The organism is Shewanella sp. 10N.286.51.B2 (genome assembly GCF_041469265.1).
Classification (GTDB): domain Bacteria; phylum Pseudomonadota; class Gammaproteobacteria; order Enterobacterales; family Shewanellaceae; genus Shewanella.
In genome coordinates this window covers 1-109,441 of sequence record NZ_JBFRKH010000016.1, presented here as the reverse complement: position 1 = coordinate 109,441, position 109,441 = coordinate 1, and the positions used below count along the sequence as shown (strand labels likewise).

General features: G+C 40.1%; 78 protein-coding genes, 4 pseudogenes and 1 CRISPR repeat array. Of the genes and pseudogenes, 30 read left to right on the top strand and 52 right to left on the bottom strand.

Annotated elements, in window-relative coordinates:
• The 5 genes from AB4140_RS04995 to AB4140_RS04975 form a co-directional block, all read left to right on the top strand.
• Positions 1-3,992, top strand: a 3,992-nt coding sequence (locus AB4140_RS04995) for an SDR family NAD(P)-dependent oxidoreductase (RefSeq protein ID WP_372000029.1), incomplete at its 5' end; no start/stop codon positions are given.
• Positions 3,989-6,256, top strand: coding sequence for a PfaB family protein (locus AB4140_RS04990; protein WP_372000028.1), 2,268 nt, complete (start codon positions 3,989-3,991; stop codon positions 6,254-6,256). The genes AB4140_RS04995 and AB4140_RS04990, both read left to right, overlap by 4 nt.
• Before the next feature lie 14 nt (positions 6,257-6,270).
• The gene (locus AB4140_RS04985; protein WP_372000044.1) at positions 6,271-12,354 is read left to right on the top strand and encodes a beta-ketoacyl synthase N-terminal-like domain-containing protein; all 6,084 of its coding nucleotides are present in this window, start codon (positions 6,271-6,273) and stop codon (positions 12,352-12,354) included.
• Positions 12,355-12,363: 9 nt separating this feature from the next.
• Complete coding sequence (pfaD, locus tag AB4140_RS04980) at positions 12,364-13,992, top strand: eicosapentaenoate synthase subunit PfaD (protein WP_372000027.1); 1,629 nt, start codon at positions 12,364-12,366, stop codon at positions 13,990-13,992.
• 47 nt (positions 13,993-14,039) lie between these two features.
• On the top strand, positions 14,040-14,297 hold the full coding sequence (locus tag AB4140_RS04975; protein ID WP_076537243.1) for a hypothetical protein: 258 nt from the start codon (positions 14,040-14,042) through the stop codon (positions 14,295-14,297).
• A gap of 908 nt (positions 14,298-15,205) precedes the next feature.
• Here the strand turns inward: AB4140_RS04975 and AB4140_RS04970 are convergent.
• Positions 15,206-16,909, bottom strand: coding sequence for an FAD-dependent oxidoreductase (locus tag AB4140_RS04970; protein WP_102437550.1), 1,704 nt, complete (start codon positions 16,907-16,909; stop codon positions 15,206-15,208).
• A gap of 331 nt (positions 16,910-17,240) precedes the next feature.
• On the opposite strand from AB4140_RS04970, the gene AB4140_RS04965 reads away from it, so the two are divergent.
• Together AB4140_RS04965 and AB4140_RS04960 are read left to right on the top strand one after the other, a co-directional pair.
• Positions 17,241-17,660, top strand: coding sequence for a YeeE/YedE family protein (locus AB4140_RS04965; protein WP_076537249.1), 420 nt, complete (start codon positions 17,241-17,243; stop codon positions 17,658-17,660).
• Entirely contained in the window at positions 17,653-18,075 is a 423-nt protein-coding gene (locus AB4140_RS04960) for a YeeE/YedE family protein (RefSeq protein WP_198589356.1), read from the top strand. The genes AB4140_RS04965 and AB4140_RS04960 overlap by 8 nt, the downstream gene beginning before the upstream one ends.
• 136 nt (positions 18,076-18,211) lie before the next feature.
• Here AB4140_RS04960 and lgt read toward each other — a convergent pair whose 3' ends face one another.
• Positions 18,212-19,009 (bottom strand): prolipoprotein diacylglyceryl transferase, encoded by a 798-nt coding sequence (gene lgt / locus AB4140_RS04955; RefSeq protein WP_303410866.1) that lies wholly within the window; start codon positions 19,007-19,009, stop codon positions 18,212-18,214.
• A gap of 280 nt (positions 19,010-19,289) precedes the next feature.
• Between lgt and AB4140_RS04950 the strand changes: the two genes are divergently transcribed.
• From AB4140_RS04950 to AB4140_RS04925, 6 genes and pseudogenes are all read left to right on the top strand, one after another.
• A complete protein-coding gene (locus AB4140_RS04950; RefSeq protein ID WP_372000026.1) occupies positions 19,290-19,853 on the top strand; it encodes an isochorismatase family protein in 564 nt (187 codons plus the stop codon).
• Positions 19,854-20,161: 308 nt separating this feature from the next.
• A complete protein-coding gene (locus AB4140_RS04945; RefSeq protein WP_102531624.1) occupies positions 20,162-21,637 on the top strand; it encodes a CotH kinase family protein in 1,476 nt (491 codons plus the stop codon).
• Positions 21,638-21,943: 306 nt separating this feature from the next.
• Positions 21,944-23,533, top strand: coding sequence for a PAS domain-containing methyl-accepting chemotaxis protein (locus tag AB4140_RS04940; protein WP_303410872.1), 1,590 nt, complete (start codon positions 21,944-21,946; stop codon positions 23,531-23,533).
• Positions 23,534-23,639: 106 nt separating this feature from the next.
• Positions 23,640-24,509, top strand: coding sequence for a DMT family transporter (locus AB4140_RS04935; RefSeq protein WP_102437559.1), 870 nt, complete (start codon positions 23,640-23,642; stop codon positions 24,507-24,509).
• A 204-nt stretch (positions 24,510-24,713) separates the two neighbouring features.
• Positions 24,714-24,908: pseudogene (locus AB4140_RS04930) on the top strand (IS3 family transposase); the annotation flags it as partial.
• Between the two features lie 236 nt (positions 24,909-25,144).
• Positions 25,145-25,705 (top strand): CBS domain-containing protein, encoded by a 561-nt coding sequence (locus tag AB4140_RS04925; RefSeq protein ID WP_372000025.1) that lies wholly within the window; start codon positions 25,145-25,147, stop codon positions 25,703-25,705.
• 225 nt (positions 25,706-25,930) lie between these two features.
• Here AB4140_RS04925 and AB4140_RS04920 read toward each other — a convergent pair whose 3' ends face one another.
• The 3 genes from AB4140_RS04920 to AB4140_RS04910 all read right to left on the bottom strand — a co-directional run bounded on the left by AB4140_RS04920 (position 25,931) and on the right by AB4140_RS04910 (position 28,266).
• Positions 25,931-26,890, bottom strand: a complete 960-nt coding sequence (locus AB4140_RS04920; RefSeq protein ID WP_372000024.1) for a GGDEF domain-containing protein — start codon at positions 26,888-26,890, stop codon at positions 25,931-25,933.
• A gap of 168 nt (positions 26,891-27,058) precedes the next feature.
• Positions 27,059-27,697, bottom strand: coding sequence for a fumarylacetoacetate hydrolase family protein (locus AB4140_RS04915; protein WP_372000043.1), 639 nt, complete (start codon positions 27,695-27,697; stop codon positions 27,059-27,061).
• A 140-nt stretch (positions 27,698-27,837) separates the two neighbouring features.
• Positions 27,838-28,266 carry a RimK/LysX family protein gene (locus tag AB4140_RS04910; RefSeq protein WP_102437565.1) on the bottom strand — a complete coding sequence of 143 codons (429 nt, stop codon included), beginning with the start codon at positions 28,264-28,266 and terminating at the stop codon, positions 27,838-27,840.
• 230 nt (positions 28,267-28,496) lie between these two features.
• On the opposite strand from AB4140_RS04910, the gene AB4140_RS04905 reads away from it, so the two are divergent.
• The 4 genes from AB4140_RS04905 to AB4140_RS04890 all read left to right on the top strand — a co-directional run bounded on the left by AB4140_RS04905 (position 28,497) and on the right by AB4140_RS04890 (position 34,150).
• Positions 28,497-29,168 carry a DUF2461 domain-containing protein gene (locus AB4140_RS04905; RefSeq protein ID WP_102437567.1) on the top strand — a complete coding sequence of 224 codons (672 nt, stop codon included), beginning with the start codon at positions 28,497-28,499 and terminating at the stop codon, positions 29,166-29,168.
• 183 nt (positions 29,169-29,351) lie between these two features.
• A complete protein-coding gene (locus AB4140_RS04900; RefSeq protein WP_372000023.1) occupies positions 29,352-31,031 on the top strand; it encodes a phosphoethanolamine transferase in 1,680 nt (559 codons plus the stop codon).
• Between the two features lie 129 nt (positions 31,032-31,160).
• A complete protein-coding gene (locus tag AB4140_RS04895) occupies positions 31,161-32,561 on the top strand; it encodes a BamA/TamA family outer membrane protein (RefSeq protein WP_372000022.1) in 1,401 nt (466 codons plus the stop codon).
• Between the two features lie 194 nt (positions 32,562-32,755).
• Complete coding sequence (locus AB4140_RS04890; protein WP_372000021.1) at positions 32,756-34,150, top strand: RsmB/NOP family class I SAM-dependent RNA methyltransferase; 1,395 nt, start codon at positions 32,756-32,758, stop codon at positions 34,148-34,150.
• A gap of 419 nt (positions 34,151-34,569) precedes the next feature.
• On the opposite strand, the gene cysC is transcribed toward AB4140_RS04890, so the two are convergent.
• The 9 genes from cysC to glmM form a co-directional block, all read right to left on the bottom strand.
• On the bottom strand, positions 34,570-35,208 hold the full coding sequence (cysC, locus tag AB4140_RS04885) for an adenylyl-sulfate kinase (protein ID WP_303446009.1): 639 nt from the start codon (positions 35,206-35,208) through the stop codon (positions 34,570-34,572).
• A 73-nt stretch (positions 35,209-35,281) separates the two neighbouring features.
• Positions 35,282-37,009: an SLC13 family permease gene (locus tag AB4140_RS04880; RefSeq protein WP_102437577.1), complete on the bottom strand. Its 1,728-nt coding sequence runs from the start codon at positions 37,007-37,009 to the stop codon at positions 35,282-35,284.
• Positions 37,010-37,110: 101 nt separating this feature from the next.
• Positions 37,111-38,517, bottom strand: coding sequence for a sulfate adenylyltransferase subunit CysN (cysN, locus tag AB4140_RS04875; protein WP_372000020.1), 1,407 nt, complete (start codon positions 38,515-38,517; stop codon positions 37,111-37,113).
• Positions 38,518-38,638: 121 nt separating this feature from the next.
• Positions 38,639-39,544: a sulfate adenylyltransferase subunit CysD gene (gene cysD / locus AB4140_RS04870; RefSeq protein WP_076537299.1), complete on the bottom strand. Its 906-nt coding sequence runs from the start codon at positions 39,542-39,544 to the stop codon at positions 38,639-38,641.
• Between the two features lie 393 nt (positions 39,545-39,937).
• Entirely contained in the window at positions 39,938-41,077 is a 1,140-nt protein-coding gene (locus AB4140_RS04865; protein WP_372000019.1) for an NAD(P)-dependent oxidoreductase, read from the bottom strand.
• Complete coding sequence (gene rfbC, locus AB4140_RS04860) at positions 41,074-41,655, bottom strand: dTDP-4-dehydrorhamnose 3,5-epimerase (protein WP_102520752.1); 582 nt, start codon at positions 41,653-41,655, stop codon at positions 41,074-41,076. Before rfbC (AB4140_RS04860) ends, AB4140_RS04865 begins: the two co-directional genes overlap by 4 nt.
• The gene (rfbA, locus tag AB4140_RS04855) at positions 41,655-42,569 is read right to left on the bottom strand and encodes a glucose-1-phosphate thymidylyltransferase RfbA (protein ID WP_372000017.1); all 915 of its coding nucleotides are present in this window, start codon (positions 42,567-42,569) and stop codon (positions 41,655-41,657) included. The genes rfbC (AB4140_RS04860) and rfbA (AB4140_RS04855) overlap by 1 nt, the downstream gene beginning before the upstream one ends.
• Positions 42,562-43,638, bottom strand: a complete 1,077-nt coding sequence (gene rfbB, locus AB4140_RS04850; RefSeq protein WP_372000015.1) for a dTDP-glucose 4,6-dehydratase — start codon at positions 43,636-43,638, stop codon at positions 42,562-42,564. Before rfbB (AB4140_RS04850) ends, rfbA (AB4140_RS04855) begins: the two co-directional genes overlap by 8 nt.
• 222 nt (positions 43,639-43,860) lie before the next feature.
• Positions 43,861-45,216 carry a phosphoglucosamine mutase gene (gene glmM / locus AB4140_RS04845; RefSeq protein WP_372000013.1) on the bottom strand — a complete coding sequence of 452 codons (1,356 nt, stop codon included), beginning with the start codon at positions 45,214-45,216 and terminating at the stop codon, positions 43,861-43,863.
• 280 nt (positions 45,217-45,496) lie between these two features.
• On the opposite strand from glmM, the pseudogene AB4140_RS04840 reads away from it, so the two are divergent.
• Positions 45,497-45,616, top strand: a pseudogene (locus tag AB4140_RS04840) (IS3 family transposase); the annotation flags it as partial.
• An 87-nt stretch (positions 45,617-45,703) separates the two neighbouring features.
• Here AB4140_RS04840 and AB4140_RS04835 read toward each other — a convergent pair.
• The 4 genes from AB4140_RS04835 to AB4140_RS04820 form a co-directional block, all read right to left on the bottom strand.
• Positions 45,704-48,928 (bottom strand): hypothetical protein, encoded by a 3,225-nt coding sequence (locus AB4140_RS04835; RefSeq protein ID WP_372000011.1) that lies wholly within the window; start codon positions 48,926-48,928, stop codon positions 45,704-45,706.
• A gap of 591 nt (positions 48,929-49,519) precedes the next feature.
• Positions 49,520-50,755 (bottom strand): type II toxin-antitoxin system HipA family toxin, encoded by a 1,236-nt coding sequence (locus tag AB4140_RS04830; protein WP_372000009.1) that lies wholly within the window; start codon positions 50,753-50,755, stop codon positions 49,520-49,522.
• The gene (locus AB4140_RS04825; protein ID WP_372000007.1) at positions 50,748-51,023 is read right to left on the bottom strand and encodes a transcriptional regulator; all 276 of its coding nucleotides are present in this window, start codon (positions 51,021-51,023) and stop codon (positions 50,748-50,750) included. The genes AB4140_RS04830 and AB4140_RS04825 overlap by 8 nt, the downstream gene beginning before the upstream one ends.
• Before the next feature lie 1,337 nt (positions 51,024-52,360).
• Positions 52,361-53,845, bottom strand: coding sequence for a zinc ribbon domain-containing protein (locus AB4140_RS04820; RefSeq protein WP_372000006.1), 1,485 nt, complete (start codon positions 53,843-53,845; stop codon positions 52,361-52,363).
• Between the two features lie 41 nt (positions 53,846-53,886).
• A CRISPR array of direct repeats spans positions 53,887-54,281; the repeat unit is 29 nt; unit sequence CGAATCATCCAAGCACGCACGGGCTAACC.
• An 811-nt stretch (positions 54,282-55,092) separates the two neighbouring features.
• Here AB4140_RS04820 and AB4140_RS04815 point away from each other — a divergent pair.
• Positions 55,093-56,193, top strand: a complete 1,101-nt coding sequence (locus tag AB4140_RS04815; protein WP_372000004.1) for a Fic family protein — start codon at positions 55,093-55,095, stop codon at positions 56,191-56,193.
• Between the two features lie 183 nt (positions 56,194-56,376).
• On the opposite strand, the gene AB4140_RS04810 is transcribed toward AB4140_RS04815, so the two are convergent.
• From AB4140_RS04810 to ltrA, 3 genes are all read right to left on the bottom strand, one after another.
• On the bottom strand, positions 56,377-56,979 hold the full coding sequence (locus AB4140_RS04810) for a mobile mystery protein B (RefSeq protein WP_372000002.1): 603 nt from the start codon (positions 56,977-56,979) through the stop codon (positions 56,377-56,379).
• Positions 56,976-57,488, bottom strand: coding sequence for a mobile mystery protein A (locus AB4140_RS04805; protein ID WP_372000000.1), 513 nt, complete (start codon positions 57,486-57,488; stop codon positions 56,976-56,978). Before AB4140_RS04805 ends, AB4140_RS04810 begins: the two co-directional genes overlap by 4 nt.
• Positions 57,489-58,243: 755 nt before the next feature.
• Entirely contained in the window at positions 58,244-59,716 is a 1,473-nt protein-coding gene (ltrA, locus tag AB4140_RS04800; protein ID WP_371999998.1) for a group II intron reverse transcriptase/maturase, read from the bottom strand.
• 554 nt (positions 59,717-60,270) lie between these two features.
• Between ltrA and AB4140_RS04795 the strand changes: the two genes are divergently transcribed.
• From AB4140_RS04795 to AB4140_RS04785, 3 genes are all read left to right on the top strand, one after another.
• On the top strand, positions 60,271-61,062 hold the full coding sequence (locus tag AB4140_RS04795; RefSeq protein ID WP_371999997.1) for a metallophosphoesterase: 792 nt from the start codon (positions 60,271-60,273) through the stop codon (positions 61,060-61,062).
• A gap of 489 nt (positions 61,063-61,551) precedes the next feature.
• Positions 61,552-61,860: a hypothetical protein gene (locus tag AB4140_RS04790; RefSeq protein WP_371999996.1), complete on the top strand. Its 309-nt coding sequence runs from the start codon at positions 61,552-61,554 to the stop codon at positions 61,858-61,860.
• A 60-nt stretch (positions 61,861-61,920) separates the two neighbouring features.
• On the top strand, positions 61,921-63,270 hold the full coding sequence (locus AB4140_RS04785) for a type II toxin-antitoxin system HipA family toxin (RefSeq protein ID WP_371999995.1): 1,350 nt from the start codon (positions 61,921-61,923) through the stop codon (positions 63,268-63,270).
• A gap of 166 nt (positions 63,271-63,436) precedes the next feature.
• Here the strand turns inward: AB4140_RS04785 and AB4140_RS04780 are convergent.
• From AB4140_RS04780 to AB4140_RS04760, 5 genes and pseudogenes are all read right to left on the bottom strand, one after another.
• Positions 63,437-63,562: pseudogene (locus AB4140_RS04780) on the bottom strand (ISAs1 family transposase); the annotation flags it as partial.
• On the bottom strand, positions 63,546-63,827 hold the full coding sequence (locus AB4140_RS04775) for a hypothetical protein (RefSeq protein ID WP_371999994.1): 282 nt from the start codon (positions 63,825-63,827) through the stop codon (positions 63,546-63,548). The pseudogene AB4140_RS04780 and the gene AB4140_RS04775, both read right to left, overlap by 17 nt.
• A gap of 472 nt (positions 63,828-64,299) precedes the next feature.
• On the bottom strand, positions 64,300-65,427 hold the full coding sequence (locus AB4140_RS04770) for a PcfJ domain-containing protein (protein ID WP_371999993.1): 1,128 nt from the start codon (positions 65,425-65,427) through the stop codon (positions 64,300-64,302).
• 239 nt (positions 65,428-65,666) lie between these two features.
• Positions 65,667-66,518 carry a hypothetical protein gene (locus tag AB4140_RS04765; protein ID WP_371999992.1) on the bottom strand — a complete coding sequence of 284 codons (852 nt, stop codon included), beginning with the start codon at positions 66,516-66,518 and terminating at the stop codon, positions 65,667-65,669.
• A gap of 23 nt (positions 66,519-66,541) precedes the next feature.
• Entirely contained in the window at positions 66,542-66,904 is a 363-nt protein-coding gene (locus AB4140_RS04760) for an antitoxin Xre/MbcA/ParS toxin-binding domain-containing protein (RefSeq protein ID WP_371999991.1), read from the bottom strand.
• Between the two features lie 210 nt (positions 66,905-67,114).
• Here AB4140_RS04760 and AB4140_RS04755 point away from each other — a divergent pair, with 210 nt between their 5' ends.
• The 5 genes from AB4140_RS04755 (at position 67,115) to AB4140_RS04735 (ending at position 75,040) form a co-directional block, all read left to right on the top strand.
• The gene (locus AB4140_RS04755) at positions 67,115-67,612 is read left to right on the top strand and encodes a hypothetical protein (protein WP_371997576.1); all 498 of its coding nucleotides are present in this window, start codon (positions 67,115-67,117) and stop codon (positions 67,610-67,612) included.
• Entirely contained in the window at positions 67,605-69,200 is a 1,596-nt protein-coding gene (locus AB4140_RS04750; RefSeq protein WP_371999988.1) for a hypothetical protein, read from the top strand. Before AB4140_RS04755 ends, AB4140_RS04750 begins: the two co-directional genes overlap by 8 nt.
• Positions 69,193-72,150, top strand: coding sequence for a hypothetical protein (locus AB4140_RS04745; RefSeq protein ID WP_371999986.1), 2,958 nt, complete (start codon positions 69,193-69,195; stop codon positions 72,148-72,150). Before AB4140_RS04750 ends, AB4140_RS04745 begins: the two co-directional genes overlap by 8 nt.
• Positions 72,151-72,161: 11 nt before the next feature.
• Positions 72,162-73,478 carry a hypothetical protein gene (locus tag AB4140_RS04740; protein ID WP_371999984.1) on the top strand — a complete coding sequence of 439 codons (1,317 nt, stop codon included), beginning with the start codon at positions 72,162-72,164 and terminating at the stop codon, positions 73,476-73,478.
• A gap of 383 nt (positions 73,479-73,861) precedes the next feature.
• Positions 73,862-75,040 carry an Arm DNA-binding domain-containing protein gene (locus AB4140_RS04735; protein ID WP_371999983.1) on the top strand — a complete coding sequence of 393 codons (1,179 nt, stop codon included), beginning with the start codon at positions 73,862-73,864 and terminating at the stop codon, positions 75,038-75,040.
• Between the two features lie 106 nt (positions 75,041-75,146).
• On the opposite strand, the gene galU is transcribed toward AB4140_RS04735, so the two are convergent.
• The 23 genes and pseudogenes from galU to AB4140_RS04620 all read right to left on the bottom strand — a co-directional run bounded on the left by galU (position 75,147) and on the right by AB4140_RS04620 (position 104,299).
• Positions 75,147-76,025 carry a UTP--glucose-1-phosphate uridylyltransferase GalU gene (gene galU, locus AB4140_RS04730; RefSeq protein WP_371999981.1) on the bottom strand — a complete coding sequence of 293 codons (879 nt, stop codon included), beginning with the start codon at positions 76,023-76,025 and terminating at the stop codon, positions 75,147-75,149.
• A 48-nt stretch (positions 76,026-76,073) separates the two neighbouring features.
• Entirely contained in the window at positions 76,074-78,005 is a 1,932-nt protein-coding gene (locus tag AB4140_RS04725; protein ID WP_371999980.1) for a polysaccharide biosynthesis protein, read from the bottom strand.
• 316 nt (positions 78,006-78,321) lie between these two features.
• A complete protein-coding gene (locus tag AB4140_RS04720; RefSeq protein ID WP_371999978.1) occupies positions 78,322-78,870 on the bottom strand; it encodes a sugar transferase in 549 nt (182 codons plus the stop codon).
• A gap of 9 nt (positions 78,871-78,879) precedes the next feature.
• The gene (locus AB4140_RS04715; RefSeq protein ID WP_371999976.1) at positions 78,880-79,839 is read right to left on the bottom strand and encodes a UDP-glucose 4-epimerase family protein; all 960 of its coding nucleotides are present in this window, start codon (positions 79,837-79,839) and stop codon (positions 78,880-78,882) included.
• A 3-nt stretch (positions 79,840-79,842) separates the two neighbouring features.
• A complete protein-coding gene (locus AB4140_RS04710; protein ID WP_371999974.1) occupies positions 79,843-80,892 on the bottom strand; it encodes a DUF1972 domain-containing protein in 1,050 nt (349 codons plus the stop codon).
• Entirely contained in the window at positions 80,892-81,437 is a 546-nt protein-coding gene (gene rfbC / locus AB4140_RS04705; RefSeq protein WP_371999972.1) for a dTDP-4-dehydrorhamnose 3,5-epimerase, read from the bottom strand. Before rfbC (AB4140_RS04705) ends, AB4140_RS04710 begins: the two co-directional genes overlap by 1 nt.
• Before the next feature lie 4 nt (positions 81,438-81,441).
• Positions 81,442-82,323, bottom strand: coding sequence for a dTDP-4-dehydrorhamnose reductase (rfbD, locus tag AB4140_RS04700; RefSeq protein WP_371999970.1), 882 nt, complete (start codon positions 82,321-82,323; stop codon positions 81,442-81,444).
• Positions 82,323-83,210: a glucose-1-phosphate thymidylyltransferase RfbA gene (gene rfbA / locus AB4140_RS04695; protein WP_371999968.1), complete on the bottom strand. Its 888-nt coding sequence runs from the start codon at positions 83,208-83,210 to the stop codon at positions 82,323-82,325. Before rfbA (AB4140_RS04695) ends, rfbD begins: the two co-directional genes overlap by 1 nt.
• On the bottom strand, positions 83,210-84,328 hold the full coding sequence (gene rfbB / locus AB4140_RS04690; protein ID WP_371999967.1) for a dTDP-glucose 4,6-dehydratase: 1,119 nt from the start codon (positions 84,326-84,328) through the stop codon (positions 83,210-83,212). The genes rfbA (AB4140_RS04695) and rfbB (AB4140_RS04690) overlap by 1 nt, the downstream gene beginning before the upstream one ends.
• Before the next feature lie 30 nt (positions 84,329-84,358).
• The gene (locus tag AB4140_RS04685) at positions 84,359-85,459 is read right to left on the bottom strand and encodes a glycosyltransferase family 4 protein (protein WP_371999965.1); all 1,101 of its coding nucleotides are present in this window, start codon (positions 85,457-85,459) and stop codon (positions 84,359-84,361) included.
• Positions 85,456-86,136 carry an acyltransferase gene (locus AB4140_RS04680; protein ID WP_371999963.1) on the bottom strand — a complete coding sequence of 227 codons (681 nt, stop codon included), beginning with the start codon at positions 86,134-86,136 and terminating at the stop codon, positions 85,456-85,458. Before AB4140_RS04680 ends, AB4140_RS04685 begins: the two co-directional genes overlap by 4 nt.
• A gap of 75 nt (positions 86,137-86,211) precedes the next feature.
• Entirely contained in the window at positions 86,212-87,492 is a 1,281-nt protein-coding gene (locus AB4140_RS04675; RefSeq protein WP_371999961.1) for a glycosyltransferase family 4 protein, read from the bottom strand.
• 195 nt (positions 87,493-87,687) lie between these two features.
• Positions 87,688-88,812, bottom strand: coding sequence for a hypothetical protein (locus tag AB4140_RS04670; RefSeq protein ID WP_371999959.1), 1,125 nt, complete (start codon positions 88,810-88,812; stop codon positions 87,688-87,690).
• A 1,393-nt stretch (positions 88,813-90,205) separates the two neighbouring features.
• Positions 90,206-91,126 (bottom strand): glycosyl transferase, encoded by a 921-nt coding sequence (locus tag AB4140_RS04665; protein ID WP_371999957.1) that lies wholly within the window; start codon positions 91,124-91,126, stop codon positions 90,206-90,208.
• 275 nt (positions 91,127-91,401) lie between these two features.
• A complete protein-coding gene (locus tag AB4140_RS04660) occupies positions 91,402-93,159 on the bottom strand; it encodes an asparagine synthase-related protein (protein WP_371999955.1) in 1,758 nt (585 codons plus the stop codon).
• Complete coding sequence (locus AB4140_RS04655; RefSeq protein ID WP_371999953.1) at positions 93,160-94,602, bottom strand: MOP flippase family protein; 1,443 nt, start codon at positions 94,600-94,602, stop codon at positions 93,160-93,162. It lies immediately after the preceding gene.
• Positions 94,603-95,041: 439 nt separating this feature from the next.
• Positions 95,042-95,873: pseudogene (locus AB4140_RS04650) on the bottom strand (transposase).
• Between the two features lie 386 nt (positions 95,874-96,259).
• Complete coding sequence (gene wecC / locus AB4140_RS04645; RefSeq protein ID WP_371999951.1) at positions 96,260-97,525, bottom strand: UDP-N-acetyl-D-mannosamine dehydrogenase; 1,266 nt, start codon at positions 97,523-97,525, stop codon at positions 96,260-96,262.
• 14 nt (positions 97,526-97,539) lie between these two features.
• Positions 97,540-98,664: a non-hydrolyzing UDP-N-acetylglucosamine 2-epimerase gene (gene wecB / locus AB4140_RS04640; protein ID WP_371999949.1), complete on the bottom strand. Its 1,125-nt coding sequence runs from the start codon at positions 98,662-98,664 to the stop codon at positions 97,540-97,542.
• A gap of 207 nt (positions 98,665-98,871) precedes the next feature.
• Complete coding sequence (locus AB4140_RS04635) at positions 98,872-99,846, bottom strand: Wzz/FepE/Etk N-terminal domain-containing protein (RefSeq protein ID WP_371999947.1); 975 nt, start codon at positions 99,844-99,846, stop codon at positions 98,872-98,874.
• 65 nt (positions 99,847-99,911) lie between these two features.
• The gene (locus AB4140_RS04630; RefSeq protein ID WP_371999945.1) at positions 99,912-102,344 is read right to left on the bottom strand and encodes an SLBB domain-containing protein; all 2,433 of its coding nucleotides are present in this window, start codon (positions 102,342-102,344) and stop codon (positions 99,912-99,914) included.
• Positions 102,345-102,990: 646 nt separating this feature from the next.
• Positions 102,991-103,482: a transcription/translation regulatory transformer protein RfaH gene (gene rfaH, locus AB4140_RS04625; RefSeq protein ID WP_102475763.1), complete on the bottom strand. Its 492-nt coding sequence runs from the start codon at positions 103,480-103,482 to the stop codon at positions 102,991-102,993.
• Positions 103,483-103,738: 256 nt separating this feature from the next.
• Complete coding sequence (locus AB4140_RS04620; RefSeq protein ID WP_102475764.1) at positions 103,739-104,299, bottom strand: DUF4136 domain-containing protein; 561 nt, start codon at positions 104,297-104,299, stop codon at positions 103,739-103,741.
• 389 nt (positions 104,300-104,688) lie between these two features.
• Here AB4140_RS04620 and yciH point away from each other — a divergent pair, with 389 nt between their 5' ends.
• The 3 genes from yciH (at position 104,689) to ruvX (ending at position 106,277) form a co-directional block, all read left to right on the top strand.
• Complete coding sequence (gene yciH, locus AB4140_RS04615; RefSeq protein WP_102440615.1) at positions 104,689-105,018, top strand: stress response translation initiation inhibitor YciH; 330 nt, start codon at positions 104,689-104,691, stop codon at positions 105,016-105,018.
• Between the two features lie 147 nt (positions 105,019-105,165).
• Positions 105,166-105,726: a YqgE/AlgH family protein gene (locus tag AB4140_RS04610; RefSeq protein WP_102440616.1), complete on the top strand. Its 561-nt coding sequence runs from the start codon at positions 105,166-105,168 to the stop codon at positions 105,724-105,726.
• 128 nt (positions 105,727-105,854) lie between these two features.
• Positions 105,855-106,277 carry a Holliday junction resolvase RuvX gene (gene ruvX / locus AB4140_RS04605; RefSeq protein ID WP_102440617.1) on the top strand — a complete coding sequence of 141 codons (423 nt, stop codon included), beginning with the start codon at positions 105,855-105,857 and terminating at the stop codon, positions 106,275-106,277.
• Between the two features lie 69 nt (positions 106,278-106,346).
• Here the strand turns inward: ruvX and hemH are convergent, their stop codons facing one another.
• The 3 genes from hemH to AB4140_RS04590 form a co-directional block, all read right to left on the bottom strand.
• Complete coding sequence (gene hemH / locus AB4140_RS04600) at positions 106,347-107,360, bottom strand: ferrochelatase (protein ID WP_102475765.1); 1,014 nt, start codon at positions 107,358-107,360, stop codon at positions 106,347-106,349.
• Positions 107,361-107,505: 145 nt separating this feature from the next.
• Positions 107,506-107,985, bottom strand: a complete 480-nt coding sequence (locus AB4140_RS04595; RefSeq protein ID WP_372000042.1) for a glutathione peroxidase — start codon at positions 107,983-107,985, stop codon at positions 107,506-107,508.
• 225 nt (positions 107,986-108,210) lie between these two features.
• Positions 108,211-109,332: a hypothetical protein gene (locus AB4140_RS04590; RefSeq protein ID WP_102475767.1), complete on the bottom strand. Its 1,122-nt coding sequence runs from the start codon at positions 109,330-109,332 to the stop codon at positions 108,211-108,213.
• Between the last annotated feature and the right edge of the window lie 109 nt (positions 109,333-109,441).

Sequence of the window (109,441 nt, the reverse complement as noted above, 5' to 3'; positions counted from 1 at the left end):
TACCCGCTGAAGGCTCTAAGCTACCAGCGGAAGGAAACGTTACAGCTGCAGCTGCGCCAGTTGCTTCTGCTGTAGTTTCAGGTTTATCGGCTGAAACAGTATTGAATACCATGCTAGCAGTGGTTGCTGAAAAAACCGGTTACCCAACTGAAATGCTAGAACTTAGCATGGATATGGAAGCGGATTTAGGTATTGATTCAATCAAACGTGTTGAGATTTTAGGCACTGTACAGGATGAGCTACCAGGCTTACCTGAACTTAACCCTGAAGATTTAGCTGAGTGTCGTACTCTTGGCGAAATCGTATATTACATGAACTCTAAACTGCCTGCCGCTGGAGCCGTTACAGCTTCAGTTGCGCCAGTTGCTTCTAATGTCGTTTCAGGTTTATCGGCTGAAACTGTATTGAATACCATGCTAGCAGTGGTTGCCGAAAAAACCGGTTACCCAACTGAAATGCTAGAACTTAGCATGGATATGGAAGCGGATTTAGGTATTGATTCGATCAAACGCGTAGAAATTCTTGGCACAGTACAAGACGAGCTACCTGGTTTACCAGAGCTTAACCCAGAAGATTTAGCTGAATGTCGTACCCTTGGCGAAATCGTTTCTTATATGAACAGCAAGCTGCCAGCCGCAGGCGCTATGAGCTCTGAATCACCAGCGATTTCTGCCGCTGCTGTAGCTTCTGGTTTATCCGCTGAGACAGCCTTGAGCGCCCAACAAATTCAAAGCACTATGATGTCAGTTGTTGCAGAGAAGACTGGTTACCCAACAGAAATGCTAGAACTTAGCATGGATATGGAAGCAGACTTAGGCATCGACTCAATCAAACGTGTAGAAATTTTAGGGACTGTTCAAGATGAGCTACCAGGCTTACCTGAGCTTAACCCAGAAGATTTAGCTGAGTGCCGTACCCTTGGTGAAATCGTTTCTTATATGAACTCTAAGTTACCAGTTGGTTCTGCTACTGCGTCAGCAACTGCAGCTCAAGTGGCACCTGTCGCTTCTGGTTTAAGTGCAGAACAAGTACAAAGCACCATGATGTCAGTGGTTGCTGACAAAACTGGTTACCCAACTGAAATGCTAGAACTTAGCATGGACATGGAAGCAGATCTGGGTATCGATTCTATCAAGCGCGTAGAGATTCTTGGTACGGTACAAGACGAGCTACCAGGCTTACCAGAGCTTAACCCAGAAGATTTAGCTGAGTGTCGCACGCTTGGTGAAATCGTTAGCTACATGAACTCTAAGCTACCCGCTGAAGGCTCTAAGCTATCAGCCGCAGGCGCTATGAACTCTACTGCAGCTACAAACTCTGCCCCACAAGTTGCAGCGACAACAGCATCTGAATTAGCAACAGACTTACCTCCACATCAGGAAGTCGCGCTAAAAAAGCTACCAGCGGCGGATAAGTTAGTTGATGGTTTTTCTAAAGAAGCGTGTATCGTCATCAATGATGATGGTCATAACGCAGGCGTTCTCGCAGAAAAACTCACCGCAACAGGCCTAACCGTCGCCGTTATTCGTAGTCCAGAATCAGTCACTAGCGCACAATCACCGCTAAGCAGTGATATCAAAAGTTACAACCTAACGGCTGTAAATGATGACGCGATTAGTGATGTCATTGCACAAATCAGTAAAGCCCATAAAGTGGCTGGTTTTGTTCACCTACAACCACAACTTGCCACTGCGAACAATGTCATGCCGCTAAGTGATGCAGGTTTTGTTGCTGTTGAACAAGCTTTCTTAATGGCTAAGCACCTACAGAAAAGCTTTACCGAATTAGCAAAAACTGAACGTGTAAGCTTTATGACGGTAAGTCGTATTGATGGTGGTTTTGGTTACTTAAACAGTAATGAACTCGCCACTGCAGAGTTAAATCAAGCAGCGCTTTCAGGTCTAAGCAAAACCCTTAGCCATGAATGGCCAACAGTGTTTTGTCGAGCATTAGATATCGCGCCAGGCTTTGAAGCTGTGGACCTTGCTGATGCCGTTATTGCTGAGTTATTTGATGTTAATGCTGCCAATGAAATTGTTGAGGTAGGTATTAGCAGCGAAGGTCGCCATACATTAACAGCGACCACAACTGCGAAAACGCGCTATCAAACCACGACCCTTGATAGCAATGATACTGTGTTAGTCACTGGCGGTGCTAAGGGCGTCACATTTGAATGTGCGCTTACACTTGCTAAACAGACAAAGTCTCACTTTATCCTTGCAGGTCGTAGCCAACACCTTGGGGCAAACTTGCCGACATGGGCTCAAGGCAAGCAAGCTAAAGAGTTAAAAGCAGCTGCAATTGGCTTTATTCAATCTCAAGGTAACAAGCCAACGCCAAAACAAATTGACGCGTTAGTATGGCCAATTACCAGTAGTTTAGAAATTGATCGCGCCTTAGCAGCATTCACAGAAGTGGGCGCAAGTGCTGAATATATCAGTATGGATGTCAGTTCAGATGATGCCATTAAGCAAACGCTTTCAGCTTTCAAATCAATTACCGGCATCATTCATGGCGCAGGTGTATTGGCTGATAAGCATATTCAAGACAAAACCTTAGCTGAATTAGGTCGTGTATACGGCACTAAAGTCACCGGCTTTGCAGGTATCATTAATGCCATTGATGCAAGTAAATTAAAGCTGGTTGCTATGTTCTCATCTGCCGCAGGTTTCTACGGCAACACCGGACAAAGTGACTATTCAATGTCAAATGAGATCCTCAATAAAACCGCATTACAACTTGCCAATAACTATCCGCAAGCCAAAGTAATGAGCTTTAACTGGGGCCCTTGGGATGGCGGAATGGTCAGCTCAGCATTGAAGAAGATGTTTGTTGAACGCGGTGTTTATGTGATTCCGTTAGACAAAGGCGCAAATTTATTTGCCCACAGCCTGTTATCTGAAACCGGTGTTCAAATGCTGATTGGTTCGAGCATGCAAGGTTCTGATTCAGCAGAACAAGCAACTGGTTCAGCTGTAAAAAAGCTTAATGCGGACTCTGCGCTAAATGCTGAGAGTTCGCTGACATTATCTTTTTTAAATACTGTATCTAACAGTGCAACTGCAGCAGATAAGCCTCGCAGCTTATCTGTTGTAAGAGTACTTAATCCGGTTGCAATGCCCTTCATTGAAGATCATTGCATCGCGGGTAATCCAGTACTGCCGACAGTGTGCGCCATACAATGGATGCGTGAAACAGCGCAAAAGCTATGTGGTTTACCTGTAAGCACCAAAGATTATAAGTTACTTAAAGGCATTATTTTTGAGTCGGCCCAGCCACAAGAGTTAACTCTGCAGCTAACTGAAACCGCTGAAGGCTTAAAAGCATTGATTTCTAGCCGGGTACTTGACGGTAACAGTGATGCTAACGCGTTATTAAGACCGCAATACCAAGCGAACTTAATCGTCAACAGTGCATTACTTAATGAAGTTGCCACTACAGCAACCGATAAAATGGCTCAGTTAGCGTCAATCATTGATAAGGTTAAAAACAACAAGGCCATTAGTACTGACAGTGAACTTTATTCAAACGGCAGCTTATTTCATGGCCCACGTTTACAAGGGATCAAGCAAGTATTGGTTGCAAATGATAGCCAGCTTATTTGTAAAGTGACCTTACCAGAAATTGAACAAACTGATTGTTTAGGTTTTGAAGCGCAACTTGAAATCGGTGGTAGTCAGGCATTTGCAGAAGATCTACTGCTACAAGCAATGCTAGTGTGGGCGCGAATAAAGCATGACGCAGCAAGTTTGCCATCAACCATTGGTGAGCTAACCACTTATGCGCCATTTGCATCAAATGACCAAGGTTATTTAGTGCTTAATGTCGTAAAAAGTACTAGTCGCTCTTTGACTGCTGACATTGCGCTTTACCATGAAGATGGTCGCTTAAGTTGCACCATGACAGCGGCAAAAACAACCATTAGTAAAAGCTTGAATGAGGCTTTTTTAGCCCCGGCTAAAGCACTTGCTGATTTGCAGGAGTCGGTGTGAGCAATCAATCAACTTCTGTGATGTCAAAGCCTGAGCCAACAAAAGTTGCATCAGTAAAAAGCATGCGCATCGCCTTAAAACTGATTGCCAATGATGCTGCATCATTGGCGCAAGCTGCTAATGGAGCTAATGGTTCCTTGCATACAAATAACAATGCATTTGCTGCTATCAAACCTTGTTCATTGGCTGAAACATTAGGCGCGACAGCCATCCCGCTTGAAATTGATGTGTCGTCATTAGATGGCACATCAAATACCGCCACAAACTTAAACATGAGTTTTCGCGACTATTTAGCTCAAGCGATTGAACGTATTGAGCAACAACAAACGGTATTGCTAAGCCATCCAGCTTTGCCATACCGCCTGTTAATGATGCCAGCCATTGTTGCAGCAAAACATCGGTGTCATCCCCATGCCTATTTAACCGGTATGGGCGAAGGCCACGAGTTATCAGACGCAGTGCAACAAGCACTAACGCAAGCCAAACGGGCTCATGTTAGCCCAACTCAAATCGATGCGACTCATTGCACTAGCTATAAAGATAAGTTTTTTGAACTGATTCAGTTGATTGGCCACCTTGCGACTCGTAGCTTGCCAACAACGAATGACAGTGAGAATAACAGTACGAATAAACAGTATTGGTTTAGTGAAATGCACCAAAGCCGCGTCGCCAGTTTCAATTTTATTGAAGCCGAAATGCAACACGCAGTGGTATTCGTTCAGGGAACTGAACTTGCTCAGGCAAGCTCATTACTGGATAACACTAGGTTGTTTTTCCCAATGTCTGCCAGCACCGTTTCAGAAATACTGCAGCAACTAACGCAGTTACAAAGCCAGTTAAACGCTATTATTAATACAAATACCAGTGCAGCAATCAATGTTAACCACAGCACGCTGTTAGCACTGATGTTGAACAATCTAAACCAGTTTGATCACCAAGCAGGTAAAGCTGCGGTGATCATGGGCAATTCAATTGAAACTGCATGCAGCGAGATTGAAGCCATGTTGGCGATGCTAAGTACTTCAGATACATTAGCAAGCTCGCCATCGGAAGTTGAATACAAGACCCCATCAGGTAGCTGTTTGATACTCACGGCCAATGAGCCATTGGGCACGAATGGTCTTTGTTTCGTCTACCCGGGTGTCGGCACTGTATACCCACAGATGTTCAGTCAACTGCCACGCTTCTTCCCTGACTTATATGCTCAGCTAGAACGTGATGGTGATGTAAAAGCCATGCTGCAAGCAGATAGCATTTATGCTGATAACGCTAAAGTCACTGATATGAGTTTGGGTGAACTGGCGATTGCAGGTGTGGGTGCAAGTTATATCTTAACCAAAGTGCTTAGCGAATATTTTAATGTAAAACCTAACTTTGCCATGGGTTACTCCATGGGCGAAGCGGCGATGTGGGCAAGTCTTGGTATTTGGAAGCAACCCCACAGTATGATTGAGGCGACGCAAACCAGTACTATTTTTACTACCGATATTTCAGGTCGTTTAGATTGCGTGCGCCAGGCATGGCAGTTGAATCAAAGCGACGATATCGTGTGGAATAGTTTTGTGGTTAGAGCAACCCCAGCCGATATTGAAGCGGTTTTAACCCAATATCCTCGTTGTTATCTCGCTATCATTCAAGGTGATACTTGCGTGCTGGCAGGATGTGAAGCCAGTTGTAAAGCGCTGCTAAAACAAATCGGCAAACGCGGCATTGCAGCAAATCGCGTGACCGCAATGCATACTGCGCCAGCCATGCTAATTCATCGCGAAGTGGCTCAATTCTATCAACAAGCGCTTCACCACAATGAGCAGCTTGAACAAACTGCACAGATAAAATTTATCAGCGCAGCAAGTTCACAACCGATTAATGTCAGCAGCCTTGATATTGCAACCTCAATCGCTGACACCTTTTGTCAGCCGCTTAACTTTACTGAGTTGGTTAACAACGCACGTAAATTAGGCGCGAAACTTTTTGTTGAAATCGGTGCAGATCGCCAAACAACCACCTTGATTGATAAAATTGCTCGCACAAGTCCTACAGTTTCAGAGCCTTGCCAAGCCATTGCCGTCAATGCCAAAGGTGGAGACGATCAAACTGCGCTGCTTAAATGTATTGCCCAGCTTATCAGCCACAAAGCACCTGTTTCGCTGACCTGCCTTACACAAGGGTTAGCGAATTTGTTGGCTAGCACACTTAAGTTTGAAGTGAACAATCTTCAAGCGGATGCTACTTTAGCCCCACAATTAGAAGGAGAACAATCTTGAGTTCTCAATCGAATATGAAAAATATTGCCTCTAGCGATGCTAATAAAAATAACGCTGGCAGCGTCCCTAAAATCGCAGTCGTCGGCTTAGCCACCCAATACCCTGACGCAGACACGCCGGTTAAATTTTGGCAAAACCTGCTGGATAAAAAAGATTCTCGTAGCACCATTAGCAGTCAAAAACTGAATGCTAATCCGGCCGATTATCAAGGTGTACAAGGTGAGTCAGACCGTTTTTATTGTGACAAAGGCGGCTACATTCAAAACTTCAGTTTCAATGCTGAAGGATACCGCATTCCAGCGCAGCAATTTAGCGGCTTAGACGACAGCTTTTTATGGGCTACCGATACTGCCCGTAAAGCACTGGTTGATGCCGGCGTAGATATTAATAATGCTGAGCACAATCTAACGCTTAATCGCACCGGTATTGTCATGGGAACCTTGTCGTTCCCAACAGCAAAATCAAATGAATTATTTGTACCGCTTTATCACAGCGCAGTTGAAAAAGCCTTGCAGCATAAATTGCAGCAACCCAATTTCACTTTACAATCATTTGATGGTGAAGATTTTAATCAGCAGCAAATCCCAGCATCACTGTCTAATGGTGCCATTGCCCATAATGCATCGAAATTGGTTGCTGATGCACTGGGTTTAGGCGCGGCGCAATTAAGCCTTGATGCAGCTTGTGCTAGTTCAGTTTACTCATTAAAACTTGCCTGTGATTACTTACATACTGGTAAAGCTGACATGATGTTAGCGGGCGCAGTATCAGGTGCTGACCCATTCTTTATTAATATGGGCTTTTCAATATTCCACGCTTACCCAGATCATGGTATTTCAGCGCCTTTTGATAGTAACTCTAAAGGCCTGTTTGCTGGTGAAGGTGCTGGGGTATTAGTACTAAAACGCCTTGAAGATGCTGAGCGTGATGGTGACCATATATACGCTTTAGTGAGCGGTATTGGACTATCTAATGACGGTAAAGGCCAATTTGTACTAAGCCCAAATAGCGACGGCCAAGTAAAAGCCTTTGAACGTGCTTATGCCGATGCGGCTATGCATGATGAAAGCTTTGGCCCTGCCAATATTGAAGTGATTGAGTGCCATGCAACGGGAACCCCACTAGGTGATAAAGTTGAACTCACCTCAATGGAACGCTTCTTTGCAGATAAGCTTAATGGCTCGAATACGCCGTTAATTGGTTCGGCTAAATCAAATCTAGGTCACTTATTAACGGCTGCCGGTATGCCAGGGATCATGAAAATGATTTTTGCCATGCGCCAAGGCGTGTTACCACCGAGTATCAATGTCAGCGCACCCATCAACTCACCAAATAGTACTTTTGGTAACACTAACTTGCCAAGTGACGTACTGCCTTGGCCAGACAAAGCGGGAAATAATGCCCGTCATGCGGGAGTCTCTGTATTTGGCTTTGGTGGTTGTAACGCGCATTTGTTGATTGAGTCGTATCAAGGTAAAGCTCAAAATACAGCGTCGGCTACAACAGCTCATAGCTCTACTGCTCAGTCTTCTACGCCTAATGCTTCTACAATCTGCGCCCAAGCGCCAATGCATATTACCGGAATGGCGGCTCACTTTGGGCCACTATCAAGTATTAATGCCTTTGCTAAAGCGATTGACGCTAAACAATCGGCATTTACAGCCCTGCCAGAAAAACGTTGGAAAGGCTTAGATAAACACCCAGAATTATTATCACAGTTTGGTATTAACCTTGAAGGTGAAGCGGCGCCAAAAGGTGCGTACATCAATCAGTTTGATTTTGACTTCTTGCGCTTCAAAGTGCCGCCAAATGAAGATGACCGCTTAATCTCGCAACAATTGCTATTAATGAAAGTCGCAGATGAAGCCATTCATGACGCAAAGCTTGAATCTGGCAGTAAGGTTGCTGTGCTAGTCGCAATGGAAACGGAGCTTGAATTACATCAATTCCGTGGCCGTGTTAACTTGCATACGCAAATAGCAGCCAGCCTAAAAGCTCATGGCGTTAACTTGTCAGAGTCTGAATACCAAGCACTTGAAACCATTGCGATGGATAGCGTGTTAGATGCGGCGAAGTTAAATCAATATACCAGTTTCATTGGTAATATTATGGCATCGCGCATCTCATCACTTTGGGACTTCAATGGCCCTGCTTTCACGATTTCTGCCGGTGAGCAATCGGTTAACCGCTGTATTGATGTGGCGCAAAATCTACTGGCGATGGAATCTCGCCAAGAGCCTTTGGATGCAGTGATTATTGCTGCAGTAGACTTATCAGGTAGCATTGAGAATATCGTCCTAAAGACAGCCTCGCTTGCTCAAGCTAGTGCCAGTAAGCAGAACTTATCAATTGGTGAAGGTGCTGGCGCAATCGTATTACAAGCCGCTACAGCAAATGCTTCCAATGTGGACTTGATTCATCAAGCCCTAGGCGCGCTTTCTGATCAAGATATGACTGATTCAGATATAAATGCATCTGGCTTTGCTGGCAGTTACGGCACCATTGAAAGCCTTGAATTTGGTTATAGTGAACAAATCGGCTCAATCGCTGATACCTTGCTGACTCAAACAGGGTTAACTAGTACGGATATTAAATTAGTAGAATTAAACCAAGCACCTGCTTGTTTAAACACGTCAAGCATCAAGGCTTCGCAAGCCTTATCGCAGTTGTTTAGCCAGTCCCTAAGCACTACTGCTCAATCTTGTATTGGCCATACCTTTGCTGCATCTGGAATCGCCAGTTTATTACATGGTTTGTTAGCACTGCCTAAGTCTTTTGCTCTCAATAACGCAGCAGAGCCTCAACATGCAATCATAGCCACATTGAGTGAAAACCAATGTTCACAGCTATTGCTGAGTCAAACTTCACAGCAACAAGGTGCGAGTCAGCAGCGTTTAGACATCGATATCCAGCAGCAAACAGCCAAGAAGCTCAGCTTAGTTAAGCAAGTTAGCCTTGGTGGCCGCGATATTTACCAACATATTGTCGATGCGCCACTGGCTGAGATTAATAGCATCCGAGCTAAAACAGCCCAAATAAAACCCTTAGCGTCTGCTGCTGTCACAGCAATGACGAGCCGAGGACATTTTGAAGCACCTCAAATGAGTGAGCAGCAAAATACTTCAACGACTAAACAAGCGATGGTGAATTCACCATCAACAATAATAGAGTCCCCTATGCCGTTTTCAGATCGTTCTACCCAGTTCAGCCCTGCTAAACAGGAACCTGCATCTTCAGTGCAAACACCTTCGCTTGCACAAGCTCAAGCACAAGTTCCGCCAGCACATCTAACGGCTTTTGAACAAAACCAGTGGTTAGCACATCAAGCGCAACTGGCATTCTTAAAAAGCCGTAATGAAGGTTTGAAAGTGGCTGATGCACTGATGAAGCAGCAACTTGCGCAGGCCAATGGTCAGTCGTACGCTTTACCAGTACAAAGCGCCCCGACTCAAGCAGTAAACGTGCTAGCTCAGCCAGTCGCAGTCGCGCCGACACTGCGCCCAAATCATGCCAGTGTGCCACCTTATATCGCGCCTATCCCTGCGGATAAGCCATGTATCTGGAATTATGCTGATTTAGTTGAATACGCTGAAGGCGACATCGCCAAGGTGTTTGGTCCTGATTACGCTGTTATTGATAACTACTCACGCCGCGTACGCCTGCCTACCACTGATTACTTATTGGTCTCGCGCGTCACTAAATTAGATGCCACCATGAACCAATATAAGCCATGTTCAATGACCACTGAATATGATATCCCAGTTGATGCGCCCTATTTAGTTGATGGCCAAATACCTTGGGCTGTCGCGGTTGAATCTGGTCAATGTGACTTAATGCTGATCAGTTACTTGGGCATTGATTTTGAAAACAAAGGTGAGCGCGTTTATCGTTTACTTGATTGTACGCTGACCTTTTTAGACGACTTACCACGTGGTGGCGACACGCTTCGTTATGACATTAAGATTAATAATTTCGCTAAAAATGGCGACACCTTATTATTCTTCTTCTCTTACGAGTGTTTTGTTGGCGATAAGATGATCCTGAAAATGGACGGTGGTTGTGCAGGCTTCTTTACTGACCAAGAACTTGATGATGGTAAAGGCGTAATTCGCACCGAAGATGAAATTAAACTGCGTGAAGATGCGTTTAACAACCCGAATAAGCCACGTTTTGAGCCATTATTGCATTGCGCTCAAACCCAGTTTGATTATGGTCAAATCCATAACTTACTGCACGCCGATATCGGCGCTTGTTTTGCGGGTGAGCATCAAAACCATCAACTGGCTTCAGGTAAGCAAGATTCATTATGCTTCGCCTCTGAAAAATTCTTAATGATTGAGCAAGTTGGCAATCTAGATGTTCATGGCGGCGCATGGGGCTTAGGCTTCATTGAAGGTCATAAAACACTGGCACCTGATCACTGGTATTTCCCGTGTCACTTTAAGGGCGACCAAGTCATGGCTGGCTCACTAATGGCTGAAGGTTGTGGTCAATTACTGCAGTTCTTCATGCTGCATATTGGTATGCACACCTTAGTTGAAAATGGTCGTTTCCAGCCACTTGAAAATGCCTCGCAAAAAGTGCGTTGTCGTGGTCAAGTTCTGCCACAACACGGTGAACTGACTTACCGCATGGAAGTGACTGAGATTGGTATTCACCCTCGCCCATATGCCAAAGCCAATATTGATATTTTGCTTAACGGTAAAGCTGTGGTTGATTTCCAAAATCTGGGTGTGATGCTTAAAGAAGAGAGCGAGTGCGCGCGATATATTAACGATACTGTTATTAACGACACTGCGACTGTTTCGAGTACTGAGACGAGTAAAGCTAGCGGCCAAGCATCAAAAAATGCACCGTTAATGTCACAAATACCTGACCTATCTGCAGCAACCAATAAAGGCGTGATTCCGCTGCAACATGTTGAAGCGCCGCTTATTCCTGATTACCCAAACCGCAGCCCTGATACGCTACCATTTACGCCATACCACATGTTCGAATTTGCAACCGGCAACATTGAAAACTGTTTTGGCCCAGACTTCAGCATTTACCGCGGCTTTATACCACCACGTACCCCATGTGGCGATTTGCAGCTCACTACGCGAGTGGTCGATATTCAAGGTAAACGTGGCGAACTTAAAAAACCGTCATCGTGTATCGCTGAATACGAAGTGCCTGCAGACGCTTGGTACTTTACAAAAAACAGCCACGCTTCAGTGATGCCTTACTCGGTATTAATGGAAATTTCTCTGCAACCTAACGGCTTTATCTCAGGCTATATGGGCACCACACTAGGTTTCCCGGGCCAAGAGTTATTCTTCCGTAACCTAGATGGTAGCGGTGAGCTATTACGTGATGTTGATTTACGCGGTAAAACTATCGTCAATGACTCAAAGTTATTATCCACCGTGATTGCAGGTAGTAACATCATTCAAAGCTTTACCTTTGAATTAAGTGTTGATGGCGAGCCATTTTATAAAGGCAGCGCAGTATTTGGTTACTTTAAAGGCGACGCCCTTAAAAACCAATTAGGGATTGATAACGGCCGTATTACTCATCCTTGGCATATTGATAATAATGTCGCCGCTGATATTACTGTCGATTTACTCGATAAGCAGTCGCGGGTATTCCACGCCCCTGCTAACCAGCCACATTATCGCTTAGCTGGCGGTCAGCTTAACTTTATCGACAAAGCTGAAATCGTTGATAAAGGCGGTAAAAATGGTCTAGGTTACCTATCGGGTTCACGCACCATTGACCCAAGCGATTGGTTCTTCCAGTTCCATTTTCATCAAGATCCGGTTATGCCTGGCTCATTAGGCGTTGAAGCTATTATCGAGTTAATGCAAACTTACGCCATCAGTAAAGACTTAGGTAAAGGCTTTACCAATCCGAAGTTTGGCCAGATTTTATCTGACATAAAGTGGAAGTATCGCGGTCAAATTAACCCGCTGAACAAGCAAATGTCATTAGACGTGCATATCAGCGCCGTGAAAGATGAAAACGGCAAGCGCATCATTATTGGTGACGCAAACTTAAGCAAAGATGGCTTAAGAATTTACGAAGTAAAAGATATCGCAATCTGTATCGAAGAGGCATAAGGATTAATAATGACAATTAGCACTCAAAACGAAAAGCTATCTCCATGGCCTTGGCAAGTTGCCCCAAGTGATGCCAGCTTTGACCCTGCCGCTATCGGTAATAAATTAAAAGAGCTTTCCCAAGCTTGTTACTTGGTGAGCCATCCTGAAAAAGGCTTAGGGGTTTCTCAAAAAGCCCAAGTGGTCACAGAAAGCATTAGCAGCGGCCAAGACTTACCTGTCAGCGCTTTTGCACCCGCACTTGGCACCCAGAGCTTAGGCGATAGTAACTTCCGCCGTGTACACGGGGTTAAATACGCATACTATGCTGGCGCAATGGCTAATGGTATATCATCTGAAGAATTAGTTATCGCCCTCGGTCAAGCGGGCATCTTATGTTCGTTTGGCGCTGCGGGCTTAATTCCTTCACGGGTAGAGCAAGCCATTAACCGCATTCAAACGGCGCTGCCAAACGGCCCATACATGTTTAACTTAATTCACAGCCCAAGCGAGCCAGCCCTTGAGCGTGGTAGCGTTGAGTTATTTTTAAAACATAAAGTACGCACCGTTGAAGCATCGGCTTTCTTAGGCTTAACACCGCAAATTGTTTACTACCGCGCGGCAGGTTTAAGCCGTGATGCTAGCGGCAATGTGGTTGTTGCTAACAAAGTTATCGCCAAAGTGAGCCGCACCGAAGTCGCGATTAAGTTCATGCAACCTGCGCCAGTTAAAATACTGCAAAAATTGGTTGATGAAGGCTTAATCACCCCCGAGCAAATGGAGCTAGCTCAGCTTGTTCCTATGGCTGATGATATTACTGCAGAAGCTGACTCTGGCGGTCATACCGATAACCGACCTTTAGTGACGTTACTGCCGACTATCTTGGCCTTAAAAGACAAGGTACAAGCTGAATACAACTACAACCCGCCTATTCGTGTCGGTTGTGGTGGCGGCGTGGGTACCCCTGATGCCGCGCTGGCGACCTTCAATATGGGCGCAGCTTATATTGTTACCGGCTCTATCAACCAAGCGTGTGTTGAAGCAGGCGCCAGTGAACATACTCGTAAACTGCTTGCCACCACTGAAATGGCTGACGTGACCATGGCACCCGCTGCGGACATGTTCGAAATGGGCGTGAAACTGCAAGTGGTTAAACGCGGCACGTTATTCCCGATGCGCGCGAACAAGCTTTATGAGATTTATAGCCGTTATGAGTCAATTGAAGCGATTCCAGCAGAGGAGCGTGAAAAACTTGAAAAACAAGTATTCCGTGCAAGCCTTGATGAGATTTGGGCAGGTACAGTGGCGCATTTTAACGAACGCGATCCTAAGCAAATCGAACGCGCACAAGGTAATCCAAAACGTAAAATGGCGCTTATTTTCCGTTGGTACCTTGGCCTTTCAAGTCGCTGGTCGAATTCAGGTGAAGTTGGCCGTGAAATGGATTACCAAATTTGGGCAGGTCCAGCACTTGGCGCGTTCAATGAATGGGCAAAAGGCAGCTATTTAGATGATTATACCCAGCGAAATGCGGTAGACTTAGCAAAACACTTGATGCACGGCGCAGCTTATCAAGCACGTATTAATCTACTGACCGCCCAAGGCGTAGCAATACCAGTAGCATTACAACGTTGGAGCCCGCTTGATCAGGTCAAGTGATTAAGTGCTGTAATCAAGCTAAGACAATTTTCATATAGGTAGCGGTAATGAGCGAAACACAAAAACTGGATTTTTCAGCGGTAAATGGCACCACACAAGAGTCATTTAACCAACAAAAGAACTTGATAAAGCGCATGCTGAAAGGCAACAGCGCAGAATGCAGTGAATGTAAAAAACCGCTCACGCTGCAATTGCCGCCTAATACTAAAAAGGCGAAGCCGACAGACAAAGCACCAGGAATATATTGTGCCAAAGGTTGTACTGATATAGAACTGGATATGGAAGCAGTGGCGCTGTTGAAATAACCTTTAGTTATTTCGGGTTTAAAGCTAAAAAGAAAAGGCATCGAAAGATGCCTTTTTTGTTGGTTTTTTTAGGTTTTAACATCTGGCTGGAGTTGGGGATTGCATTTAAGCCCCAATTACCTGCCGTAGGGGCAGTATAAGATACAAATATCACGATCACATGGATGTGAAAGGTCAACCTTTCGTGTAAGCACAGCTGTGACATTTGTGTATTCATATCCATCAAATGACGAATCTAAGGCTGTAGTCCATTCGCTTATAATAATTAACTTTATTAAAAGCCATGATTTGAAGTAACTGATAATTGTCAAAAACGCACAATTATCCTTGTTGTTTAAATTAATGTTTTAAAAATTCAATGTGATTTAAGTACAGTATTCAACACTATTTTATGTTGCTGTGGGTGTACTTTATTAATAAAAAAAATAGATTCGCAAGCGTGACAACATAGCTTATCCCACTCTTTATACTTAAAGTTTCTTTCCCAAAAAGTACGATGAATCTTATAAAAAACGGTTTCTTCTTTACAGCATGGACATAACTTTGAGTAATTCATCATGTTTACCTAAGGTTTAAAAGTATGTAGCCACCTCCTTGTTCTCAAAGTACTTTCACCATGGGGTGTCGCAGTTATTATCTTCTAGGCTCACATACATTATTTAGCTTGCTACAGCTATAAGCCGTAACCTACAGCCTTAAAAATAAGCTAATTCAGCTTACAAGTGGTAAATTTAAATGATTAAGTTGAATTTCAATACTAAAGTTTTAGCCATTGAATTACTGAGCACAATAACTAATTAGAGATAAAAGCATATTCAACTTATCTCAGGACGGGACAGTTAACTTAAAAAAAAGCCTGCAAATTACTGCAGGCTTTTTTAATAACAACTAAAAATTAAAAAAAGCTTTTATGCTTTAGCAAACTTATAGGTGCGGTAACCGCCGATAAGGTTTCGGGCTTTAAAGCCGTTATTCACCAGCTGACGATAAGCGACGTTACCGCGCAGGCCTACTTGACAATAAATGACGATTTCTTTGTCTTTTGGTAATTCGCTCATGCGTTGACGCAGTTGATCTACAGGGATATTAATCGCGCCAGCGATACAGCCACCCGCTTCAAGCTCGCCTGGGTTACGGACATCTAACAAGAGTTGATCTGCCGATAAATCATCCATTTCTTCAAAATGTATCGCGCTTGCATCACCTTTGATAAGGTTATTGGCTACAAATGCCGCTTGGTTGATGACATCTTTAGCGCTGCCATAAGGCGGTGCATAGGTCAGTTCAAGGTCTTGTAGCTGTTCAACTGTCATACCGGCACGTTGGGCAACCGCCATCACATCAATACGTTTATCGACCCCATCTTTGCCCACTGCTTGAGCGCCAAAAATCTTGCCTGTTTTAGGGTCAAATAGCATTTTAAACGAGACAATTTCTGCGCCTGGGTAGTAGCTTGCATGGCTTGCGGTATGCACATACACTTTTTGGTATTCAACGCCATCACGCTTTAATTGCTTTTCATTTTGACCTGTTGAAGCAACTGCAAGGTCAAAAATCTTACAAATTGCGGTGCCTTGTGTACCCTTATAGGTTTCATTGCGGCCAAGCATATTATCTGCTGCCATACGCCCTTGGCGGTTAGCTGGCCCTGCTAGCGGCACTAAGGTTTGCTTACCAGTCACAAAGTCTTTGTCTTCTACTGCATCACCAACGGCATAAATATCTGGATCACTGGTTTGCATGTTTTCATTGGTATAAATACCGCCTAAATCGCCAATTTTTAAACCCGCTTCTTTAGCAAGTTTGGTTTCAGGTCGAACACCAATGGCCATAATAAGAATATCAGTCTCTAAGGACTCACCATTATTAAGGCTAAGGCTTAACTTACCTTGCTTGTGTTGGTGGGCTTCATTTTCGCCCGACTCAATACTTAAGATATGATCGCAAGGAGTAAACTCAACAGCTTCAAGTGCTACTCCAAGTTTTAAATCCACACCTTGCTGACGAATTTCAGCATGAGCAAATCCTGCCATTTCACGATCAACAGGAGTCATCACCTGCTCGGCCATTTCAATTAAAGTGGTTTTTATCCCTAGTTGATGAAACGCTTCCATCATTTCTAACCCAATAAAGCCACCGCCAACCACTGTTGCGTGCTCGGGTTTATTGGTTTTGATGGTATTAAGAATGCGATCCATATCTGGGATATTGCGTAACGAGTGCGTCAGCGGATTATCAATGCCAGCAATAGGCGGAACAATGGGGCCAGCACCAGGGCTAAGTAACAGCTTGTCATAAGTTTCAGTGTATTCATTGCCACTGATCAAATCTTTTACCGTGACCGACTTAGTTACGCTATTGATTGCAGTTACTTCATTCATGACGCGAACATCAACGTTAAAGCGTGCCAAGAAACTTTCTGGCGTTTGTAGCAATAGCTTGCTTCTATCTTTGATGTCACCACCAATATGGTAAGGCAAACCACAATTGGCGAACGATACGAACTCGCCTCGTTCAAACATGATGATTTCAGCATCTTCACTAAGACGACGAGCACGCGCTGCAGCTGATCCGCCACCCGCTACACCACCGATAATTAAAATTTTTGACATGACTCTCTCCCGTTACAACCGATTGCTGAACTGAAATAACTGTAATGGCAACTTAGTGTTTTGCGACGATGTCGTCTGCCATACTTTTTATTCATCGTTCTATATAGTCCACATATTGAATAAAACACATTATCCATAAGTTTTTTCTAATGCACAACTAGTTAAACAAAATTTCATAAGATTAGATTTTATTAATATACCCGCTCTTGTATACTGCTCTAAAACCTTGCTTTAACAATGGCTTGTGTGAAATTAATGCTGCGTGATAGCGTTAATTGTTACCACGCTGACAATTAGGTGTTACAGCCGTTAAATTATATTGGAGTGTTGAATGACAGAATTCACCCCTTGGAGTGCCTTATTTGGCGGAATGCTATTAGGCCTTTCGGTAACCATGCTCATGCTATTGAGTGGCAAAACAGCCGGGATCAGTGGCATTTTAGGCGGCATTTTTGGCGCTAACAACAAAGACAGAGCATGGCGAGTGGCTTTTGTTATCGCCATGGCTGCCAGTTTATTGTTTGACCCTTTAATGGGCCTTCACACTGCCGCTTTACCTGACTATTCATTAACTTGGTTATTGGTTGGCGGGTTAGCTGTCGGTATTGGTACCCAACTCGCTAATGGCTGCACTAGCGGCCATGGTATTTGCGGCATAGGTCGCCTATCAATGCGCTCAATGATTGCCACTGTGATATTTATGTTAAGTGCGGCGTTAGTGGTGTGGTTGTCTGGAGGTGTGCATGTTTAAGGTCTTAGTAGGGTTAATCACCGGGCTGTTATTTGGCTTAGGTATGAATATTTCGCAAATGGTAAACCCTTACAAGGTGCTTAATTTTTTGGATGTCACCGGCAATTGGGATGGCAGCTTAGCGTTTGTTATTGGTGGCGCACTATTGGTATTTTTGCCAAGTTATCATTTTTTAATCAAACCCCGTACTCATGCCGTTAATGGCGATGAAATGCCAACGACGCCACAGGGGCTTACACCTAAGTTAATTATTGGCTCAGTTATTTTTGGTCTTGGCTGGGGAATGGTAGGCATTTGCCCAGGACCTGCGGTGGCAAGTTTGTTACGCGGTGAGTCGGCGATTTACTGGTTCATGGCCAGTATGCTGCTTGGCTACTACGGGAGTAAAAAGATCTCTTGGCCAATGAAAAGCTAGTCCCCTTAAGAAACGCAGTAGGACCTTGCGCGATTAAGCTCAAGTGAGCGCTTAGCATTTTGCAGCACCAAAATATCTATCCCTTTTTGAAAAATGCCAGCGATATAATCGCTGGCATTTTTTTTATCGCTTAAAGCTAACTGACTGAAGCATCTGGCAGCTTTTTCATATAAGCCATAACCACTAACCCTAGCCCCAATAGCACAAATGGCACGCTAAGCATTTGCCCTACGCTCATACTCCAATCTTGGGCAAAGTCAGCCTGTCTTACTTTTACAAATTCAATTAAATAACGTGAGCCATAAACCAACGCTAGAAATAGCCCTAATAATGCCCCTTGTTTTTGTTTCATCTCAGTAAAGCGATATAGCAGCCACATTAGAATAAATAGCCCTAAATAGGTGATTGCTTCATATAATTGCGCCGGATGACGTGGCAGCATATCAATACGCTGAAAAATTATTCCCCAAGGCTTATCTGTTGGCACCCCGACAATTTCTGAATTGGTAAAATTAGCCATACGGACGAAAAAGCAGAAAATCCCCGTAGCAATGGCAATGCGATCCATCAAGAATAAAAACGGTAACTGCACCTTGCGTTTATAAAGGTACATGGCTAATAACACGCCGACCGTGCCGCCGTGACTGGCAAGCCCGCCTTTCCAAATGGCAAATATTTTTAAGGGGTTGGCAAAGTAATAGCCTGGCTCATAAAATAACACGTGCCCTAATCGCGCCCCCACAACAATGCCAACCACGCAATATATGACTAAATCATCTAATGACTCAACATCAAGCTCTTCAAGCACATAAATACGCCTCATAACCAAAAAACCACTGATAATGGCGGTGGCAAACAACACGCCATACCAATGTATTTTTAGCCCCATAAACGACAACATAACAGGGTCTAAATTCCAAACTATATGCTCCAAAATCGATGCTCCATATCGGATTGAACAATAAACATGCTAACAAGAGTATTACGTGCTTCTAGGTGGTAATTCAAGCAGTTATTATTCATGGCTTTGAGTTAGCAGCAAAATCATCCTTATCCCAAGTAAAGTTATTTTCCGTTACTGCTGTCATTTATCACCAAAAACCAACGATACTGCCGACTCAGAGATGCTAGCCCTTGTCCGTTAAGCTATGATGGTATATTGGGTGTATTGATCCTCGTCAGTCAAAGCCGCTTAACAACTAGGAGCTATCGTTATGAGTATTACCACCATTGATGCCCAAACAGCCTTGATCGTAATCGATTTACAACAAGGTCTGGTGACCTTAGATACTTGCCACCCCATCCAAGAAGTCATCGAGAATAGTTGTAAGTTAGTGTCGTTATTTCGCTATGCCAGTTTGCCCATTGTATTAGTTAATGTTGATGGCATCGCTCCTGGGCGCACCGAACAAGTCAGAGTGCAGCAACAAAAACCAGAAAATTGGAGCCACTTGATTGATGAGTTACAACCTCAGCAAGAGGATTTACAGTTAACCAAAAACACTTGGGGCGCTTTTACTTCAACTGAGCTGCATAAATACTTAGCATCATTAAAAGTCACTCAAGTGGTCATTAGTGGCATAGCCACCAGCATGGGAGTAGAGTCAACCGCAAGGCAAGCATTTGAGCTGGGCTACAATGTCACCATCGCTACAGATGCCATTACTGATTTTAATATGGATGTTCATAACAATAGCGTTAACTCTATATTCCCAAAGCTGGCTGAAACCGGTACCACTGCAGATATTGTCGCTAGAGTTTCTACTGACCACGCCTAGTCTTAACTGACCACGTATAGTCTTAACTGACAACGAGTAAGCACTAGGTTAATAATACAGTCCCATCGTTTTAACCGCTTTCAGCCCCCTAAATCCATAGGTGATTGCAGCGATTGACTGCACCGCTTAACTAACGACCTATCAAAATGGTGCCATCTAGGCGGTTCAATCAAGACAGTTCAATAAAACTACTGCTTTGTTCCACCCTTTCTGCACCAGTTCTGCACTTTAATTGATTACCCTAACCTGACAATAACCTTGTATTCCGTTCATTTACCAAAAAATAGCGTCATTATCAGGAGTTTCTTATGCTCAACATTGCTTGCTTTTCATCGACTCGATTAACCGGGATCCCCTTACAGTTTTTATTACTCGCAAGCCTTAGCTGTGGTTTATTACTTTCAGGTTGCAGCGGTAACGACGAAACCACAGAGCCCGAAGACACCACACCTGAAACTGGCATTATCATTCCAGAAGAGGATTACAGTGACACAGATTTTGAGACCATTGATTGGACTGATGAGACTCACAGTAAAAATGTCGATCCTAATTTTGAAGAAGTATTCAGTGATACTGAAGTCAAACGCTTAGATTTTGTGGTTACCGAAGACCGCTGGAATAGCATGCTCGATGATATGACGAACACCTACGGCAGTTTTGGCACATCTTCAGGTTCTAATAGTCTTCTAGATAGCGATGAAAACCCAATAATGGTGCCTGCGGATATCTATTATGAAGGCAAGCAATGGTATCGCGTTGGGATCCGCTTTAAAGGTAACTCGTCGTTGCAATCAAGCTGGCAGAACGGCGTGCTTAAGTTGTCGTTTAAGTTAGATTTTGATGAATTTGAAGATGATTACCCCCAAATCGATAACCAACGCTTTTATGGTTTCAAAAAGTTAAGCCTGAAAAATAACTATGATGATGAGTCACTTTTACGTGAAAAAGTCGCTGCTGATGTCTTTAAAGATGCGGGCCTTGCAGTATCACATACCGCTTTTTACACCTTGTATGTTGATCATGGTGACGGCCCTGAATATTTTGGCTTATATACGCTGGTTGAAGAAGTCGACGATACTGTGATTGATAGCCAGTTTGCTAGCGATGATGGCAACCTATATAAACCAGAAGATGATGGTGCCATGTTTATTGAAGGCACATTTAGCCAAGACAACTTTGAGAAGAAAACCAATGAAGATGATGAGGATTGGTCAGATATCCTCGCATTATTTGACGCCTTACATGACGATACTGCCAGCACTGACCCACAAACCTGGCGCGCAAACCTTGAAGCGGTATTTGATGTGGATGTGTTCCTTAAGTATTTAGCCGTAAACGGGGTGATTCAAAACTGGGACACCTATGGCCTAATGCCGCATAATTTTTACTTATACAACGACCCAGATACCGCAAAACTCACCTGGATCCCATGGGACAATAATGAAGCCTTACAAGATGGCAAAATGGGCGGCGCTCTAGCGTTAGATTTTGCCGATATTAATTCAAACAGCTGGCCACTGATTGCTAAAATTTATGCCGATGACACTTATCGCGATACCTATAACCAATATTTACTCACTGTAATTAATGATGCCTATGAAACGAATAAAATGCAGGCGATCTACAACAGTTACTCAGCATTAATTGAGCCCTATGCCACCACTGAATTGTCAGGTTATTCATTCTTAGAAAGCTCAAGTGACTTCTATCGCGCTATTGATGAGTTAATCGAACATGCAGAAAATCGCACTGAGGCCGTGGTTGATTATCTTGATAAGCAATAGTGATTTCTGAAGCTTTAAATTGTTAATCTATTTATTGCAAAATTCGGTCTAAGCAACAAATTAGGGAATGACAAAAGACCTGAGGAAAGCAATTCCCCCTTTTGGCTGCTTAGCTGTTTTATCTCACTTGGTCATTTTGCCCTTGTAATAATAAGACACGGTGAAACAGATTAATTTTAAAGTTAACATATTGAAATGCTAATATTTAAATCTTAACAATAGATCATAAATACTTGACCGCTATCAATTTATCCATAATGCAGCTCAGGCAAAATGTAGCCACTTTTATATCCTCTAATGGTTACCATGCGTATAAATCAACCTATTATAAATAGTGAGCGAGCACTCACCAATAACTGCATTCTGTTATCGACCACCGACCTTAAAGGAAACATTAAATACGCCAATCAAGAGTTCATCAACATCTCAGAATTTAGCGCAGATGAATTACATGGGCAGCCCCATAATATTGTTCGCCATCCAGATATGCCGCCCCAAGCATTCGAGTCTATGTGGCAATGTATTAACTCCGGAAAACCTTGGGTTGGTATCGTCAAAAACCGTACTAAAAGCGGTAAATACTACTGGGTTAATGCCTATATCTCGCCAGTATATGAAAATGGTGAAATACATGAATTTCAGTCGATTCGTCGTAAAGCAACCAAAGCCCAAATTGCGACTGCAGAAAAGGTTTATCAGCAACTCAATGATGGCATAGCGCCAAAAGAACTCGCTAGTCCCATCATGAGTTTTGTCGGCAAGCTAAGTTTATGGGCAATGTTTATCTTGTTAATCAGCACAATTGCCACCAGCATGATTTCAACTCCAGCCCTTAGCATTGCGGCCGCGACAATCTGCACTATTGTCGCAGCACTAGGCATAAACTACCTTTGCCAACCCTTGAAAGCGTTAATGGTTAAAGCCACTACCATCATTGACGACCCCATTGCCTGCGGCATTTTAACCGGTAGCCAAACTGACATAAGCAAAATCGATTTAGCATTAAATTACTTAATCACTGAAACCGGTGGCGTCGTTGGCCGCATGGCTGATTCAGCCACATCAATTAGTGAACAAAGTGAGCAACTTAATCAGACTATTATTGATACGCGTGAGCGTGCTCAAAGCCAATGCCAGCAAACTACTCAGGTCGCCACAGCCATGGAGGAAATGACCACCAGCTTTACTGAAGTCAGTGATAACACCAATAACACAGCTCAAGAAATTACCCGTAGTCATAACGCTTCCACATTAGGTCAGGAACGTATGGTGAATGTAGTTGCTGCCATTAGTAAGTTAAGACAAGAAGTGACCCATTTCTCAACCATTGTTGAATCAATTGAACATGACAGCCATGCTATTTCAGCAGTACTTAGTGAGATAAAAGGCATTGCTGAGCAAACTAATTTGTTGGCGCTTAACGCCGCCATTGAAGCCGCCCGAGCGGGGGAATCTGGTCGAGGTTTTGCCGTAGTGGCTGATGAGGTGCGTCAATTGTCGATGCGAACCACTGAGTCCACCACTCAAATTGGTAGCATTGTGAGCAATTTTCAGCAAAGTACCCAAAGCGCAGCTAAAGCTATGGATGCAGGTCAGGCACAAGCGGATCTTTCAGTGAAATTAGCAGAGGATGCCGATAGCGCTTTTGATCAGTTACGCGCCTCGTTAGATAATATTCAGGCGATGGCAGAAATGAATGCCACCGCCATGAGCCAACAAGCCTCGGTAGCCGAAGATATCAGTCAATCCATCGTGGTGATTAATGAGTTATCCAATACCAGCTTAGCGCAAACAGACCAAGCTAAAATCAAATGTGAGCAAATGACTCGTTTATCCAATAAAACGGCCAACTTGTCGAAGCAGTTTTGGCAACAAAGCGTTCAAAGGGAGCATTAATTCCCATAGAGCAAAGTCGCTATTTAAAAAGCACGATGTGAAAAAGTCGCTAGAATTAACACTAAAGGGTCGAGTTTTCGCCCCTTTTTTCATTTAAGGTTTACATATGTTTAAGTCGGCGCGTCCCCATATCCAAATGCTATTTTTCACCTTCATCATTGCGATGACTTTTCCTGTAGGCAAGCAATTAATGCTTGAGGTTCCACCAATGATTGCCACTTGGCTTAGATACGTTATTGCTGCCTCATTATTTGTGGTCCTATTAATTGTTACTCGGCGCTTTAATTTACCTAGCGCTAAAAGCCTATTGCGTTATGCCTTAGTATCCTTGCCCGCACTGGGTTATTTTTCTGCCATGTTTAGTGCCTTAACTAAAACCTCGGCCTTTGCCACCAGTGCACTCTCCACTGCGCTGCCGTTAATTACGGCTGTATTAACCATGCTAATTTATAGAAAGGTGGGTAAGTTAAGCCATTGGTTAGCACTTATTGTCGGCTTTAGTGCGTCACTTTTTTTAGTCCTGCAGCAATCGAATGCTAACTTGGATTTTGAATGGAACACAGGTTACAGTCTGTTTATGCTGGGCTGCATTGCTATGGCAGCTAATCCTCTGGTCATAAAAGCCTGCTATCGACAAGAGAACTTTATGGTATTTACTGGCTGGAGCCTAATCGCTGCCGCGATTATATTATCGGTTTGTTTAACCCCACAGATAATCGACTTCAACTGGCAACAGGTCTCTGGCAATGCTTGGTTGGCGTGCTTATACCTTGCTGTTTTTGCCACTGCGATTAGCTTTTTCCTGTTTCAAAAAGCCAGTGTAAAATTAGCACCGCAACAAGTTTCAGCTTATATTTTTCTAATCCCGGTGTTTGTATTAATGACAGGTGGCAATATCGATGTTAACTGGATTTATACAACCATTGCCATGCTACTGCTTAGTGCGGCAATGTATTTACTGATGCGAAAGCAATAAGGCATCTTTATAGCGCTATTCGCGTTAAGTGTTGGCCTTAGGTCGTAGCACATTCCAACGTAGCTGTTTTTAGGTTTGTAAAAATGCCTGTGTTGTATTTCTGTGTCGCCATACTTTGTTGATAGCCGTTGTCTTGCAACAGCAGCACTTAGTTTGTGGAGTGGAGTCAGTAGTGTCATAGCTAATTTGGCCACCTAGTTAGAGATGATATCATCACCTCATAAGTTAACAGGTGACACTATGAGCAACGTACAAGAAGACTTTTTCGCGCAGGGTTCAAACTTGAATCTTCTCAATTTAGTGCTAGCTCAAAATTACTCAATTGTTGAAGCTGCTCAAACCATGAGTGTAGGCAAGCCAACCATGGATAAATGGATTCGTCAATTTAGAGAGGTTCGACATTAACACAAGTAGGCACACACCACACATAAAACTCACAACCACAACAATGGCTTAACCAATATTAAATGTCATTCATGTACTTGCCTTACATGTTTAAGCAGCGCTATTCTTACTGCCTAAGGTTATGGTTTTTTTGATGCCCCTCAATTTTAAACGTCGCACCAATCCTGAAAGTTAGCCAACGCTATATTCAGTTACCAGATCTACTTATTTTAATGTAACGGAGTTAGCCAATGAGAAATTTACAACTATTCAGCACCGCATCTGTCGATCACTTACTATGGTCAACCAAAGTTCAAGTTGCACATATGGACTCACCTGCATTAGATATTTTTACTGACTTTGATGTTGCCCGTCCAATCGTAGTTGATGCGTCAACCACTGCGGTAGGCACAGGTAAAATCATGGAAAAAACCCATGCTTATATGCGACTTGTTATTGATAAGGATGATAAATTCCTTGGTGTGGTTACCATGCAAGAGCTCTCACATCATAATTTATTAATGACAGCGAAAAAGCTAGAACACAACATTGATGAAGTGCTAGTGACTGATGTCATGGTAAAAAGAGAAGATCTTCAAGCGTTTGACTATGATCAAATTGCCACTGCAAAAGTCAGCGATGTGGTACGTATTTTAAAAGAAAACAGCTTGCACCATATGTTAGTGATTGATCACGAACTTCATCATATTCGCGGTATTATTGCAGCTAGTGACTTAGCAAGAAAACTAAGTGTGCCAATTGAAATTCATCAACGCCCTTCATTTAGTCAGATTTTTAACACTGCCTGCTAGAGAAATCTGCGGTGAATTAACTCTGAGAATGATACAAATTCAATCTATAAGCCTTACTCTACAGGCTTATAGATTTAACATTCTAGATCCATATATTCAGATAAACCCAAATTGTACTTATACCATCGCCCAAACCGTATCCAGTCAACCTAGTGAACTACCCCCGCAACTTTCGCTTCGCTCGGCTCACGGGGATCTCGACAGATATTGATAAAGACACCATAATTAAGCCACTTCAAGTGTAAATTCAATGCAGCAATTTTTGCCCTGCTCTTTGGCGCGATAAAGCGCACTATCCGCTTTTTCAATAAACTCTCTGGCCGTTGTATCAGCATCTGGCGTCATGGTAACAAAACCCACACTCAGTGTGACCAACGATTCCGCCCCTTGAAAGTGAGGAATAGTTAATTCATAGACACCTTTGCGAATATCTTCTGCCAGTGCAGCCGTATCTACATTTTCGCCATAACAAATAATGGCAAACTCTTCGCCACCATAGCGGCACACCACATCTGTCGAACGGCTGCATACTCGGGCAATACACTGAGCCACTTTTATTAAGCATTGATCGCCCTGATAATGACCCAAACTATCGTTGTAAGCTTTAAAGTAATCAATATCACACATGATTAAAGAGACATTTTTCTGTTCTCTTTTGGCTAAGTTAATAACAAAATCTAATTGAGAATCAAATTCTCGGCGGTTATTAAGCCCAGTTAAGCTATCAATTTTCAATAATTGAAACAGCTCAGCACTGGTGCGTTCACATTCAATCACTCCAAATAATATGATTGCGTTGCCCTTATCATCACGCAGAACCGCCCTTGCCTTACTGGTAAAATAAAGTACTTCATCAACGCGACTGTCGTAGTAAGGAAAACGATTATTAAACTCTTCGATGACACCGTTTGTTAATTTAAGATAATCATCGCGGATCTTGTTGGCTTTTTGGGAGTCTTTGATAGCAATATTTTTATTGTAATCTCCAGCAATGGGACAGGTTTTTTTAACGCTGTGATGGCTTAATTGTTTATCCAAAGCAAACATGTCACACATACTATCGTTGCAATAATAGGTATTACTGTCTTCAGATAAATCGATTAACCACCATGAGACACCAGAGAAATTGAACAAGTTTTGATATAAATTATAATAGTTTTCTATACAGGAATTAGGAAATGTCATATTTAATTAGCCGCTCATTTATAGCTAATTTATTAGCCTGATAACAGACTAACTTTCCTTTTAGCAGGATTTAAGATAAAGGTCTTTCGCTAAAAGTATAGACCTTAAAATCAAAATTTCCTCTTTAAGCGTTCGCGGCTAAGCATCAGATTACCATCTTGAACAAAACTATTTAGCCAACCATTGCTGGGTTAACTGCGGAACATTATTAAGCATGTAGTTTTCAAGTGAGCGGCTATCGCTGTAGTCTATTGCGCGCCATAATTTTACGCTAAAGCAGTCACCCACATTAACCACGCCGACGCCTTTAGGCGTACCGGTCATCACAATATCACCGTCTTCTAAACTGATAAATTCAGTTAACGATTGCTTAATGGCAGATGTGCTATACATCATTAAGTCGCTGTGACCCACTTGGATAACTTTTTCGTTGATTGATAATTGAAAAGCCCACTTTTCGCAGGCTGATTTACCTAATGAATCAAGGGGAATAAAGTCACTGAATAGCGCCGAGCCGTTAAAGGCTTTTGCCCGTTCCCAAGGTAGTTGCTGGGTTTTGAGGCTAGATTGCAGTGCTCGTTTGGTTAAATCTAACCCCACACCTACAGCTGAAAATTGGTTATTTTTCATGACAAAACATAACTCAGTTTCGTAATGAATAGGCTCTTGTTGAAAGGCTATAAGCTCTGTTGAGATGGCCGAATTGGGTTTTAAAAATACCACCATATCTGCAGGCATCTCATTGCCCAGCTCTTGGATATGATCGACATAATTACGACCAATACAGACGATTTTAGAAGGCGTCATCTTTACAGGGCTTGTATTAGAAATAGCAGCTAAAGCCGAAGACGATGAGCTAACGGTTGGGTTGATGATTGATACGGAATGTAAAGCCACGATAAGTCCTTATTTTATGACTCAGTTTTGTGAATAAAAACCAATTTAAATTAAGCGCCAAGCAAGTATGATGCGGATGAATCTACCAAAAATCTTCCTGATAATGCCCTTCTGCCCAGCAGCATTCTAAATTGCATATTGTCACGAGCAGTCAATGTCAGCTCAATATCAAAATGATGCTCACCAATGATAATCGGCGTTTTTATCACATAACGGCTGGTTATATGTCCGCCAGAATCTTTGACATTACGACGATCAAACACCGCAAACTCACACACAACTTCACGCAGCGACTTTTGCTGAGGATGAAACCACACTTTAATCCAATCTTGGTCATTTTTTATAAAGGGTTCAATTTTAAAAGCATGTAAGCATGATGTTTTGGCGCCGGTATCAATTTTCATATTGACCCGTTCATTAGCAATTTCTGGAAATGTGGCCCATTCACACCAACCAAGCACTTGTAACGATGTCGTCATGGTAAACCTTTAACGTTTTCTGTTTAATCCCAAGGCTAGACTATCAATACTGCATTAATTAGCCTTTGACAGTGCATAGCGCTAGCTTAATATAAGCCTTTCTGATACTTAACCCTAGCTGTTAATAGATTGAATTTAACCTTAATCTATATGATTGAACAAGTATTTGAACTAATGGTTATCATATGCCGTTATGAGACAATGAATGATTAAGACTAATAAGGCAGCCAATGTATTCTCAACAAAGCTTTAATTTTTTAAGTCAGTTAGCTGATAACAACAACCGAGAATGGTTTAAGCAACATCAGCAAACCTATGAAGATTTGGTGCGCACCCCAACCCTTAAGTTTATCGAAGCCATGCAAGGGCCCATCCTCAGCTTATCGCCAAGGCTGACTGCAGTACCTAAAAAAGTCGGTGGCAGTATGATGCGCCCTCAACGAGACAGTCGATTCAGTAAAGATAAAAGCCCTTATAAGCTTAACGTCGGTATTCAGTTTCGGCATTTTCAAGCAAAAGATGTCCATGCCCCGGGCATATATTTACACCTTGCCAATGATGGTTGTTTTTTAGCGGCAGGAATATGGCATCCTGAATCAAAAGCCCTCAATGCCATTCGTCATTGTATTGATGAAAACCCTAACGGTTATAAAAAGGCTTCGGTACAATTAGCCGCAGCTGGGTTTGAGTTATCTGGGGACCGTTTAATAAGACCACCGCGTGGATTTGATAAAGATCATCCATTCATTGAAGAATTAAAGCGCAAAGATTTTATTGCCATCAAACCTGTCACCATTGAGCAAGTCTGCGCTGATAATTTTGTTGAGTTCTGCGCTGAAGAGTTCAAGCATACCATCGGTTTAATGAGCTATTTATGCTTTGCCTTAGACTTAGATTTTTAGTGATAATGACTTATATCATCGTGATAAAACGGCCGTGGATAGAGTTTGCTTTAAACAGATAAACATTCGCCGCTAAACGAGACTAACCAAGACACTGAAAACCGTGTCGGTGAATTAGCGGACGACTATCCAAATTTCAACTAGTATAAAACTAGAGACTAACATCACCAGCAGGCATTTAATATGACAGCATTCTCGCGCCTATATTCTGCCATTAACCCAAAAGAACTCAGCAAAGAAACGATGATAGTGCTGATGGCGCTGTATTTTGCGCTGGTGATTAACTTTGGGCTTATCCAACGTATTTTTCAATTATCAGCTGATAGCCATTTAGTGTTCTCTCTTACGCCGGCGCTCGTACTCTTGGGCATTTTTATCATTGTTTTTTGCTTATTTTCGTCTCGGTTTATCTTTAAACCCTTACTGACAATCTTACTGCTCACCTCTGCAGCAGCCATGTATGGCACCATGAAATACCAGGTATATTTTGATTACGCCATGATTGAAAATATCTTTGAAACCAATACTGGCGAAGCCCTGTCCTATATCAGCACCACGTCTATTTTATATATCGTGGTGTTTGGACTAATTCCAACCATATGGTTGTGGCGAGTGCGCCTAACGCCATCACAAAGCGTAGTTAAATCCTTAATGAGACGCTCAACATTAGTGGTTGTAGGCTTAGGTTTAATAGGAGTCGTGCTGCTAGGCTTTTATAAGGACTATGTGTCCATGGGGCGAAATAATACTTACCTTAAAAAAATGATCATACCAGCCCATGCTTTCAATACGGTAAAATATCTTTATAAAAACAACTTTGTCACCCCCTTGCCTTATACCGTTAGAGGCCAAGATGCACGCTTAATCGATATCAACCCAACTAAGCCAACTTTATTTGTACTGGTCGTCGGCGAAACAGCCCGCGCTCAAAATATGGCTTATTACGGTTATCATCGAAACACCAATCCTTACACTGAAAATTTAGACTTCATTATTGTTAATAACGTCAGCTCATGTGGCACCGCGACCGCGCATTCATTACCTTGCATGTTTTCCGACCTCACTCACGATAATTATAACCGTGAAAAAGCACTGGCCAGTGACAACCTACTAGACATTATTCATACAGCAGGCGCAGAAGTGGTGTGGCTTGACAATGATGGCGGTGATAAACATCTGGCAGCCCATGTGATTGAGTTTAATATTCCGACTGACTCAAGTGATGACTTGTGTGACGGTAGTAGCTGTTATGATCAAGTTCTGGTGCGCGAGTTCGCTTCACATATCGAGCAGAGATTAGAAAACAAGCAGCAAACCTTAACCAATCAATTATTGATATTGCACACGATAGGGAGCCATGGGCCTACCTATTTCAAGCGTTACCCTAAAGATAAGCAGCATTTTAGCCCCGCCTGCGAGCGCAGCGATCTTGAAAATTGCAGTGATGAAGAAATCATCAATGTCTATGACAATACCTTAGTTTATACCGATTATATTTTGTCAGAAATCGTAAAACTATTAGAGCTATATGCCAGCGATTATGAAGTGGCAATGATGTATATCTCTGATCATGGTGAATCACTAGGTGAAAGCGGCATGTATCTTCATGGCACCCCTTATGCCTTTGCGCCAGCAGAGCAAACCCATGTGCCTTGGTATCTATGGTTACCAGAAAGCTACACCCAGTCAAAGCAACTCGACCGTCAATGTATCATCACGCAAGTGAGTCAGGGGACACATTCCCATGACAATTTGTTTAATACGCTTATCGGCTTGTATGGCGTCGATACCCATTTACTCGATACTTCGCTTGATCTTAGCCATTCTTGCAAGCAAACAACTGAGCTTTTGGGGACAAAATAGCATTTAGTGATAGCGATTTAATCTCTGCTATCACTCGTCGCCCTCAAACTAGTCGCAATAAATATGGCCTAAATTAGCCGCCGAATTAGATTTTTAATCAACTTCATCTATATTTATCTAATAAATAAAATGATTAACTATCAGCCCGTTAATTACGTACTCACCGACAATGTTAAAGGCTCACGGATGATAAAAATGCGCTTTTCCCGAGCTTCGACTCGATACTATTTCACCGCCCTTTTGGCCTTTTCACTATTACTGACGCAATCTTTTGCCCATAGCGCGCCAAAGAATATCAAATCCATCGTTAATCGCGCTGAGTCCCCAAAGGAAGGCACAGAAGAGCTGATACTCCCCTACGCTTTCAGCACTGACTCAATGGGATTAAACTTAGGCATTGGCACTATGGTCAGTGGTTATGGACAAGAACAAATGACGATTGGCGCTACTGTCTATGGTGGCGATGTCAGTTACGGTGTTGGCGCAGGAATTTGGAACTTTAAAATACCACGAACCGAACGCTTCTTTTTAAGTGCCGTTGGCTTTGTCGGTTATTATCCACAGAAAAAAGCCTACGCAGGGGGCACCTTAAATTATACCCCTGCAGGCACACCTATCCCTGGTAGTAATGACTCATCAAATGAACAGTTTTTACAAGCTGATGGCTCGTCAAACTGGTGGAATATACAGCTTGAATACACTCTGCCTATTGGCGCAACACGTGATAAAGGCCAAGTACACTATGAACTAACCCGCGGCTTGCTGAGCTCAAAACCCTCTGGCGGTGACAGCTGGAATCCGCTTGAGTCTGGAGCCACAGTGGCGACACTGAAACAATTTAACCGCTTTGAAACCTTTGAATTTGAAGACGGAGAATTAGATGGCGCCGTTCATGCGATGAGTTTAGGACTGCTTTATGATAATACCGACTTTTCACGAAACCCCAGTTACGGCAGTAAGCAGTTTGTCGCCATTTCCCATGATGCGGCTTGGCTAGATTCTGATAATCAGTGGACATTTATCGAATTTGAAGCCAGTAAATACTTCTCTTTTGGCGCCTCCGACTGGGCATCCCAGCGTATATTAGCGTTAAATTTTTGGACAGGTTACTCGCCCTCATGGAAGCTTGAGTATAACGACGAAGGAGGCAGGCGGATCACCAATGATGCCCCTTACAGCGAAGGCGCAACACTTGGTGGTTTTTATCGAATGCGCGGTTATGACAACAGCCGTTTTCACGATAAAGCCTCCATATATGGCACTGCTGAATATCGCTACACCTTTAAAAACAATCCCATTGAAGATGTAAACTGGCTTAAGTTTTTACGCCTAGATTGGTTTCAATTAGTGGGCTTTGTTGAAGCAGGCCGCGTTGGCGAAGCTTATACTGCCAATGAATTATTAACTGATTTAAAGTTTGATTATGGCGTGTCACTTAGGGCATTAACTGCAGGGATTATCATAAGATTTGACCTTGCCCAATCAGATGAAGCGACCAATGCTTGGGTGATGGTAGACCATCCGTTTTAAAAGAGCGCTTTACTAAATTGTCTTTTATCCACAAGAATGGAAGGCGACTAATCTAAGGATTAGTCGCATTTGAGGTCACATCCCTTGATTTAACCGCTGTTGACCTTGCAACCGCGGATTTAACAACAGTAGCAGTCATGGTAAACTGCAGCACAATTATCCCCATTGCGCTGCAAAGCCAACCTGAGTGAGTCATGGAACCAGTTAATCAACCCCATCTTCAAGCTAATACTCCCGCAGAAAAAAGAGCACTGAGCTACTCTGCCACCATCAAAAAGTTATTCGATGAAGTATTAGACACTAAAATGCCTGCTGATAGGATTGTGGCGAACTACTTCCGTGAGCACAAAAAACATGGCTCAAAAGATCGCCGCGTGATTCGTGAAACCTTATTTGGGCTATTTCGTTGGTGGGGTTGGCTAAAAAAGCTTGGTTCTCAGCATGAGCAACAAACTTGGTATCAAATGCTCAGCACTTGTGCCTTACTTGAGCATCATCAATGGCGTCAGTTTGCTGATGCGTGGCAACACTTTGGCGGCTTTAGCCCTGAAAAAATCAGCTTGATAAATCACACCATTGACGCTAATGATGTTGCTAACTCATCTAATCCGCAATCAAGTACAAACTTTGATGTTAGCCATAAAAATAGCCTTATGGGCCAGTTATTCACGACCATTGAATTTGCTGAAACCCAACTATTACCCGATTGGTTTTGGGCGCTATGCACCATTGATGATCAGCAAAACAAACTAAAATTGATTGAAGCCATGAGTAGCCGTCCTCCCATTTGGGCAAGAGCGCAGCGCATTAATACAGCATCCGCAGTCACCACATTACAAGCAGCTGGTATTGATGCCCTAGCCAATGAATACTTTACTGATGCATTAAGCCTTGGCAGTAAAAGCATTAACCTCAATGACGTTGATTTATACAAACAGGGCAAACTTGAAATTCAAGATTTAGCCTCACAAGTTATCGGTAATGTTTGTCAGCCTAAAGCAAACGAGCAATGGTGGGATACCTGTAGTGGCGCCGGTGGTAAGACATTACAACTGCGCTCATTGATGCTGCAAAATGCCGCCTCAAACAACAATACAACAGGTAGCATCACCGCATCAGATATCCGCTCAAAAGCCCTAGAAGAGCTTAATAAGCGCGCTAAACGGGCAAACTTTGACAGCATTACTGTGGCGCGCTGGAAAAGCGATGCTTTACCGGTAGCTAAAGCCCATTTTGATGGCGTACTGGTTGATGCCCCATGTAGTTGCACTGGCACATGGCGCAGAAACCCAGATATGCGCTGGATAGATGAGCCAAGCTGTATCGAAGATAAGCCAGCACTGCAGTTAGATATCCTAACCCGCAGTGCTCAAGCGGTTAAACCAGGCGGCAAACTCGTCTACGCAACCTGCTCGTTATCGTCGCTTGAAAACGAGCAAGTGGTGCAGCAATTCTTACAACACAATAGTGACTTTGAGTTGATCACCAGCGTACATCCATTTACCCAAGCTAAGCATGAGCATATTACTGTATGGCCCTTTGAAGCCAATAGTGACGGCATGTATGTGGCGAGAATGATAAGAAAGTAATTAGTGGATATATTGGTATGCCAATTAAAAAGGCCTTCACAAACATTTGTGAAGGCCTTTTTATTTATTCAATGGCAGCACTCAATAGCAGTACTGTATGCCCGTATTAAAGTTTGATAAAAAATATGGTTATCATGAACGGTTACAACTCAATAGTTTAATAATTTTCTGAGGGCGGATATCGTTTTCTTATAATAAAGTTTGTTACTTTAGCGTGCCGCACTTGTTCAAGCTCTCTGAATAGCAGGAATAATTTTTAGGCACACTTTGCATCCTTTATATTAATGCTTTTTGAGCCGCTTCATTATCCTTTACTCTAGCCATAAGCACCATAGGATCAAATGTGGATTCTTTGAAGCCAAATCTTGTGTAAAAACCTTTGGCTGAGAAGTGCTTTCTACCATGCTTAAAACCAAGCCTTACGATAAGTAACCGTTATCTGTTAAATAGCTAATCACTTGTAAAGCACATTGCTCAATATCTTGCTCTGCGGTCTTCACATGAATTTCAGCATTCGTCGGCGCATCATAAGCTGAGTTAATGCCGGTGAAGTGTTTAATCTCGCCCGCTCTGGCTTTTTTATATAACCCTTTAGGGTCGCGTTGTTCGCAAATCGCTAACGGGGTATCAATAAAGATTTCGATGAATTCATCTGCTGCCAACAGGCTTCGCACCATGTCGCGATCAGCTAAAAAAGGCGAAATAAAAGCAGTAGACACAATCAGCCCCGCATCGACAAATAGCTTGGATACTTCACCAACCCTACGAATATTTTCAACTCTATCAGTATCAGTAAAGCTTAAGTCACCATTTAGGCCATGGCGAACGTTATCACCATCGAGCACATAGGTTTTACAGTTTAGATCATGAAGCATTTTATCAACTGCATTGGCAATTGTAGATTTACCAGAGCCACTTAACCCTGTGAACCATAAAACGGCAGGCTTATGACCATTTAGCTTAATGCGCTGTGCCCGAGACACACTTGCCAAGTGCCAAACAACATCTGTTGACTTGTCACCAAGCACATTAACGTCTTGGTAGGGTGTATTTGACATAATTATTCCTTGTTCACTTTTTAGTTCTGTTAATACTGACAAATATTATGTTTTTATTGTTTAAAGCTGCCCATTAAAACGGGAAAAATATTGGCACGCTGATGTTCACGATTAAGCCGTAAACAATACTGACGGGCAAACCGACTTTGACAAAGTCTTTTAGCTTATATTGCCCTGCATTAAACACCATTAAATTGGTTTGATAACCGTAAGGGCTAATAAAACTGCCACTGGCAGCAAATGCCACAGTCATCACAAAAGGTAAAACATCCACCCCAAAACCGAGCGCCAAACTATAAGCAATGGGAAACATTAGCGCTGCAGCAGCATTGTTGGTCACTAATTCAGTCATCAACCATGTGAGAATATAAACCATAATCAAGGCAATATAAGCATGCTCTTTATCGACACTCTGATTAACCACATCACCAATTAATTCGACAACGCCAGCATTAACCAATGCATGGGAAAGTAAAATGGCAGAGGCGACGATGAGCCAAATATTGACCGGTAATCGGCGCATCACTTCATTGACGTTAAGTGACTGACTAAACACCAGTAGCCCTAATAAAATCACTAAGCTTTCAAGTAAATCAATGACCCCAAATGCGGCAAGGGCTATTGAAGTTAAAAAGCCACCGACAGCTAACCATGCCCTCCAGCCGTTAAGGCGTATCTCAGTTTCGACGCCGCTAAGCACAATAAAGTTTTTGCTTAAATTACGTCGAGATTTAAAATCCTCACCGACAGATAACACTAAAAAGTCACCCGCTTGTAACTCGACTTCACCAAGTTTGCCAGAGACATTTTCGCCATCTCGGCGAATCGCCACCACGGCGGCATCAAATAGTGCTCTAAAGCCGACTTTCTTTAGTGTTTTTCTCACTAAAATACTTTCTTGCTTTACCACCACTTCAGTGAGATTTGAGCCTTTTAAATCATTTTTATGGGCAAATGTTTCAAGCCCTGAAAACTGGCCTAATTGTCCTAGTTTTGCAATATCACCACTAAAAATAAGTCGATCATCTTGTTGTAACACTTCTGTTGGCGCGACCGGGGTGATTAACCTTCCCTTTCTAACGACCTCAACTAAAAATAATGACTCTAAATGCCGTAAACCATTGGCCTCGACAGAGCGGCCAATCAGTTCTGAATTTTCAATAATTTTTGCATCAATAAAATAGCCCTTATTACCATCAAGTGTCTGTTCATTTTCTGGCAAAAACCTGACACACACAGCTAACACGGCCCCGCAACAAATCACCAGTATTAAGCCGATAGCGGTAAAAGAGAAAAAGGCTAATGAACGCCCTTCAACATCAATATACAGGCTATTTACAATCAAATTGGTTGAGGTGCCAATTAAAGTCAGCGTGCCACCGAGAATTGCCGCGTAGGATAAAGGCAATAATAATTTACTGGCAAAATGATGCGGGTTATTACGTATTGGCGACAAAAGCGTCGCCACCACCGCGGTATTGTTAAGTAGCGCAGAACAAATCGTGGTGACACCAAACAGCCGTAAAAAAGTGGCTTTATAGCCAACAACAATCACTTTTGAGGCAATAACTCTCAGCAATCGGGTTTTCTCTAACCCGAAAGAGCAAATGATTAATAGAATGAGTGTGATTAACCCAGGGTTAGCAATACTCGATAATAATTGCGCTTTAGACACCAACCCAAGTGCAACTAAGGATAATAAGGTCACACCGCACACGGCAGCAGGTCGACTTTGAAATTTTAATAAACCACAAATCGTTAGTATGAAAATACTTATTGTTAAGTATGCATCTGTAGACATAAATAGAAACCAACCTCAAGGATACAAAGTCAAAAAAAGCTGCAAGCTAATCAATCGCATTGCAGCTTTTTGATAAAGCCTAGGTGCTCATCTGTACTAGCTTAGCCTATGACTTTTGCGCCCCAATGAGGATAATGTTTTCTAACCAATGCATTAAATTCGATTTCAAATGCTGAAGGTTTGGCTTCAGTGGTTGCTGCTTTGCCTTCTAATGAATTTCTTATCATCCCCGCGCCCACGGTGACATTGGTTAGGCGATCGATAATGATAAACGCACCAGTGGTTCGATTGATATCATAAGCATCAAACTGCACAGCTTCATTGACTGCAAAGTTACAGTTACCCATTTCATTAAGTTCAAGTTGATGTGCATCAAATGTCTCTAGGGTGTTCACATCGACTTTGTGATTCACATTCTCGACATAGCCATAAACTGATTTACTGCCCATTTTAATGGCATATTCACGATCGACATGTAATGGCTCTTCAGTCATCCACACCACATCGGCCTCAAAATTGCTGCTTGATAATGGCAGTTCATGAGGGCGAACTAGCATGTCACCACGGCTAATATCAATTTCATCTTCTAAGGTGATAGTGATTGCCATGCCGATAGTGGCTTTTTCAAGCTCGCCATCAAAGGTCACTATAGATTTAACTTTACTTTCTTTACCTGAAGGCAAGGTTTTGACGGTATCACCAACGCGGATATCGCCCGATGCAACCGTGCCACAAAAACCGCGAAAATCCAGATTTGGACGATTAACGTATTGCACTTGCATACGAAATGGGTGGGTTTTATCTTTGGCAACCGTCACGGTATTTAACAGTTTCATCATGGTTGAACCCGGGTACCAAGTCATGCTGGCACTCTCGTTGACGACATTGTCGCCCTTTAATGCTGAAATCGGCACAAAGCGAATATCGTTAAACTGCAGGTTTTCAGCAAACTCACGATAGTCTTTCTTAATATTTTGATAAACGCTTTGGTCGTAATCCACCGCGTCCATTTTATTGATGGCAATGATGACGTGCTTAATACCCAACTGAGAGCAAATAAAGCTGTGACGGCGAGTTTGTACTTGCACCCCATGCCTTGCATCAATCAAAATAATCGCTAAATCAGCAGTCGAAGCGCCCGTTGCCATATTGCGGGTATATTGCTCATGACCTGGAGTATCAGCAATAATAAATTTACGTTGCTCGGTGGCAAAATAGCGATAAGCCACATCAATGGTAATACCTTGCTCACGCTCAGACTGCAGGCCATCAACCAATAAGGCTAAATCGAACGACTCATCTGTGGTATTAAAGCGTTTTGAGTCTTTTTCAATGGCCGCCATTTGATCTTCAAAAATCATTTTACTGTCATACAACAAACGACCAATAAGGGTCGATTTACCATCATCAACACTGCCACAGGTTAAAATGCGCAGCATATCTTTATTTTCATGGACGTTTAAATAAGCTTCAATATCTGAAGCGATTAAAGCGGTATTAGACATCATAAATTCCTTAAGCTAACGCGCTGCTCTGAGCGTATATTCAACTGCAGCAACACATTGGTAATGTAATGGTTCAAATAATCAGAAGTGCCAAACACTTCATAAAAATGAGGTTTTAAAAAGCTTAGAAATACCCTTCCATTTTTTTCTTTTCCATTGAACCGGATGAATCATTATCAATCACTCGCCCTTGACGCTCAGATGTTGTACAAAGCAGCATCTCTTGAATAATCTCAGGTAAGGTTTGTGCAACCGATTCAACTGCGCCAGTGAGTGGATAGCAACCTAATGTTCTAAAACGCACCATCTTATGCTCAATGACTTCGCCTTCTTCAAGCTCCATTCGGTCATCATCAACCATGATTAAGGTGCCATCACGCTCTAAAACTGGTCTTTCTGCTGCTAAATAAAGCGATGGGATTTCAATACCTTCAAGATAAATATATTGCCAGATATCTAATTCAGTCCAATTTGATAATGGGAAAACGCGAATGCTTTCGCCTTTATCCACTTTACCGTTATAAATATTCCATAACTCAGGACGTTGGTTTTTAGGGTCCCATCTGTGCTTGTTATCGCGAAAAGAATACACACGCTCTTTGGCACGGGATTTTTCTTCATCACGACGTGCACCACCAAAAGCAGCATCAAAACCATGCATATCTAATGCTTGCTTTAAGCCCTCAGTTTTCATGATATCGGTGTGTTTAGCGCTGCCATGGACAAACGGGCTACAGCCCATTTCTAAACCGCGTGGGTTTTTATGAACGATTAAGTCAAAGCCGTACTTTTCGGCCATTTGATCACGAAAAGCAATCATCTCTTTAAACTTCCAGTTGGTATCAACATGCATCAAAGGAAATGGAATTTTGCCGGGATAGAAAGCTTTACGCGCAAGGTGCAATAAAACCGAGGAGTCTTTACCTACCGAGTAGAGCATGACAGGGTTATCAAATTCTGCGGCGACTTCACGCATAATTTGAATGGATTCTGCTTCAAGTTGCTTTAAATGAGTCAATTGTGTCGACATATCTATTCCAATAAACCTTTAATAATTCATACGCTTTAAACAGACAAATGATGATCCGTCACATAGCCATGATTGTTAATCCAAAGTTGCATGCAATCATATTACCAGTATCAACTGATAGTAAAAGTTATTAATGAAGGGTTAGCTATAACAAAAAGGAATAAAAAGGATGAAAAGGTTTGTTTGGAATAATGATCTAAAAAGTAATAACTAACTCCTCCAATCATCTAAGTGGTAGAGAGTTACAACTGAAAAGCTAACTGCGAAAGGTTAGATGTTAACCAAAGACACTGGGAGGATTAGGCCGATTAATGAGTTAGCATTTGTGTAGCCGATTACTTAAGCTGAGCTTGAGCAAAATCTGTAAACCGTTATAAATACTCTTTAAACAAGTTATAAAGCATCAATATCGAGATTTCTAACCAGGGTTTTAATTGATGCTTGCCAATCGCAAGTGTCTATACCCCAAGCCATTTTTATCTGCTGACAATCGAGCACGCTGTAAGATGGCCGCTTGGCAGGCAAAGGATAGTCCTGAGTATCAATCCCCTCGAGTGTTGGAACTGTTAGTAACTTAGCTTGTACACTTGCTTCATCGACAATGGCTTTTGCTAAACCATACCAGCTGGTAGCTGTATCGCCGCAGTAATGAAAAGTACCCCAAACTGTTTTACCCTGCTGAATTTGCGCAGCGATGTTTAATATCGCTTTGGCTAAATCCCCCGCATAAGTAGGACAACCTATTTGATCGGCCACCATCGCCAGAGTCGGTTTAGTTTTGGCTAATCTCAGCACCGTTTTAGCAAAGTTATGCCCAAATTCGCTTATCAGCCAAGACGTTCGAATGATAATGTGCTGCGGCTGAATATCAGTAATCAATTGCTCGCCGCGCCACTTAGACTCGCCATAAATATTCAGCGGATTTGGCACAGCAGTTTCAGAATATGGGCTTGGACTGTTTTCAATTGCAGTTTCAATAGCAGTGTTAGAGGCGGTTGCAAAGGTTGCTTCAAGGCCACCAGCAAGCTTGGGCTCATCTACAGGCAGCGCTGAACTTGCAGCTTGAGATGGCAGCCTGCCACTTTTGCCATCAAACACATAATCGGTTGAGATATGAATAAGTGGAATAGATGCTTTTAGCGCCGCTAAGGCAAGATTCTTCGCCCCTGTGGCATTCACATCATCAGCAAGCTGCTGATGTGTTTCAGCCTGGTCCACTTGGGTGTAGGCGGCGCAATTGATGATTAAATCGGGTTTAAGCCTATCAATCATTTCCATGACCGCATTAGCGTCACTGAGCTCTAAATCTGATTTATCTGCCGTGAGAAGTTGTAGCTCATTTGGCATGCATTGAGATGACAAGTCGGTGTTAATTTTACAGTGGCTCTCTCTGTTGTTCTCTCTGTTAAGAGCTCTGCTAATAATTCTAGAATAGTTGCCATTATTCTTGGCTAAAAAGGCATTATGATCTGCAATGCAGCGCCTAATACTCAATCCTAACTGACCATTAGCGCCTGTTAATAACAGCTTCACTTTGTGATGTCCGGCTTTAAGGTTAACGCCTGCTCATTGTGCATTGCTTTTAACGCCTGAAAAGATAACCCTTGTTGATCTTTAGCAGATTGAATGACCTCCCTAATAGGCCAATTAATGGCTAAGTCAGCATCGTCCCAGCTAAGACAAGCTTCATTTTTAGGGTCATAATAATCGCTACATTTGTATTCAACATCACAACACGCTTCTAAAGCAACAAAGCCATGGGCAAAGCCTTCTGGCACCCACAATTGTCGCTGGTTGGTCTCAGATAACTCAACCCCAACCCAAGCGCCATAAGTTGATGACTGTGGGCGGATATCAACAACCACATCAAACACCTTGCCTCTAACGACTCTGACTAATTTAGCTTGCGGCTTCTGGGTTTGAAAATGAAGCCCTCTAAGCACACCATAATGTGAGCGTGAATAGTTATCCTGCACCAAGGGTTTATTGGTGTTCAGCAATTGCTGATAACGTTGCTGCTGAAAGGTTTCCATAAAAAAGCCACGTTCATCTGCAAACACTTGAGGTTCGATGATTTTGACATCAGAAATGGTAGTATCAATAACCTTCATCAACGATGTTCCTCTACGAGTTGGCTTAGGTAAGTGCCATATGCCGTTTTTTGATGAAATTGTGCTTGTTGCGCTAACTCATCAACAGATAACCAACCATTAATGAAACCGATTTCTTCAAGACAGGCCACCTTTAATCCTTGGCGTTTCTCAATGGTCTGCACAAAATGACTCGCTTCAAGCAGTGCATCATGGGTTCCGGTATCAAGCCAAGCAAACCCTCGCCCTAATATATCCACAGTTAAGGCTTTTTTAGCCAGATAAGCCATGTTCACATCGGTAATTTCAAGCTCACCTCTTAGTGAGGGTGTAATACTTTTAGCAATGGATACGACCTCATTGTCGTAAAAATAAAGCCCCGTAACGGCAAAGTTGGTTTTAGGGACGGTCGGCTTCTCTTCAATACTGAGCGCAATACCTTTATCGTCAAAATCAATGACCCCAAATCGCGCGGGATCGCTAACATGATAGCCAAATACGGTTGCACCAGACGCTTTGGCTGTAGCTTGTTTTAGCTTTTCAGTAAAGTTTTGCCCATAAAAAATATTATCGCCTAACACTAATGCCACGTTACTATCACCAATAAACTGCTCACCAATGATAAACGCCTGCGCTAAACCCTCTGGCGCTGCTTGCTCTGCATAACTGAGCTTAATACCAAAGCGTTCACCGTTGCCTAATAAGCGTTTAAAGCTGGGCAGATCTTCAGAGGTTGAGATCAGTAAAATGTCATTAATACCCGCCAGCATGAGTACCGATAAGGGATAATAAATCATCGGCTTATCATAGACAGCTAATAACTGTTTAGAGGTGCCAAGGGTTAGCGGAAATAAGCGACTGCCCGTGCCACCCGCTAATATAATGCCTTTATACTGTGCAGAAGTGATGGGCTGCACAGCGCTTAAACTACTCATTGATATTTCCATTAGCGAGCCCAAGTCGGTTAAGGCGGTAGTCACCAGTTAAGATCTGTTGCCACCAGCTAGGATTATCGATGTACCATTTAACCGTTGCAGCTAACCCCAAATGAAAATCATGCACGGGTTGCCAACCTAATTGTGATTGAATTTTCGATGCATCAATGGCGTAGCGACTATCATGACCAGGCCTATCGTCAACATAGGTAATTAACTCAGCATAAGATTGGCAGCCTTGCTTAGCCTCTGGTGCCAATTGCTCTAATAGCGCACATATGCTGTTAACCACATCAATATTGCTCACTTGATTAAGACCACCAATATTATAGCTTTGGCCTACTTCGCCATGTGTCAGCACTTGATAAAGGCCGCGAACATGATCCTCTACATGTAACCAGTCCCTTACTTGCAGGCCATTACCGTAAACGGTTAACGGCTTACCCGCTAAGGCATTTAAAATGGTGTGGGGGATCAATTTTTCAGGAAATTGGTAAGGACCATAATTGTTTGAGCAATGACTAACCAGCACTGGCAAACCATAAGTACGCTGCCAAGCATTGACCAAATGATCGGAAGAAGCTTTTGAGGCAGAATAAGGCGAGCTTGGTTTATATGACGTCTGCTCAGAAAATGGCAGTTCATCACTATCTAAGTCACCAAAAACCTCATCGGTTGAAATATGATGAAATCGAAACGCAGTTTTAGCATCAGTTGCTAGCGTGTTCCAATACTCACGGCACACTTCAAGCAATGTGAATGTCCCGATGATATTGGTTTGCATGAAAGCACTGGCATTATCAATGGAGCGATCCACATGACTTTCTGCAGCAAGGTGCATTACCGCTGTCGGTTTAAACTTGGCAAAAACCTGTTTTAGACTATTGGCATCACAAATATCTGCATGAACGAAGTGATATCGTTCTGAGTTCGCGACATCTTTTAATGAATCAAGGTTACCTGAGTAACTTAAGGCATCAAGATTCACGATAGATTCTTGAGTATGAGCTAACAAGTAACGTATTAAGGTGCTACCGATAAAACCTGCACCACCTGTGATTAAAATCATACTCAGTAAACCTTCAACATTAAAATGACCTTTAAAGCGCTTGTATCAAAGTACTTATATCAAAGTGCTTATATCAAAGTGCTTATATCAAAGTGCTTTAAAGGTATTATACGCCAATTATCAATAGAAATTGATGTCTCACGCATAACAAAAATGCCAGAGTATCAATACTCTGGCATTTAATAGCATAGATAAATCTACCCTGATTGATAAGACAAATTATTAACTTGCCGCTTTAACCACATCCGCAATTGATTGCGCCTGGGTTTGGGTCATATCCGCATCGGTTGATTCAACCATTACACGGATTAATGGCTCAGTACCCGATTTACGCAATAACACACGGCCATTATCACCCATCACTTGCTCAGCAGCTGTTACTGCTTGCTGCACGGCATCAGAGGCAATAATTTCATCGGCGTTGTTGGCACTTAAGCGCACATTGATCAGCACTTGCGGCAGTTTTGTCATACCTGACTTAACTTCAGCTAAGCTTTTACCTGACTCAATTACAGCATCAAGCACTTGCAGCGATGCCACAATACCATCACCCGTGGTGGTATGTTTAAGGCTTAAGATATGGCCTGAGCCTTCGCCGCCTAATAGCCAACCGGTTTCTTTAAGCTGCTCAACCACGTAGCGATCGCCTACTTTAGCGCGAATAAAGGGAATATCCATCTCTTTTAACGCCAGCTCTAAACCTAGGTTTGACATCAAGGTACCAACAACGCCACCGTTTAACTCACCAGCTTGTTGAAACGATTGCGCTAAAATAAAGATGATTTCATCGCCATCAACCACATGGCCGTTATGATCAACAAACAACACCCTGTCAGCATCGCCATCTAAGGCAATCCCTAAATCAGCTTCATGTACCATCACTGCAGTTTGCAGGCTATCAAGGTGAGTTGCGCCGCAGCGCTCATTAATGTTTAACCCATCTGGTTTATCATTAATGCTGATCACTTCAGCGCCGAGCTCAGCATACACTTCTTTAGCGATGTGATACGCTGCGCCATTAGCCGAATCAACGACGATTTTCAAACCCGCAAGGGATTTATTTTTATCAAACGTCCCTTTACAAAACTCAATATAACGCCCAGCAGCATCAGCAATACGGCGAACTTTACCGAGCTTTGCCGAGTCCACACACGACATTGCGCCATGATTAATGGCTTGATCAAGTAAGTGTTCAATTTCTAATTCTTGAGCATCGTTAAGCTTGGTACCCGAGTTTGAGAACAGCTTGATGCCGTTATCGTAATACGGATTGTGTGATGCACTGATCACCACACCTGCATCAGCTCTAAAAGTCGAAGTTAAATACGCGATAGCCGGTGTTGGCATTGGGCCAACCAAAGCAATATTAATCCCTGCTGCAGAAAAGCCTGCTTCCATGGCGGTTTCTAACATGTAACCACTAATACGAGTATCTTTACCAATAATGACTTCTTTGGTGCCTGCTGACGCTAAAACCGTCCCAGCAGCCCAACCTAATTTCATCGCAAAAGACGGGTTAATCGGAAACTCACCCACCTTTCCTCGCACACCATCAGTGCCAAAATATTTACGAGACATAACAACTCCAAAACCAACAGTCCATGTTGGTATAAAACAAAAGTAAGGTCACTTTTTCAAGTGGAGGCAAATTATATACGAAAAGCCCGCGCATTTACTCATCTAATTGTGACATTTTTAAGCCACAGCAATCTTTATTGGATTTTGTGGGTTAAATCAAAGCAGCAAAGTGATTTGGTGCAGCCTTACTGGTATTTAAAGAATTCAAAAATATAAAATGGTGATTATGTAGTGCTGCTATCTGTAGTGGATGAAGAAATCTGGGAGGGTGTAACAGTCTCGAAAAGACGTGGCTACTTATATGAAACATTACAACTTAGAACGGCTACATTCCGCTAATGGTGATCTGTCACCAGTAGCGTTTGAAAATTCTCAACTAAAAGTGTCCAGTTTGGGTTGACCAGTACATATATATTACCCACAAAAAAGCGGCCAATTTAATTTGGCCGCTCAACTAGATTAATAACGAAAACTTAATGGCTTAACTTTAGTCCACTTCAAATCTTAAATTTTCAGTAAAGCCATAGTTATTTTTATTACCCGCAAAATCTTCGACATTTAATTCAGTCAATCCCCAAGTACCAGGTGCTGAACCTACAGGAAGAATAGTTTCAAAAATATACTGGATTGGCGTTGTGGCATCACACTCTTCCATTGTTTCCTGAGCATGCTCATGACAGGTAAAATACCTAGCATTCTTATTTGGTGTGTAACCCGCTAAGCCCGAAGATGAGTCACCATGCCAATAATGAAACTCTTGACCTTGTGGATTTCTTAAACGAATACCAGAAATTGCAAGTCCTGATGCATGAGATAAAGGTTGATCTTCGTATGCCCAGTAATAGATCCGCACACGTGTTTCACCATTAGGATTTTCAGGATTTAATGGCTCGCCAACGATTCTCAGGCAACGCTCCTCCAAATCATCAGTTGCACAAGCTTGTGCATCTACAATTGGCGCTTCAACATCTGGTGTACTTCCCCCAAGCCAAAGCGAAACAGGACTTTCGTATGTTGGATGATCGAACGAAAAATCAGCTCTGCCATGATTGAATGCACTGTCTTTCATATTTACATACGCTGGAGAATACTCTCCAGGCGCAATGAAACGGGTAACTAGCCAGTTAATCTCGCATAAATGTGTCGCACCAGGAACATCAACACGCGGAACATCATAGGTATATAGATCATTACTATATAATCCCCATTCCCTATCTGCATCAATATTGGCAACCCTGGTAAAGCAGTTACCATCTTCCATTGAACGATCTTCATTGATTAACCATGACATCTGTAATATCTGTTCATCATCAGCTATCTCAAACGGAATATTTTCCGACTCATGGTTATACAATTTCAAGTTCATACTATTTGCGACATATTCAGGCGGCGTATAGTCAGCATCAGGGTTATTGACATATAAACGCCAGCCATAATCTGAACTACTGAACTTTTCAATACGTCGATTACCAACCTGATCTGTCACGACAATTTCTGCTGGTGTCCACCAGCCAGATGCAGCCATCGATGGCAGTGTGAACTCAGCATATAATTCTGAGTCCACACTCCCGTTCACAGGTGAGAAATATTGGTCACGATAAGTTCCAATAGGGCTTATTAAACGCATGTAAGCTTTGGCGGCACCGTCAAAACAATACTTATCATCAACATCACCACAATCTTCATTGACATGTAACCCAAGTTTAACCTTAACTTGTTTATCATCAGAGGGGCCACCATCAACAGTGATACTCACCTCATTAATTTTCCCAGGATAAATATAGTCTGGGTATAAATTAAGAACTTCAAAAGTTAAATCTGGACGGATAACACTTAGATATATTGTGCCCTGCATAATATAGTCGCGGATAAACTCATATTTAGGCAAGGATCTTGAGCGGAGCATATCTGGGTTTGTCAAAAAGAAAGCAAGGCTCTCTGCCATGTCTTCATTTGGATTAAGTTTGGCGGCATACGCTGTCACGAACTCTGTTGTGCTACAAGATGCCCAAGCTTTCTCTATAACCGGTTCACCTTGAAGCGGCTGATGATCATGAGTTTCTGTTTTTTCTTCCAATGTAATAGGATCTACATTGTGTGGCGTCCATTTATGACGATCTTCCGCCCATCCAGCACAATCAGCATCGCCATCTCCTGGCATATACCAACCAGATTGCTTTAACCACTCATATTTTAACTCTGTACTAAAAACAAAGTCCCACATAAAGTGCGCTTTTTCATGAATGATTAAACGTTGAACATCTGCAACCGCGCCCTGATCAAAGGCTGATTCCATATACTCAATATAGTTTGCAGAAGTCCAAGCTACTGCCGCAGCTTGCTCGTATAAAGGGTGAAGCAATCCATTTCGACGCCTTAATAAGTAACGAAGACCACCATCATCATTCGGAAAGCTTATATCTTGCATGCCTGATGGAAATTCCTCGAACATAGCAATGATTTCGATTAATTCAGAAGGCTGAAACATCTGCCAAATTCCTGCTGAACGATCTTCATCGATAACTGGTACAGTCTCATATAGGCCTTCAAAATATTCATCTGTAGCAATCTTAATCCCATAACGGCGTTTTATGATATCTGCCGCCAAAACGATATCATTTCCGTTATCAGTTAAAAATCGCACACCTGCTTTAAATAATCTGTTTGAGAAAAAACGACCTTTTTTGCCATCAACAGTCGCAACCATAGGTGAAGCATATGTAAAGCTTGCTTTATCAATTCTTACAAGCGGCGGCATTCCTTCACGTTTGATAATTTCAATATCATTATGAATATAGTCATCTGTTAATTCCCAGTGGCTTTCAAACCTACGAGTATTATCCTCTTGGCTTAAAGAAGGTAAATCTTCAAGACCAGTTCTAAGCAGCGATTCCAGCAATCGATAGGCATGCTCTGGTGTCCAATTAACATCTGTATCTTGTAAACTGATACCAAACATTTTAACCAGATTAATACTGGCATGTGAATCTACGTCACTAAAATCAGGGCCAATAATTTCAATTGGTAGTGGCTCATTAATATAAGAAGAATGCTCCTCTCCTGAGACACTTACATCCTCAGACCAATAATAAGTGAACTTATCTTGTTCTAGGCCATCAATCACATCACCATTAAAAGTGATATGCTTACCTGTTGAAATAATAGTTGAAGAACCTGTTTGTAAGTTAGATTCCGAAAAAGTTAGATCGCCATTTTCATGTTTAAATCGATATCCAGACTGACTTACCGATACAATATACTCTTGGTCTTTGTTAAGTCCTGTAAACTGGAATTCACCATCAGGTCCTATTGTTGATGTTGCTAATAACTCTTCACCATCGGCAGAAGCTAAAACAGCTATTGCTGAACGATCTGAATCATAGTTATTCAACGTACCGATAATTTCAGTATCAGGAACAAAAATTGGATCAGTAAGAGGTTTATCACCTCCACCCGGATTTTTATCACCACCATCACCACAATCTACTGTACAAATTGGTGTAATAGGAGTGCCCTCAACAGGTGGTAGCGGTGCGGGTAGGATTGGACTTTCCCCTCCACCCGGATTTTTATCACCACCATCACCACAATCTACTGTACAAGGTGGTGAGATCGGTGTGCCCTCATTAGGCGGTAGCGGTTTCTGAGTCTCAGAATCAGAGCCACACGCTGTAAGTAACATACAGATAGTAATAAGTAGTATTTTTTTCATGTCATTTCTTAGTTGGGCGGGGAGTAATAAAAGTGAGTTAAAGTGTTAAAATCTTATTCAACTCTAAAGTAATGTACATTCTAAACAGAAGGCACTTATGAGTTAAGCGAAACGCTGGTAGCAGCATAGAAAACGCTAACATTCTCACAATTGTGCTCAAGTCCTTTCACACAATTTTCAATCAACATAACAACAAAGCAAATCAGCAACTTTTGTTTTGCTGTTTGAGCTAAAAAATCAAGAAAAGTATTGATAATTTTGAATGGTATATGAGCTAATACTATAATCAAGATATGGAATTACTCATATTAGGAGCCACCTAATGTTCACAGGAGCAGTAAACTACTGGATGCCTTTTGTTGCAGTTGGGATGTCGCTTATTGTTTGTTTAGGGATATTAATTTATTCGTTGATGACATTCGATAAAAAACAAAACCACCACTAAATAGATAGTTAGGCCTATTAGGTGTTTAAAAAAATGCTGTTATCAAGCCAACTCGAACAATTCTTGGCTCATTACAATTAATATTTTGCATATACACGCCTAAATATCGTGGTACTGAGATCTAGCTTATTACACCAAAATTAATGCTATCGAAGACTATTCCACTTTTCTGTCATATGGTTATCAATACTCGTCAGTAATTGATTAGAGATCCCTAGATTTTTTGCTTCTTGAGCAAAACTTCTGGTCTGTTGATAGATCTCTTCTAACATCTCTCGTAATGGTTTATCACTTGAGTAGCCTGCATGTCCAGCCAGTATATTGAGTGCGTGCTTTGGTGATCTGCCATTGCCATTAAAAGATGTCATATGCTCTTTGTATGGTGAAGGGCTGTAAACAATGTCGTAAAACGGAGATAGTTGCCACTGATCATCATCGTCAGCTAAAAAGGCAAAGTTTTTAGAGTGATCATCTTGGTTAACGGTAATAAAGTTGAACAAAGCGCGTTTAACCAGCTTTCTCGCCTCTCCTACACCACAAAGCATTCGAGTGGCCTTAACCAAATCGACATAATCTAATGATGGCTCCCTAAAGGGAGCGTCTAGTAAACCGCAAGCAGAGATCATGTGGCGCTTACCTTTAGGAGTACAATCAAACCTAGTTTGCTGTAGCCACATTCGTCCTCCCCCAGCTTCAATCAATTCAAATTTAGGTGTATCAATGCCCAGATCACTGGCCATCTGCATATAGGCGTATTCCACCAAGCTCTCTGAATGTTTTAAGTCGAATTTTTCAGAGGTCAATTTCACAATCAGTTTTTCACCAATGGCATTTTCGTGTGTTGAAAACTGGCCATCTCTGGTTTTAGTGACATTGAGTTTAGGGCGAGCACCACCAGAACCAGCCGCATTCATAAGATGCTCAATCAATCTCGATTCTGTGCCCTCAAACTCTTTAACCGCCTCTTGCCCTAATGTTATTAGCTCAACATCCCTAGGATCAGACTCAAGTAGCTCTATCTCAGGTTCATAGGACAATGCGCCAAGGCATTGGTCACCAATATAAGCCAACCGTTGTAATGCGGTGATAAGTTGTTGATTGTGAACATTTTGCCTGAAAACGCGATCCATAAGGTGTAAGCCCCACCCATCAGGAAGACTGTCACCGAACACACCATGAATACCGTAATGGGGTTGCTTGGGGGCTTTTTGCAGGGTTAGATCCGCTTTGATATTAAAGGGAGCAATTGAAGCTGAATGTTGAGCTAAATACCGCTCGTCAAACTGAAAGTAGGTGCCAGTTCTATTTTCAGCCAGCGAACCAACAAGCGCTTTAGATCCGTCGGAAAAGGTTCTGTTTACTCTTAACGGAGTATCAAGCATTTTTTAGCACCTCTTCAATGCTGGTGGGCTGGGCACTAGATGGTTTTGTCAAGGCACGGACTTTGTTCAAATCACCAATAGCTTCATAGAGCATCAAAAACTGCCTCAGTGAAATATTACCGGTGCTTTCAAACTTTCTAATCGTACCATAGGGCACCCCGGAGCGAGTTGATAACTCCTCAACGGATAACTTCTTTAGTTTTCGAGATTGACTTATAAAGTCGCGTAACTCCATTTGAACATCAAAAGCGGTATAGAGACTAAGCATAAAACCTGCTACTATAGTGACAATATAGTTTAAAAAAAAGCAATAATTGTCACTATAGTAGCACAAACTATATTTTCATACTATAAACTCAATAAGGGAAGAGTTAAAAGGTAGTACAGCTCGAGTGCAAGCAAAAAACGAAGAGCAAGACTTAGGTCATACTGAATAATGGTGGTGTGTCACCTGTACAATTCGAGAAGCGTACTATTCTGAGTTGAAAACGGTCTAGTAAAAGCTGGGAAGTCCAGTCTGTCTATTTATTCGCTGGGATGGGAAGTATATTCTACATTAGGGGATGTTGAACATTTGAACTTTTTTGGGTAATAAGCTAAGGAGTGTTGTGTTGTATTGACTCACTTCGTCACAGCTTGTTATCCGTTAATCTTTAAAAAGGGAGCAGTGTAAATTTGTGCTGCTTAAGTAAAACAGCCCATCATGTTGCCAGAAACAATGTACTCAGTATTAGAAAATCTAGGACGAAAGTACTTCGTCTAACGAATACTTTAAGAATTCTGACTCATTTGGGGGCATAAATAAGCTCGGTATGCTCTTATAATAGTGGCCAAATTCATCACATCACTACAAAGGAAGTGATAGTGAGAATATCATTTGTCAGCTTCGCCTTCAGACAATAATTAATTTAATAGGAATAAACCCGTAAATCAAATTACACATATTTACCTGCCTTGCGTGTAATTATACATCAGTTAGATAATTGCGTGTAATTAGAGGTAACAATGAGGGAAAAACGGAACAGGCATAACTTTTAGGTTGACCACTTGTATCTTGAAGCTTTGGATGATTAGCTATCTCTAAGCTCTAAAATCAGTGAGGATGTTTGTACTGTGGTATGATAATAACATCCCGAATGATAAGGTGAGAGAACGCTTATGTTTACTGATACGGTTAATTATTGGATGCCACTCGTCGCTGTAGGCTTTGCGTCTATAGTATGTTTTGGGATGATAACTTATTTTCTCTATCAACAAAGTAAAAAGAAAAATAAATAGATAGTTAGGCCTATTAGGTGTTTTTAAAAACACTAGCTTTACTCACTAAATTCAATACCTTACATGCAAATCTCGTTAACCATGAGACGTTTATTTGTCTTAAAATGGCCATTTGAGACAGTTTTCCCCCACCCTTCTCTTGTGCGTTTATATTAAAGTTTGATAAAAAATTATGGCTGTCATGCGCGGTAACAATGCAATATTTGATAATTCATCTAACAACCAACGTCATTTTTGATCATAAAGTTTGTTATTTTCAGACTCACTTTTGGACAAACCTTTCCAGCGGCTTTGCTAAATTAGCAATCCATTAGTATGACAAATCTGTTATTGAAATGACTCGGGATTGGATGCTAATGCAGCTTGGACTGAATCGTCATCTATGTGCCAATTTTTACCATCAAATGAGCAATATAGTACTAGTAAAGCACTGTATTTATCCCTGTCCCAGTCCTGAGCGCAGCAAGTATGACGATGCCAGCCCTGTCGTGTCTTTTTAGTTCTGCATTGGCATAAGTGACAATATTGAGACAGAGCGGTTTTCCAGGGGTCTACGTACTCAAATCCAATGTTTAACTCAGTACAGCGCCGCTTGAGTAGCTGCTCCAATGCGCCATGGCCATGCATACCAATAGCCTTACCCAATCGACTTTTTTGCCAACCTTTGTACCAAACTTTTTCAATTTTTATGTGTGAGCTGTCTGTGAGTATAATATTTACCAGTTCGCCTTGCTTAGTCTTGCGTCCTGCAGCAAGTTTTCTACTTATACTAGCCTTACGCATTAATAGCTTTTTATAGTTGTTACTGAAGTTTGTCATCCTCTTTCCTTTCTGTTTCGAATCAACTTTAAAGCAATCTGGATTACTGAGCATCCTTGAGCGACTCAATTTACGGTCAATAGACGATAACTCAGCTTGTAGCAGAGCAGCTCCATCACTCGCGATTGGAAGTGGATGCAACGTCGCTCCTGTTGAAGATGCAATTGCGATAGTGTGAGAATTAACGTCAATTCCTCTGGCTTTTTTTTCCTGTGATTGGTCAATAAATTTGGGGCGTTTATACGCAGCGCCTTCGAAACACACCTGAAGAACATAAACCGTATTTCGACCATATTTTTTTCTCAGTATTCGACAAAATTTAATCCGATGCTTCAAGGCATGATGTTCGTACAAGTCTTCGCTTTTTTTATCGGCGTAGTTTACTAAGAAGGTTAAAGCTGAATTTTTCGCTGCAACATTCGCTCTGCACGCGTTCCACGTTACCCTAGATGTTTCAGGATCAAATAAAATCCCTTGCTCATGGTTTAGAGATTCAATTGAATTTACCGTACCAAACCGTTTGAAGTGTGGTTTAAATAGGTTTTTTCCCTTTTTGTTTTTTTTGCCATAGTTTTTGATATATTTATCAATAGTTTTCATAACCCTCGCAGCTATCGCTTTAGCTGATTGACTATCAATGTGTTGATATATATGTGGTGCAGCTTGTCGACATTTAGCAGCTATAGGCTCAAGGGAGTACTTCTGTAACCAGTACTTCTCTCTGAGTTTTTTGTACAGCGTACCAGCCTCCATATTTGTGGCTTTTTGCTCTTGACTATCTTTGGGAAAATTATATGCCTTTTTTGATAGCTTGCGTGCAACTTCAAACTCACTATCCAAAACCATCGCGTTAACACGTTCCAACGCAGAGTTCAGGCATGCATTCTGTAATTGCTGTGCTGCATTAAACCGTGCGTTCAATTCTGTTCTAACGACCCTATTAGCTGTGATATTAAAGTTATGAACAAATGTCGGTGTTGTACTTTTGGGCATAATACAAATCAACTATATGAATCTGGTGGTCACAATAGCCACGAATCATCCAAGCACGCACGGGCTAACCGAAATTGCCACTTTCCGAACTATCTTGCATAGCGAATCATCCAAGCACGCACGGGCTAACCTTGTCGCTTTGGGCTATGGAATTTCATCAGGGCGAATCATCCAAGCACGCACGGGCTAACCTTTTCTACGTCGTAGTCACATTTTTGAAGTAGCGAATCATCCAAGCACGCACGGGCTAACCTTTAAAGTTGAAGGCGTATTTGTATCAGGTGACGAATCATCCAAGCACGCACGGGCTAACCAACGGTAATGAACCCACTGTTTTAACAGTAGGCGAATCATCCAAGCACGCACGGGCTAACCTGTTGATTAAGTTGTGCAGTATATCAAGTTCGCGAATCATCCAAGCACGCACGGGCTAACCTCTAAATATAAGTAATTGTATTTTAATGATAATAGTCATCAGCAAAAAGTTACCAATACTTTAAGCGCTAAGCCCACGCAGTCAACCCTACAGTGCCTATCAACCTCTCAATATTTTGAGCAATACAAAATAGAGCCTCGGTCGATACATTTTTGCGACACTCTCTGACGGTTAAAAGACTAATGTTTAAGCGTTTTATGGCAAGCCATAAATTGAGTGTTAGTAAATCATGATGGGCGCAAAGCGATTTGATCCTGTTCGCCAAGAGGGGGCTTCCTCTCTCCCATAAAAAATGTAGTTTATGTATAAAAATTATGCAAATTCGAATTAAGTCGTACAGTGAGCAGAATTCATCCAATAGTTAGAGCTTAGGTATATTGACAGGATGCTGAAACCTATCTAGCATTTATTGTATGAGCTTCGGATATCCCTGCTAATAATGCAGCCCACCGAAGACAAACGAAAAGCCATTTTTTAATGGCTTTTCGCTTTTACCCTCTCAGCCTTTATGCGCCCTTTAAAATCCAAGCTTGATTAACCTATCTATTGTTTGTTTTGCATAGCCGTAAGGCTTGGTGAGAACAGTCTATTTCTTGGCGTTTTGACTCAATCAATACGGATGCTAAGGCCACTCAACGTTCAGTTGCCTATACCGTTACTACTATGCTTAAAATTATGAAACAGATATTGTTTCAATCAATGCTTTGATGTGAATACAATCTTATTCACATCATATGTTGAGTTGAATAAAGGCGCTAAATAAATCATAATCTGATTAGATGAATAAATAAACTAATCAAAGGGGCTAATTATGTGGATATGGCAACAGGACAGTTGGCCTGTTTTTACATGGAACCAAAAAATAATAGTACCTTTAGTAAGGCAAACTCGGCTAAACCAAGGTATTTTGTTAGGTAAAATGTCTAGTCAATGTAATGACCAAAATCAAAGTCTACTAGATACCCTGATTTCCAATATCGTTCATTCAAGTGCCATTGAAGGCGAGAAGTTAAATGCTTTTTCGGTTCGTTCATCTTTAGCTAATAAATTGGGGTTGTCAGAAGATAAGCCGTTTCCCACCACCATACAAACTGACGGTCTTGCTGAAATAATGCTAGATGCGATTGAAAACCTTAAGGAGCCCTTAAGTCAAAAGCGGATACTTCATTGGCATTCTTGCTTATTTCCTGATGGTTATACTTTATTAAATCCAATTATTGGAGGGCAACTTAGGGGGAGTCATCCAATGCAAGTGGTTTCGGGGCGAATAGATAGGCCAGTAATTCACTTTGAAGCCCCAGGAAGGGAAATACTCGATGTAGAATTAGACGCATTTATAACTTGGTTTAATGACTCTAAAGAAGATACGGCACTTGACCCGTTAATTAGAGCGGCAATATGCCATCTTTGGTTTGCCACCTTGCACCCTTTAGATGATGGGAATGGTCGAATTACACGCTTATTAACAGACTTAGCATTGGCGCAGGCTGAACAACAATCTGTCCATTTTTATGCTATGTCAGTGGGTATATCAGCTAACCGTAAACGTTATTACGAGGTACTAGAAACAACTCAAAAAGGAGGTTTAGATATAACCCCTTGGTTGTCTTGGTTTCTTGAAATATTGAATGAAACGTTTGCAGATGTTCTCTGTGGAATAGATGAAGCATTATTCAAAACCAATTATTGGCTTAGAATTGACCAAACTAAATTAACATCTGAGCAAGTCAAAGTGCTTAACCGAATGCTAGATGGAGATTTTGAAGATGGGATTAATACTAGTCAATATCACAAAGTTGCTAAGGTAAGTAAGGCAACTGCCACTAGACACTTATCGGCACTGGTCGATGGTGGGTGTCTAGTGAAGTCTGAGGCGGGTGGGCGAAGTACCAGATACTTGTTAGCTAGATAGGTATTCTATTCTCTTGGACGAAAGCAGCCAGTTCCTTGGCGCTTGTAAGACCATATTAAAGTTTAAGTTGGTCTACTGTTAGTTATCGATTTTGCTAAATTAGCTTTTAGACGGATTACTTGTAGTATGAAAAAGCCTATATTCAAGTGGTCTGAATAACACTATCCACTAGTGTTGTTTAAGTCAGTTACCAAGGTTCTCTAGGTATTTAACGAACGCAGTAAAATCACCTTTGTCTGCTTCCTTAAGGCAAGAGATATAAGCTTTGCGCTCTTCGCTCACTTTCTCTAGGTTGCCCTCTGCCCAGTTAATTGGTGGCTCCTCTAGCAGAACGATGCGAACTACATCGGTAAATAAACGCGAGTGTCTGCCATTACCATTTGGGAAAGGATGAATCTCAACAAGCTTGTGCTGTATGCGTGCGCTGAGCTCTAGATTTGAGAAGTGTTTGAACTCTACCCAGCACTTAGCATCTTCTAAAAAGTTGTGGAGCTTGGGCCTGATTTGGAAGGGATCGCAGTCTATATTTAACTCTTTGTTTCGAGTGGTCCCGGCCCAGGTCCAAACATCACCAAATAGGTTTTGATGGAGGGCAAGAACAAACTCAGCTGAGAAAATAGAATCCAGCGTTAGGCCTGAGATACCACTAACCCATTGCTGGCCTGCTAGTATATTGGATTGTTCAAGCTCGTTAAGTTGTTCTCTTGTTGTTACGTGTGGGTGTTTCAACCCTTCCATATCATCAGGATCAAGCGGTGTAGCACCTTCTGGCTCATCAATGTTCAAAATACTTTGTATTCCTTATTTTTACCCCATAGCTTACGACCACCTGCACGCATAATTTCTTCGGCTAGTTCACTTATTAAGATATTTTCTTTCTCTTTGCTAACTGATTGCGCCTCTAGAAACATATTTTTAGATGCTTTCTTTACCTCTTCTTTCGCAACCTTAAGCGCACGCTCTTGCATTGTGTCAGATACAGCCTTTTTAGGCTTTAGAGTGTATGAGAAGTCACAGTCTAGAGCTTCAGCTAGTTGCTTTAACTGATTTAGAGTTATGTCGCCATCAACCTCACGCCTTTCAAGGACTGAAATTCTATTTCTTGTCAAGCCAGCTCTATCTCCTAGCTGGGCGCCTGACATATCAAGAGCTTTTCTTACTGTCCTAATCCAACCCTCTTTAGGTGTTGAGGGGAATAGCGTTCCCTTAACTGCATCAACCAGTTCTCTGTACTGTCTTAAAACCGTTTTCTTAACGGGTTGTTGCTTGTGCATATTGCTTTGAAAAGAGTACATAGTAACCTCGCCCCCCATTGTTCATGCCTTAAGCGTACCCGAAATCAGATACACCTTCCAACTTTACGTATTCAAATCTGATGACGCAAATATGATTTTTGTATCGGAATATGAATACAAACATACAGAGAATGAACTGAATTCTGATTACAGCTTGATAAGAAATGTATCACATTTAAGATACGGTTTTTATTTTTCGTATTCACTTAAGGGTGCAGATTATGATAAATGCATCCTAAAATTGATACAAAAAATGGATTAACGTATTCAAAAAAAATACATAACCATAGCTAGCGTAATCGGATTAAGATACAAAAGAACACCTCATCGTGTCATTTTTGTGTTTAACAGCTAGGTGATGTGAGTAGCTAACACAAGGCAGTGGGGTCAAACCGTGTAATAAACCACCGCTCTCGCTTCGAACTTAATGTGAGTTAATTATGATTTCCAAGATAAGGATACAAAAATTCACTAACTTCTCTTGAAGCAACACCAATATCAACTTTTACGCCCTCTGGTAAGCCCCTAGAGCATAAATCCCCTTTCCATTGTTCCTTTCATCAGGATCTAGAAGAGCAACTACAACTATCTGTAGTGGACAATGAATTCTGGCCACCACATTAGAGTCTGTCTAACCCATTTCTGTCGGATAGGCGGCACTTGTTACCAAGTGCCGCCCTCCTAAGAACCGTACGTGCAACTTTCACTGCATACGGCTCAAGCCTCCACTAAGGCGTGTTCTGTTACCCAGCACCCTACATCGCAGCCAAGACAGGCTCAAACCATGAGTTTCTACCTTCCTTTGCCCGCTTTCGCTTACCTAAGTGAGCTTCATGTTCGGGGTCGCAAGGTGTCGCTGCACTCCTGATTTTTACATGTCTTTTTATGAGCGTTTGAGCTATTTGGACAAGGTTAAATCGACAATCCATGTTCGCAATTTTCTGCCAACCATGAAATTGCCATTGTCCCTTACCGTCCAAATAATATTTACGCCTCACCCAGTCTTTACTTTTAGTTGGATGACGCCTAACTGCCCAACGCCATAACAACCAGAAAAGTTGATGGCCAACATAACCGAAAACTTGCTTAGCAACACTGTGGCGATAATAGTTCGCCCATCCTCTCAGTTTCGGATTTAATATTTTGATTAAATCGTTAACGGGGATTGTTGGATGTTTTCTGATGAATTCACGTAGATTACTCAAAAATGATAGAACGTTGCTCTTGCTCGGTTTAATGAGCAGTTTGCCTTTGTACTTTCTAAGATTGAATCCCAGAAAGTCAAAACCATCATCGATATGAGTTATGTGCGTTTTCTCATCAGAGAGTGTTAAGCCTCTTTCCTGTAGAAAACCAATGAGCTGCGGCTTGATGTCATTAACGAGCACTTCCTGCGAAGAACCTGTGATAACAAAATCATCTGCATATCCGATAAAGTTGACTCTATTCCCTGTTTTACAGGCAATAGACTTAACCAACTGCTCTAATCCAGCCAGCGTGAGCAACATCAGCGTTGGGGAGATTATCCCGCCTTGCGGTGTTCCTTCTGCTGTTTTGTAGAACAATCCTTTGTCAACATAACCACACCCAAGCCATTGTTTCAGCATTCGCTTATCTAATTGAATGTTGTCGATGAGCCATTGATGACCAATCTTATCGAAACAGGCTTTGATGCCACCCTCAAGAACCCATTGGCTAGAGCGCTTCATACACAAACATTTGAAGCACTGTGCAATGGCATCTGCTGCGCTTCGGTTGGGTCGAAAGCCATAGCTATTGAGGTCGGCTACCGTTTCCGAAATAGGCTCCAAAGCGAGAAGATGAAGCGCTTGCTGCGCTCTGTCTATCATGCAGGGAATGCCTAAAGGTCTGAGTTTGCCGTTTTTCTTGGGGATGTAGATACGTCTGAGCGGTTTGGCATGATAGCCTTTGCGGCTCAGTTTATTCACCGCAGTCATACAACGAGCATCACTGTTCCAAATGATGCCGTCAACGCCTGGTGTTTTGCTGCCTTTATTTTGAGAAACTCTTTTAACAGCAAGTAATTTTGCTGATTTCGAGTGGGTAAGTATCCACTGCAATGCTTTCGCCTTGCCGTGTTTACCTTCTCGGGTTGCTTTTGCAATGCGCATTTGAAGCTTTAATACATGTTGCTTAACCGCTTTCCAGTTAATGGATTGCCATTGAGCGCTGTCAGGAGATGCACTAACTTCAATTGAAGTCATCATTTGCGTTTCTCCTTGAATAAAGTTCTTCAAATCATCTTGCAACGGGAGACCAGCTAGCTTCTTAGCATAAATATATTCTCCAGTTTTTTATTAATTAGTAAATGACATTAAAAACAATATACTAATTTTTAATAAATATCCACTTGCGAATCGCAAGTAAATCATTGAAAACATAATAGATTTAACTTGACTACATTTATTGTTAGATTTAATCTCACTATCAATAATTTTAAGAAATGCTCATTATTTTATGAAAAAAACTGGAGAAGTTATGATTTATATTACTCTGTTTGTTGCATCATCTATTTTTACAATAACTTTTTTTAGAACATCTTTATTTGTTATCTCAATGACTAATCATCATATTAAGTCCCCACGCCTTGGTATCTATATACTAATTTTTCTCTCGCTCTCATTTTCGACAATACTCGTCATATTTGCAAAAATTCTAAGTCGATGAAAGTTAATCAAAAATGGTGATTGCTATTAATTTTTTTTTAAAAGACATGAGTTAAATTTATTTAGTGCGAGCCTGCTTGAAAAAGGTAATTAAATTGAAATTTTACGTTGTTTCTGACTTACATCTCGACATTCATACAATTAGAAAAGATTATTGGTGTGATTTTGAACGAGATGCGATTTTATTTATTGCTGGTGATGTCGCAAATGGACTTGCCGGAGTGGCTTATGTGAACAATATACTCTGTAAACACTTTCGTATCGTTATCATGGTAGCGGGAAATCATGAATGGTACTCAAATAAAAATCGCTCATATCGCATGAATCCATACGCGTTTCAGAAAGAATCAATTAACAACGTCGATTATGCGACTGTTATAAAGAACTCTCCTTTAATCAAGTTAAAAGCACATAGTAAAAAAATAGATAACCTATATTTTTTAGATAATGAACTTATTGAAATTGAGGGATTTAAAATTTATGGGGGGAGTCTGTGGTTCCCAATTCATACATATTCTGCTGAAATAATAACGGAATACGAGCAGCTAATGAACGATGCTAAATTTATTAATTATCGAATAATTGAAGAACAATATAAGGCTTTCATCGATAATTTTCCAAACAAAGTCGACTTGGTAATATCACACCATCTTCCTTGTCACGAAGCCTTTGCTTTAGAAAAAAATGCGAATAGTGAATACGCTCTTTTTTATCATGCAAGTTTAAGTCATGAATTGATTTCAAGAACGCGTTATTGGATCGCGGGTCATCAGCATGAGGCCATTGAAAAAAAAATCGCAGGAGGAAAAACAACTTTTATTAGTAATCCGAAAGGGGCGATTTCAATGCAACCAGGTTTATTATCAAATAAGAAGTACTTTCTCTAACTTATTTTTGACATTACCGAGTTACGAATTGGTGTAATACTGAAAATAAATTTCAATGCTATGAAGAGTGCGTTTAGCTACAAATTAGTGGCCAAATTAACTACACCACTACAAATTATCAAGATGAAGATCGCTAACGGGAATAAATTTAATTTGTTTACCCTCAAAGTTTTAAAATTAAATATGATGAACATTAGATTTTTAGCAATAATATTCATCAATTTTTTAGCAATAACTTAGTTAAAATAATCTATCTTTTAACAAAAATATATAGGGTAGGAACGATCACTCCTCGATAAATGTTTTTATTTTTCCCTCCATGCCTTTCCACCACCCCATACAAGAACACTCGCGAATCGCAAGTAAAACAATGATTTACAAGTAAGTCGCAGTTGACAGTCAGCTTCAGTTTTAATAAGCTAAACTGAGATTTTGCAGCGTGAAATACGATTAATGACACGAAAAACACACAGACCAAATAGCGGTTGGATGGCTTTAGAAATCACTAATTCTAAAAATGAAAAGTACTATAAAGTTTTTGCCACATGGAGCGGAGCAATGCATGAACGAGAAAGATGGAGGTTAAGCTCAGGTTCTGATGAGTTAAATTATGAAACGGATCAAGATGGCAACTATTTATTTCCACAATATACATCTACTTATTGTTTGGAACCTCGCCTTGAAGGAGGTTTTACACTATATGCAAAAGGGATCTGGAATAGATTAAGAGGTGAGATTGAAAGTGATGACTGCCTGGTAAAAATAATCAATCTCAATGTTAAGCTTAAGACTAATTAAATAAGTTGAATAGGTTCAGCTATAGTTCTCCAAAAATTAATATCTTTATTAGGTGTATCAATGTCATTAATGCTAACACTACAGATATACTTGAATGGAAAGTGGTTTGATGCTGCTGTAATAGATTTTTATAATGAAAAACGTAAAGGCTACAAATTTACTTCTCTTCACTATATTAATGATTTTTCGTTGGAATTTCTTAATGAAGATGGATATCAATCTCCCTCATTAAATTATCCTGTTTCATTTTTTTTCGAACACAACAACACCTCAGGTTGGCTTCGTTTCCTAGACGATATAGTGCCCTCCGGAGCAAGTCGACGGTTCTGGATTGGGTATCTTGGTCTATCAAAAATTTATAGTAATGAGCAATCTTACATCTTGCTTCGTGACTATGCGTTAAACCCAATTGGTAACTTAAGAATCAAGGAATCTATTCATTCTCACCCATTTACTGCTAATGAAATTATCTTCAATCAGGAAGATGTTGTTAGCCATGGTTGTAAGTTCTTAAAGTATGCTCAAGATAAAGGAGCTAGGGTTGCAATGGCTACAGGCGCAGGTGGTGAGGCTCCCAAAATTCTATTAAATCTATATAATCATAAGGTTAGATTGAATTCTCGCATCGACGAACTGGGTGAACATGCTCAACCTTACTTAGTTAAATTTCCGCGCGGTCAACAATCTGCCATCGACTCTGATATTTTGAGGGCTGAATTTCATTATTATCATGAGCTAGAATCAATGGGGTTTGAAACAATTAGCACAAAAAAAATGTTATTAATCGAAGGACCTAATTATCCTTCGCTTTGGTTACCCAGATTTGACATATGCAATAAGAACAATATCGAAAAACTAGCAGTTGAGTCTGTATATTCTATGTTAGAAATGCCGCCTGGATCCTTGCTAGAACACGGTTCAACAATAAGGATGTTAATCCAAAGAATTCAAAGTAGTTATCTTGTGACACAAAAATATTTTCAGTTTGATTTTAAAGAGTTCGTAATCGAATGGGTGAAGCGGGACTTGATCAATATAGTTTTTGGAAACAGCGATAATCACGGCAGAAATACATCTTTCCTTCGAGGAAGCGACTTTATTAAACTTGCCCCAATCTACGATTTTGCACCAATGAAAGCCGACCCAGAAGGGGTGTATAGAGGAACAACCTGGAAAAAGGGGCTTGAACTAGGTGGGAATTTTGATTTTATCGCAATAGCTGACAGCCTTGATGATTTGGTTCCTGCAACTCAATTGTTAAAAGAGCTAAACACCTTGGCTGCAAGTCTAGTTGGCTTAAAAGATAGACTAGAAAGTCGTGGTGTACCTAAAACCATATTAAACTTCCCTTCTATTGGCTTTGATTTTATTGAAGAAAAGCTTGATGCATGGGGACTTGATACAAAGTGATATTTTTTGAAATGGTCAAGAAAATGGATATTTAGGTTTTATGTACATCAAACCTAAATAGGTCAAAAACGGCAGAGCGTTACTTTGTCGTAAAATAAAATACCCAATTCATAATATTAGTTCCGCAGGCTTAAGTGAAAAGTACTCAGGGCAACCGCATGAGTGCTTAAAATTCACCCATCGTATCATTTAGACCTGCTATGAGTATGGCTTCGAGGTAAGATGTTTTCATCCAGGCTCTCTTTTGCTTTCCTGGAATGCTTCCTTTTGATGGTTCAACTCTTAACATGGACTTTTCTTTGTTGTTTTATGCTTGAGGTAACAACTACTAGACCTTCCTTTGGGCGTAGCTCTTGGGCAGTTCGGTGAGATGCAATTGCATCAGGCTGTAGATATTTAACCACCTCATACCATTTTGACATCAGTAAGCCCTCCAGTTCACTTGGTTTGGCATCTGTGTAAATCCCTTGATGGATTCTGGTTATTACACCTGATTTGGCCTTTTTTGCCAGATCTTTGGCTGGCTCGGTCTGATTTGAGAAGTATAAATTAGGCATGTTGGCTCCTGATGTCTTTACTTATGGTTATAAGTATGACATTTAACGAACTAAACAAGTAAAAAGGTCAGACAAAGGCGTGAATTTACGAAAAGTATCAGAATAAAACACCACAAAAAGTAAAGTAACAGAACAAAAGTGCTGAATGGTAAAAAAGGCAGTTTAAAATAGGAATTAGTGGTAATGGCCAGATTAATGCATTAATAGATGAAAAATGATACAATAAAATCTTTAAGTGGGAAAGTGTAAGATTAAAAGGCTAGCTTGGGAGGAGTGGCATCAGGGTGGCTTGGCAGAGAGCGCCATAACTCACCTGAATTCACGGTGAAGAAAAGCAAATAACAATAAGTCCCTTTAAAGGACGCCCCTCATAAGGGCAAAGCATCACTAAACTGCCGCCTAAAAATCAATCACTCCAGTCAGTTCACGTCAACCTATGACGCTTATTAATTAAACAAATTTATTCCGAACCTTATTGCAATTTCAACACCTTTTTTACTCTCTCAAACCAACTGTAAACTAACTCTCGGGTTTCAGTTGTAGGCAGCGCATTACGCAAACCTGCAATTTGGTCCAGCTCGATAATGCCTGTTGGTTTGTTAAGCTTGATACCAATGGTGACTCTTTGTGGTTGGGGCAAACTGAACACACAATAATGCCCAGAGACAATACGAGTATGATAAACCGCAATACAGTGGTGTTGTTCAGCGCCTTCGGTGAAAAGCTCATCATAGTTTTTGATCGCTACAAAGTTTGCTTCATCTGGCACTAAAATAGAATATGGTTTGTCGGCATCAACAGGTCTTAATTTTTCACGCCTTATGTCATTACGCCTATTTATCCATTGCTGATGCAAATGCTCTAGCTCGGCGAATGACGATAGCTGACTAACACGTTTACCTGGGTCATTTACCCCCAGCTCGACTCCCAATGCGAGGGTATCTGATAAACATGAACGTAATGCCCTTCTACCTAGTTGGTTTTCACTGGCTATCGCCAGTCCTAGCTTAGTACCCGTTAAAAAGGGGTATTTATTATCTAAGCTTATTGCAACATAGTTAACTGAAGGGTAATGATTAAAAGCTCTATAACGTCTACAGTGTTTATCTAGCTGTTTTTTAACATGCTCTAACTCTAAATTTCGTTCATAGGTTAGGGTTAATTTATCAATAAACTTGAGCGCAGACTTAGTATCATCATAGCCTAGACAATGTAATATCTGTCGCTGGCCTAATTGGCTAACAGCTAATGCCATTTGGTTATCTACGGTATAATGCTCACAGATTAACACTAACAATAGTGGACGAGTGATGAGTAATTGGGCTGCTACGTCACTATTGGCAGCAAGCCATAACAATTGATATTGATGCTCAGGAAATGCTTGAGTTTGTTCTAAATACGCTGTGGGAATTTTACTCAGCCAGTCATCTAAGCATTGCTCATCGTGGATAATATCAAAACCCAGTCCAAGACCTCCTTCAAGTAACTCTTTGGCCTTAGTTTTAAAGACTCGATATGCCTGTAATTTACTGTGCCAGTCATGTAATTCAATATCATAATCAAAGCCAAATGCACTTGTGGGAATAGAGATATATTGCAAGTTACACTCCTTAAGTTGTTTGGGTTTTGCGTAAAGCCAATAAGTATTCATCACTGTAACCACCACAAAGTTGAATAAATATCGTTCGATTAGTACTGTTGACAGGAAGCTGAAACCTCCCTACGGTTTATTCTATGAGCTTCGGATATCCCTGCTAAATAATGCAGCCCACCGAAGACAAACGAAAAGCCATTTTTTAATGGCTTTTCGCTTTTATCCCCTCTGCCTTTATACGCCCTTTAAAATCCAAGCTTGATTAACCTATCTATTGCTTGTTTTGCATAGCGTCTTGCTATTAAATCTAAGTAAGCAGGGTTTTGTGTTTTAGGTAAAAAATCATCCATAAAAGTTGCAGGACGAATTAATGATAGTGTTTGATCATTTTTACAAATGAGCTCAACTGTTGGTGCCCCATCATAATCAACACCATAAATAATATACGTTGCCGGTGTTTGTGCATTTAGGTAATCATTAAGATCAGGAGATAAATCATTTAAGAAACTCCTCATAACAGAACGAGCCTTAAAAGGTTGTTCGTCATTACTTTCATTATTAGTGGCGAACTCAACTGACACACAACCCTTTTGATTTTCGCATTGGTAAGTATTGAGCTGCAGTTGGTATGGATACCGCTGCTCTATCCAGTTTGTCACCGTGTCTTCTACCGCGAGTAGAATAAAATGCATTGCAGTATATAAGGAACCGTAATAAAAAGTGCCATCAATATACAGCCTCACCCAGTCGCCATAAAACTTGCTTACGTATTTATCAGGTGCCTTTGCAATATATTTGGGGGTCTCCATTTCTTCTAAAATCGCGTCATCATGGGACTCTTGATATTGCCAGTAGGGAATATCATAACTAAGCAAATCAGGAAAATCGCAAATATCCCGCTCAGGTCTAAAGGGTTCATTCATGGTTAAGTGGTCTTTGCCTTTTACATACAGCTTTTGGCACTCGGCAAGATACTTGTGTTTCTGCGCATCGCTAGCATCGAGGTACACATTATCCGCCTCGTCATCATTCAGGCTCGAAATGCCAGGAAAATAAGCCTCTAAAATCTGCTGCTTTTTATATTCTAGGTCCACCATATTACCCCCTAATGTGTAGAACGTTAAAAGTTCCCTAAATTTAAAACATGGTTCATAACAGCTTCAAAGTCTCCATGCTCCCCTTCCAATAAAAGCGAAAGTGGTGTTTGACCGTTAAATAATGAGTGCTGATTTTTCATTGTCATGAAGCCATAAACATTATCTGGATTTGAAAAAACCTGTCTTAACCCGCCATGGATATTCAAAATGTAGCTTATACGTTTGACTTGATCTTGAGTTAAGTCATTTTGATTAGCGGCGCTGATGTCGTCTTTATTCTTAAAGCAAAGTAAGACTGGTATTTGATTTTCATTACAGCCCCATTTACCAAGAATCTTTAAGACTACCTTGAGTCCAACTTTAAAACCTTTCTGTGTAAGCTCCATACCAGCCTCCTACAAAAAACCAAAAACATATTCTTGAAAACTTAAGCGACTAATAATCACAAAAGTAAACTTGCTAAAAATAGAATAATAATCAAAAAACACTGTTGATTTATAAACCAAACAACTGTATAAATCAACAGTACAAGTAATTAATAACTAAATAAATGCATCTAAAAATAAGGACATAAGATGACTTAGGAGAATATTGTTATGCCAAAGACAAAAAAGTTGCCGCTAAACTCACTTGAATGGCACCAGCATCCAAAGCTCACAACTTTGTTGTCTGGCGATTGCCATCAGCTATCGACGCTTCCCGATCTTCAGTTTATTAGCTTTGCACAACTGCAGAGTATTCTTGATTCCTGCCCAATCCCTGTAGTGAAAAGAGCAAAAGTTGATGCTTATTACTTATTGGCTCCAATGCCCATCTTAAAACAGCTACTTGGTCATCCTGATTCCCATAAACTAACAGCATCATTAAATATTTATAGCGAACCCGAACCGACATTATCCACCCTAGCCTTAATTAAACCCGCATTGTTTTACCAAAAATATAAACGACTTCCTGAGATATTGCATAGCCGACTTGATAAAGCAAAATCAATTAACTTAGTCACTCCAAGTAAAAATCAAATAAGTCAGCTAGCCCAAATATCCCCTTCTGCTTTTCGTAAAATAACCCACTCACAAGGGGGCAGCCATGGGTAAGTCGAGTTCTATCGCCAAAAAAAATCGCCAACGAAACGCCGGTGGAGTGATGCCCGACCCCATCAAAATTGCAACGGCGCTCATAAAGCTTTTTAGCACGTTGAACAATAGAAACTATAAAAAAGTGAACAAAGAAAAGTTTCTCGTCGTTATTATCTATTTATGGCTCACTCAACGGCTAACAAAAGATAAGACCAACGATAAAAATGCTAAACCCGCCGATTTTTTTATCCCTGACTGTATTCGTGTAACAGGCAGTGAAGAGTGCCAAGAACATGCTTTTAGAACGGTCAAAGACGGTAGTCACTCTTGGGCTGAATATGCTCAACCCTACCCCACAAAACAAGGTGAAGTATTTCTCTGGCAACCAATACCTAAAGGGTTAAATGCATTGTTTAGGCCGTTTATTTCAAAACAACGATATAACACGCCTTGGCTATCAAGAAGTGAGAAAAATTTAATTATTGAGATACTGACTAAAAAATGGAGAAAATCAACATCTGTTATAGGATTTCCTAGCGCAAGAAAAGACAAATTATTCAATTACTTCACAAATTGCATTCTGGTTGATAATGAGCTTTCAAGCACGAGTAAATATGTCTTGCTACGAGAGCACAAATTGCACCACCGCAACGCCAAAGCTTATCAATCAGAAGACAGTGATCGGATCCGCTATCGAATATATCAGGCGCACGAACGTTATCTAGAGCATATTTTTACTCAAGTAAGGTTGTTCAATTGGGAAGCGATGCTTTCAATTAACTCCTCAAATAAAGAACAAAAATCAGAACTCTACTTAATCAATAAACACCGAGGGCAATCATTGCCAGATGAACTCATCGAAGAAGGCAGAATTGCCCAACTGCGTAAAATACAATACCAAGGAGGGACTGAGGAAAGAGCTGATATTCCGATCCAAATAGGCAGTTCAAAAGTACTACAAGAACATGAAGTGACTCATTTTTTTGCTTCATTACATGATGAAATTATTCGCTCTAAGCCTGTTGGTAAAGTTGAATTAAGTCAGCATATTGAGTATTACAACTTATGTACTTACCACCTTGCTTTACTGTTTGTATTTCTCACTGGTGTTCGTCCAACTCATGAGATTTCAATTGAAAAGGAACGTTGTTACAGATTAAGTACCTGTGCCGTCAGTGATAAAGGGCGACTGAGGCAAATCATTTTATGTGATTACTTTAGCCTACAGCTCAGACACTACCTCAGTTTACAACGATCATTAAGCACTCACCTTTCCAGCTCATTTAACAGTCCTTATCTATGGTATTTATGTGATCCTAGTGAACAAGCTTGCCCATTAACGGCTAAAAAGTTAAAGCTATTTATGCATGACAGATTAAAAAATAAAACCCCCTACATGCTGAGGCACACTTTTGCTCAATGCGCACTAACCAGTGTTTATCCTATCAGGCTAACAACCAGTCAGATCGACCGATTAATGGGGCATTCAGAATATGGTGAGCACTTTGGAAGTGATCATCTTTTTCCTGCAAACTTAACCACGATAAAGCAGCATTTAAACAGTTTAGCTAGTCGCTTTGACATAAAAGAGGTTTGCTATGTCTAATCGGTTTAATGGCTTAATACCTGCCGACATTATTCACTTTTATCAACGTGGGGGTGGCACTTGCGCAGAAGAGGATGAACTTTTATGGGTTATTGATCATTGGCCTGATAGCATGATGCCTGCAAGTGAACAATCTGCATACCAACGCGAAGTCACTTCTTATGAAATAAATTACTTAAGAAAAATCATCAAGACAATCCCTACAGGGAGACAAAAAAAGCTTAGAAATGCACTCAATGATCTACTCTGCTATTTAAGCGATGCACTTCACTGGCAAGTACCACCTGAAGTCGTTAATCAGTTAAAAGATAAAGATTTACAGTGGTTTGATCAGCTCAACCAATTTGCCCATCAAGCAGGTATGCTTCAAGATGGATACGAAGCGATTCGTACTCAATATATTAAAGTACGCCCGGCTGTAAGTAGTGAATTTACCGCTTTAGTTATTGGTTTAGAGGTCGCCCCGCTTTCAATTGAGTATCTAGCACATGTTCTCAATGAACCTAGCAGTATCAAACAAGAAGGCACTTCGCTTTACCTTGATATCACTCACTTAGCAAAAAAAAGTAAACTACAGCAAAAGCAGCATTTCACCCGCTATCATTTACCTTTGTTTGTATACCGTGTTTTACAGGACTATTACGCAACAACCTTTGCCAATGATAAGCACTCAACTTTAGACCATAAGAACAAAAAAGTAACTGCTAGCCAATTGGTGCGTAAACTTAATCTATATACACCAGTAACGCCTTTTTCGTTACCAGAGCTAAATGCTCAAAAATGGCACCTGCGCCTTCAATCGGTTTGGCTATATAGAGACAATATCGTACCGAGTTTTTTAAAAGACATTCGTGATCCAGAAAGGCATGTTGCGTTTAATAAACCAATCATCAAAACAAAAGAAAAGCATCTTGCCTTAACAGCCATTTATCAAAAGGATTGGAATGAAAATTGGTTTGAAGGGCTCAGCTCAAAAGCCAAAGTTAATCGATGGCCACATAAAACATTACGAAAAACATCGTTAAACAGTTCACAAAAGCCAGCACCAGTCCCAGAGTGGAACCCTCATAACATATTGCCAGCAATGCTTTTTCATTATAAAGCTGATTTAATCAAGTATGGCGGTGTCATTAAAAAAACGTTGTCTGATGACACAATTAATGCATACACCAATATTGAACAAGTTTTTGAAGATAACCCACTACCTTACGAAAAAACACTTGATAGTGACGCATTGCACTTATGGGCGCACACGGTTTATGACAGCTTAAGCAATGAGGGACATCAAAAATATGTTCACTACCTTTTCCGCTTTATGAGTCACCATCCTTTAACCGAGAATTTAGATATTTCAGAGTTTGATCCACCAACATCCACCCCCAGTGTTGACCCTAATTACCTCACATTAGCGGAATTAGACGAAGTCATTAACGCCTTGCTCACGCAAGACACTGGAGAAATGATGCAACGACTGTTCTGTGCAGTAGCCTGCATCATTGGTTACTTTGCAATGTTACGCAGAGGGGAAGTATTACGCCTTAGGATTCAAGATATCTTCTGTTACAGCACAGACAAACAGCAGTTTCATTTTGATATCAGAGAAACCACTGAAGGCAGTACAAAAAATAAAAGTGCCAGAATGGTACATGTCGTGATCCCCGAAGAATACGCTTGCTTAGTCAGGATGGTTATCGACATCAAGCAATCGGCCTCCGTAAATGAACCATTAATTGGGTTTGCAGATGAAAAAATGCATTCTAGGCAGTTACACTATCTACTCCCTATTACCAGAGCAATTAAGGCTGTTGCTGGTGAGGATGTCAGATTTCATCACCTTCGCCACAGTGGCATTTACCTTTTTATGCAACAGGCACTGCATCTCGCTTATGAAATATCACCTAATGAAACCACCGATGAAAGCTATTTACCTCGTTTACTCAGTCCAAGCGCCATAGCAAAGCGATTTCATTATTGGGTAAAAACCAAGCATTTCTCACAATATAATGACAATTTATTACTAAGTGAAATTTGTCAGCAAATTGGGCATAAATACTACTCCACAACCCGTTGGTCTTACCTTCATGGTATTGATTGGCTATACCCTTTTTACCGCTATGGCTTTGGCGAGCGACAACAACGTGAATTTAACCACAATGAGTTAAAGTACTTGCTAAGACTTAGTCCTACATCAAATGACCTATCACGACAACTCAGTCTAATTAATACTGATTATCGGGATAAAATGCCTAGTCAGAAGCAACAAGACGCTATTCTATTGACTGAGGTAACGCTCAAAAATTGGTTATTTAAAGCATCGCAAAAATCAACGTTAAGCATACCTGCAGTTCAAGATTTGCCACCCACTGACTCCTATGACATCGCACGCAATGACTTAGCATCTATTTGGCTTTCAAGCTGCGCCTCATGTCCATCAGGCCATTTTCTAAATGATTTATTAAAGCAAGTACGCTTAGGAGAATTAAATTGGAAAATGTTCAGTCTAATTTGGCAACGTTCAGGAAAGCACACCTATAAGCCATTAACTAAAAAGCAAAAAACAGCATTGTCGCTTCTTCCTGCTTTTGTACTCGATAGCAATAATCAAGCTGAGTTTCCTTTGCACATTATCTTGGCATGTAACAGTAAGAATGCTCAACTGATCACTCGCGTTTTTAGGACTCATCAATGGCACTGGTTATCCCTTGATTTTGAATTTGTCTGCAATCGAAAGACCAACATTCAAAGACAAGAAGCGCTGCTTAAAGAACAATTTATGATTAAAGGCGACACCTATCGCTGCATTAAACAATCAACTGGAAATAGTCATTTAATCATTACTTTTAAATTGAAGTTAAACACTAAAAATAAGGCAAAGTCCCAGCCCTCGCTAGACCGAGGTATTTATCAGCATTTACATCAGTTTTTAACAAACTTCCAATCACTTCAGTAGAAGAGGTATTTATGAATGAGCTCGTCATCCCACACACGCTATTTCGCTCTTTTGAAGCGATTAGTAAACAACTGCAAGCCAAAAAAGCGGATTACGGCGTCAGTGTTTTCATTTCACCAAAAGATGCAACGGTAACCTGGGTTGGCGGTAGCAACCCTAACTACTCGCTCATCGTTCAACCTTTAGAAAAAGGCCATGGACTTAAACAGGCTAAGTTTTACATTCCAGGTGACTTTTTTAAACACTCACTTAAATCAGTAATTGCGTTCAATAGAAAAAGCACTGGTTCCCTACTTTTGCCACTCATATTTGAATTGGAATACAAGAATGGGAAATACATAAATGCCACTCATGTTGAAATACCCGATATATCGATACCGTCACTCAATCCTATCTATCCGTCTTGTCGTAAATTTGACCTGTTAGCTGCTTTTAAAAAGCATGTTGAGTATATTGATACGCTGCCACAACGTGCGGTTGTTGAGTTTTCGATCGCTGATTTAGATAAGCTAGATATGAATGTAAATCCATTAGGCAACTTTGAATATTTACAGCTCGAATCCAACTCACATAACCTACGCTTTCAGCGTGGAGGAAACGTTGGAATAGAAACGTTATCAAGCAATATCCCACTGCCAGTAACTCTAACAATTAATAATGAAACCTATCAACAATTGCGCCATATTTGCCAAGAAACGCAATCACAAACGGTGGCTATTGCGCAAGAAGGTGAATTAATTACCATCCGTAGCCCTGAAAAAACAGTGACACGCTCAATTGCAGGGCTCACTGCATTTATAGAAACACAACAAAACCAATCAACGATTGAAGTCACTCTCATAGCAGATATTCAATCCTTTAAAGGTGAAATCGAATCTCACGCCGATTATAAATCGGAAAAAAAAGCCGACCAATGTTACTTCTTAATCGACGATAACAAAATATATATGTCCTCGACGATTAGTGCTGACGGCTTATCAAAAGCTGTTTATGCTAAATCGATAAAATCCGAACAAACCCGTTTGTACCGTTTTCACCCAAAAGAGCTAATAAACACTCACATAAATGACCTTATTAGCATGGCGCAAGTGAAAATTTGTATCGTCATCAATGAAAATCATGAACGCTTTTTTGAGTTTTATAGCAGCACAAAAGAAGGAAGCCTACCCTATGTACAAATTCCTGTAGAAACCATTGATACAAGCGTAAGCGATATAAATAAAATCAAAAATGGCTGTATAACAAAGACTGTCCAGGAAATACTTGAAACAACACTGCAAGAAAATGGATCAGCTCAGAACGAACAATTGGAGTTAATCGGTTTTTAGCAATGAGATTATAAAAGCAGATATTAGACAATAAACCACTGGACAAATAAACAGTATTAGTTATAGTAATAGATGTCTTTTTAACCAATAGTACTCAATAAAATGCTATTGGGAGAAAACACGAAATGAAAGATAGGAAGATAAAATTAAGAAGTAGAAGTAGAAGTAGAAGTAGGCAGTAATGGATTAACTTGCGCGTTTTAAAAGCCCTGTTAACCTAAAGAAACCTAAAAAAGAAGCAGTTGGGGCAGAGTGGCGGCAACCACTCTACCCCGTACCGGCTGCACTGACTATTAACCGAGCCCAGCCGATGGGCAAATTCTAACGAATTCCATTGGTAAGGGACAGATCTATTTAACGATCTGCAATCAATGGAGGCCACTATGGCTCATATTCGCATACGTCCAAACGGGCGCATTCAGTTCGACATGCATCTTTATGGCTGCCGTTTTCGTGAAGGCAGTAAATTGATGGCAACCCCTAAAAACCTCACCCAAGCTAAAGCGATGCTCAAAAAAATGAATGCTGAGATTGATTTAGGCAGCTTTCAATATCGTGACTATTTTCCAAAAAGTAAAAAAGTCGCTAAATTTGAGCAATTGCAGCGAGACAAACATCCTGACCGTGAATATCCATTTTTCAATGACTTTGCTAACCAATGGTTTGACCGAAAAAAGTCTACGTGGAAAAACAGTTACACCAGCACCATGCGCAGCACGCTTGATAAATACCTTATCCCTGAATTTGGTAATACCTTGGTGAATGAAATCACCTTGTCGCAAATTGATTATTTTCGTCAAGAACTCATGGAAATAATGAAAGACAGTGATAAACGCCAATTATCCAATCGCCGCATCAATTTTTTACTTTGGCCTGTAATTGCCATCATTAGCTTGGCCGCTGAAGAATTTAAATTTGAATATCCCTTAAGACGCTACAAAGCGCTGAAGGAAGAAAAAGCAGAGTCGCACCCGATGACGATTGAAGAAGTGCGCAAGTTCTTAGACAAGGTGCCACAAGAGTGGAAGGATTACTTTATTATCCGATTTTGGACTGGGATACGCAGCTGCGAGATACACGGCCTAGAATGGCAGCATATTGATTTTGAACACCGTTTAATTCGTATTCGTCAGAACTGGGTAAATGGTGAAGTGTGTGATGTTAAAACGCCTAAATCACGCCGTGACTTAAAGATGTGCGATACCATCTACAAAGCCTTTAAACGCATTAAAGATTCGTATGAGGCTGGTTATGCCCCCTATTCTGACTTTGTGTTTACCGGCAAATCAGGTGCGCCACTGGATACCCACTATGTGAGTAAAGCATTATGGTACCCCACATTAATCAAAGCAGGACTTAAACGCAGACGCGCTTACGAGACGCGTCACACTGCAGCAGTGCTTCATATCGCAGCCCTTGAGAATCCCTTGTACATATCTCAAATGCTTGGTCACAGCGATACTCGCTTATTGTTTGACGTATATGCCCCTTATGTAGCGAATGCATCACGTACTGATGGAAATGCATTTGATACGCTGATGCGAAGTGAAGGCTTTTCTTAAAGGTGTAGACGTTTTAATAAAATCCCCATTTTATAATTTTGCCTCTAAAAGCAAAAAACCAACTCATTGTGAGTTGGTTTTGTTGGTAATTCAAAAGTAATCTAATCTAGAGCAGTGTTTTAATTACTTTAGCAAAATCATCACCGAGCTTTTTGTCGCGCAGGCCATATTCAACAAAGGCTTTCATGTAACCTAGTTTGTCGCCGCAATCATGTGATTTACCGGTCATATTGAACGCTTCAACAGTATCTTGTTCAATTAGCATATCAATCGCATCTGTTAACTGAATTTCGTCACCCGCTCCCGCTGGTGTCTTAGCTAATAGATTCCAGATTTTTTCTGATAGTACATAACGACCAACAACAGCTAAGTTTGATGGAGCAGTCCCAATGGCAGGTTTTTCTACCATAGCTTTGATTTTAGCTGAATCACCTGGGGCGATTTCATCACCATTACAATCTGCAATACCGTATTTATTCACTTCATTATCTGGTACTGGCGCAACCATAATCTGACTAGCAAAACTGGTTTGGTAACGTGCCATCATCGCAGCTAAGTTTTCAGTTTTTTGGTTTGCTGTATATTCATCCAAAATAACATCAGGTAGTACCACAGCAAAAGGTTCATTACCTATACAAGGTTTAGCACACAACACTGCATGCCCTAGGCCTTTAGCCTCACCTTGACGCACATGCATAATGGTTACATCTTTAGGGCAGATAGACTGAACTTCTTCTAAAAGCTGACGTTTAACTCGTTTTTCAAGCGTTGATTCAAGCTCGTAAGATTTATCAAAGTGGTTTTCAATGGCATTTTTACTGGCATGGGTAACCAGTACAATTTCTTTAACACCAGCAGCTACACACTCATTAACGATATATTGAATAAGCGGCTTGTCCACGATAGGAAGCATTTCTTTTGGAATCGCTTTAGTTGCAGGAAGCATACGTGTGCCAAGACCTGCAACGGGAATAACAACTTTCATGAAAAACCTTATTTAATTAGGTGACTGAAAAATAATGATAAAAATATACTAGACTAAATTAACCACATTTTGAACAGCTGGTTTGTTTTTTTCTGTTTGCTGATAAAGCAAATCACAAATACCATCCGATGGCGCAAAGCCTGTTGGCGTAGTTAATAAAATGTCTCGTATTGTGGCATGGTCAAAAGCATGACAAGCGGCATCTAAGCGCTCAAGAATTTTCGAATACTCTGCCCATGGCAAATGAACCTCATTGGCTGTCATAATTCTTTCGTGCTCAGTACCCGTGACATCATCACCAATTAGTAACTCTTCATAGAGTTTTTCACCTGGGCGTAATCCACTATATTCAATCGCGATTTCACCTTCAGGGTTTAATTCATCACGGACATCAAAACCACTTAATCGGATCATTTTGCTGGCTAAATCGACAATTTTGACTGATTTACCCATATCCAATACAAACACATCACCGCCTTTACCCATAGCGCCAGCCTGAATAACCAATTGCGATGCTTCAGGAATGGTCATAAAGAAACGGGTGATTTCTGGGTGAGTTACAGTTACTGGTCCGCCATTGGCAATTTGGGTTCTAAATAGCGGTACTACAGAGCCTGATGACCCTAAAACATTACCAAATCGCACCATACAAAAGCGAGTTTGATGATCCTCTTTTGAAAAAGCTTGTAACACAAGCTCTGCCATACGCTTGGTTGTGCCCATAACGTTAGTTGGTCTTACCGCTTTATCTGTTGAAACTAAAACAAAGGTTTCAACTTTTGCAGCAATAGCCGCTCTTGCTGTGTATAGGGTGCCAAACACGTTATTTCGTACACCTTCAACAACATTGTGCTCAACCAGTGGCACATGCTTATAAGCTGCGGCGTGGTATACAGTCTGAACGCCAAAAGACTCCATAATCGCTTGAACACGATTTTCACGCTGAACCGACCCCATCATTGGCAAAATGCGCACATTAAGCCCAAGCTCTTTTGCAGTAGCAGATAGCTCTCTTTCAATGGCATAAAGCGAATATTCAGACAGTTCGAATAACACTAATTTTTTTGGTGATTTTTTTAAAATTTGACGACATAATTCTGAGCCGATAGAGCCGCCAGCACCAGTCACCATAACCACTTTATCGGTAATATTGGCGGTTAATAAATCTTGTCTAGGCGCGACCGAATCACGCCCTAATAAATCATCAATTTCAACTTCTTTAATATCACTATAAAGTTTATTACCACTTACCAGATCGGCCATTGCAGGAATGGTTAACACCTGAGTAGATAGCGACTCTAAACGATTAAGAATGTCTTTACGTTTGGCTCTGGTTGCACTGGGTATTGCAAGCAACACTTTGGTTGCTGCTTTTTGAGTGATGAGTTTACGTATGATTGAGGGTGAATGAACATGAACACCTTGGATTACGCTGCCATGTAGCGCTTCATCATCATCGACAAAAGCGTAAGGATAATATTCATGGCTTAGCACCAAAGAGTTCAGTAATTGACGACCACTGACCCCTGCACCATAAATAATCACTGGCTCACCATGACGTTTAATACCTGAGCCAACTAAAGAACGAACAAGTGCACGCGTTCCCCCTACAAACACCAAAGCGAACATGGCATATATGATAGGAACAGTGCGAGGCAGATGCGCTTCAGTAAAATAAGAGACGAACACTAAAGTGACAGTTGACGCGACAATACCAAGTAAAATAGCCGTTATTGCTTGTAAGCTCATATAACGCAATACCGCGCGGTACAAACCAAACTTGGCGAACGCTAAAATGCTGAAAGGAATACTTGTAGTAACCAAAGCCCAGTAATGCCCATTAAGCAACACACTGACATCATCAACTCTGACTAATAACGCAGCCCAAAAGGCAAAGCTTAGAAAAACAGTGTCAATTGCGATACTCACTAAACGTTTTTGACTACGCTCTAAACGAAACAACTTTTGCAAAAAATCCATTTTTCGCTCCATAAACTTAAAAATCATAGTGTATTACTTCTTTAAATACGAACGCCTCACCACTATACCATTTACAGGGTAATATGAGTAATGCGTACAACTAGCTTAGGATATTATATGTGAGAGCATGAAAGAACACGAAGAAAAAACTTAACTTGTGCACTACTCTGGAATTGTAGGAATAAATGTGAACAGAAAACCGATGAGACACATTTTTATCGACTTTTTTGATAATGAGACAGAAAAAATTAGCGCTAGTTTAAGTAAATCAATATTCTAGCGCTAAAATCATAATAGATAGATAGCAGTAGATTGACTACTTTATAGCATCACCGCTGCCACTGCCCGTAACTGTCATCATGATATACTTGAAGTAATCTTTAACAGTTAGGCTATCAATCATTTGTTTGTCAGTTTTGGCTAACAAAGCAGGTGTAGACATATCAATGTTTTGAACTTGAGCTAAACCAGTTACACCAGGTACAACATCATAAACACCTAACGCATCACGCTCTTTAATCAGTTCTTCTTGGTTAAATAAATTTGGGCGAGGGCCAACCAAGCTCATTTCACCTTTAACCACATTAATTAGTTGTGGTAATTCATCAATTTTAGTTTTACGCAAAAAATTACCTAGTTTAGTAATTGAAGCATTGCTCGCCAAGTGACTAGCCACTGACTTAGTTTCAACTGACATAGTGCGAAACTTAATCAATTTAAACGGCTTTCTATTTCGACCTACACGAGTTTGGACAAAAATAGGCGAACCAGTATCAAACATACCAATAATCATGACAATAAGTAACACAGGCCAAAGCAACAACAAGCCAAAGAAGGCTGCTAAAAAATCGATAAAACGAATCATGTAAATACTCTATTGATTTTTACTAAAAATAAATGCTTCTGCGGTTTCTTTAAAACCTTGTTCAAGCGTTTGTGGGGGAACCCAATCTAACGTGTCTTTAGTATGTGATATATCGACTTGTAGAGACCCTATAAGCCTATTTACTACATCAGACTTACCTGTTAGCTTGCCAACTAAGCGATAGCACCACAATGGTATCGGCAGTAATCTACTCGATTTTCCAAGTGCATGTGACATATGCTTTACCATTGAGGCAGTAGAGACATCATGATCATCAGAAACTAAGAATACCTGATTAGCAGCCTTTGGATGCTCAATGCAGGTCACTATCAAATCAACAAGATTCTTTACTGAAACTAGACTACGTTTATTATTTTTTATACAACCAAAAGGGAGCGGTAAACCTTTTGAAACTAAATTTAATAGAGAAGCAAAGTTAGCCTTGACCCCAGGACCATAAACTAGTGTTGGACGTATAATAACGACTTCTAACCCCGTTTCTCTAGCAAGTTCCAACAACTTTTCTTCAGCTTCAGATTTAGACTTTCCATAAAAATCTTCAGGAGATCGAATATCATTCGATTTGAATGGTTTATTTAGCTCTGTTGACTCACCGTTAACTTTAACGCTACTGATATAGACAAACCTCTTAACACCAGCTTTAAAAGCTTGACGAGCTAAGTTTATCGTGCCTTCAGTATTTACTTTTAGGTATTCGGCTAATGGATCTAATAACTCATCATTCATTATGTGCGCTCTAGCAGCACAATGGATAATGACGTCCCTATCTGTTAAAGCACTCGTATAATCAGTTTCAGCATCAATTTCATATTGAAATAAGCTCACATTCCGGAAGTCATTAAAATATTCTAACTTAGTTCGACTAATCAAATGTAAATCATATCCAGCTAATCTCCCAAGTAAATTTCGCCCTATAAAGCCTGATGCGCCCGTTAACAATAACTTCAAATTTTATATTTCCCTGTACAATGATTCGTATTGCTCAGCTACTATATTCCAAGTGTATCTTTTCATCGCAATTTGTTTCATTTTTTCATTATTAGCAGATAAAGACTTATCAGCAAGTAGCTCCGTCAAGTCTTTAGCTGTTGAAAAATAAAGAGCCTCATCCTCTGTAGTGAATCGATTAAACACACAATCAAAAGCATAAATTTGCTTACTAAAATGCATAATTTCTACTAAAGATGGATTTGTACCACCTACAGAATGACCATGAACATACCCCATACAATTATTTCTATAATCAAAAAGCGCATTCAAATCATAAATAGGGTCTATTATTTCAATATTATCAAAAATAGAGTATTTAGCTTTCAACTGTTGACCATAAACACTTGAATCCCAGTTTCCAACAATTTTATATTTTACATTAGAATTAGAAAATGCTTCCAGAATCATATCTACATTATTTTCAGGTTCTATTCTACAGACAGTAAAAAAATAATCAGAATAATTACCATCAACATTTGAAATTAATGCATGTTCTCCACCATAAGCTATAACTTCGGAATCAATACCATATTCAGAATTTATATAATCACTTATACCGTCATTATCAGCCACTATCACATCAGCGTACTTTACAGCCATTCCTTCTGAAAATTTTAGGAACTTTTTAGCAAAACCACTCCATTTATCTCGTTTCCACTCAATTCCATCAACATTTACTACTAACTTTGATTTCGAAATCAGTTTAAAAATAGGAAGAAAGATACAACCAGAAACGCCTAAAATAACAACAACCTTGGGTCTAGTTATTAAAGTATGGATCATTGATGCTATATCATAAAAAATGCTAGATATACCATTTGCAGAAATAGGCAAATAAATTAACTTAGCACCTTTGTAAGTTTCAAGTTTATTATCATAACTGGTCGAAGAACAATAAACGGTATAATCGTAACCTCCGATATTTTCATTAACCATGTTATCAACTAAAGTTTCCCACCCACCGTAACAAGCAGGCAATCCTACTGTTCCAACTATTGCAATTTTGGTCATTATAAGCCCACTACCTCTGAAAATTTCTTACCAAGTATATCTTTATTGGATAAAGATGGCTCTTCACTAAAAGGCCATTTAATGTCTATATCACTATCATTCCAAACAATTGAAACTTCTGCCTTAGGATTATAATAATCAGTACATTTATAAACAAATTCAGCTTCATTACTAGTAACATAAAAACCATGAGCAAAGCCTTCAGGCACCCAAAGTTGGCGCTTATTCTCTGCAGAAAGATACTCACCAATCCACAAGCCGAACGTAGGAGAACCCTTACGAATATCAACAGCTACATCAAATACCTCTCCAGAAACGACTCGGACTAATTTGCCTTGTGTATTTTCAGTTTGATAATGCAAGCCCCGCAAGATACCTTTCTTGGACTTTGAATGATTGTCTTGTACAAATCGTGTCGGCTTACCAGTAACTAACTCTTCAAATTGCTCTTGATTCCAGGTTTCCATAAAGAAACCGCGTTCGTCGCCAAACACGTTTGGCTCTATAATTTTCACATCAGGAATACGGGTATCTATTACTTTCATGCTCTTATCCAGTGTAAGCTTGAATTTTATTTAATGCAGTCTTCCAGTCACTTGCTTCGATAGAGAATGCATTGGTAATTTTGTCAGTATTTAAGCAGGAATTACTTGGACGCTTTGCAGGCGTTGGATATTGCTCTGTTATGATACTAGTAAGGTTAGGCTTTTTCTTGATAATGCCTTTTTCGAGTGCTGTATCAAAAATAGTTTCAGCAAACTCGTACCAGCTCACATGAGGTAAACCTGAAAGGTGGTAAATCCCATATTCAATTTTATCATTCTGGCTAATTCGTTCAGCTATTTGGATTAATGCTTTAGCGATATCAACAGCGTAAGTCGGCCCACCAAATTGATCTCCAACTATACTCAATGCGTTGTGAGTAGCACCTAAGCGAAGCATTGTTTTGACAAAGTTATTTCCATTCTCGCCAAAAACCCAAGCTGTACGAAGAATGATATGTTTATCGCATACTTCTGCTACTGCAATTTCACCTGCCAACTTGCTTGAGCCATAAACACTTTGCGGATTTGTGATATCACTTTCATCATATTCACCAACTTTATTGCCCTCAAAAACATAATCCGTTGATATATGTAGTATTGCAGCCCCTACGTCTTGCGCTGCTTGTGCTAAATATTTCGGGCCATCACGGTTAATAGCATAGGAAAGTTCAACTTCTTCTTCTGCTTTATCGACTGCTGTATGCGCAGCTGCATTAATAATGATAGTAGGTTTAAACTCAATCACAGCTGCATTAACGGCTTCTTGATTCGTAATATCAAGACTATCTCTATCAAGCGCTAACACTTCTCTATTGGCACCCTTAGCTAATTGCTCAGTAAGACTACAGCCTACTTGTCCATAACATCCTGTAATTAGTACTCGCATTAACTTACTGCCTTCTTTTGGTTTTCATTGACCAAGCGAGTCAAATACTGACCGTATTCATTCTTCATCATCGGCTTTGCAAGCCTCAGTACCTGCTCATCGCTTAACCAACCGTTACGCCACGCTACTTCTTCTAAGCAGGCAACTTTTAAACCTTGTACATTCTCAATGGTTTGTACAAAAGAAGACGCTTCGTGAAGGCTTTCATGAGTGCCTGTATCTAACCAAGCAAAACCGCGACCTAATAACTCCACATTCAGTGATCCGTCGTTTAAGTACATTTCATTCAACGTGGTAATTTCAAGCTCACCACGATGCGAAGGTTTAACTTGTTTTGCCATTTCAACAACGCGGTTATCGTAGAAATATAGACCTGTCACAGCATAGTTTGATTTTGGTCTGTCTGGTTTCTCTTCAATCGATACAGCTTTCATATCTTCATCAAATTCAACCACGCCAAAACGCTCTGGGTCTTTTACCTGGTAGCCAAATACGGTTGCACCTGACTCACGCGATGCGGCGCTTTTTAATGTATCTGAAAAAGATTGGCCATAGAATATGTTATCGCCCAGAACCAAACATACGCTGTCACCGCCGATGAAATCATCACCAATAATAAACGCCTGCGCTAAGCCATCTGGACTTGGTTGGATGGCATACTCTAGATTAATGCCAAAATCAGAGCCATCACCAAGCAGACGCTTAAAGCCTGCATTATCTTCTGGCGTGGTGATAATTAAAATGTCTTTAATGCCAGCCAACATTAATGTTGAAATCGGATAAAACACCATAGGTTTATCGTAAATAGGAAGAAGTTGTTTTGATACACCTCTAGTCAATGGGTATAGGCGAGTTCCACTGCCCCCGGCTAATACAATACCTTTCATTACGCTTCTTCCTTCGTTGTCAGTGACTCTACACCTAGACGTTCTCGCTGATAACTACCATCTTGTACGTGTTGGCACCAGTCTTGGTTAGCTAAATACCATTGAATAGTCTTTCTAAGGCCTGTTTCAAACGTCTCTACTGGCGTCCAACCAAGTTCACGCTGCATCTTACTAGAGTCAATTGCGTAGCGTCTGTCGTGGCCGGGTCTATCAGTTACATAAGTTATTTGCTCTTTGTACTGAGTTTCTTTTGGCACTAAAGAATCTAAAATCCCGCAAATTGTCTGAACTACTTCTAAGTTTTGCTTTTCGTTATGCCCACCGATATTGTAGGTTTCGCCGACATCACCTCCAGTCACTACTTTATAAAGTGCTCTAGCATGGTCTTCAACATATAACCAATCACGGATTTGGTCGCCTTTACCGTAGATAGGTAATGGCTTTCCTTCTAATGCATTTAAAATAACCAGTGGGATCAGCTTTTCAGGAAAGTGGTATGGGCCATAGTTATTTGAACAGTTGGTTACTATCGTTGGTAGGCCATAGGTTCTTAACCAAGCGCGAACAAGATGGTCAGAACTTGCCTTAGATGCAGAGTACGGGCTTGAAGGTTCGTATGATGTCGTTTCGGTAAATAACGGTAACTCTTTATTCCCTGAAAGCTTTGCTCCATCTTCAATATCGTCAGGGTGCGGTAGATCGCCGTAAACTTCGTCAGTAGAAATATGATGAAAACGAAATGCTTTCTTAGCTTCTTCAGTCAATGTGTTCCAATAAGCTCTTGTAGCTTCAAGAAGAGTGTAAGTGCCCACGATATTGGTTTGAATAAAATCTGCAGGCCCTGTGATAGAGCGATCAACGTGAGACTCTGCCGCCAAATGCATAACAGCATGAGGCTTACATTGGCTGAAAACTCTGTCTAATTCTGCACGGTCACAAATATCAACTTGCTCAAAAACATAACGTTCACTAGTATCGATGCTTACTAAAGACTCTAGGTTACCTGCATAGGTTAATTTATCGACATTTATAACACTATCTTTTGTATTATTAATGATATGGCGCACGACTGCTGAACCGATGAAACCAGCTCCACCTGTAACAAGTATTTTTTTCATGCAATATTTACCTAATAATTAAACTTATAATTACAACAAATCATTTTTATTTAAGAACGCGTTCAAGTTTTCTGTATAAACTGTGGGAGAGAACTTTTTCGAGGTCTCCTTTGCACATTCTGAATATTTTTTCCAAAGCAAATAATTAGAAGAAAGCGACCTTAAAAAGTCACAAATATTATCAATCTCATGCGCACTAACACTTATTCCGTTATTAGAGTTAACTATTTCCAATGGTCCACCTACAGGTGGCGCTATAGCGGGGCAGCCATAACTCATCCCCTCAATAATTGAAAGTCCAAATGTCTCAATACACTGTTCAGGGAGAGTTAAGTTAGCGACACAAAAACTAGAAGCATATAACTCTGCAATATTTTTAGGCCTAACGACAAAAGTCATATTAGAAGGCAAGCTAATATCCTTCATAAAATTAGTAAACTCTGAAGCTTCGCAATTAAGAGCACCAACAAATGAAAACTCAGGCAGGTTAATTGCTAATTGTATGAGTTTATAAACACCTTTATACTCCCTTAAAGAACCTGCAAAAAAAACCTGCCTGTTAGCGAATTTAAATTTATAATCTATGTTACCATCTATTTCAAAGTCGCTTCTTAGGCCATTATGGATAACGACTTGCTTTGGCTTAACTAGCCCTTCGTCTCGCATTAAATAGTTAGATACAAATATCACATAATCCGCTGTAACATTTACTACAGCACGAAGAAAAGACTTAAGTATGTATGGTGATATATAAGATTCATGCACATAATAAATCACTTTATTAGATAAAGCTTTACCCACTAGACCTGCAGCAAAGGGGAGCAAAGTATTTACAACTAAAGTTGTTGAATTTCCTTTAACCCTAATCTTAATGATTATATAACTCAAAACAATTGAAAGGTGTAACTGAGATAAAAGGTAGTAGAAAAGCTTCAGGATTTTCTTTTCACTATATTTATATAAAATATTTATTCGATTAATTTCTAGATCATCAAGAAAGCCTTCATGCTGGCTAGTTAAAAGATACTTTTCACCAGAACAGTTCATTGCGCAAATAGCATCTCGAAGAACTCGAGGACTGCCACTGAAGTCATTAAGTAAATGAATAAAGATAAAGTTATTATTTTTCATGAACGATACTTCAATATTCTGGATGGAACACCACCAATCACTGTATCGTCAGGGAATATACCATTAACAACGGCACCTGCAGCTATGATACAACCGTTTCCTACAATACTTCCATCTAAGATTGTTACTTTTGCACCAATCCAACAATTACTTCCTATTTTTATTCCTTTTCGTGTGACTCCCTGTTGTCGAATTAACGTCTGTAAATCTGAGAAAATATGGTTTTCCGGATGAATACTTAAATATGCCCCAGCTATGGTATTGTCACCGATTGTAACCCCCCCCGCTCCACCAATATGTGCAAACTCCCCTATACCTACATTAGAACCAATATAAATCCCTTCGCCTAAATTTGCGAGAGTACCACTAACTTTGATAATTGAAAAAGAGCCGATGGAAGAACTACCGCCGATATGTAGCCCCTGTCTACCTAGTCCATCAATTACAGAGAAACTGCCAATGGACACCCCTTTACCACATTCTATGCTAGATGTGCTAGATAAGGAGACCGAAGAGCCTACTGATACGAATTGTCTAAAGTGTATAAACCCTCTTATAAATGAACATATCTGACGTCTGCATAAAGTGAATAAATAACTATTAGTAATGGCTTCATCTAATACTAAGCTTCTTTTTTTTATTTTAAGCACTGCAAATTTTAACGTGGATTTAATCATATTGTTCCTTAATGCTATGAAAATATAATTACCAAACATTGAAGGTAAGTGATACATAAATTTTCTACTGACAATTTAGATGTTTTTGATACTATTTTTGCTCTGCCAGTTTTTAATTGCTTTTTCATAAAGGTCGTCAAAAAGCACTACACGTTTATCCCAGTGATACTTATAGAAGCTCTCTTTTACGCCTGGTACAAGCTCAGTTAGTATCCTTTTATCTTTTGAAATATTATCGAGAGCACGTCCAAAACTTTCTACAAGTTTAGGATAGTCGGCAAGCTTAACCTTTATCCCTGAGTTTTCAGATATTATGTCCCGCATCCCACAGTGATCAAGCGACATTGTGGGTACCCCATTTTGTATCGATTCCCATATTACAGTCGTATTAGCTTCACTAACACTAGTGATCACATGTAAATCAGCATTTTGAATGGTTTCTAGAACTTGTTTTCTCGATATGTGTCCATGCCAAACAAAAACAGAACCTAAACCTCTCTCCTCCGCATAGGCAGTCAAATCATCTTTTAGTGGCCCATTCCCCAAAACATGTACCGTAAATACATGTGGGTCATCTATATATTCAAAGGAATCAATTAATAGCCGGAGTGCCTTCCTAGCATCAATACTACCAATCCAGATAAGATTGACTTTATCGGTACATTCCCTATGCTTTATTTCGCCAAGATACTCACCAATGGTCCCATTTTCAGGAAGATATACCGATTTAACGCCATGGATAGTTTCGAATACATCTTGATTTTCCGTTGTCGCAGTTAACAATAAATCAGTTGCCTTGAGCGCTTTCTTTAATCTAAAGGAATACCTTAACTGAAACAAATTTAATACTTTTCGAATCAACAGTTTAACTTTACCAGACTTTGGTAAAGCACTTAATAATCTGGAGTCTAGACTGTTAGCGCCCCCGATTGGGCCCCAGAGGTATGGTAAGCCTAACTTCCATAAGTAACCGGGTTCACGATAACCAATTGGGCTTTGGAAATGAACAACGTCAAAATCATCAACATTTATATTCGACTTGCAATAATCATAAACGTCCTTATGCCAACGGCGATAAGCCACATAGAAGCTATAGGTAAAATAACCTTTCTTATTAAAGAAATTGAAACTATTAGTCAAATTACTTGGTAAAACTCTATGCCATTCTACATTATCTATTTTCCGCCTTTTATGAAAATCCCTCATGTCGTCATCATCACCAATATGCGCTCCTGATGTACCATACAACACAGTGACCTGGTGATTTTTCGCGATTTGGGTTATATGATTCCAAGCAACTGAATACTCAGAACCACGATAAGGAGATACTGCATATGTTAACAATAAAATTTTCAAACTATACCCTTAAAAAAATCGTTTGAACATAAAATTCCACAATGACTACTAATTATTGTAAACTAATCGAAGATGTGCATATGGAAAATAAATAGTTATAGTTTTTATCTGTTATAACTTTTAGCCACCTATCTATAGACTATAAAGACTTTATATTTATACATTTACATATAAAGATATAAAGATATAAAGAAACTACAAGCCACAACTCACCTCATCAACGATCCTTTTAAAATTAGTATATGCATACTCACGACTATACAAGTTGGTATTGCCATCAAAAACAATGCCCCTAACCTCGCTACTTGCAGTAGACACTAAATCATTTACACCTACAACTTCGACACCACTATTAAATAAAATATTATAAGCTTCATTATTATGAAGACCTGAGTAAATTACCGGTTTATTAAATAGCAAATAATCAAAAACTGATGTTGTTGGCTCCCAAATAAGACTATCTGAACAGCTTAACAAAAAACAATCACAGACATTCAACTCGGTTAAAAAGCTCTCTCTCTCGAAATTACTTGTATTTTCATAAGTTAGGTTTGGACATTGAAGAATATACGCCTCTAATTCAGGGTAACAATTCCCCCAATGCCTTAGTATAACCTCCTGAGTACTAGCAAGAGCATCTAATTCGTCAACTACCTGTCTTAAATTAGCATTATCCCTAAATCGATAAATACTGCCAACCCAACCGACAATAAGGCTATTTTTTTCTGAACTACTCTTCAAAGCCAACCGCTCGGAGACGAATTTTTTATCCGCCAATAAATATCCGTTATTCACATTCACCACAGGCTTGCAACAACTAGTTTCTACCATACTAGTGGAAATTGATCCCACCACAGTAATATAATCTGCGTATTGCAGACGCTGATAAACATACTTAACTTGTAAGACATTTTTTATTCTAACAAGGGTATTTATTATTTTACTTGAACCAATATTTTGCACTGCAGATAAATTAGGTTGGTCCCTTAAATCTGCTATACACTTAACATCCAATTCACTGCAAAACTTGACTACCTCCAACAACCCATAATCTGGTAGCGAAACAACTACCAGGTCATATTCGGGAAGCAAACCGCGTAACAAGCTATAAATTTTCTTTCTATTTATCCACGCCCTATAAGAAGTCGAAAACAAACGTTTACTAATACTTTTAACTCTGCCATCAAACGAAGTCTTATCTGATAAAACGAGCACTTCAACCTCATGCTCAACACTCATAGTATCGAACAAGAAATTCATTCGCTGTGCAGCAACATTGTTATTCGGACTGAATACCGGTGCTACTAATAATATCCTCATGAATGCCCCTTTAACAAATACAAACCAATAAACACAAAAAAACTTAAAAGATAGCTAATGGGCTTTACCTCGGAAAATGAAAACTCATTCCCTCTTTTGTACATTAGCCCTGATAACAATATAAATATAACCAGGTATCGTATACGAATGTCGGCCACCCCCAAGAGAAATACTGAATACATAACAGTTACGTATAAAAATGCAACTTTATAATAGCCAATAATCTGGTTGCGTATAAATACTGCGTGAAACATTAACGGGTATATGACAAAGTAATTAACCCAACCTCCCAATACTATTATGGCTACATCAAACATTGTATAGATTGAAAACAATTGTTCTTGTGAGTATTTAATTGAATCAATAAGAAAACTGACCGGATGCGGGGTAAATATGAAGCTAACAGCAGCGATTCCCCACCTAGGCATAAAGCTCAAAAAGAAACCGAAACTTATTGCGCCACCATTCATACCATCCGACAATAGTTCTTTTACAGAGTCGCTAGATTCGTTAGCATGATTAAGAACACTCAAAAAGCTTGACGCGAACCTCCTTAACACTTCATCTTTAAAAACTATGAACACCAAGACACTTAAACAAAAAAATATGAATAGATAGCTTTTTTTATAAAAAGAATCAATATATAACCGATAAGAACCAAGCAATAATATTAGCGCCATAAAGAATGGCCTGAATAGGTACATAGTAAACATAAGAACCGAATAAGGAAGCAGCAATCGCCTCTTACTCTTGACGCTCACTAATAACAATATTACGCATGACAATATAAATATTATATAAAAATCCCTAAGATTCCTAATAACAATAAATATGACGTACGGGTGAAACAACATCAAAAACTCTAATACACAAACCCTTTCCTTTCTACGCGTAATCAAAAGGTATACCGAAAGAAATATGAAAATATTACTTATTTTTTGGGATATAGCAACAAAGCCTGGCTCAGAAAATGACTGCGCGTTTACCCAGTTCATAAAAAAATAAAAGTTTTCATACTGCATTAGATTAAGAATCCCATCTAAACTCAAGTTGTACGTGGACTCATAATATAAGCGAGGGTCTGACGGATTAAAACTTTGAACAAATTGAAGTTCTAAGTATAGTTGATTAATTAATACTATTGACGAGTATATTAATGCAACACAGAAAACAAGATGGTCACGCTGTCGCCTAGGAGTGTAATTAAATACCAGCAAAAAAAACAAAAAACATAAAGGAAATGTAATCATAAACTTATACCCTTAAGATTAACTCCTTCGACATGAAATATCATAATCAAGCCATCCTAATAAATAAAATAACCCAAGGGCTGAACAATTCTAATAGCCACTTCAACATGATAATCAAAAATCCATTAACCCAGCTAAAGACTTTAAGTTAAGTTATTTAGCATTTTGGTTACGTTATACTTCTCAAAGACTGCTTTTATTTGCCCATCATTACCTAGTGCATTTACATTGGTAATAGATAAAGCTATATCCTGAGAATGTTGACAAGATAGAAATCTCTCATTAAACGTTCTAGAATCATTTACTCTTTTACACTTTACATTATTTATTAAAGACATCGCTTTAAACCATATGTCATCAGCAGCTGGAGCTAGCTTAGTGAACTCCTTAACATTCAAACATTCATCACTAAGTAAACCTGAAGGATAAAATACTCCACCAACACCAATTGGGACATGTAAATATGATGGAGCATTATCTTTAAAGTCATGCATCCAGTCTGCATAGCTTTTAACTTTTCCCGTATTGTCTAAAATTATGCTATGCACCATATATGAAATAATACAGTCCGGATATAACTTATGTTCTCTGACTAACCCTTCAATTAGATCATAAGGATAGAGTACGTCATCATCAATGGTAATGATATTCTTACCTGGATACTTCTGTAACGTAGGTATTAGCTTTTTATAAGAACGATAGTTAGGACAAAAACACACCTCTAAACCTCGTTCAATTTGCTTATGTAATATTAACGGTATTGTTTCCAGTGAGAATTCATTCTCATCCAACCAAAGAACTATTTTATCTGGCTTAACAGTTTGCATACCAATAGATTCAATTACCAAGTGTACATCATGAATTCTTTTGTCATAGGTTGTTAGGCTAACAATAACTCCAGTTTCATCATTAATACCACTTTTCACCAAAGACTCTGAACTTGTTAACGCTAAATTAAAATAATAATTAGATTTTATTTTAAAGTCTATTGTTCCATCAAGATTATTAATTACATTGCTTGACGCATTTAACTTATTTATTAATCTCACTATTTTCTTAATCATTTAAACGTTCTCTAATAACACTTACTAAAACAACTACAGAAATGATAAAATAACTGTAGACAAAACTCTTTGAACAAAAAGCACCTTACCAAAGAGAAAAGCTACTCACTTTATTCAGCACAAAAGTACAAGTTATCAACCACGTTACAGCATATAGATACCACAATCGAGTGTTTTACAATTAACTTAAAAAAGTCTTATGGTTCACTTCAACATAGATGAACTTTCTCGTGCCACTGCATAAGTTTCACTCAATATATCAAGCTGATTTACAATCAATATTTATTTACATTTCTTAGATACAACTCAATGGTGGCAGCCCTCAATATTTCATTCGAGTTATTAACTCGCTTCCCCTTTAAGTGCGGTATTAAGAATTTTTCGCTTAAGTCTAATTCTGTAAGTTCAGCATAGCACGCTGTTTTTTTATCTAGCAAAGTCAAAAGATAATTAGATATTTCTTCGTCTCGAATCCAATTGGCATAATCAGTATATTCCTGTAAAGATTTAATACCAACTATACTACGCATGTCCCTTAATATTTTACGGAATGCCCGAGTAACCAAAGTTGGTTTTTTTAATATCCCCACAGGTTTACCTGTTTTTTGCCATGGAATATCCTTAAAGTATTCAGGGAAGAACTTTATTAACATAGCAGAATATAGTTTATTATTTTTCCTATATTCATCCGGCAAAGAATAAACCAGCTCAACAACCTTATTATCAAAAAATGGTTTTCGATGATCTATCTTCACCAAAGTATTAACAGTCCCCATAGCAGTGAACCGTCTAACCCTGTTCATCTGTAGAATAGGCTCAACTCTTTCTATATCATAAAAGTCATCGTCCACATTAATCAGCGAAACGTGACTTTTAAAAAATGAACGTAGGTTATCTTTACTTGCTCGTACATTAAAAGGGACTCGGCCTAAAAAACCACCACCTAATATCACATCTCCACTATAACCATTAACCATAATAGACATATGCTCTGAAATATCATCGAGAAACTCTCCACCATGCATATGCATCATATCTTGCATGCCATCAGTGTTCCAAATCATTTCATGTCTCGGCTCAAACCAGTTGTGTTGATTAAAAAAGAATTTTTTATAATCCCACTTTTGAGAATTAGGCTTATTAATAACCAATTCTGCAATTCTAATATCATCACACCCCTTTATACCGAACGTATACGCTGCACCATTGTGTTCAGGATGCAATGTCTTAATAGCTGCAAAAATAGCGCGAGAATCCATCCCTCCACTTATAGCAACACCTATATGTTCATTAACATCAAAACGTTTTTCAACAGCTTCGATAAATAGCTTACCTAATTTCTCAACGGCATCATCAAAACTGATATTAGATGGTATTATTTCTGACCATTTCCAGTAATACTGCTCTGATAACAATTTATCTTTAATGTTAAACGTTACAATTGTTGCAGGCTTGATTAACTTTATTTTATCAAACCATGTATGCTCACCTAATAGATAACCAAGCTCCATAAAACATTGGAAGCTTGTCGGATCAATCGTTTTATCAACACCATCTAATGCGAGAATCCCTTTAACTTCACTAGCCCAAGCGAATTGCTCATTATTCCAATACCAATAAAGCATACGCATACCATAGCGGTCTGAAATTAATTTTATTTCACTAGTACTCTGGTCATACAGGACCCCACAAAAGTACCCATCTAATTTATTTAAAAAGTCATTTAGTTTATCATTTTTATATGCTGACTTCAGTGCGCTAGCTAAATTGAAATCAAAATCAAAATCAAAATCATCACGCATCTGAGATAAGTTGTAAGCTTCACCTTCTACCCAAACGGAAATAGAATCATCAAACTCATTTTTGAACCTATCTTTATTATGACCCAAATGAACCTTACTAGAAGTTACAATTGAATCATCAAATACCTCATCATTAACAAAGTGCGGATATAAATTCATTGCATTCATCATTTTCGCAATGTTTTTTGTACTATTGGTTTCTGAAGAAACTAGCCCATAGATACCTGGCATTTACTTTTCCCTATTAAAAATTTTTTTAATAAACGAACGCTCAAAGAGCGATAAGTATACTGAATACATAATTAAACAAAGAACACCCGCAGTTGATAGCTTCACCAAAGCCATATCAAAGCTAAAAAACTCCACGGCAGTTCGACTCAACCAACCTATAGAAAAACAAATGAGTGTAATCTTAAATAGATGCAAAATCAAAATACAACAATTAATCTTAGAAAAATATGATATTAAGTAATGCCATACCCATCCAATGGTTAAAGATAAAAAAAGCAAGACTTCTGGCACTGAATATATGTTAGGTTTATATATCAACCCCAAGTAAATAGATAATACCACCACTAAACACCAGAACAAATTCCACCAAAAACCGACATTAGCATATCCTTGAGCCAATAGAAGGGCCCCGCCAGGATTCGACACAGCCTTCATTAATCCAACCAGAGCCAAAGTAGGAATTATTTTTGCAGTCAGTTCCCATCCATCGCCAAAAACGATATATACTATTTCATAAGAATAAAAACTTAAGAAACTTAAAAGAGGCACAGTGATCAAACTAAGAGAGCGAACTGTTACAGTATAATACTCACCAAGCTGTTTTTTATCACTTTGTAATTTAGCATAAACAGGGAAAGCCACCTTATTTAAAATCGGGTTAATCTTAGTTAGCGGAAAAATAACAAGTTGCCACGCCATATTGTAAATACCAGTTAATTCCACCCCTAAAAACTTACTTACCAGAATCTTGTCAGCATTAGCGCTAATGTAATTTATAGACTTCTCTCCCATTTGATATAAACCAAAACTGTAAAAACCTGACAGGGATTTATGGTCGTATACCATGTTTGGGCTGGAAAACTCTTTAATACCTACCAATAGAAACAATACACTGGAAACTGCAGATTGCGTCAACATAGCCCAAACAAGAGCATATAAACCAAATTCATTGACGGCCAAAAGCACTGCCACGAAAAAAGAAGTTATAGTAGATATAATTTCTATTTTCGCCATAACGTCGAACTTAAGGTATTTTTGGCATAGCACACGATATTGATTGCCAATAGCAACAATAATAAATACGCTTGATAGAAGTAAAAGTGGGTTTAGCAAATCTGTTTCTTCGTAAAAACCAGAAATAATTGGTGACAAGATTAAAATTACAAGAGTCATAATTATTCCAGAGAATATATTAAGCCAGTATAAACTTGAAAGCTGAACCTGCGAAATATTTTGCCTTTGAATAATGGCATTACTAATCCCCATATCCATAAACATTTGAGAAAACCCAATCACAATCATAATAATCGCCAACAAACCAAAATTTGTTGGCGATATATAATGCGCCATTATTGATAACTGAGTTAATTGTACGACTGTATTAATCACCGCAGACAACGTAGTCCACTTGACTCCACTTAAGGATTTTTGTTTTAAACTCATACCGTCTCATAGTTAATAAAATATCACATGCCTTAGGTTGTCATATAAGGAAGCGGGCGTCGAGTAACACCTGTTTTGAATGCAGCCTTCTCGAAGGCCAACTTTATAAACACTCCAACTTCCTCTTTACTCACCACAAGTATAATAACTTAACTCTTACCTAAAACGTTTTATCAAACCCCATCTCGATAGTTCAATAAAAACATAGGTTTTACTACAGGTATATTAATTATATTAATATGCACGAATAACAACAGTGTACAGATTAAACTAATTATTTTATTCTAAAGCAATTGAAACTAATTGGTAAAATTGCTTAAGTTTATTTCACTGTAAAAGTTAAAAAAGGTCACCTGATAATAAATAATTCCAACCACACAAAATGACTGCATTGTCAATAAATAATTGCCGAGAAGTAAGATGGTTCAGCAATCGCTTTTTATAAATTTACTCTTTTGAAAGACGTTGTGATCAAATTAAAATTTGTCAGACCGAGGCTATCTGTATAGAGATTTTGATGCAATGCATACCTTGCACTATGACTTTGTTCATCATCCGCGAAAGCATCTCCGACATGTGCATTGTAATCATGTAAGCTTAACTTGGAGCTTATAGCGATACATCGCAGTCTCCGATGCAAAACCTCCCATCACTTTAACATCCATGATTTCAATGCTTCAAAAACTTCATTTCGCGGGTGAACATCTTCCCAATATCCTACGTTTGAACGCGACGGAATAGTTGATTTTGCACCTTTGCGTCGAAGCAATTTGGGCACTCTTTTGTGTCGTATGCACTATCAGCAGAGACTTGCTTAAGCTTCCGGCGAAGCAGTTTGAGCATTCTCCGTAATACTTCGTTATCAGCGACATTAACGAGGCTGACTTCGGCTGATACAACATCGTGAGTAACTGCGTAAATCGCGAGGTGTGTAACGGGACCTCGACAGGGGGTCGATATTTAACTTTGCCCGTTTGCTTATACAAGTGTAATCCGGTGCACTTAATGGAATATACATCAGTTGAAACAGAGAGTTAATGAAATTTTCTGTTGCTCGCAGTGACCACAATTTCACCTTTGAACATTAGGGCAGTTTCAATCGCTGAATCACGGAATTGAAAAGCTCTACCGCCTCCGCCGTGATGGACTTTGCAGTGCTAAGCATTGGTGGCTGATTCATCCAGCCAAAAACTTACAGAACCTCGATTGACTAATGCTTTGTGCTGTTTCCAGTTAATTATTTTACGTTTGGATTCCTCCCATTTAGCCAGCCTCGTTTTGGTACTTACAAGCACAAATCACTTATTGGCAAAATGGTTCCATAGATTTAGGCAACAACGCCTGTTCATAGCTTAACGTTCGCATAAGCCTCGCCTTCTTGAACGTTATAGCAACGAAGCATCTGAGTTCTGCCAGTGAGAGTCTTATTTCTGGCCATCTCGGTTTCTCAGGATGCGTAGCGCAAGTCCACGCATCTATGACTAATTCATCAATCTAAAAAATAATGGATCCACGCTGTGTTAACGCCCGTTCATAATCTGGCCAATTTCCAATTTTTTGTTTTACCTTTTTCGTCACGTGCACCATTTTATTTTCTGATAATGCTCACTGGATTGAAGCAAGGTTCAATTTTTTTTAATAATAACGCTACATTAGATTACCAAATGCCTTTTGCATCTATTACAAACTCAAACTTAGGTGAGCACTCTTTAAACTCTTTATGATCGACTAAAACAACGTGGATATCCGCTTCTTTTTTGGCATCATCAAACGCGTAAAGTTTAACATTTGATAAGGATTCAGGTACATGTTGAATATTTGGCTCTACCGCTAAAACCGTTCCTGAATGCATTTTTACAATTTGCTTTGTAATACTGAGTGCTGGGCTTTCTCGCAAATCATCAATATCGGGTTTAAAAGCTAGTCCATAACAAGCAATAGTAACATCTTTAGCGGTTTTTGAAGGATTTGCTTGTAAGAAGTCTGCTATAGCTAACTTGACTTTATCAATAACCCACTCTGGCTTAGCATCATTCACTAATCTAGCTGTGTGGATTAACTTTGCTTCTTCTGGGGTCTTGGAAACAATAAACCAAGGATCTACAGCGATACAATGACCACCAACTCCAGGGCCAGGCTGCAATATATTGATGCGTGGGTGACGATTAGCTAAAGAAATAAGCTCCCAAACATTAATATCCAATTTGTCACAAATAACAGAAAGCTCATTAGCAAATGCAATTTGAACATCTCTACAACTATTCTCTGTCAGTTTGGCCATTTCAGCAGTGCGTGCATTTGTAATTACACAATCACCCTGTACAAATGTTTTATACAGCTCAACAGAACGTTCAGAACAACGCGAAGACATGCCACCGATAACTCGATCGTTTTCTACTAGTTCACGAACAACATGTCCAGGCAAAACACGTTCTGGACAATGCGCAACGTTTACGTCAGCATTTTCTCCACCCACTTGGGGGAAAGTTAAATCAGTTCTCGCTTCTGCTAACCAAGCAGCAACTTGTTCTGTCGCGCCTACTGGTGAAGTTGATTCTAAAATTACCAAATCGCCTTTTTTCAATACAGGAGCAATACCTTCACAAGCTGATTTAATATAACTTAAATCTGGCTCAGGCACGTCACCTTCATTGCAAGGTAAGAACGGTGTAGGTACAGCAATTAAAAATGCATCTGCAGGTTCTGGTTTACTTACAGCCTTAAGGTAACCTTCAACAACAGCAGCATGAACAATCATGTCTAAATCTGGCTCAACAATATGAATTTTACCTTGATTTATTGTATCTACTGCATGTTGGTTAACATCAACACCAATTACTTTCTTTTTACGTGACGCAAACATTGCTGCTGTAGGCAATCCAATATAACCCAGACCGATTACTGAAATTGTTTCAAATGACATCTTCTTTCCTAATCTTATTTAACTAATTCGTTTAAAATTCTTTGGCAAGCCTCACCATCACCATATGGATTATGCGCGAAACTCATTTCTTTATAGGCTAACTCACTCGTAAGTAACTCATTCAAGTTAGATACAATTGCGTCTACATCGGTGCCGACTAATTTAACTGTTCCAGCTTCTACAGCTTCTGGTCGCTCTGTTGTATCACGCATCACTAATACAGGCTTCCCTAGAGATGGTGCTTCCTCCTGAATGCCACCAGAGTCTGTTAAGATAATATGTGCACGACTCATCAAGTAAATGAAAGGTAAATACTGTTGCGGTTCAATCAAATGAATATTTGAAACATCACCTAAGATACGATTTACAGGCTCACGTACATTAGGGTTTAAGTGCATTGGGTATAGAATTTGGGATTCAGGGTGTGCTTTTGCTGTTATTGCTAAGGCTTCGCAAATACGCTCAAACCCACCGCCAAAACTTTCACGTCTATGTCCTGTTACTAGAATCAATTTTTTAGATTCATCTAAAATTGGAAATTGATTTTTTAGTGTCGCGTTTAAGTCTTCATCATTTTCAATTTTATCTTTAACCATCAATAACGCATCGATAACGGTATTGCCCGTTACGATGATATTCTCTGGTTCAAAATTTTCTTTAATAAGATTTTGCTTAGATGTTTCTGTAGGAGCGAAGTGATATTTAGTTAACACGCCAGTTAAACGACGATTAGCCTCTTCTGGCCAAGGAGAATAAATATTCCCAGTACGAAGCCCTGCTTCAACATGTCCGACTTCAATTTGTTCGTAGTAAGCAGCTAGACTTGCTGCAAATGTTGTCGCGGTGTCTCCATGTACGAGCACTACATCCGGTTTAAATTCCTGCAAAACGGGTTTTAATTCTTGTACAATTCTTGCTGTTACGTCATTTAATGTTTGACCTGCTTTCATTAAATTCAAATCGTAATCTGGTTTTATTTCAAATAACTCTAATACTTGGTCAAGCATTTCCCTGTGCTGTGCTGTAACACAACACTTTGCTTCAAATCGTTCATCAGATGCTAAAGCGTGAACCAAAGGTGCCATTTTAATAGCTTCTGGTCTGGTACCAAAAACAGTAAGAACTTTCTTTATTGTCATTACTTTTCGACCTAATATTGAACAATTCCTAGAACTAGAAATTGAATTGCTACACATTTACATCTCAGCCTTTCAAACCAAGCTGAGACACTTTTTATCCATTTTGAGACAGTCAAATCTTCGCTATCCCATATAGAGCCTAGAGTTCATGCTTTTTATCAAAACAGTCCCAATAGGCTCATTTTTTTTCTTTTTTCTTTTCTTTGTTTAATCTTCTTTTCTAACGAAATGCCTGATTAAAACAATCATTACCGCTAACATGCCGCCTAGCATTGTGCCTAATACACAAATCAAGGCTCGTTTAGGACCTGCTTTTTCTTCTGGGACTAATGCTGGGTCAATGGTTTTAAATACGTATTCTTCACGTACTTCAGCAAACATAATAGTTTTAGTTTGCTCTTCAATTAGCTGGTAAAGTATCGTGCGAATATCTGCAACATTAGTTTGGGCTATCTGAGTTTCTAGAAATGCGGTACTGCGCTGAGCTTCTGCCACATCGCGCTGTTTCATTTCTAAATTGATATCTTCTACTAACCATTTAACCCACTGTTGGGCAACTGATGGTGATAAATGCTCTACCGACACTTTCACCATGCCGGTTTCTTTATCACTATTAATCGCTATCACTTTACTAAACGCTTTATATGCTTCCTGCATTGAAGGCTCTGGCTTAAATGGGGCTTTAACCTCACGAATCCATTTGTTGTTTTTAACATCAAACATATCTACATCATAAGCGAGTGTATCTGAAGCCATATCCCACTTTTCCGCAGCCATGAGGTCGGCAAGAATATTATGCTTTTGAATAAACTCACTGGTAAATTGACGTGATTTAACCACTTCTATCGCCATTTGAGTTTTGTCAACACCACCGCCACCACCAAGGTTGATGCCAGCCATACTTGCAAGACCGCCAAACTGTCCAGCAAGTGCGGCTAAACCACCGCCACCTTGTTCCCCGTCTGCCGGTGAAAGTAGCGCTTCTGATTTATAAGTATTTGGTTGACTAAGTGCAAACAAAACAGAACCAACAGCGAAGACAGCAGTTACTGCAATGATCAACCATTTGCCTTTCCAAATTACTGAAAATAGCTCTCGTAAATCGATTTCATCATCTGCAACAACTTGCGGAGTCGAAGTAAAATTAGCATCTGTGTAATTTTGTGGGATGTTTTTATTCATTATAAAAATTAAACTCTGGCTTTTAGGTTAGTGACATCAATATATACGGATTTTTCTAGACCATGTTAAATCCCAGATATCGCCGAAATAGCAACTGCAGTGTTATAAATAATACCCGTTACCTGAGTCCATAAAGTTAAGCTGTCTTTGTACTCTGTATCCAGTGGAACAATAATCGTATCGCCAGGTTCCATCTCACTGTCTGTTTTATGCCAGAATGAACTACTTGGCATCGCAACTGAACCGTCTGCTTTGATGATATAGGCTCTACCGTCATCTGCGCGTTTACGTGGTCCACCAGCCATTGTTAAGTACTGACTATAGGTATACCCAGCTTTATAACGGTGGGTACTAGGATGCTGCACTTGGCCCATTACTGATACTGTCTGATTATGTGGCGGGACATATAAAACATCAGCATCTTCCAATTCTAAATTGGCTTCTTCAATACCAAGGCTAATTGCATTTAAGTCAATAACTAAGCGACCAACAACTTCAACATTCTCTAGTTCTTTAAGCATTAATTGCGCATCAGCAAAACCTATCATTGGTGTATCTTTGGTTAAGGCCTTAGCAGATATTTCACGTCTGAGTTCATCTGACAGTTTTGATAACTCAAGTCTTTCTTTATCTTTAATTGATTCTCTTAAGAAAACAGCACTTTTTAATGCAGCCTCTTCTGTAAAGCTACCTGCTCGTGCAATCACATCTTTTAGTGATTCACCACGTTGAATTGAGTAAGTACCAGGGAACTTAACCTCACCTTTAATAGTAACCCATCGTGTTTCCTGCCAATCAGGTAAAGTTCGAACAGTTAGTATGTCACGACTTAAAAGAGCTAAATTAGAGTCGGTTTGATTTTTCATAACTTCATCTAAACTTAACTGTATATGCTCAATAGACACCCCGTCAGTATCACTCACGTTTTGACGTGTTAATTCAGCTGCTAATGTATAAGCTCCCTCTTCGAGTCCGCCAGCTGCAATAAGTAATTCTTTTACATCGGCGTTAACGGTTAGAGGATATTTTCCAGGAAACCTCACATTGCCATTAATATCGACAAGCTTAGCAGCATCACCAAATCGGCTTTGTTTTTTAAGCTTTTCAATAACTGGCTTTAATAACTCTTGTCGATCTTCATAATCAAATACAACGATTGTATCGCGAGGTTGCAAAGTTAAATTTGAGGCTAAAAAGGGCTCTGCAATTGCTTTTCCTAATGCAATACGGTGAACTTCAATATCGCCACGCTGATTAATTTCACGAATTAAAAGTGAATAATCCAAATCAGCAGATAAGGTCAAATTTCCCCACACTGACGGTAATAAATCAGCAACTTTTAAACCTTTAGTCCATTGATATTTACCAGGACGAATAACTGCACCAGCAATTGTTATAGCATTATCTATGCGACTCGATGCAGATTTAACATTCAATACATCGCCATTCTTAACTTTTAAAGTAAGACCCGACTTTTTAGTTAAATCAACATTAACAACCGTTTTCACAGCTTGATCACTATAGCGTTCTACTACACTTGACTTAGGGTGTGCCCCAGGGTTTAAACCACTTGCCATTTTCAGCACGTCAGCCATTGTTTCACTATTTTTTAATTCATAAATAGCAGGACGCCTTACTTCGCCCATTACACTAACGCTAGCACCCGCTGATGGGATAAATACAACATCACCTGATTGAAGACGTTTATCACCGGATGAATCACCATGCATTAATAAGTCATATAGGTCTAACGTTTCAACCGTTTTTCCTGAACGCTTAAGTTGAATATTTCGTAACGAACCAATTTCATTAACACCGCCAGAAACAAAAAGTGCTTGTGTAATTGTAGATAGGCTAGATACGGTGTAAGAACCTGGTTTAAAGGCATCTCCCGCGACAAAAATTCTAACTGAACGTAACTCTCCCATTGTGATGTTGGCATTGATACCTATCATTGACTGGGCAATTTTATCTTGTAATAACGCCCTTGCTTCCGAGAATGACATTCCTACAAGCGAAATCGGACCTAAGTCTGGGAATTGCACAGCACCATCACGACCAACAACTAATTGATAATTATTATTTTCCTTACCGTAAAGCTGAATATTGATGTTATCCCCTGGACCAATCATATATTCATTTGGTACCGGCACGTCTGAAACAGGCGCAAAAGTCGTTGGGCTACCAGCGAATAAATCGTAGCCAAAACGTTTCAGCTGAGATTCTTTTTTGTCATTTAAAGCTTTTACTGATGTTTCAGTTTTAGTCGCTTGATTTAAAGCTTCATCTTCTGACTGATCAACAACTGTATTACTATCATTACGCGCCTCAACTAAAGGTGGGTTTTCAATTTGAGCAACACCTGAACTTTGTGAGGTTAAAATTGAAGGATCCACACCATATTGTTTTGCTAGTCTTTGTTGTTCTGATTTAGGCAATTGCTTAAATTGTTCTATCATCTGCGGTGATGGCGTTACCGCTTGGACTGATGAACTCATTATAATAAAGGCTGACAATCCAGCAGTTAACAATTTTTTGGTTTTATGTAACACCAGTTATCTCCGATATTATTTGTTGTACAATTATGTTTGGGGTGACAAAGGGTTAATATTAGCTTTATGCAACTAACAAACTAATATAAAAGCAGTTTTAATTAAATCAATTCTAATTCAGACACGCTACCGATCCGCGTGGCGGGCATTGCCCTGATTCAGTACATCCTGTACTTCACCCTTCGGGCCAGCTGAAGCTGTTAATCATTGTTCCCGACAATGATTTTCGGCTTATAGCTAAACGAATGAAACTGTTCATTCGATGCCCTTCGGGCACGCTACCGCCCATAGATTACGGCTTCTAACGTGCCCTTCAATAAATGAAATTCTAATTTTGATTGAACCTAAAAAGTCACTGCTAACCTATATACTGACTTCTTACTTATACGAACTTATACGAACTTATACGAACTTATTTTTACTAAATGCAGCTGTGGTTAAATAGCAACCTTTAGTAAAAACACGTCATTCTATCCCATTATTTCAATCACTGAATGAGTCAATTTTAAAAACTGAATCTCCTGCACACAAAAATCGGCTATTAAAACAAAACATCAACACTATTACGTAAAAAATTAACGCTTAGCGTTCATTAAATTTTCTTAATGCTACTACTATCTACACACATTCTTTTTTGTTGCCCCATGATATTAAACAATACAAAACAGCGTTTTTGGGCATTCTTTTCTTCAAAGATGGCTTCTAAGTCTACAAATGGCCCGTCAGTAAACTGAACTTTATCACCTGCGATTAAATCACTTTCAACATCAGGCTTGTGAACTGAAACTCTGTTTTTTATTGCTTGTATAATCCGCTCATCAATCGGTGTCATTGTTTCACTGCAACCAATGATACGACTGGCACCTCGAGTTGAATGTATGCGGCTTACACTGACTTCTAGTGGATCAAAATAGATAAACAAATAACATGGGAATAGCGGGACATCGACGAGTTTGGTCTTTCCGTTTGAGGTTTTCTCTTCTTGAATGATAGGTAAGTAACTTTCGACTTGTTGTAATGCTAAGTTTTGTTGCGCTCTAACTTCACCGCGCGGCTTACAATATAGCAGATACCATGACTTCATTTTACCCTCACTTAATACCATTCGAGGTAACGTCCATTATCACCAAGCGCAGTATTTTATCAAAGCCTGTAAGCTAAGTGAAAGCTTTTTGATATTTAATATTTCAAATGCTGCAAATTGATACAAAAGTGTTCAATTGTATTACTTATGTGGCGTCGTAAGAGGGCTTTCAATGAACAATAATAAAAAACCGTATCAAGATTAGATACGGTTTAACCATAAAGAGTAACTTAACTAATACAACTAATAATAAAACCTATTTTGTTTCAGGCTGTGGCGGATAGTTCAACATCACTTGTGAAATCGCCGAGTTGATGATTTGTACTCGCTCTTCTGGGGTGTTTTTATTGCGGATAGTATCTGCAACACTGCCGCGCCATACTAAATTGCCGGTTTTGTTATCGATTAAATCAACAATTAAGGTGCCGACTTCGTATTCACGTACTGTGGTTTGGGTGTTCATCCCTGCTCCGCCCCAGCCACGACGACCATAATATGGGTAGTAACCAAAACTGGTATTGAAGGTGTCGACATTAATTTTTTTATCGACTTTAGTTAAGTAGTTAACCAGTAAGTCAGCTTCAGTAATGTCTGCTTTTGTTAAGCCTTTTTGCCCAAGTTCGTTGTTAACAGCATCGCGAACACGTTGGTCCATTAAACCATCCAGATGATAACTTGCATCTTGGTTTTTCTTTTCGACCCAAGAGTAGGTTTTATATTGGTCAAATGAAACGGCTGGATCAAAATCGGTATTGGTTTTTAAGGTACTACATGCACTTAATGCTAAAACCGCTGCAGCAACAAATAACTTTTTCATAATAACTCCGAATAACAACCCAAACTGGCTGTTTCTGTATTAAATACATTTTAATGAGGCTAATAAATAGCTTACCTAGCTAAACTATAATCATCAACTGATAATATTAACAATAGTCGCTTTAGCCAGTTTTCTAAATGTTTAACAGCAAGCTTTAGCCTTAACCACCGCGAAAATGATTCTTACCTAGTGAATGGGCTTAGTTAATGAGCTTAGTTAATGAGCTTAGTGAATGGACTTAATGAGTGAGCTTAGTGAATTCACTTAGTGCTCGCCAATAAGATAACAGCTAGATTATCCGCTAGAGGGGTCGTTTGCTGCTTTAGCCAACTCAGTTAGTTTGTTAAACTGTGTGTATTGATTATTTATTTTAAAGTACAAGTGAACCTATGCGTATTGATCCTAATGTTTCTTTAGTTTATAGCACCGATGGCGGTAAAATTGCTCAAGAAAAGCCAACAGAGCAAATTCCAGTAGGTGACGGCATTGTCCGCATCCATAAAGACAGTAAAGGCCGTAAAGGAAAAGGCGTTAGTATCATTAAAGGGCTTGGGCTTGATGCTAAAGCGTTAAAAGCCTTAGCGCAAAAACTTAAAAAACAATGTGGTTGTGGGGGTACGGTAAAAGAGTTCAATATTGAAGTGCAAACTGATGACCGTGAAAAAATCAAAACCTTGCTAGAGAAAATGAACTATACGGTCAAACTTGCTGGTGGTTAAGCCTACGCTAATACTTACATTTAATATTAGTATTTGCCTAAGTCTAAGTATTAGCAATCGCCAATCAAGCTTAAATCATAACCTCGGGTTTAAGGGCATTTAAGTATGTATGTTAAATTGACACCTAGTTTTTCAAAAGGATAAATAATGGACAGTTTACAAGGTCATCTGTTAATTGCTATGCCCTCTTTAGATGAGTCTTTTTTTGAGCGTGCTGTCATTTATATTTGCGAGCATAACGATAAAGGCGCCATGGGCGTAATGATCAATCGGCCAACCAATATCGTTATTGATGAGCTGCTAGAGCAAATTGGCTTAGCTAAAAAAGTGCAATTAAGCCTACCCCTTGAAGAATCGGTAGTTTTAGGCGGCCCAGTTGATACCGACAGAGGCTTTGTATTGCATACGCCACAAACTGATTGGGTCAATAGTGAGCCCGTAAGTGAATTTTGCATGCTAACCACATCACGAGATGTGCTTAATGCCCTAGGCACTGAAGAGTCGCCAAAACAATTTATTGTCGCTCTAGGCTATGCTGGTTGGAGCAAAAACCAGTTAGAAGAAGAGTTAGCTGAAAACACCTGGTTAACTATTGAAGCTACACCCGAACTCGTTTTTAACCAAGACTATAATCAGCTTTGGACTCAAGCCACCAAACAATTAGGCTTTGATATTTGGCAAATATCATCACAAGTTGGTCACTCTTAAGCTTTTAAAACTCGCTAATACACCAATTAATGTTTATAAACGCCAAGTATTCATCTTCAATTGCTGTCAGTTAATCAATTGGCTTTGCAACTGTCGATACTCATTATTACGATTATCCAGAGAACAACATGCAATCTAAAACAGTATTAGGCTTTGATTTTGGCACCAAAAGTATCGGTGTTGCGGTTGGCCAGGAAATCACGTCAAGTGCGGCACCAATTTCGGCCATAAAAGCCAATGATGGCATCCCTAATTGGGATGAAATTGAAGCGGTACTAAAAGAGTGGCAACCTGATTTAGTCGTTGTTGGTTTACCGCTTAATATGGACGGTACCGAACAAGAGATGACTCAGCGGGCGCGAAAATTTGCCAATCGCATTAGTGGCCGCTTTGGGGTAAAAGTGGTCACTCAAGATGAGCGCCTCACCACCACAGACGCCAAAGCAAGACTATTTGAATTAGGCGGCTATAAAAAGCTCACCAAAGGCCAAGTTGATGCAGTATCTGCAGTCCTGATTATCGAAAGCTATTTCGAAAACCAGTATTCATAACTAGCTTTAAATTCTAGACACAAAAAAGGAGTCAACTGACTCCTTTTTTATTGTTCACCATTGCATTAATTAAAGATAAGGCTTCACCAGATTGGCCATCATATTGATATGGTCATCATTATCATTTAAACATTCAATGTAGCGGAATTTTTTACCACCGGCATGTTCAAATACTTCGCGGTTCTCACCTTTTATTTCTTCTAATGTTTCTAAGCAGTCTGCGCTAAATGCAGGGCAAACAACTGCGATATCGGTAATGCCTTGGCCTGGTAACGCTTCCATGGTGGCATCGGTATAAGGCTGTAACCACTTGGCTTTACCAAAACGTGATTGGAAGGTCATCACATATTCGTCTTCCGTCAAACCTAGTTTTTCGACCACTAAGCGAGTACTTTTAACGCAAAAACAATAGTAAGGATCGCCTAAATGCAGATTACGTTCTGGCATACCGTGATAAGACAACACTAGCTTTTCCGGTTTTCCATTTGCGTCAAAATCCGCTTGAATTGATTTAGCTAATGCATCAATAAAGTTAGGATCGTCATGGTAGGTATTAATAAAATGCAGCGCTGGAATATAGCGCCATTTACATAGCTCTTTGGCAATAGCATCAAAGGCTGACGCCGTGGTAGGTGCGGCATATTGAGGATAAAGCGGTAAAACAATAATCTTATCAATTCCGTCTTTGTGCATTTGCTGTAACACACTTGGGGTTGATGGGTTACCGTAACGCATGGATAAATGCACTGATGCATCGACATCGTGCTGCTTAAACAAGGCATCAAGCTTGGCCTGTTGACGTAAGCTAATATCCATTAAAGGCGAACCATCTTTGGTCCACACTTCTTTGTAAAGTGCTGCAGATTTTGCTGGGCGCACTCTTAAAATAATCCCGTGTAAGATACACATCCACACTAATTTAGGGATTTCGACTACCCGAGGATCAGATAAAAATTCTGCGAGGTAGCGACGAACGGCTGAGGCGGTAGGTTCATCAGGGGTGCCTAAATTCATTAACAGCACACCGGTTTTGCCACGGGTTTTGTGGCCGACTTCTTTACTTAATCCAGAAAATTTGAACAAGATTGACTCCGAGAAAAGTGATTATTGATGATGCCCGATTAAATATTTATTGCTTAAGGCATCATCCAATAACGGCTATTTGTCATGCTAATAATAGCCACGCAAATTTATCTGCAAGCTTATGCTTTATTAGCAATATTATTATTTATAGCACTGACTCTATCGCTTTTTTCAACTCTTCGCTATCTGGTTTTACTCGAGAGTTGAATTGCTGCACACTTTCACCGTCTGCGCTAACAAGGTATTTATAAAAATTCCATTTAGGCGCTGCTGATTTTTCACCTAAATAAGAAAATACCGAGTTAACATCGCTGCCTCTGACTGCAGAGGTCGACACCATAGTGAATGTCACGCCGTAATTTAAAAAACACACATCTGCGGTTTTGGCTTCATCATCTTCTTCTTGAAAGAAATCATCCGATGGAAAACCAATGACCACTAAATCATCTTTATATTGCTGATGCAGCGCTTCAAGTGCTTTAAATTGCGGTGTAAAACCGCAGTTACTGGCGGTATTAACAATTAATACTGGTTTACCTGCGGTTAACTCACATAAATCGACCGTATCTTCAGAATGTAATTTTCTGGCTTCTACATTAAGGTATTCAGGACAGCTATTAGCCATTGAATTCGTTGAAAAAGCGCTAAAGCTTAAACCGATTAAGCCTGCTGATAATAAGAGTTTGTTCATTTTGATTCCTTTCCAACATATATCTAAAATAATCTATTTAAGGTAAATCATACTTGCGGCTTTTGCTTTAACGCCACTTTGACAAAAAGTTTTGACTACACAGGCCACAAGTACATATACGTTTTAATAAGCGTATCAGATCAAACTGATACACTGGGCTTAGAAATAAAAGCCAACATTAATATTGAGCCGAGAATGCCAAGCGGTATCACCATTATCAATGCCAATCCCATCGCCACCAGCAAACCACATATTCTTGCCAGCAATCCAGTCGACATATGAATAAAACTTACCGGCAGCAATCATACAACCGGTGACATTTTGAATAGAGTCATCTAAGCCTTCACCAGAAGCGACCACCTGACTGTAATCGTTGTAACAGTTTAATTGGCTAATCGGGCCCCAATCCACATCAATTTGACGCGATAAGTTCAACGTTACCACATCGGCTTTAGCGGCAATTTCAAACGGCGCGGCAAAAGCAGCTAAGGTGATGCGGTTGCTGTTGTCTAAATCATAGTCATAATGAATATACTGAGTTTGTAATTGCCATTGCTGCCAATCTAACTGCCAATGTACAGCTGCAGTAATACTTGTGGTATCTTCGCCTTCAGCTGCATTTTCAAAGCCATCTGGTACATATTCTAAATTACTATATTGAAATGACGCGCCAAGTTTACTCTTAAACTCATCACCTATGGTTTTTTCAATGCGTAAGTTTAATTGGCCGGCTTCTTGATAAGGAGACTCTTTTGTTGTGCCAACATCAAATGAGTAACGATCGAAGCGACTGCCATCACCATACTCATCATTAACAAAGTATGCGGCATCATAACGCCAGCCATTGCCTTGGTATTGATAATGAATACCGGCATCATAATCATCTTCTAAGCCTAGATAATAAGTCGCCCCAAACCAAAATGAGTGAGAAGCCACTGGCATAACGCCAAATGGCACTTGCGTGACGCCCACTTGCACCTTTTGGTTTTCATCAAATTGATAACCCATATAAGCATGGTGTACCACATCCATATACTCATACCAGCGGTATTGGGCTGAGGCAAATAAGCCACTGTCTGATTTGTAATTTACATCAGCTCTAAACAGTTCAAACTCAAGCGTGCCATTACCATCAGCGTAATCTTGCCAACCATAATTTACCCTTACTGCCCCACCAATATCGAGCTCATCATTAATACTGACAGCCTGAGCCGAAGATGACATAAGTGTAAATGCCGCTATTAGCGATGTTGCTAATACGTTTTTTTTGAAACTAAACATGGGATCCCTAGGGGGGGTAATTGGTTGGATTGTTATTATAGCAAATTAGCAGACTGTAAATGGTAAGTATTTGTAACGTTAAAAAAGGCCAAGGCTTACGCCTTGGCCT

Excerpts from the sequence above, each read along its gene's own strand:
- AB4140_RS04985 (WP_372000044.1), top strand. The coding sequence starts at position 6,271 with ATGAAAAATATTGCCTCTAGCGATGCTAATAAAAATAACGCTGGCAGC.
- pfaD (WP_372000027.1), top strand. The coding sequence starts at position 12,364 with ATGACAATTAGCACTCAAAACGAAAAGCTATCTCCATGGCCTTGGCAA.
- AB4140_RS04975 (WP_076537243.1), top strand. The coding sequence starts at position 14,040 with ATGAGCGAAACACAAAAACTGGATTTTTCAGCGGTAAATGGCACCACA.
- AB4140_RS04970 (WP_102437550.1), bottom strand. The coding sequence starts at position 16,909 with ATGTCAAAAATTTTAATTATCGGTGGTGTAGCGGGTGGCGGATCAGCT.
- AB4140_RS04965 (WP_076537249.1), top strand. The coding sequence starts at position 17,241 with ATGACAGAATTCACCCCTTGGAGTGCCTTATTTGGCGGAATGCTATTA.
- AB4140_RS04960 (WP_198589356.1), top strand. The coding sequence starts at position 17,653 with ATGTTTAAGGTCTTAGTAGGGTTAATCACCGGGCTGTTATTTGGCTTA.
- AB4140_RS04950 (WP_372000026.1), top strand. The coding sequence starts at position 19,290 with ATGAGTATTACCACCATTGATGCCCAAACAGCCTTGATCGTAATCGAT.
- AB4140_RS04945 (WP_102531624.1), top strand. The coding sequence starts at position 20,162 with ATGCTCAACATTGCTTGCTTTTCATCGACTCGATTAACCGGGATCCCC.
- AB4140_RS04940 (WP_303410872.1), top strand. The coding sequence starts at position 21,944 with ATGCGTATAAATCAACCTATTATAAATAGTGAGCGAGCACTCACCAAT.
- AB4140_RS04935 (WP_102437559.1), top strand. The coding sequence starts at position 23,640 with ATGTTTAAGTCGGCGCGTCCCCATATCCAAATGCTATTTTTCACCTTC.
- AB4140_RS04925 (WP_372000025.1), top strand. The coding sequence starts at position 25,145 with ATGAGAAATTTACAACTATTCAGCACCGCATCTGTCGATCACTTACTA.
- AB4140_RS04920 (WP_372000024.1), bottom strand. The coding sequence starts at position 26,890 with ATGACATTTCCTAATTCCTGTATAGAAAACTATTATAATTTATATCAA.
- AB4140_RS04915 (WP_372000043.1), bottom strand. The coding sequence starts at position 27,697 with ATGACGCCTTCTAAAATCGTCTGTATTGGTCGTAATTATGTCGATCAT.
- AB4140_RS04910 (WP_102437565.1), bottom strand. The coding sequence starts at position 28,266 with ATGACGACATCGTTACAAGTGCTTGGTTGGTGTGAATGGGCCACATTT.
- AB4140_RS04905 (WP_102437567.1), top strand. The coding sequence starts at position 28,497 with ATGTATTCTCAACAAAGCTTTAATTTTTTAAGTCAGTTAGCTGATAAC.
- AB4140_RS04900 (WP_372000023.1), top strand. The coding sequence starts at position 29,352 with ATGACAGCATTCTCGCGCCTATATTCTGCCATTAACCCAAAAGAACTC.
- AB4140_RS04895 (WP_372000022.1), top strand. The coding sequence starts at position 31,161 with ATGATTAACTATCAGCCCGTTAATTACGTACTCACCGACAATGTTAAA.
- AB4140_RS04890 (WP_372000021.1), top strand. The coding sequence starts at position 32,756 with ATGGAACCAGTTAATCAACCCCATCTTCAAGCTAATACTCCCGCAGAA.
- cysC (WP_303446009.1), bottom strand. The coding sequence starts at position 35,208 with ATGTCAAATACACCCTACCAAGACGTTAATGTGCTTGGTGACAAGTCA.
- AB4140_RS04880 (WP_102437577.1), bottom strand. The coding sequence starts at position 37,009 with ATGTCTACAGATGCATACTTAACAATAAGTATTTTCATACTAACGATT.
- cysN (WP_372000020.1), bottom strand. The coding sequence starts at position 38,517 with ATGATGTCTAATACCGCTTTAATCGCTTCAGATATTGAAGCTTATTTA.
- cysD (WP_076537299.1), bottom strand. The coding sequence starts at position 39,544 with ATGTCGACACAATTGACTCATTTAAAGCAACTTGAAGCAGAATCCATT.
- rfbC (WP_102520752.1), bottom strand. The coding sequence starts at position 41,655 with ATGAAGGTTATTGATACTACCATTTCTGATGTCAAAATCATCGAACCT.
- rfbA (WP_372000017.1), bottom strand. The coding sequence starts at position 42,569 with ATGAGTAGTTTAAGCGCTGTGCAGCCCATCACTTCTGCACAGTATAAA.
- rfbB (WP_372000015.1), bottom strand. The coding sequence starts at position 43,638 with ATGATTTTAATCACAGGTGGTGCAGGTTTTATCGGTAGCACCTTAATA.
- glmM (WP_372000013.1), bottom strand. The coding sequence starts at position 45,216 with ATGTCTCGTAAATATTTTGGCACTGATGGTGTGCGAGGAAAGGTGGGT.
- AB4140_RS04835 (WP_372000011.1), bottom strand. The coding sequence starts at position 48,928 with ATGAAAAAAATACTACTTATTACTATCTGTATGTTACTTACAGCGTGT.
- AB4140_RS04830 (WP_372000009.1), bottom strand. The coding sequence starts at position 50,755 with ATGCTTGATACTCCGTTAAGAGTAAACAGAACCTTTTCCGACGGATCT.
- AB4140_RS04825 (WP_372000007.1), bottom strand. The coding sequence starts at position 51,023 with ATGCTTAGTCTCTATACCGCTTTTGATGTTCAAATGGAGTTACGCGAC.
- AB4140_RS04820 (WP_372000006.1), bottom strand. The coding sequence starts at position 53,845 with ATGCCCAAAAGTACAACACCGACATTTGTTCATAACTTTAATATCACA.
- AB4140_RS04815 (WP_372000004.1), top strand. The coding sequence starts at position 55,093 with ATGTGGATATGGCAACAGGACAGTTGGCCTGTTTTTACATGGAACCAA.
- AB4140_RS04805 (WP_372000000.1), bottom strand. The coding sequence starts at position 57,488 with ATGTACTCTTTTCAAAGCAATATGCACAAGCAACAACCCGTTAAGAAA.
- ltrA (WP_371999998.1), bottom strand. The coding sequence starts at position 59,716 with ATGATGACTTCAATTGAAGTTAGTGCATCTCCTGACAGCGCTCAATGG.
- AB4140_RS04790 (WP_371999996.1), top strand. The coding sequence starts at position 61,552 with ATGGCTTTAGAAATCACTAATTCTAAAAATGAAAAGTACTATAAAGTT.
- AB4140_RS04785 (WP_371999995.1), top strand. The coding sequence starts at position 61,921 with ATGTCATTAATGCTAACACTACAGATATACTTGAATGGAAAGTGGTTT.
- AB4140_RS04775 (WP_371999994.1), bottom strand. The coding sequence starts at position 63,827 with ATGCCTAATTTATACTTCTCAAATCAGACCGAGCCAGCCAAAGATCTG.
- AB4140_RS04765 (WP_371999992.1), bottom strand. The coding sequence starts at position 66,518 with ATGGTGGACCTAGAATATAAAAAGCAGCAGATTTTAGAGGCTTATTTT.
- AB4140_RS04760 (WP_371999991.1), bottom strand. The coding sequence starts at position 66,904 with ATGGAGCTTACACAGAAAGGTTTTAAAGTTGGACTCAAGGTAGTCTTA.
- AB4140_RS04755 (WP_371997576.1), top strand. The coding sequence starts at position 67,115 with ATGCCAAAGACAAAAAAGTTGCCGCTAAACTCACTTGAATGGCACCAG.
- AB4140_RS04750 (WP_371999988.1), top strand. The coding sequence starts at position 67,605 with ATGGGTAAGTCGAGTTCTATCGCCAAAAAAAATCGCCAACGAAACGCC.
- AB4140_RS04745 (WP_371999986.1), top strand. The coding sequence starts at position 69,193 with ATGTCTAATCGGTTTAATGGCTTAATACCTGCCGACATTATTCACTTT.
- AB4140_RS04740 (WP_371999984.1), top strand. The coding sequence starts at position 72,162 with ATGAATGAGCTCGTCATCCCACACACGCTATTTCGCTCTTTTGAAGCG.
- AB4140_RS04735 (WP_371999983.1), top strand. The coding sequence starts at position 73,862 with ATGGCTCATATTCGCATACGTCCAAACGGGCGCATTCAGTTCGACATG.
- galU (WP_371999981.1), bottom strand. The coding sequence starts at position 76,025 with ATGAAAGTTGTTATTCCCGTTGCAGGTCTTGGCACACGTATGCTTCCT.
- AB4140_RS04725 (WP_371999980.1), bottom strand. The coding sequence starts at position 78,005 with ATGGATTTTTTGCAAAAGTTGTTTCGTTTAGAGCGTAGTCAAAAACGT.
- AB4140_RS04720 (WP_371999978.1), bottom strand. The coding sequence starts at position 78,870 with ATGATTCGTTTTATCGATTTTTTAGCAGCCTTCTTTGGCTTGTTGTTG.
- AB4140_RS04710 (WP_371999974.1), bottom strand. The coding sequence starts at position 80,892 with ATGACCAAAATTGCAATAGTTGGAACAGTAGGATTGCCTGCTTGTTAC.
- rfbC (WP_371999972.1), bottom strand. The coding sequence starts at position 81,437 with ATGAAAGTAATAGATACCCGTATTCCTGATGTGAAAATTATAGAGCCA.
- rfbD (WP_371999970.1), bottom strand. The coding sequence starts at position 82,323 with ATGCGAGTACTAATTACAGGATGTTATGGACAAGTAGGCTGTAGTCTT.
- rfbA (WP_371999968.1), bottom strand. The coding sequence starts at position 83,210 with ATGAAAGGTATTGTATTAGCCGGGGGCAGTGGAACTCGCCTATACCCA.
- rfbB (WP_371999967.1), bottom strand. The coding sequence starts at position 84,328 with ATGAAAAAAATACTTGTTACAGGTGGAGCTGGTTTCATCGGTTCAGCA.
- AB4140_RS04685 (WP_371999965.1), bottom strand. The coding sequence starts at position 85,459 with ATGAAAAATAATAACTTTATCTTTATTCATTTACTTAATGACTTCAGT.
- AB4140_RS04680 (WP_371999963.1), bottom strand. The coding sequence starts at position 86,136 with ATGATTAAATCCACGTTAAAATTTGCAGTGCTTAAAATAAAAAAAAGA.
- AB4140_RS04670 (WP_371999959.1), bottom strand. The coding sequence starts at position 88,812 with ATGAGGATATTATTAGTAGCACCGGTATTCAGTCCGAATAACAATGTT.
- AB4140_RS04665 (WP_371999957.1), bottom strand. The coding sequence starts at position 91,126 with ATGATTAAGAAAATAGTGAGATTAATAAATAAGTTAAATGCGTCAAGC.
- AB4140_RS04660 (WP_371999955.1), bottom strand. The coding sequence starts at position 93,159 with ATGCCAGGTATCTATGGGCTAGTTTCTTCAGAAACCAATAGTACAAAA.
- AB4140_RS04655 (WP_371999953.1), bottom strand. The coding sequence starts at position 94,602 with ATGAGTTTAAAACAAAAATCCTTAAGTGGAGTCAAGTGGACTACGTTG.
- wecC (WP_371999951.1), bottom strand. The coding sequence starts at position 97,525 with ATGTCATTTGAAACAATTTCAGTAATCGGTCTGGGTTATATTGGATTG.
- wecB (WP_371999949.1), bottom strand. The coding sequence starts at position 98,664 with ATGACAATAAAGAAAGTTCTTACTGTTTTTGGTACCAGACCAGAAGCT.
- AB4140_RS04635 (WP_371999947.1), bottom strand. The coding sequence starts at position 99,846 with ATGAATAAAAACATCCCACAAAATTACACAGATGCTAATTTTACTTCG.
- AB4140_RS04630 (WP_371999945.1), bottom strand. The coding sequence starts at position 102,344 with ATGAGTTCATCAGTCCAAGCGGTAACGCCATCACCGCAGATGATAGAA.
- rfaH (WP_102475763.1), bottom strand. The coding sequence starts at position 103,482 with ATGAAGTCATGGTATCTGCTATATTGTAAGCCGCGCGGTGAAGTTAGA.
- AB4140_RS04620 (WP_102475764.1), bottom strand. The coding sequence starts at position 104,299 with ATGAAAAAGTTATTTGTTGCTGCAGCGGTTTTAGCATTAAGTGCATGT.
- yciH (WP_102440615.1), top strand. The coding sequence starts at position 104,689 with ATGCGTATTGATCCTAATGTTTCTTTAGTTTATAGCACCGATGGCGGT.
- AB4140_RS04610 (WP_102440616.1), top strand. The coding sequence starts at position 105,166 with ATGGACAGTTTACAAGGTCATCTGTTAATTGCTATGCCCTCTTTAGAT.
- ruvX (WP_102440617.1), top strand. The coding sequence starts at position 105,855 with ATGCAATCTAAAACAGTATTAGGCTTTGATTTTGGCACCAAAAGTATC.
- AB4140_RS04595 (WP_372000042.1), bottom strand. The coding sequence starts at position 107,985 with ATGGCTAATAGCTGTCCTGAATACCTTAATGTAGAAGCCAGAAAATTA.
- AB4140_RS04590 (WP_102475767.1), bottom strand. The coding sequence starts at position 109,332 with ATGTTTAGTTTCAAAAAAAACGTATTAGCAACATCGCTAATAGCGGCA.